A 115,343-nucleotide genomic window follows, 5' to 3' on the forward strand; every position below is an offset into this window, starting at 1 on the left:
CCGAAGCCCGAGCCGAAGCCGGAGCCGAAGCCGGACCCGCCCCAAGGGGACGGCAAGAAGAACGTCGGGTCGGAGAGCGACGGCGGTCGGGCGCCGGGTCGTCGGGTGCCGGTGCCCGGTACGGGGGAGTGCCTTCTGTACTCCTTCATGGCCGGCGACCCCGTGCACATCCGCAGCCGTCTGGGCGGCCTCGCCGCCACCGACCGCGCCGCCTACGACTGGCTCGGGAACCCCGACTCGGTACGCGGCGAACTGCGCCGGCAGGCCGGGTCCGGCACCGGGGCCGGCCCTTCGCGGACCGCCCTCCGCGCCATGCGGTCCCACGTGGAGGAGTACGTGCGCCGCAGCGCGGGACGGCTGCATCCGCAGATCATCGGCCAGTTCCGGCAGACGGTCGCCGACGAGTTCGCCACCCGCGTCCAGGGCATGAACCGGGCCGGGAGGCTCGCCCTCCTCGCCCACCACGGCGTCCGGCGGGTCCCCGTCCCCGAGGCCCTCGACCCCACCGAACTGCTGAGGCGGTACGTCGACGCCCGTATGGCGTCGGGGCCCGCCCGCCCGGGCGTCTCCCCGCAGGACGCCAGGGCCGTACTGGAGGCGGAGGCCGAGGACCTGAGCCCGCGCCAGATGTTCGAGTACCTCGGGCAGCACGACCTGCTGCCGACGCCCCGCGACCTCGACGACACCGCACTGGGCCGGCTGCTCGGTACCGCCTACACACAGAGCGCCGCGCCGCTGGACGACACGGAACTGGCCAGGTTCCTGGACGCCGTCGTCCACTGGGAGCAGCGCTGGGGGACGCCGGAGGGGGAGATCTTCCTGCCCCTTGCCGCGCACGCGTTCGACCTGCGGGTCGACGTGGTGCGGTCGTTCCCGGAGGGCCCCCGACGGGTCAGCGCTGCCGGGCCCGACAACGCCACGCGGCAGACGGAGGTCTACTACAACGGCGTCAACCACTACGACGGCAGCGACGCCGGAGCCCGCGACCGGTTCGGCGACCCGGTCCTCCCGAAGCGGATCAAGGACGAGGAACGCGACCAGGACGGCGACGTACGGCTCAACCCCCTGTGGGTGCCGCTGGACGAGGTCGACCCCGACCTGCTGATCACCGGCAACCGCGACGCGGTGTGGCTCTACACGGTCACCGACGACGGGCGGGTGATCCTCGGCACGGAGGACCTGAGCGGGATCGTCACCCCGGAGCAGTTCGACGCGCTGCTGGCGGGGATGCGGGAGAAGGACCCCGACCTGACGGCGGAGACGCTGCGCAGGACGCTCGACGGGCTGGGCCACACCGGCATCGCCGCCGGTTTCGTCGACGACGGCGGCAGGACGGCCGGCCGGACGCTGCCGGGCCGCAGCCGGGTGTCCGGCGAGTTCCGCTGGAGCGGGAGACTGCGTTCCTGGGTGGTGAACGACAAGTCGGGCCGCTACATGAGCGAGACGGTCCGCCCGGGTCTGGACGCCGCGGAGGCCGCCGACTGGCTGACCAACGTGGCGGCCCTGTTCAGCGACCGGCTGGGCGTCGTCGTCCGGACCGACCAGGTGAAGACCGCCGCGCCCCTCCCCCCGCCCCCGCCCGCGCCGGAGCCCCCGAAGACGCAGACGGCCGCCCTGGGCCCCGGCGAGCACGGCCCGGCACCCCGGCCGGAACCCGATGCCGAGGAGGACCTGCACGACGACGACCGGGCCGCGAGCACGGCGACGCCGGACGACGCCGGCCCCGCCCCGGCGCCTCCCCCGTCCCGCTCCCGGGTCGCCTTCGAGCACCGCCACCGGGACATCACCGACCAGGACCAACGCAGGCAGCTCGCCGACCTGGCCGAGCAGATCGTGCTGTCCGGCCTGCGGGACCTCAGGGCAGGTCTCCGGCTCCCCACGATCACGGTCACCGGTTACAGCAACGGCCCGCGCTTCGCGCTGTCCGGTGACGCCGTCGAGCACGCCGAGACGGTCGGCCGGCAACGGGCGGACGCCGTGCGCGACCTCCTCCTCGAGGAGATCAGGCGTCAGCTGGAGCTCAACGAACAGAGCGTGCGCGACGTCGCGGAAGTACGCGGCGGCCCGGTCCGGGCCGAGGACTTCACGGTCGTCACGGAGAGCGGCGGCCGGGACATCGGCGCCGTCGGCCCGATCGACGGCGCCACCGGGCGGGCGGCACGACGGCAGGCGGTCGTCACGGTCGACCGTTCCCCCCTGTCGGAGGCCGTCGCCCGGCTGGCGGAACTGAGCCCGGAGGACTTCGGCCGGCCGGACTACTTCACCGGCCCGGACCGGCTCGCCGGGAACCTCCTGCACCTCGACGACAACCCCGGGGACGACCCCGACTCGGACGACGACTCGGACAGCGACTCGGACAGTGATACGGACGGCGAGTCCACGGACGCCCCTCCCGCCCCGGTGCGTTTCGACGCCGACGACCTGTCGCACCGCGTACGCCGGCTGTACGAGCTGACGGCCGAGGCGATGGCCGCCGGCCGGGCGACCAGCACGGCGTCGCTGACCGCGTACCACCTCGGCCGGCAGGGCCTGCTGTCCGACGCCACCCGCCTGACCGCACCCGACGGCACCCCGCTGGGCCGGAACTGGACGGGCCGGCCCGCCCAGGACCTGGACGTCTCCTCGTACGACGTGGTGGACGGCGACGACCGGAGCCCCCGGCCGGCACCGTGGGCACGCCGGCCCGGTGCTCCCCTCCCGTACGTGATCGGGACGAAGGACGGCGACCACACCAAGGTCAGGCTGTCCCTGCCGGACGGCAGCAAACGGTGGCGGCTCTCGCCGGAGGAGTTCACCGAACTGCTCGCGCAGGACGCGGAACTGGCGGGCCGTGAGGACACCGCCGAGGTGGTGCTCGTCTCGCCGAACGCCGGTGCCATGGGACTGGACATGCCGCGCAGGGCCGCGGCCCGGACGGACCGGACGCTGTGGTCGCACAGCGGCGAGGCCGCCCTGAAGCCGCACCCCGACACCGGCCGGCACCGCATCGAGGTGACCGACGACCGGTCCCTCGGCGACGAGTCGACGGGCGAGTCGGCGGATGAGCCGATGGGCGAGCCGATGGGCGAGTGGATCGCCAGCGACCCCGACGACCTGGGTCCGGACGAGGGACGGCCGGAACCCGGGGAAGGCGTCCTGCGCACGATCGCCGGGAAGACCCTCCGGGACGCGGACGTCAAGTCGGTCACCCTCACCGACGAGGGCCGGCCCGTCGGCCGCGCGGTGGTCAACGGCGCCGACCTGCTCCGGCGCGAGCCGTGGCTCCAGGATCTGGTCCGGTCGACGGAGTGGTCCGTCTACGACCCGGTCACCGGTGAGCCGGTCGGGAATCCCCGGCCGGTGCCGTGGAAGGGCCGCAAGCCCTACTTCTTCCTGGTCCACGGCCTGCCGGGGCAGACCCTCATGGTCGAGAACATGTTCCAGAACAACGTTCCGGTCCGGGGCACGGAAACCGGCGGCTACCTCCGGCGGCGCCCCAGCGTGACCCGGCTGGACCGGGACACCCCCATCGTGTTCCTGTCCTGCTGGGGGAGCGGGCCGGAGGGGTACACCGCCGCCGCGCTGAAGCGGAGCCGCCCGTTCGTCCCCGACCCGCTCGCCGTCTCGTCGGCGGCCCAGGACGTCTCCAACTCGACACGGCGCGACGTCTACGCCCCGGACAGGGAGCACTTGAGCCGCTACGCGAAGGGAAAGCTGTACGACCACGGCATCGGCACCACCCCGGCGAACGACCCGGTGGACATGGTGAGGCTGCGCCCCGAACCGACCCCGGACGAACTCGACGCCCTGGCCGCGCAGGCCGGCCTGGAGACCTCCCCGGACTTCACCCCGGCCATGGCCCGGGACACGGCACTGCGACTGGTCCGCGCCCTGAGGGCCACGTTCGGCGTCGACGTGGAGAAGGACGGGGACGACCCGGCCGGCACGTACCGTCGACTGCTGCGCGGCATCGGCGCCCTGGAGGTCATGCGCCGCGGGGACGGGAACCTGCGGGAGTACGGGGAGCTGACGCTCGACCTGCTCGACCGGGTCACCCGCGCGCACCACGGCCTGACGACCGCCCCCGGCACCCGGCCCGCGCCGCCGGACCCCGACGACGTACGGACGATGCTCGACGCCGCGTCGGCGCGCCTGTCCACCGACCCCCGGTCCGCACTGCCCGACTTCGCCCCCCTGCCCTCCGTGGACCGGGCCCGCGAACTGATCGGCCGCCACGATCCGGACCGGTGGACCCGCCAGGTGCTGGGACTGCGCACATCGGCGCACGTCACCGCGGCCGACCGGCAGAACGCGCTGTGGGCGACGGTCCAGGCCGTGGAGAGCGTGGAGAACCATCCCGACCCCGACGCCCTGACGACGAAGGCGCTCCATCTGACCACCGGCGAGAACCCGCGGGACGAGGCCCTGCGGACGGACCTCCTCCTGATGGCGGCCACGGCGGCGGCCCTCGGCCGCGACGCCTACGACCCCACCGCGCTCGCCGCGTACGACCTCGAACGCCACGGCGCGCTGGACGACCGCACCCTCATCACCTCCGTGAACGGGACGAAGGCCGGCCGCAGTTGGACGGGGAAGCCCGCCCCGAGCCGCATGTGGGCGGACCGCTACGTGATCTCACCCGACGGCGGCCTGGGCAACAGCCGCAGGGCCCTGGCGCCCTGGCACCGGAAGGGTGCCGGAAAGAGCGACCACCCCGGTGGATACGTACTGGACATGAGCGGCACCACCCCGGGACAGGTCGACATGCCCTGGCCGGACGGCACCACCCGCCCGGTGCCCTACGAGGAGATCGCCGAACTGCTCTCCCACGACCCCGTCCTGGCGCAGCTGGACCGGGACGTCACGGTCGTCCCCGTCGGAGCGGGGACGGGGGACGCCGGCCTGGCCGAGGCGATCGCCGCCCGGACGGGGGCCGCCCGGACGGTGTGGCTGCCGACGCGGCCCCTCCGGCTCCTCGACCGGCGGCCGACGGTGAACGAGAGCCTCCTCGTGCTGACCTCACCCCAGGACGACACGGGAGCCCACTGGTCGCAGACCCGTCCGCCCGCGCCCGGACCCGCGGCCCAGCCCTCCGGCCCCGCCCCCGACGTCATCACGGCCGGCGACGACCTCCCGCTCCAGGCGCCGCCGTCCGAGGAGGCCCGGCGCCAGTGGATCGCCGGCGAGGTGAGCGCGGAGGACCTGCCCGGCACCCCGCCGGGGTTCACCGGCGCCGAGACCGTCACCCTGGCCGAACTGAGGGACGCGGACATCGAGATCACCCCCGGAATGGACGTCGAGGCACAGCTCGGCGGAGGCGTGCGGGGCGGCGGACTGGCACCGCTCGACCAGGTGCGGCTGCTGCTGGCCCGCCCCGGCCCGTGGCCGGACGCCCTCGACGCCGTCGCGGCCGCGGTGTCGCGCCGGATCTGGCGCTCGGCGTTCACGGCCTTCGAGACCGCGACCCCGGGCCCGGACGCCGTCCAGGCGTGGAGCACGGCCCTCGGGCTGCTCCTGCCGGGCGATGCGGACTCCGTGCTCGCGGACTGGCGGTACGCGGCGGAGGCGTACCGCGACGCGGTGCGCCGGCTCGCCGACCTGCTGGCGGCGGAAGGGACGGACCCCCGGACGGTCGCGCGCCTCGCCGCCCGGTTCCGGGAGATCCTCGGACTGCCGCCCCTCGGGACAGGTGATCCGGATGCCCAGTAGGCGAAGCAGGAGGACGGATGGCAGCCGACGAGCCGAGTGACCGGAGCGGGACAGCGATGATGCCCACGCCCCCCGACGACATCGTCGAGGCCGCACGGCTCGCGCCGGACCACTGGATCAGCATGATCGACCCCGGCTGGGACGGCGAGGGCGTCCCGCCCGACCGGGTCGTGGTCGGCCGCTGGCGCACGGGAGCGACCGGGGAGATCGAGGAGTGGGAGGACAACGAGGCGTACCGTCCCTCCCCGGAGTCGCTCGGCTGGCCCGAGCCCACCGACGACGTCGACAGAGCCCTCCAGCTCGCCGTCACCGGTTACGGACCGCCCGAGGACGTCCTGCGCGCCCTGGCCACCGCCGAGGTGGCGGTGCTGACCCTGCCGGACGGATCCCTGGTGACCGCCGCGGTGGAGGACGGCGGGCTCGTGGTCCCGGTCTTCACCTCCTCGTCCCACCTCCACAGCGTCGGCGGCTTCGCCTTCGAACGCGTCACCGTCCCGGCCCTCCTGGACCGCCTGCCCCCGGGCCACGCGTTCTACGTCAACCCGGCCGGCCCGGTGGGCAGCGTGCTGGAGCCCGATCGGCTCGGGGAGACGATCACGGGCGGAACACAACCGGGCGGCACACCTGGTCCTCATAACATCACCGGGTGACGGCCCACAGGGCTCGGGGACTTCCACGAAGGAGCGTGTCCGTGCAGCGCACCGGTCTGTACTACCCGTACGTCCACTTCCGTGATCCGGCGTGGATCAAAGCCGCCGCGCTGTACTTGCCGGAGATGGCCCGCGTGGTGCCCGGGGGCTTCCGCGTCTCGGACCCGGACCACGTCCGTGTCCTGCGGGACGACCTCGGCTTCGTCCAGGACATCGACCCCGCCGGGGCCGTCGAGGCTGCGTCACGGCACCTGCTGCGACTCGTGGACGAGCGTGGTGAGGAGCTGCGGAGCCATTTTGGTGTCCAGGGCGCCGGCGCCCTGGACACCGTGGACGTGGTGAACGCCGAACCCTCGCCGCCCGGCACACCGGCACCCGTGGGCGACCAGGCACGCTTCTTCTCGACCGGGGGCCGGCCGTTGGCGGGCCTGTACCCGGGGGAGATGTCGCCGGAGCTGAGGGACGCCCTGTTCGGTACCGGACTGGCGGTGCGGCGGGTGCGCAACACGGTCAGCCATGACGCGCACCACGCGTGGGTGGGGATGGACCCGGCGCTCGCCTGGGTCTACAAGTGCGCGCTGACCGCCGAACTCGCGGGGCCGCACCGCCTTCCTCCCCGTCACCGACCAGGAGGCCGCCCACACGGCCGTCGACCCCTGGGACGCCGAGCGGATGGCGGCGGTCCTCCTGGGCGGGGCCCCCGCCCCGGTCGGAACCGGCGACCTGGCGGGGCGGGTCGGGGTCCTGTCGGTGCGGTGCGTGCTCCCCGCACGGCTCGCGGTGGTGCCCGCCGAGAAGATCGTGGAACTCCGCAAGAAGTACGAACCGGAGTTCTTCGCCTACATGGACGCCATCGCCCGGACGGCGGCGGACCTGCGCGAGGAACTGGCCGGCATCCGCAGTCGGCGGGCACTGGACACGTACGTGCGGCAGGCGGTGCACAAGGACTTCGAAGTCGAGCTGGTGAAGCTGCGCGAGGCCATGAACGGCGTCGGCCTCCAGACGATCACCACCTCCGTCAGCACCACGTTCGACACCCCCACCTCGGCGGCCCTGGCGAGCGGACTGATCGGCACGGTCGGCGGCACCATGGCGGGCAGCGCGGCGGGCATCGTGGCCGGCGTCGGCGCGACAGCCGTGGGCGTCCTCGGCGGGGCCCGGAGACAGCGCGACGCGGCACTCGCCGCATCCCCGGTCAGCTTCCTCCTGCGCGTCGAACGCGGGCTGAGACCCACCACCGCGGTGCGCCGGATCGGACGCGCCCTGCGACGGAGCGTCGGCGCCGACGTGTGAGCGGGACGCGCGGGGCGGGGCCGCCCCCTCAGCACTCGATGATGTTCACCGCGAGCCCGCCCCGCGCCGTCTCCTTGTACTTGACCGACATGTCCGCGCCGGTGTCCTTCATCGTCTTGATGACCTTGTCCAGGGACACCTTGTGCGAGCCGTCGCCGCGCATCGCCATCCGGGCCGCCGTGACCGCCTTCACCGCGGCCATGCCGTTGCGCTCGATGCACGGGATCTGCACCAGGCCGCCGACGGGGTCGCAGGTCAGGCCGAGGTTGTGCTCCATGCCGATCTCGGCGGCGTTCTCCACCTGCTCGGGGGAGCCGCCCAGCACCTCCGCCAGCGCGCCCGCCGCCATCGAGCAGGCGGAGCCGACCTCGCCCTGGCAGCCGACCTCGGCGCCGGAGATGGAGGCGTTCTCCTTGAAGAGCATGCCGATCGCGCCGGCCGCCAGCAGGAAGCGGACCACGCCCTCCTCGTCGGCGCCGGGCACGAAGTTCATGTAGTAGTGCAGGACGGCGGGGATGATCCCGGCCGCGCCGTTCGTCGGGGCGGTGACGACCCGGCCGCCGGCCGCGTTCTCCTCGTTCACGGCCATGGCGTACAGGGTGATCCACTCCATGGCGAGGGCCTGCGGGTCGCCCTCGGAGCGCAGCTTGCGCGCGGTGTTCGCGGCGCGGCGGCGCACCTTCAGGCCGCCCGGCAGGATGCCCTCGCGGGACATGCCCCGGTCCACGCACGCCCGCATCACGCGCCATATCTCCAGCAGCCCCTCGCGGATCTCCTCCTCGCTCCGCCAGGCGCGCTCGTTCTCCAGCATCAGGGCGGAGATGGACAGGCCGGTCTCCCGCGTCAGGCGCAGCAGCTCGTCGCCCGTGCGGAAGGGGTGCTTCAGGACCGTGTCGTCCAGCACGATGCGGTCCGCGCCCACCGCGTCCTCGTCCACGACGAAACCGCCGCCGACCGAGTAGTACGTCTTGGTCAGCAGCTCCGCGCCGGAACCGTCGTACGCCCACAGCGTCATGCCGTTGGCGTGGTACGGGAGCGCCTTGCGGCGGTGCAGCACCATGTCGTCGTCGAAGGAGAACGCGATCTCGTGCTCGCCGAGCAGCCGGATCCGGCCACCGTCCTTGATCTTCTCCACCCGCTCGTCGGCCGACTCCACGTCCACCGTGCGCGGCGAGTCGCCCTCCAGGCCCAGCAGCACCGCCTTGGGCGTGCCGTGGCCGTGTCCGGTGGCGCCCAGGGAGCCGTACAGCTCCGCCCGGACCGAGGCGACCGAGTCCAGCAGGTCCTCGTTGCGCAGCCGCCGGGCGAACATCCGGGCCGCCCGCATCGGGCCGACCGTGTGCGAGCTGGACGGGCCGATGCCGATCGAGAAGAGATCGAAGACCGAGATGGCCACGGGAGGACTCCTAAGGGTTCGGCGGACGACGCTGTCCACCGGGAAAGGGTGGTTCAGAAGATCGGAAGGTCTGGGGATCGGAAGGTCTGGGGATCGGAAGAGAGGGATCGTTTATGCGGCGGTGCACGGTGCGGGGCACCGCGCCCACCGACCCAGTGTGCGCGATGCCCCTGATGTCCGTACGTATGAAAGCGTACGAAATTACTTCAGACCGGGGTACAGCGGGTGCTTCGCGGCGAGTGCCGTCACCCGGGCCCGGAGCGCCTCCACGTCGAAGGACGGCTTCAGCGCCTCGGCGATCACGTCCGCGACCTCGGCGAAGTCCTCGGCCGTGAAGCCGCGGGTGGCCAGGGCGGGCGTACCGATGCGCAGCCCCGAGGTGACCATCGGCGGGCGCGGGTCGTTCGGGATCGCGTTGCGGTTGACCGTGATGCCGACCTCGTGGAGGCGGTCCTCGGCCTGCTGGCCGTCCAGCTCCGAGTTGCGCAGGTCGACCAGGACCAGGTGCACGTCCGTGCCGCCGGACAGCACGTCCACGCCCACGGCCTTCACGTCGTCCTTGACCAGCCGCTCGGCCAGGATGCGGGCACCCTCCAGGGTGCGGCGCTGGCGCTCCTTGAAGTCCTCGGTGGCGCACACCTTGAAGGCGACCGCCTTGGCGGCGATCACGTGCTCCAGCGGACCGCCCTGCTGGCCGGGGAAGACCGCGGAGTTGATCTTCTTGGCCAGCTCGGCCGTGGAGAGGATCACACCGCCGCGCGGGCCGCCGAGGGTCTTGTGCGTGGTCGTCGTCACGACATGCGCGTGCGGGACCGGGTTCGGGTGCAGGCCCGCGGCGACCAGGCCGGCGAAGTGCGCCATGTCGACCATGAGGTACGCGCCGACCTCGTCCGCGATCCGGCGGAACGCGGCGAAGTCGAGCTGACGCGGGTACGCCGACCAGCCGGCCACGATCAGCTTCGGCTTGCTCTCCTTGGCGAGCCGCTCGACCTCGGCCATGTCGACCTGGCCGTCGTCGCCGACGTGGTACGCGACCACGTTGTAGAGCTTGCCGGAGAAGTTGATCTTCATGCCGTGGGTCAGGTGCCCGCCGTGCGCGAGGTTCAGACCCATGATCGTGTCGCCGGGCTTGAGCAGCGCGAACATCGCGGCGGCGTTGGCCTGCGCGCCCGAGTGCGGCTGCACGTTGGCGTGCTCGGCGCCGAAGAGCTCCTTGACCCGGTCGATGGCGATCTGCTCGATCACGTCGACGTGCTCGCAGCCGCCGTAGTAGCGGCGGCCGGGGTAGCCCTCGGCGTACTTGTTGGTGAGGACCGAGCCCTGGGCCTCCATGACCGCGACCGGGGCGAAGTTCTCCGAGGCGATCATCTCGAGGGTGGACTGCTGGCGGTGCAGCTCGGCGTCGACGGCGGCGGCGACGGCCGGGTCCAGCTCGTGCAGGGGCGTGTTCAGAAGCGACATGCGGCTACGGCTCCTCAGCCCTTGATGAAGGCGTCGTACTCGGCGGCGGTCAGCAGGTCGGCCGGCTCGTCGGTGACGCGCACCTTGAACAGCCAGCCGCCCTCGAAGGGGGCCGAGTTCACCAGCGACGGGTCGTTCACCACGTCCTCGTTGACCTCGGTGATCTCACCGCCGACGGGGGAGTACAGGTCGCTGACCGACTTGGTCGACTCCAGCTCGCCGCAGGTCTCGCCCGCGGTCACGCCGTCACCGACCGCGGGGAGCTGGACGAAGACCACGTCGCCGAGCGCGTTGGCCGCGTGCTCCGTGATACCGACCGTCGACACGCCGTCCTCGGCGGCCGACAGCCACTCGTGCTCCTTGCTGTAACGCAGCTGCGTGGGGTTGCTCATGTCCTGGATTCTCCTGTACGCGGGGGACTGCTGATGAGGGAGGGGACTGCTGTGCGGCGCCGGTGAGCAGGCACGACGCGCTCACCTCACGCGCGGAAAGTCGTCTACGACGGTGTCACTTCTGCCGCTTGTAGAACGGCAGCGCCACGACCTCGTACGGCTCGTGGCTGCCGCGGATGTCCACGCCGACACCCTCGGTGCCGGGCGCCGCGTGGGCGGCGTCGACGTACGCCATCGCGATCGGCTTGCCCAGCGTCGGGGAGGGGGCGCCGGAGGTGACCTCGCCGATCACCTCGCCGCCGGCCACGACCGCGTACCCGGAGCGCGGGACCCGGCGGCCCTCGGCGACCAGGCCGACCAGGACGCGCGGAGGCTGCGACGCGGCACGCTCGGCGGCCTCGGTGAGCGCCGTACGGCCCACGAAGTCGCCCTCCTTCTCGAACTTCACCACCCGGCCCAGACCGGCGTCGAAGGGCGTGAGGGAGGTGCTCAGCTCATTGCCGTACAGCGGCATGCCGGCCTCCAGGCGCAGCGTGTCCCGGCAGGACAGCCCGCAGGGAACCAGACCGGCGCCCTCGCCGGCCTTGGTCAGCGCCTGCCACAGCTCGACCGCGTGCTCGGGCTTCACGAACAGCTCGAAGCCGTCCTCGCCGGTGTAGCCGGTACGGGCGATGAGCGCGGGCACCCCGGCGACCGTGCCGGGCAGACCGGCGTAGTACTTCAGGCCGTCCAGGTCGGCGTCGGTGAGCGAGGCGAGGATGCCGGGGGACTCGGGGCCCTGCACGGCCAGCAGCGCGTAGGCGTCGCGGTCGTCGCGGACCTCGGCGTCGAAGCCGGCCGAGCGCTCGACGAGCGCGTCGAGCACCGTCTGTGCGTTGGAGGCGTTGGCGACCACCATGTACTCGGCGTCGTCCAGCCGGTAGACGATCAGGTCGTCCAGGATGCCGCCGTCCTCGCGGCAGATCATGGTGTAGCGGGCGCGGCCGGGCTTCACGCTGCCGATGTTGCCGACCAGGGCGTGGTCGAGGAGCGCGGCGGCCCCCGGTCCGGTGACGGTGATCTCGCCCATGTGCGAGAGGTCGAAGAGGCCGGCCTTGGTGCGGACGGCGTTGTGCTCGTCGCGCTCGGAGCCGTAGCGCAGGGGCATGTCCCAGCCGGCGAAGTCGGTCATCGTCGCGCCGAGCGAACGGTGCAGGGCGTCGAGCGCGGTCCGGCGGGGTTCGGTACTGCTCATCGGTCGGTCTCCCAAAGGCGATGGGGGTCCCTCCCGCGCGAGTTCATTCGAGCGTGGGGGATGGCGAGGACGTTTCCTCCCCATCTGTCATCGGAACCTGAGAGGTTCGCCATGACCGCCCACGCAGGGGCGTCCTGGCTTGCACCTTGGGTGGAGCCACCGGAGCACTGCTGATGCCCTTCGGCGGCCCGCTTTTCAGATGTGCCTCGCCCGCGCGGTAACGGGGCCTGAGAGATTCAAGGGAGGGACTTGCTCCTTCGGCGCCCCGGCGGCAAACGGTGCCGGGGACTCTCCCGCGCGGATTCAAACGGCCGGTATGCAGTTGGCGCGCACATCATTGCACGCATTGCGGGGGCGCGGCAGGGGGACCCTTCCCAGGGGGTGCACAGGGTGTGCGGGCACTGTCACAGGGGGCTGTGACAAGCCTGTTTCAGGAAACGGACGGAAACGACAGACACCCGGCATTACCTTCTCTTTACACTCGGCGGGGATCGGTACTCGTACCCGGCCCCAGGGGAGGACGATCACGGTGAACAGGACCACGGCGTGCGCCACCACCACGGGCGTCACGCTGCCCCAGCAGCCGGCCGCTCAGGCCCGTCGGGCCCGCGGCGCGCTGCCGGCGCCCGTAGTCCGCGATCTGCGCGCACGGGCCGGCCGCAGCCCGCGCGCCCTGCTCTTCGGACCCCGGGACCTCGTCGTGGTCACCGGGCTGCCCGGCAGCGGCAAGTCCACCCTGATGCGGCGCACGGTGCGCGGCACCCGCGTCGACTCCCAGGACACCCGGGACCGCTGGGACGGCCGCATGCCGCGCCTCCTGCCGTACGCGGTCTACCGCCCGCTGGTCCGCCTCGCCCACTACGCCGGGCTGCGCCGCGTGCTGCGGACCGGAGGGCCGGTCGTCGTGCACGACTGCGGTACGCAGGCCTGGGTGCGCCGCTGGCTGGCCCGCGAGGCCCGTCGCCGGGGCGCGAGCCTGCATCTGCTGCTGCTCGACGTCACCCCGCAGCAGGCCCTGGCCGGCCAGCGCGAACGCGGGCGCGGTGTCTCCCGGTACGCGTTCCTGCGCCACCGCGCGGCGAGCGAACGGCTGCTGCGCGCGGTGGAGCGGGGCGCGCTGCCGGCGGGCGCGGGTTCGGCGGTCCTGATCGACCGGGACGCGGCGGACGCGCTGCGCCGGGTCGGCTTCACGGGCTGACCGGCTCCACGGGCCGACGGGTAGCCTTTCCAGCCACAGCAGCGGTTCCAGGCAGCAGGCGGTAGGCAGATGGACTTCCCGGCGGACTTCCCGGCACAGACGCACCCCCATCCGCACGGCGGATGGCCCGGCAACGAGCTGGAGGAGGTGCTCTCCGCCTCCCTCGGCGTCCCCTCGGCGGGCGGCAGGATCGTCGAGGTGCTGGGTCGCAGCTTCGTCTGGGTCCCGCTGCCGAACGGCGGCGGCCCGGACAGCGGCCCGCTGGACCTGCCCGCCATGGAGATCGACGGCCAGGTCCACGTCCCCGTCTTCAGCTCCGAGGAGCAGTTCCGCCAGGTCGTCGGCTCCCACATGCCGTACACGATCGCGCCCGCCGTGGAGTTCGCCCGAGGTCTGCCGCCGCAGGCCGGGATCGCGGTGAACCCCGGCGGCGTGGTCGGCATCCCGCTGCCGCCGCCGGCCGTCGCCGAACTGTGCCGGGCCGGACGCACCCCGCTGGACGGCCCGGCGACCGGCGGCAGGGTCCGGCTGTTCGAGCCCGACTGGCAGGACGACCCGCTGGACTTCCTCGCCGCCGCCTCGGCGGAGTTCGACGCCCTCGGCGTGGTGACCACCGCCCGCCGCTGCCTCGCCGCGATCGAGACGGCCGACCCGGTCCTCTTCATCGGCGTGGAACTCTCCCGATGGGAGGGCGACGCCCGCACCCTCCCCCTGAACGCCCTGGGCCGAGCCCTCGGCCGAACCCCGTCCCCCTGGCCGGTCAACCTCATCGTCCTGGACATCGCCCAGGACCCGGTGGGCGACTGGCTCCGCACAAAGGTCCACCCCTTCTACCAGCGCCGGCAGTAGGGGCGCGGACCCACCCGCACCTTCTCAACGGCGCTCGCAGCAACTTCCCAGGGGCGCGGGGCTGTATCGATGTGCGGCTCCGCCGCGTGGGCGCGACCAACCCCCCAGGGGCGCGGGGAACTGCGCGACAAGCCACAACAAACCCGCACCCGCCCACGGCGCCACGGCCCCGAGCTCTCCCGCGAGCTCACCGCAATGCAGCCAGGCAGCCCGCCGCACGGTGTCGGCTTAAGCTAGGTCCATCCGCTGGCGAGGTACGGAGGGGCGATACAAGTGAGCGCTGGCACCGCGGCGACCGGACAGGTCGAGCACATGCTGCGCCAGGTGACGCCCGGGCGTTACGACGCGTACGAGGCACTGCTGCGCGCCCTCGCGACCCCCGCCTCCGGCCAGGTCTGGATGCTGCTCTGGCACGGCCAGGCCGGCTCCCCGGACGCCCAGTACGGAAACATGGAAGTCGAGGGCTTCGGCTACGCCCCCTGCGTCACCTCCGCCCAGGAACTGTCCGCCAGCGGCTGGAACCGGTCGTACGAGGTGGTCGACGGCCTCGAAGTGGCCCGCGCGCTCTACCCCGACCGTTACGGCCTCTGGCTCAATCCGCACGCCCCCGGCGGCGGCGTCGGCATCCCCTGGCTGGACCTGCGCCGGATCGCCGGCGGCCTGGACCGCCAGCCCGCCGGACCGCTGCGGCTGTCCGAACCGGCCATCGAGATCCCGCAGTTCTACGCCCTCCTCGCGCAGAACGCCCACCGCACCCCGGCCGTCCGCGCCCTGCGCCGCGCCTGGGTGCAGCCCGCGCTGGGCGCCCCGTACCTCGCCATCGGCCTGGACGTGTACGACACCTCCCCGCCCGCCGTGGACGCCGTACGCGCGATGATGCAGCAGTCCCTCGGCGCGGTCCCGGACGGACTGCCCGTGTCGACCGTCGCGATGTCCGACGAGCACGACCCGGTCGCGATGTGGCTGCGCGCCAACTCCCGCCCGTTCTACGACCGCGAGGCCCACGGCGCCGCGCCGTCCCCCGCCGCGGCCTACGGCTACCCGCCCGCGCACCGGGGCTGACCGGCCCGGACGCCGCCGTACTGACGGGGCGTCACTGTCCACGGAGTGGACAGGGTCAGGGGGCCGGAGTCGCCGCGTCCGCTTGGCCTGCCACATGCCGCTGATTTCCCGCCACATTTTCGGCCATGCGCGCTCAGCGACTACCTGTTGACCGCCCGTCACCTGCGGTTTCACCCGTTCTTCACGCTTCCCCGGTGCCACCTGGGCGACCGTCGCGACGGCGTTTCTGTGTCCGGCGGGTTAAATCCTGACGGGGGAACGCCTGAACCGTCCCTTATGTCAACTGTTCAGATCTCAGGTAGGTATCACCGCTATCCGGACTGTTCCTGACCGACTGCGAACGTCTGTAGTGTTCGGCCGGTCAAGATGCATCCACATAGCGGACCCGGAGTGGCCCCAGTATGCGCATATTCAAGTCCCGAACCGCTCGGGCGATCACGGCCGCGGTGGCGGTCGGTCTGATCGCCACGGGCTGCTCCAGCGAACGGGACGCTGACAACGAAAGCGGCGGCGGCAAGAAGGACACCTTCGTCTTCGCCGGTGCAGGTGACCCGGGTTCCCTGGACCCTGCCCTCGCGAGCGACGGTGAAACCTTCCGCGTGACGCGCCAGGCGTTCGAGGCCCTGCTCGAGCACGAGTCCGGCGGCACCAAGCTGGTCGGCGGCCTCGCCGAGACCTGGTCGAGCAACGACGAGGGCACCGTCTGGACCTTCAACCTCCGCAAGGGCGTGAAGTTCCACGACGGCGAGGCGTTCAACGCCGCGGCCGTCTGCGCCAACTACGACCACTGGTTCAACTGGACGGGCACCTACCAGTCCAGCGCGGTCTCCTACTACTGGCAGACCATCATGGGCGGCTTCGCGAAGAACGAGGACAAGGAGACGCCCGAGGCGAACTACAAGTCCTGCACCGCGAAGGACGAGAACACCGCCGTCATCGAGGTCAAGGAGCCCTCCGCCAACCTTCCCGGCGGCTTCTCCCTCCAGGCCCTGGCGATCCACTCGCCGAAGGCCCTCAAGGAGTACGAGAAGGAGGAGGCGACCGCCAAGGGCGACGCCATCACGTACCCCAAGTACAGCCAGGAGGCCGGCACGGTCGCCGGTACCGGCCCGTACAAGATCACGAAGTGGAACAAGGGCAACAAGGAAGTCACCCTTGAGCGCTTCGACGACTACTGGGGCGAGAAGGCGAAGATCAAGAACCTGGTCTTCCGCACCATCGACACCGAAGAGGGCCGCCGCCAGGCGCTCCAGGCCGGTGACATCGACGGCTACGACCTCGTCGCCCCGGCCGACGTCAAGACCCTCGAGGACGAGGGCTACGTCGTCCCGACCCGTGGCGTCTTCAACCTCTTCTACGTGGGCATGAGCCAGGAGGCCAACAAGGCCCTCAAGAAGAAGGAAGTCCGCCAGGCGATCGCGCAGGCGATCGACAAGGAGAACCTGGTCAAGACCCAGCTGCCCGAGGGCGGCAAGGTCGCCGACCAGTTCATGCCGGACACCATCGCGGGCTACTCCAAGAACGTCAAGAAGTACCCGTACGACACCGCCGCCTCCAAGGCACTCCTCAAGAAGGCCGGTGAGGAGAAGCTCAAGGTCGAGTTCTGCTACCCGACCGAGGTCACCCGCCCGTACATGCCTGCCCCGCAGGACCTGTTCGAGCTGATGAAGGCCGACCTGGAGAAGGCCGGCATCACCGTCACGCCGAAGGCCATGAAGTGGGCCCCGGACTACATCGACGCCACCGAGGCGGGCTCCTGCGACCTGCACATGCTCGGCTGGACCGGTGACTTCAACGACGGCTACAACTTCATCGGCACCTGGTTCGCCGGGTACGACAAGCAGTGGGGCTTCAAGGACAAGAAGGTCTTCGACGCCGTGAACGCCGGCTCGAAGATGGGCAAGGCCGAGGAGCGCACCGCCGCGTACGAGAAGGCCAACGAGGCCATCATGGAGTACCTGCCGGGTGTTCCGATCTCGTCCTCCCCGCCGGCCATCGCCTTCGCCAAGAACGTGAACCCGCCGAACGTCTCCCCGCTGACGCAGGAAGTCTTCGCCGAGACGTCCTTCAAGTAGGCGAGCAGCGGTAGGAAACCGAAACGGGGGGTCCGCCCGGTCGTCGCAACTCGGCGGCCGGGCGGGTCCATTCATGTAAGACATCACGCAAGAAAGGGGCATGCGGGGTGCTGCGTCTCGTCGTACGAAGACTGCTCCAGCTCATACCCACGCTGCTCGGCCTGTCGGTTCTGCTCTTCCTGTGGCTCGACCGTCTGCCCGGTGGGCCCGCCTCAGCGATCCTGGGGGAGAAGGCCACCGAGGCCGAAGTGGCGCGCATCAACCGCGCGCTCGGGCTGGACCAGCCCGTCTACGTCCAGTACTGGCGTTTCCTCAAGCGCATCGCCGAACTCGACCTGGGCACCTCCACCCAGACCGGACAGCCGGTGTGGGACGAGTTCGTCCTGCGCTTCCCCGCGACCGTGGAGCTGTCCCTCCTCGCGATCCTGATCGCGGTCGCCGTCGGCGTGCCCCTCGGCTACTTCGCGGCCCGCAACCGCGGTGGCTGGCTCGACGTCAGCGCGGTCTCCGGATCGCTCGTCGGCATCTGCATCCCGGTCTTCTTCCTGGCCCTGCTCCTCAAGCAGGTCTTCGCCGTCCAGCTCGGGATCTTCCCCAGCTACGGACGCCAGGACACTGGCATCAACGCCACCGACGTGACCGGCTTCGCCGTCCTGGACGGCATCCTCACCGGGGAGTTCGACGCCTCCTGGGACGCGATCACGCACCTGATCCTGCCCTCCGTCGCCCTGGCCTCCATCCCGCTCGCGGTCATCGTGCGCATGACCCGCGCCAGCGTCCTCGAAGTGCAGGACGAGGACTACGTCCGCACCGCCGAGGCCAAGGGCCTCAAGCGGAGCGTCGTCCGCACCCGGCACGTGCTGCGCAACGCGATGCTCCCCGTGGTGACCGCGGTCGGCCTGCTCACCGGCTCCCTGCTGTCCGGCGCGGTCCTGACCGAGTCCGTGTTCTCCTTCGGCGGCATCGGCTCCTTCATCCGGACCGCGATCGACGGCCGCGACTACCCCGTGCTCGTCGGGTTCATCATGTTCATCGCGCTGATATACGTCCTGATCAACTTGTTGGTGGACCTGGCGTACAGCCTCATCGACCCGAGAGTGCGGGTGCACTGACATGAGTGTCGCCACCAAGACCGACAAGATCCAGCGCCTCGCGGAACTGGCCGCGACCAAGGAGACCAGCACCGGCGCCAGCCTGTGGCGGGAGGCGTTCCGACGCCTCAAGCGCAGCAAGATGGCGATCATCGGCGCGGTCGTCATCGCCCTGTTCGTCGTCCTCGCGATCATCGGGCCCTACGTCGCCCCGTTCTCCCCGACCGCCCAGACCTGGCGCGGCGAGGTCTTCCCCAACCGCGGCGAGTTCGTCGGCATGCGCGGCGAGAACTGGTTCGGGCTCGACCACCTAGGCCGGGACATGTTCTCCCGCATGCTGGTCGGCGCCCGCCAGACGCTGCTCGTCGGCGTCGTCGCCACGATGATCGGTCTGATCATCGGCTTCGTGATCGGCGGTCTCGCCGGCGCCTTCGCCACCCTCGGCGGTGACACCGGCAAGCGCATCGACTCCGTCATCATGCGTTTCATCGACATCATGCTGGCGATGCCCTCGCTGCTGCTGGCGGTGTCCATCGCCGCGGTCATGGGGCAGTCGCTGACCACGGTGATGATCGCCGTGGGTGTCGTCCAGATCCCGGTGTTCGCCCGGCTGCTGCGCGGCTCCATGCTGGCCCAGGGCAGCTCGGAGTACGTGCTCGCCGCCAGGTCCCTCGGTGTGCGCAAGCGGCGCATCGTCCTCTCGCAGATCATCCCCAACTCGCTCAGCCCGGTGATCGTGCAGGCCACGCTCTCCCTGGCCACCGCGATCATCGAGGCGGCCGCCCTGTCCTACCTGGGCCTCGGCAACCCCGACCCGGCCATCCCCGAGTGGGGCGTCATGCTCACCCAGGCGCAGCGGTTCTTCGACAACGCGCCGATGATGGCGGTCTACCCCGCCGTCGGCATCATCATCACCGCCCTCGGCTTCACCCTCCTCGGCGAGGCCATGCGGGAAGCCCTCGACCCGAAGCTGAGGGGCTGAACCACCATGTCTCTGCTCAATGTCGACGAACTGACCATCACCTTCGGCGGCCGCGGCCGCAAGGAGTCCCGGGCGGTCGACGGCGTCTCCTTCGAGGTCGACCAGGGCCAGGTCGTGGGCCTGGTCGGCGAGTCCGGCTGCGGGAAGTCCGTCACCTCCCTGGCCCTGATGGGTCTGCTGCCCCACAAGGGCGTCACCATCGGCGGCCGTGCCGAGTTCGACGGCGCGGACCTGTTCACGATGAGCCCGTCCGCCCGCCGCGACCTGCGCGGCAGCGAGATGGCGATGATCTTCCAGGACCCGCTGTCCTCGCTCAACCCGGTCGTGCCGATCGGCGTGCAGGTCACCGAGATCCTGGAGCGCCACCGCGGGATGAAGGGCGAGGCCGCCCGCAAGGAGGCCGCCCATCTGCTGGACCGGGTCGGCATCCCCGACCCGACCCGGCGGCTCAAGGAGTACCCGCACCAGCTCTCCGGCGGTATGCGCCAGCGCGCGCTGATCGCCATGGCGGTCGCCTGCGCCCCCCGCATGCTCATCGCCGACGAGCCCACCACGGCCCTCGACGTGACGATCCAGGCGCAGATCCTGGAACTGCTCAAGGAACTCGTGGACCAGGAGGGCACCGCCCTGCTGATGATCACCCACGACCTCGGCGTGGTCGCCGGCCTCTGCGACCAGGTCAACGTGCTCTACGCGGGCAAGACCGTGGAGTCCGCCGGGCGCCGTGAGCTGTTCGGCCACCCGACCCACCCCTACGCGCACGGACTGCTGGGTTCCATCCCGCGTCTGGACGCTCCCCGGGGCGAACCCCTCAAGCCCATCCGCGGCTCCATCAACGACCGCATCGCCTGGGCCGACGGCTGCGCCTTCGCACCCCGCTGCGACCGGTACGAGATGGGCTGCCTGACCGGCACCCCGCAGCTCACCGAGCCGCGTGCGGCCGGCCACCAGGTGCGGTGCGTCAACCCCGTACTCGACGACGCGAAGGCCGAGGAGGTCACCGCATGAGCCTGCTCGAACTGGACGGCGTCAAGGTCCACTTCCCCATCAAGAAGGGCATCTTCGTCGACCGCACGGTCGGCCACGTCTACGCCGTGGACGGGGTGTCCCTGAAGGTCGAGGCCGGCGAGACCTACGGTCTGGTCGGCGAGTCCGGCTGCGGCAAGACCACCCTCGGGCGGTCCGTGCTGCGGCTGGTGGACATCACCGAGGGCTCCGTCGTCCTCGACGGCACCGACCTGGCGAAGCTGCCCGGCGAGGAGATGCGCCGCTTCCGGCGCCGGCTCCAGATGGTCTTCCAGGACCCGCTGGGCTCGCTCAACCCCCGGCAGAACATCGAGTCGATCCTGTCCGAGGGCATGGTCGCCCACGGCATCGGCAAGGACCAGGAGGAGCGCCGGGAGAAGATCAAGTCGATCCTGGACAAGGTCGGCCTGCCCTCCAACGCGCTCTCGCGCTACCCGCACGAGTTCTCCGGCGGCCAGCGCCAGCGCATCGGCATCGCCCGCGCCCTCGTCCTCGAACCCGACGTGATCATCTGCGACGAGCCGGTCTCCGCGCTCGACGTGTCGGTCCAGGCCCAGGTCATCAACCTGCTGGACGAGCTCCAGGAGGAACTCGGCCTGACCTACGTGGTGATCGCCCACGACCTCGCGGTGGTCCGGCACATCTCCGACACGATCGGCGTGATGTACCTGGGCTCGCTGGTCGAGGAGGCACCGAGCGACGCGCTGTACGCCGAGCCGAAGCACCCGTACACCAAGGCCCTGATGTCGGCGGTGCCGGTGCCGGACCCGGAGGTGGAGGACAGGCGCGAGCGCATCCTGCTCACCGGCGACCTGCCCTCCCCGGCGAACCCGCCCAGCGGCTGCCGCTTCCACACGCGCTGCCCGTGGGCGCAGGCCGAGCGCTGCTCGACCGAACGCCCCGAACTGCGCGACATCGGCGGCGGCCACCGGGTGGCCTGCCACTTCGCCGACGAGATCGCGGCCGGGACGCTGAAGCGGACCACGGGCGAGGTCGTGTCGGCGACCCGCGAGGGTGTGGACGACAACCCGACGCCCGAGACCCCCGGCACCCCGGCGGTACCGGAACAGCCCGGCCCGCCGAAGCAGGAGACCGTACCGGAGCAGGGGGACACGCCTGAGCCGACGGAGAAGGCGGAGAGCGCCGACAAGGCTGCCGAGGCCGACGAGGTCGAGAAGGCTGACGAGGTCGAGAGCGCCGACGACGTCGAGAAGGCCGAGACCACCGAGGCCGCCGAGAGCACGGAGAAGGCCGACGAGGTCGAGAGCGCCGAGAAGGTCGCGACCGTCGATGAGGCTGGTAAGGCCGTGAGCGCGGAGGAGGCCGACGAGGCCGACGAGGTCGCGAGCGCCGCCGACGCCGAGTCCGCCGAGAAGGTCGCGACTGCCGCCAAGGCTGAGAAGGCCGAGAGCGCCGACAAGGCCGAAAACGCTGAGAAGGCTGAGGCCGCCGAGACCGTCGGGGCCGCCGAGACCGAGGCGAAGGCGGAGAGCGCGGAAGAGGCAGGCAAGGCCGGGGCCGCCGGCAAGGCCAAGGCTGCTGGCAAGGCCAAGGCTGCCGGGAAAGCCGGCGCCGCCGAGAAGGCCGTATAGCCGGCCGACGGCTGCAGCCGTCGGCCGTCGGCCGGGCCTTCGCCCGCGTCCGGGGTATCGCCCGACGGGCTCCCGGACGACAAGTTCACACCGCCCCTCGCCTTGCTTTACAAGGCGAGGGGTTCTTGTTGGGTGAGAATGTAAGGGTGCTCCAGCAACTGTTCAGTCCGTCCGTCCTGCACACGCTCGACCTGATCGGCATCTTCGTCTTCGCGATCTCCGGCGCCCTGCTGGCCGTCCGCAAGAACTTCGACGTCTTCGGCATCGCCGTACTCGCCGAGGTCACCGCGCTCGGCGGCGGACTCTTCCGCGACCTGGTCATCGGCGCCGTACCGCCCGCCGCCTTCACGGACCTGGGGTACTTCGTCACCCCGCTGCTCGCCACGGTCCTGGTGTTCTTCCTCCACCCGCACGTGGAACGCATCCAGACCGGCGTCAACGTCTTCGACGCGGCCGGCCTCGGCCTGTTCTGCGTCGTCGGCACCACCAAGGCGTACGACTACGGCCTCGGCCTGACCGCCTCCGCCTGTCTGGGCCTGGCCACCGCGGTCGGCGGCGGTGTGCTGCGCGACGTGCTCGCCAACGAGGTGCCGTCGCTGCTGCGCTGGGACCGCGACCTGTACGCCGTCCCGGCCATCGTCGGCGCCGCCCTGACCGCGCTGTGCATCCGCTACGACGTGCTGAACGCGGGGACCAGCAGCGTCGCCGTGGTCACGGCCTTCGTGCTGCGCATCCTCGCGATGCGCTACCACTGGCGGGCCCCTCGCGCGTGGCACCGCCGTTCGACGGTCCGGGAGGAGTAGTCCCGCGGGCCGCGAGAACAAAGCTACCGCTTAGTATTATCTTCTTGTACTGTTCAGCCATGCCAGAAGCAGCCTCCGCCCAGCCCGTCAGGGCCACCATCGGCGCCAGTGAGTTCGACCGCGACACCGCACTCACCCCGCGCGCGCCCGGCGTCTACGACATCGACCTCTCCGCCGGCTGGACGATCATCAACGCCGTCAACGGCGGCTATCTGCTGGCGGTCCTGGGCCGCGCGCTCGCGGACGCCCTGCCGCACGCCGACCCGTTCACCATCTCCGCGCACTACCTGACCGCCTCCCAGCCGGGCCCGGCGGTCGTCCGCACCGAGACCGTGCGCACCGGACGGACCCTGTCGACCGGTCAGGCCTCCCTCTTCCAGCTCGACGAGCAGGGCAACGAGGTGGAACGCATCCGGGTCCTCGCCTCCTACGGCGATCTGGACTCCCTCCCCGACGACGTCCGTACGACGGCCGAGCCGCCCGCGATACCGCCGATGGAGCAGTGCTTCGGCCCGGAGGACGGCCCCACCCCGGTCGACGGCAGCTCCGCCATCACCGAGCGCCTGATGCTCAAGCTCGACCCCTCGACCCTGGGATGGGCGCTCGGGCAGCCCTCCGGCAAGGGGGAGATGAGAGCCTGGTTCGGTCTGGCCGACGGCCGTGACCCCGACCCGTTCGCGCTGCTCCTCGCGGTGGACGCCCTGCCGCCGACCGCCTTCGAGCTGGGCCTGTCCGGCTGGGTCCCCACGGTGGAGCTGACCGTCCACGTCCGCTGCCGCCCGGCCCCGGGCCCACTGCGCGTCTCGATCACCACCCGCAACCTCGCCGGCGGCTTCCTGGAGGAGGACGCCGAGGTCTGGGACAGCAAGGACCGCCTGGTGGCCCAGTCCCGCCAACTGGCACGGGCCCGCCTTTGAAACCGCCCGGCGAAAAATCAGCCCCTCTGGGGGTAGCCCCACGCCTTTAAGGCAGTGGGGGAGTTCGAGGAGCGGGGGCCCGGGGGCAGCGCCCCCGGGATGGGACGGGTAGGGGCGGCGGGGGCGAAAACCCCTCACCCACCCACCCCACCGTCCAACCAGTGCGCACGCCCGGTCCCGATCAACCGCAACCGCCGCACCGCCATCCGGAACACCCGCTCCCGCGCCTCACCCACCGGTGCCTCCAGGAACAGCGACGCAGTCCCCAGCATCTGATCCACATACAGCTGGGCCAGCATCACCAGATCCTCCTCCCCCCACCCCGCGGACACCGGATCCTCCGCCAGCGCCTCCCCCACCTCCACGGCGAACAGCGCCAGCTGATCCCGTATCGCCGCCCGCACCGCCTGCACCCCGCCGTGCCGCTCCCGGGCGATGAACCGCACGTGCGCCGGATGCGCGTCGACATGCCCCGCGATCAACTCGACGGCCCGCGCGATGCGTTCCTCACCGTCCCCGGTCGTGGACACGATCGTCCGGATCATCGGATGCAGACTGCCCAGCGCCTCCTCGACCAGCGCCACCCCCAGATCCTCGATGGACCGGAAGTGCCGGTAGAAGGCGGTCGGCGCCACCCCCACCGCACGGGTGACCTCACGCAGCCCCAGACTGCTCAGGCTCTGCTCCTCCAGCAGCTCCAGCGCCGCGTCGAGCAGCGCCCGCCGTGTCTTCTGCTTCTGGGCCTGCCGGACGCCGAGGGTGTGACTCATGCCATGTAGTTAACAACTGTTCTCCGTCATGGGAAAGCCATGGCCCGCGCTAGCCTGGGAACTCAGTGAACAACTGTAACCACAACCGTTCACCGAACCTGGGGATCCACTCATGCTGTTCCTCGTCGCCACGCTTCTCCTGCTGGGCGTCGTCCTGGGCGCCGTCGCCCACGCCCCGCTCTCCTTCTCCCTCGTCGCCGGTGCCGTCATCGTCGTATGGCTCGGCGTCTTCGCCCTGCGCGAGCGCCACGGCCGCGGACACCGCGGCTCGGCGCACTGACCCGCACCGATCCGCACCAGGCCGTTCGAACCCCGTCCCTCCGACCGTGGGAGCCGATCACCATGCACCTGACCGCACCGGCCGCCCGACGCACCGGTTTCCGTGACGCCGACGGCATGGCCGTCGCGTCCTTCGTCCTGGGCCTGCTGGGCCTGCTCGTCCTCAACGTCGTCCTCGGACCGACCGCCATCGTGCTGGCGGCCGTGGCGCTGTGGCGGGGCACGACCCGACGCGGCCGCGCCTTCCTGGGGCTCGGACTCGGCGTCGCCGACCTCCTCGTCCTCGCCGCGTTCATCCAGGCGGACAACACGATCTCGTGGAGCTTCTGAGCGGGCGACGCATCCCGGCCAACCGCGACCCGTGGCCGCCGCACGGGGCCCCGTAGAATCGGCCCCACCATGGCTTACCTCGACCACGCCGCGACCACCCCGATGCTTCCCGAGGCGGTCGAGGCACTCACCGCGCACCTGGGCGTCACCGGCAACGCCTCCTCCCTCCACGCGGCCGGCCGCCGCGCCCGGCGCACCGTCGAGGAGGCCCGCGAGACCCTCGCCGAGGCCCTCGGCGCCCGGCCCAGCGAGATCGTGTTCACCTCCGGCGGAACCGAGGCCGACAACCTCGCCGTGAAGGGGCTCTACTGGTCCCGCCGCGCCGAGGACCCGGCCCGCACCCGGGTCCTCGCCAGCCCCGTCGAGCACCACGCCGTCCTCGACGCCGTCCACTGGCTCGGCGAGCACGAGGGCGCCACCGTCGAGTACCTGCCGGTCGACTCCCACGGCCGGGTCCACCCGGACACCCTGCGCGAGGCCATCGCCCGCGACCCCGACGACGTCGCCCTCGCCACCGTCATGTGGGCCAACAACGAGATCGGGACGATCCTGCCGGTCCGCGAACTCGCCGAGACCGCCGCCGAGTTCGGCGTGCCGCTGCACTCCGACGCGGTCCAGGCCTTCGGCCAGGTCCCGGTGGACTTCGCCGCGTCGGGGCTCGCCGCGATGACCGTGTCCGGGCACAAGATCGGCGGCCCGTACGGCATCGGCGCGCTGCTCCTGGGCCGCGAGCACACCCCCGTGCCCGTCCTGCACGGCGGCGGACAGGAACGCCACGTCCGCTCCGGCACCCTCGACGTCCCCGCCGTCGCCTCCTTCGCGACCGCCGGGCGGCTCGCCGCCGAGCAGCGGGAGTGGTTCGCCCGCGAGATCGGCAAGCTGCGCGACGACCTGGTCACCGCGGTCCGCGAGGCCGTCCCGGACGCCCTCCTCGGCGGTGACCCCGCGCCCGGGGGGCGTCTTCCGGCCAATGCGCACTTCACCTTCCCCGGCTGTGAGGGCGACTCGCTGCTGCTTCTGCTGGACGCGCAGGGCATCGAGTGCTCCACCGGGTCCGCCTGTACCGCCGGCGTCGCCCAGCCCAGCCATGTCCTCCTGGCCACCGGGACCGATCCCGACCTGGCGCGTGGAACCCTGCGCTTCTCCCTCGGTCACACCTCCACGGAGGCCGACGTGGAGGCGCTGGCCAAGGCGATCGGACCCGCGGTGGAGCGGGCTCGGGCGGCCGGGCTGACATGAGGGGTGGTTTCGCCCCCTCCGCCCCTTCCCGTCCCGTCCCTGGGGGCTGCGCCCCCAGACCTCCGTTCGCGCAGTTCCCCGCGCCCCTACAGGGACGTGGTGGTGTCCGGTGTGGCCTGGGTCGTGCGGGCCCGCCGCACCAGCTTCATGTAGCGGTCCCAGTCCCAGTGGGGGCCGGGGTCGGTGTGGTCCGTGCCCGGGACCTCGATGTGGCCGATGACGTGGTCGCGGTCGACCGGGATGTCGTAGCGGGCGCATATTCGGGCGGTGAGGCGGGCCGACGCCTCGTACATCTCGTCCGTGAAGTCCTCGGGGCGGTCCACGAAGCCCGCGTGCTCGATGCCGACACTGCGCTCGTTGTAGTCGCGGTTGCCCGCGTGGTAGGCCACGTCCAGCTCGCGGATCATCTGGGTGACGCGGCCGTCCTGGCCCACGATGTAGTGCGAGGCGGCCTTGTGCTCCGGGTTCTGGAACGCCTGCACCGCGCTGTCGAAGCTGCCCTGGGTGACATGGACGATCACCATGTCGATGCCGAAGTCGTCCGGCCGGTCCGCGCGGCGCCAGTTGGCGTCCGAGGCCGCCACCCAGCGGGCGCCCGCGTAGTCCACCACGCCCTGCTCGCGCGGCTTCTCGACGCCCGGAACGCGCCACCACAGCCGCGCCAGCTCGTCCCGCGCCAGCACCGCCGTGCCCGCCGCGGCCGCCACCCCGCCCACGATCAGGGCCCGCCGCCCGATGCGCCGGTCCCCGTCCGCGGATGCTCTTCTTGCCCCCATGTGATCGTGAACGCATACTCGGCGGCCTTGGTTCCCACACCCCCGTACCCTGGAGGGGTTATGACTGACACCTCGCAGCGCTCCCGCCCCCTCCGCGTCCTGGCCGCCATGTCCGGCGGAGTCGACTCCGCCGTCGCCGCCGCCCGTGCGGCCGAAGCGGGCCACGACGTGACCGGCGTCCACCTCGCGCTCTCCGCGAACCCGCAGTCGTTCCGTACCGGCGCGCGGGGCTGCTGCACCATCGAGGACTCGCGCGACGCCCGCCGCGCCGCCGACGTCATCGGCATCCCGTTCTACGTGTGGGACCTCGCCGACCGCTTCCGCGAGGACGTCGTCGAGGACTTCGTCGCCGAGTACGAGGCCGGCCGCACCCCCAACCCGTGCCTGCGCTGCAACGAGAAGATCAAGTTCGCCGCCCTGCTGGACAAGGCGCTGGCGCTCGGCTTCGACGCGGTCTGCACCGGCCACTACGCCCAGGTGATCCTGCGCGAGGACGGCACCCGCGAACTGCACCGCGCCTCCGACATGGCCAAGGACCAGAGCTACGTCCTCGGCGTGCTCGACGACCGCCAGCTCGCCCACGCGATGTTCCCCCTCGGTGACACGGTCACCACCAAGGAGGAGATCCGCGCGGAGGCCGAGCGCAGGGGGCTGGCCGTCGCCAAGAAGCCCGACTCGCACGACATCTGCTTCATCGCCGACGGCGACACCCAGGGCTTCCTCGCGAACCGCCTCGGCAAGGCCGAGGGCGACATCGTCGACGAGTCCGGCACCAAGGTCGGCAGCCACGAGGGCGCGTACGGCTTCACCATCGGCCAGCGCAAGGGCCTGCGGATCGGCACCCCCGCCCCCGACGGCAAGCCCCGCTACGTCCTCGACATCTCCCCGGTGACCAACACGGTCACCGTCGGCCCCGCGGCGGCCCTCGACGTCACCGCCCTCACCGCGATCAAGCCCCGCTGGTGCGGCGCCGCCCCGTCCGGCCCCGGCACCTACACGGCCCAGTTGCGCGCCCACGGCGGCGAGACCGAGGTGACGGCGGAACCCGTCGACGGGGAACTCCGGGTGAGCTTCACCGAACCCGTCCGCGGCGTCGCCCCCGGCCAGGCGATCGTCCTGTACGACGGCACCCGCGTGGTCGGCTCGGCGACGATCGCGTCGACGGTGCGGGCGACGGCCGGCGTGGCCTGAAGGCGCTCCTCCGGGCCCGGCGGGGCGCTCACCGCGTGAAGAAGTCCGCCAGGACCGGGGCCAGGACGTCCGGTTCGACCATGTGGGTCTGGCCCTCCAGGGTGCGGTACGTGCCCCGGGGGACGGACCCGGCGATCGCCCGCGCGGCCTCACGCATCCACGCCGGGCTCGCGTCGCCCGCGATCGACAGCACCGGGACGCGGATCGACGACAGCAGCTCGCGCGGCACGCTCCCGTCGCCCATCACGGCGTCGTCGTACGCGAGGCTCGGCGCGATCGACTCCATCCCGGCCCACATCGGTGACTGCCGCGCGCCCCGGATGACGTCCTCGCCGAGGCCGGTCAGCCGCAGGAACAGCTCCACCGCGTCCCCGCGCCGCCCCTCGGCGAGCGCCGCCGTTAGCCGCTCGGTGTACCGCGCGCGTTCCTCCAGGGCGTCGGACGACATCGCGTACGGCGTCTCGTACACGGCGACGTGGTGCACCGGCAGTCCGCCCGCCGCCGCCCTGAGCGCCAGCGCGCCACCCGAGGAGACGCCGTACAGCGCGGCCTCGCCGCCCACCGCCTCGATCAGCGCCGCCAGGTCCTCGACCTCGCGTTCCACCGCGTACGGAGCCATGTCACCGCTTCCGCCCCGGCCCCGGCGGTCGTACACGACCGCCCGGAACCCCTCCGAGAGGCGAGCCGCCAGCGGGGCCACCGTGCCGCCCGTCGACATCGCACCGCTGACGAGAACGATCGTGGCACCCCGCCCGGCGCTCTCGTACGCCAGGGAGGTGCCGTCACGCGAAGAGATGTTCTTGTCCATGTCACACCAGACTGCCGCACGGCGCGGCGATCATCGGTGAGGCGGGCGGCGCGTCCGCCGATGACAACCCGTTCACGTGATCAGTCGACTTCCACCTCGTAGAAGCAGAGATGGTCCTTGATCTGCGCGACGTCCGGTTTCGGCTCCGGGTACGCCCAGACCAGATCCGCCGCGTCCGGCAGCGACCAGTAGGACGCGGTGCCCTTGAAGGGGCAGTGCGTCTGCGTCTCGGAGGGGGTCAGCAGGTCGAGCCGTACGTCCGCCGGCGGGATGTAGTACCGGTCCGGACAGCCCGTCTCCTTCAGCAGCAGTGCCCCGTCGCTCTCCGCCAGCACCTGCCCGCCGTGCACCACGCGCACGTGCCGGTCACTGGCCTCGATGGTGATGCGGTGGCCTGTGGTCACGATCGTCCCTCCTCGGGTAGCCGACTCCGCGAGTACAGCGCACGCTGAAGCGGACTTCTTCCCGAGGAGGAACCGCAGGAGGACCCATGGGAGCCAAGGACACCGGCCGGAACCGCGGCACCCTCGCCCACCGGGCCGGCTACGCCCTGCGCCATCCGGGGCGCGTCCCCGCCCACGCGCGGCGTGCGCTGCGCGACACCTGGCTGCGGCTGCTCCACCGCGACCACATCGCCTACTACCGCGCGGTGATGGCCTCCGACGCGGCCCGCGGCGCCGAGGCGGCGGTCGGCCACAACCCCTCGCGCGAGCAGTGGGCGCGCATCGGCCGGATGCAGTTCGACTACCTGCTGCGGCACGGGCTGCGGCCCGACCACCGGATGCTGGAGATCGGCTGCGGCAACCTCCGCGCGGGACGCCTCTTCATCGACCACCTGGAACCCGGCCACTACTACGGCATCGACATCTCGCCGCACATCCTGCTCGCCGCCCAGGACACCCTCGTACGCGACGGACTCCAGGCCAAGCTGCCGTACCTGTCACTCGCGAACGACCTCACCTTCGCCTTCCTGCCCGACGGGCACTTCGACGTCGTCCACGCGCACAGCGTCTTCTCGCACTCGCCCCGGCACGTCATCGAGGAGTGCTTCGCGCACGTCGGGAGGGTGCTCGCGCCCGGCGGGTTCTTCGACTTCACCTTCGACCGCACGGAGGGCGAGGAGCACCAGGTGCTGCACGAGGACTTCTACTACCGGACGGAGACGCTGGTGGAACTGGCCGCCGGGTACGGCCTCACCGCGCGGTTCATGGACGACTGGGAGGAGCTGCCGCACCGGCAGTCGAAGATGCGGCTGACCGCGATGTCCGACCGGGCCCGTACTGTGGGTCCGTGAACATCTGTGTCTTTCTCTCCGCCGCCGACCTCGACGAACGCTACACACGCCCCGCGCGGGAGTTCGCGCGGCTGCTCGGCAAGGGCGGGCACACGCTGGTGTGGGGCGGTTCGGACGTCGGCCTGATGAAGGTCGTCGCCGACGGGGTGGAGGAGGCGGGGGGCCGGCTCCTCGGCGTCTCCGTGGAGTTCCTCGCGGCGAAGGCGCGCGACGGCGTCGACGAGATGGTGATCGCGCGTGACCTCGCCGAGCGCAAGAGGCTGCTGCTGGAGAAGGCCGACGCGGTGGTCATCATGGTCGGCGGCACCGGCACCCTCGACGAGGCGACCGAGATCCTGGAGCTGAAGAAGCACGGCCACACCGAGAAGCCGGTGGTCCTGCTCAACACCGCGGGCTTCTACGACGGCCTCAAGGAGCAGTTCCGCCGCATGGAGGACGAGGGCTTCCTGCCCCGCCCGCTCACCGACCTGGTGTTCTTCGCCGAGGAGCCGGTGGGAGCGCTGGCATACCTGGAGGAGAACCTGGGCGTGGAGTGACCGCCCGATGATGCGAGCATGGCGGGCATGGCTACACATGTGATCACCGGAGCGGGCTCCGGCATCGGCGCGGCCGTCGCCCGCCGCCTGCACGCGCGCGGCGACGAACTCGTCCTGCACGCGCGCGACGCGGGCCGGGCGAAGGAACTGGCGGCCGGGTTCCCCGGCGCCCGCACCCTCGTCGGCGACCTGGCGGACCCGGACAAGCTCTCCTGGGCCTTCTCCCACCAGTCGCTCCCGGACCGGGTGGACTCCCTCCTGCACATCGCCGGCGTGGTCGACCTCGGCCCGGTCGGCGAGCTGACCCCGAAGACCTGGCGGCACCAGCTCAACGTCAACCTGATCGCCCCCGCCGAGCTGACCCGGCACTTCCTGCCCCAGCTCCGCGCGAGCCGGGGCCACGTGATCTTCGTCAACTCCGGCGCCGGTCTGAGCGCCCACGCCGACTGGTCCGCCTACGCCGCCTCCAAGCACGGCCTCAAGGCCCTCGCCGACTCCCTGCGCGAGGAGGAGCACGCGGGCGGCGTCCGCGTCACCTCGGTCTACCCCGGCCGCACCGCCAGCCCCATGCAGGCCAAGGTCCACCAGCAGGAGGGCAAGGAGTACGACCCCGCGCGGTGGATCGACCCCGAGTCGGTCGCCACGACCATCGTGACGGCCCTGGACCTCCCGGCCGACGCGGAGATCAACGACCTGACGGTGAGACCGGGACGGTGAGAGTCAGCCCGTCCGGCACCATCCGGCCCCTCTGGGGGTCCCCACGCCTTTGAGGCAGTGGGGGAGTTTGGGGAGCGGGGGTCCGGGAGCAGCGCCTTGGGACGGGACGGGTAGGGGCGGCGGGGGCGAAACCTCCGGCCGCCCACTGCGTACGCTCTACGCGTGAGCGAAAACAGCCAGTTCAGGTTCGCCCCCGCGACAGGGGTCGGCTCCATGCCGGGCGGGGACGCCCGAGAGGCCGCCAAAACAGTCACCGGCAGCTTCGAGACCTTCCCCCACCTCCCCGAACTCCCCGCCCGCGGCCCCGGCGCGGACATGATCGGCCGCACCGCAGGCATGCTCGTGGAGCTCTACGCCCGCGTCGAACCCAGCGGTTGGCGCCTGGGCGACCACCCGGGCCGCGACACCAGGCGCGCCCGCTCCTGGCTCGGCGAGGACCTCGACGCGCTGGAGGAGTTCACCCAGGAGTACCAGGGGCCCCTGAAGGTCCAGGCGGTCGGCCCGTGGACGCTCGCCGCCGCCCTGGAGCTGCGCAACGGCGAGGCCGCCCTCTCCGACCCCGGCGCCTGCCGCGACCTCGCCGCCTCCCTCGCAGAGGGACTGCGCCTCCACCTCGCCGAGGTGCGGCGGCGCGTACCCGGCGCGCAGCTCGTCCTGCAGCTCGACGAACCCTCCCTCACCGCCGTACTGCGCGGACAGGTGAGGACCGCCAGCGGCTACCGCACCCACCGCGCGGTGGACCGGCAGATCGTCGAGGCCACGCTGCGGGACGTCGTCGGGGTTCACGACGGCGGGCCCGTCGTGGTCCACTCGTGCGCACCGGACGTCCCGTTCGCCCTGCTGCGCCGGGCGGGCGCGGCGGGGGTCTCCTTCGACTTCTCCCTCCTCACCGAGCGTGACGACGAGGTGATCGGGGAAGCGGTGGAGAGCGGGACCCGGCTGTTCGCCGGTGTCGTCCCGGGCACGGACGGACCGTTGTCGGACCCTGGCGGTAGCGTCATGGGTGTCAGGACGCTCTGGCGCAGGCTGGGGCTGCGGCCGGGACTCCTCCCGGAGGCGGTCACGCTCACTCCGGCGTGCGGACTCGCGGGGGCTTCCCCGGAGTACGCGCGCAGGGCCCTCGCCCATTGCGTCCGGGCGGCGAGATCCCTCGCGGACAACCCAGAGTAACGGGAGGACACACGGTGGCCGGCGACAAGCAAGCGGAGACGACGAGCGTGCCCGCCGAGGCACGGGAGAAGCACGCCAGGCTCGCTGAGCAGATCGAGGAGCACCGCTTCCGGTACTACGTGAACGACGCCCCCGTCATCAGCGACGCCGACTTCGACCGGCTGCTGCGCGAGTTGGAGGCGCTGGAGGAGGAGCATCCGGAGCTGCGCACCCCGGACTCGCCGACCCAGAAGGTCGCGGGGGCGTACGAGACGGAGTTCACCTCCGTGCAGCACGTCTCGCGCATGCTCTCCCTCGACAACACGTTCAACGACGACGACCTCGCCGCGTGGGCCGAGCGCATCCACAAGGAGCTGGGCGAGCAGAAGTTCCACTTCCTGTGCGAGCTGAAGGTCGACGGCCTCGCCGTCAACCTCACCTACGAGCGGGGGCGGCTGGTCCGCGCGGCGACCCGCGGCGACGGCCGCACCGGCGAGGACATCACGCCCAACGTCCGCACCATCGCCGAGATCCCGGACCGGCTGAAGGGCGACAAGGTGCCCGACCTGGTGGAGATCCGCGGGGAGGTCTACTTCCCGATGGAGAAGTTCCAGGGGCTCAACGCCCGCCTGGTCGCGGCCGGCGACAAGCCCTTCGCCAACCCGCGCAACGCGGCGGCCGGTTCGCTGCGCCAGAAGGACCCCCGGGTCACCGCCTCCCGCCCGCTGCACATGGTGGTGCACGGCATCGGCGTCCTGGAGGGCTACAAGGGCATGACCCGCCTCTCCCAGGGCTACGACCTGCTGAAGGCCTGGGGCCTGCCCACCTCCGAGCACAACAAGGTGGTCGACGACCTCGCCGGCGTACGGGAGTTCATCGCGTACTACGGCGAGAACCGGCACTCCGTGGCGCACGAGATCGACGGGGTCGTCGTCAAGCTCGACGAGATCTCCCTGCAGGGCCGCCTCGGCACCACCTCGCGCGCGCCGCGCTGGGCCATCGCGTACAAGTACGCGCCCGAGGAGGTCAACACCAAACTGGTCAACATCCGCGTGGGGGTGGGCCGCACGGGCAGGGTCACGCCGTACGCCCAGGTCGAACCGGTCACGGTGGCCGGATCCGAGGTCGAGTTCGCCACCCTGCACAACCAGGACGTGGTCAAGGCCAAGGGCGTCCTCATCGGTGACACGGTGGTGCTGCGCAAGGCCGGTGACGTGATCCCGGAGATCCTCGGTCCGGTCGCCGACCTGCGGGACGGCAGCGAGCGCGAGTTCGTGATGCCGGCCGAGTGCCCCGAGTGCGGTACGCCGCTGAAGGCGATGAAGGAGGGCGATGTCGACCTGCGCTGCCCCAACGCCCGTACGTGTCCGGCACAGTTGCGGGAGCGGCTGTTCTACCTGGCCGGCCGCAAGGCGCTGGACATCGAGCACTTCGGCTATGTCGCCGCGGCGGCGCTGACCAGGCCGCTGGAGCCCGCAGAGCCGCCGCTGCGGGACGAGGGCGACCTGTTCGACCTCACCATCGAGCAGCTGCTGCCCATCAAGGCGTACGTCCTCGACCAGGACAGCGGGCTGCCCAAGCGGGACCCGAAGAGCGGCGAGGAGAAGATCGCCACCGTCTTCGCCAACCAGGAGGGCGAGCCGAGGAAGAACGCGGTCGCGATGCTGGCGAACATCGCGGCGGCCAAGGAGCGTCCGCTGGCGCGCGTGCTGACCAGTCTGTCGATCCGTCATGTCGGTCCGGTCGCGGCGGAGGCGCTGGCCCGTGAGTTCCGCTCCGTCGACCGCATCGAGCAGGCCACCGAGGAGGAGCTGGCGGGCACCGAAGGGGTCGGCCCGACCATCGCCGCCTCGCTCAAGCAGTGGTTCGCCGAGGACTGGCACCGGGAGATCATCCGTAAGTGGAAAGCGGCCGGTGTCCGTATGGAGGACGAGGGGTCGGGGGAGGACGAGGGGCCGCGTCCGCTGGAAGGGCTCACTGTCGTGGTGACCGGAACCCTGGAGAACTTCACCCGGGACGGCGCGAAGGAGGCGCTGCAGAGCCAGGGGGCGAAGGTGACCGGATCCGTCTCCAAGAAGACGTCGTTCGTCGTTGTGGGTGACAATCCCGGGACGAAGTATGACAAGGCGATGCAGCTCAAGGTGCCGGTTCTGAACGAGGACGGCTTCACCGTCCTCCTCGGACAAGGCCCGAAGGCCGCGGCGGACATCGCTCTTTCGGCCGAGGAGTAGCGGTTGAAGGTCGGCCGATCGGCGCATATCAGATGCATACGGGTGGCTGGGGCGCATTCGGGCAACCGTCGGCGACCGGTGCCCGTACAGGCCTTCTGCGGCCTACTGTTGAGATGTGCGCCTGCCGTGCCCAGCTGCGGTCGGAGCAACCCCGTACTCGTGAGGGGTCCGGGGTAAGGGCTTTCCACCGCGGAGCCGCTGAGGGTCGTCGGGCATCGGGCCGCGTGGCGTGGGCACCGCCGGCTGGGAGAGGGACGGGAATGGAACCGACCGAGAGCGCCGCCCCGGGCTCACGGCTGCGCCTGCGCCGCATGGCGGTCGCATGGCTGCGCGGCCGTGAGGACGGGCGGCCCGCGGGGCGGCCGGGCGCAAAGGGGCGCACCGGGGCGCGTACCGCGGACGCGCGCGGTGCGGAGACGCGCGGTGCGGACACGCGCGGTGTCGGGCAGCCGGTCGCCGGGCACGGTCCCGGGCTGGCCGAGCTGTCCGAGGCGGACGAGGAACGGCACCCGTCCTGGCCCGCGTTGCCCACGGCGGTCGTCGCCGCGGCCGGCTTCGTACTGGGCGCGGGCTTCCTGCGGGCGTTCACCGGAGGGCACGCGCTCTTCCCGTCCGGCACCGTCGGCTGGTCGCTGGCGGTGCTGACCGGAATCATCGTCGGCCATCTGGTGATGCTGGGCCGTTCCCGGTGGTGGGGCGGTACGGGTTCCGGCGCCGCCCTCACTCTCGCGGTGCTGCTGTCGTACGGCTGGGTCTCGGCCGGAATGGTCAGCCTCACCGTCGTCGTGCTGGTCGGCATAGCCCGGCGGGGCCGCTGGCGGCAGGGCGTGCTGCACGGTGCGGTGGACCTGCTCGGCATCGGCGCCGGTGCGCTGGTGCTGGCCGCGTTCGGCTGCGTGCCGTCCGTCGAGTCGCCGTCGACCCCGGACACCTGGACGCTGTACACCGCCCCGGGGGTGGTGCTGGTCGCCGCGGTCTATCTCACGGTCACCCGCGGTCTGCTGTGGTACCTGCACACCCCCCGCGCGGGGCTGCCCACCGTGGCCCGTACCGCGCTGGTCCGGCAGGGCCTTGTCGCTGTCGCCCTGCTCGGTATAGCGCCGCTGGTGTGTGTGGTCGCCGATGCCAAACCGGTGCTGCTGCCCCTGTTCTCCATTCCGCTGATCGCCCTCGACTCCACGCTGTGGATAGCCCGCGCGCGGGCCGAGGAGCAGCTCCGCGACCCGTTGACCGGACTGCCGAACCGGCAGTGGCTGCTGGAACGCATCTGGACCGCGCTGGACGACGCGGAGCGGATCGATGCGCGCGCCGCTCTGATGCTGATCGACCTGGACCGGTTCCGGTCGGTCAACGACACGCTCGGGCATCTCGCCGGTGACCGGCTGCTGCTGCAGATAGCCGACCGGCTCAGACTCGCCCTGCCGCGCGGGGCGGAGGCCGCGCGGCTCGGCGGTGACGAGTTCGCCGTCTTACTCCCCGTCGCCGACTCCACGACGGCCGCCACCCGCGTCGCCCGCTCCCTCGTCGCCGCCCTCAGCTCCCCGCTCGACCTCGACGGGCTCACCCTCGTCCTGGAGGCGAGCGCGGGGGTCGCCGTCTTTCCCGACCACGCCGACGACGCGGAGGGGCTGTTGCGGCGGGCGGACGTGGCGATGTATCAGGCCAAGCGGGACCGTACGGGGGTCGAGGCGTACGAGTCCAAGCGGGACTCCAACACCCCTGACCGGCTGGGGCTGCTGGGGGATCTGCGGCGGGCGCTGGACGCCCGGGAGGTCGAGCTCCACTACCAGCCGAAGGTGCGCTTCGACGGGCAGGTCGCGGGGCTCGAGGCGCTGGTGCGGTGGGTGCATCCGGAGCGGGGGAAGGTGCCGCCGGACGAGTTCATAGCGATCGCCGAGTCGTCCGGGCTGATGCCGCACCTCACCGAGTACGTGCTGGAGACCGCGCTGGGGCAGGTCGCGCGGTGGCGGGCCCAGGGGTTGTTCGTGCCGGTCGCCGTGAATGTGTCTCCGCGCGATGTGCACTCGCCGGGCTTCGCGGGCTCCGTGGCGGCGCGGCTGGCTCGGCACGGGGTGCCGGCGGGGGCGCTGCAGTTGGAGATCACCGAGCATGTGCTGCTGGAGGATCCGCAGCGTGCGGCCGACACGTTGAACGCGTTGACCGGGCACGGGGTGAAGATGTCGCTGGACGACTTCGGTACGGGGTACTCGTCGTTGGTGCATCTGCGGCGGCTGCCGGTGAGTGAGCTGAAGATCGACCGGTCGTTCGTGGCTCGGCTGGCCGTGGACGCGGAGGACGCGGAGATCGTGCGCTGCACGGTCGACCTGGCGCATTCGCTGGGGCTGCTCGTCGTCGCGGAGGGGGTGGAGGACGACGAGACGTGGGAGCGGTTGCGTGATCTCCGCTGTGACGCGGTGCAGGGCTGGCTGGTCGCCGCGGCGATGCCGCCGGACGAGACCACGGCCTGGCTCCTCGCCCGCGGCTCCCGCGGCTGGCAGCGCCCGGCCGCGGCGCTCCCGGCCGCGACGACCACGGCCGAGGAGTAGCTCGCGCCGGGCGTGGGTCTTGTGCCTGCGGTGCGGCGTTCGGTCCGGTGGGTGGATGCCTGCGGCGCAGCTTTCGGCTCGGTGGGGGCTGGGGTAGCGCCTGCGGTCGGTGGGTGGGTCGGGGCCGGGTCGGGGGTGTCCGTCCTCGGACTGGCGCGATGGGGTTCCTCGGAGGGGTGCGGGGTGCGGACGCGCCAGCCACTGCGGGCGGCCACCCCCGCCCCGTCCCCTTCCCGCCGTAGGCGTCCGGTCTCCGCCCACCGCGATCCACGCGCCGCACCGTACGCGCCTGCCCTCCGCCATTCCCGCGAGCAGCCGCTACCGCTCCCCGTCCTCCGCGGGCAGTCGTGCCTCCCCCAGTGCCTTAAGGGCCTGGGAGGTACCCCCAGGGGCGGCACGGGTGGGCGGTGGGGGTACCTCCCGCTCATGGGGGTACCTCCCGCTCGAGCGAAGCCGAGAGTGGGGGAGAAGCCGAGAGTGGGGGAGGCACCCCGCAAGCGCCGGGCTGCGCAACCCCACCCCCGGCCCACACCAACGCGGCGCACCCCGTAAGCGCCGGGCTGCGCGAACACCCCCTGCCCGCACTGACGCGAGGCATCTCGCAAGGCACCGGGCTGTGAAGCCGCCCCTGCCCGCACTGACGCGAGGTACCTCGTAAGGTGCCGGGCTGCAGAGCCCCCGGTCCGCGCCGGCGCAGGGCGTCGCCCGCCCTCCCGCCGCACGCGGAGAAACGCCGCACGGCGTCCGGCAGGGCAGGCCCGAGGAAAGGGTTTCACGGGCACGGCCCGCCGCCCCATAGGATTGGCCCCAAACCACACACACTCACCCCAGAGGATCGCTGCATGCCTGGCATTACGCGCGAGGAGGTCGCCCACCTCGCCCGGCTGGCGCGTCTGGAGCTGAAGCCCGAAGAGCTCGACCACTTCGCGGGCCAGCTGGACGACATCATCGGCGCGGTCGCCCGCGTCAGCGAGGTCGCCGACCAAGACGTACCGCCGACCTCGCACCCGCTCCCGCTGACGAACGTCATGCGCGCGGACGAGGTCCGTCCCTCGCTCACCCCCGAGCAGGCGCTCTCCGGCGCCCCGGCCCAGGAGCAGCAGCGTTTCAAGGTGCCGCAGATCCTGGGGGAGGAGTAACCCGCCATGAGCGATCACATCATCAAGCTCACCGCCGCCGAGACCGCCGAGAAGATCGCCTCCGGTGAGCTCACGGCCGTAGAGGTCACCGAGGCGCACCTGGCCCGGATCGAGGCCGTCGACGAGAAGGTGCACGCCTTCCTGCACGTCGACCGCGAGGGTGCCCTGGCGCAGGCGCGGGCCGTCGACGAGAAGCGGGCCAAGGGGGAGAAGCTCGGTCCGCTGGCCGGCGTTCCCCTCGCGCTCAAGGACATCTTCACCACCGAGGGCATCCCGACCACCGTCGGTTCCAAGATCCTCGAGGGCTGGATCCCGCCGTACGACGCGACGCTCACCAAGCGGCTGAAGGCCGCCGACGTCGTCATCCTCGGCAAGACCAACATGGACGAGTTCGCCATGGGGTCCAGCACCGAGAACAGCGCCTACGGGCCGACCGGCAATCCGTGGGACCTGACCAGGATCCCCGGGGGGTCGGGTGGTGGTTCGTCCGCCGCGCTCGCCTCCTTCCAGGCGCCGCTCGCCATCGGCACCGACACCGGCGGTTCCATCCGCCAGCCGGCCGCCGTCACCGGCACCGTCGGTGTGAAGCCGACGTACGGTGCCGTCTCCCGGTACGGCATGGTCGCCTTCTCCAGCTCCCTGGACCAGGGCGGTCCCTGTGCCCGTACGGTCCTGGACGCCGCCCTGCTGCACGAGGTGATCGCCGGGCACGACCCGATGGACTCCACCTCCATCGACGCCCCGGTCCCGCCGGTCGTCGAGGCCGCCCGCAACGGCAGCGTCGCCGGCATGCGCGTCGGCGTCGTCAAGCAGTTCCGCGGTGAGGGGTACCAGGCCGGTGTCGTCCAGCGGTTCGACGAGTCCGTCGAGCTGCTGAAGGGGCTCGGCGCCGAGGTCGTCGAGCTGGACTGTCCGTCCTTCGACCTCGCGCTGTCGGCCTACTACCTGATCGCGCCCTCCGAGTGCTCCTCCAACCTCGCCCGCTTCGACGGCCTGCGCTACGGCCTGCGGACCGGCGACGACGGTTCGCACTCCGCCGAGGAGGTCACCTCGCTGACCCGTGAGGCCGGCTTCGGCGACGAGGTCAAGCGCCGCATCATGCTCGGTACGTACGCGCTCAGCTCCGGCTACTACGACGCGTACTACGGCAGCGCCCAGAAGGTCCGCACCCTCATCAAGCAGGAGTTCGAGCGGGCCTTCGAGCAGGTCGACGTGATCGTCTCCCCGACGACCCCGACCACCGCCTTCCCGATCGGCGAGCGCGCCGACGACCCGATGGCGATGTACCTGGCCGACCTGTGCACCATCCCCACCAACCTGGCGGGCAACGCGGCCATGTCGCTGCCCTGCGGCCTCGCCCCCGAGGACAACCTGCCGGTGGGTCTGCAGATCATCGCCCCCGCCATGAAGGACGACCGGCTCTACAAGGTCGGCGCCGCCGTCGAGGCCGCCTTCGTGGAAAAGTGGGGCCACCCGCTGATCGAGGAGGCACCGTCGCTGTGAGCGCACTGTCCAAGGCCAAGGGCTTCAAGAAGTCCAAGTCCGGTCTGTACGTCTCCATGGCCACCTCGGCGTTCGGCGCCGTCGGTGTGTACAAGCAGATCAAGAAGGCGCGTGGCGAGAACGACACGCTGCGGCTGCTCGACGCGGTCGTCACCGGCGCCGCCGTCATCACCAACCTCGCCATCCTCTACCGCGAGGTGAAGCGCCTCGGCGACGACGACGTCCTGCTGGGCTGAGAGGGAAGTTTCACCGTGACCACCACGACTGACCTGGTGTCGTACGAGGACGCGCTGGCGTCGTACGACCCCGTCATGGGCCTCGAGGTCCATGTCGAACTCGGCACCCGGACCAAGATGTTCTGCGGCTGTTCGACGGCGCTGGGCGCCGACCCGAACACCCAGACCTGCCCCGTCTGCCTCGGCATGCCCGGCGCGCTCCCGGTCGTCAACGCGACCGGCGTCGAGTCGGCGATCAAGATCGGTCTCGCGCTGAACTGCGAGATCGCCGAGTGGTGCCGCTTCGCCCGGAAGAACTACTTCTATCCGGACATGCCGAAGAACTTCCAGACCTCCCAGTACGACGAGCCGATCGCCTTCGACGGCTACCTCGACGTGCAGCTGGAGGACGGCGAGACCTTCCGCGTCCAGATCGAGCGCGCCCACATGGAGGAGGACACCGGCAAGTCCACGCACGTGGGCGGTGCCACCGGCCGTATCCACGGCGCGTCCCACTCCCTGCTGGACTACAACCGCGCCGGCATCCCGCTGATCGAGATCGTCACCAAGCCGATCGAGGGAGCGGGCGAGCGCGCCCCCGAGGTCGCGCGGGCGTACGTCCGTGAGCTGCGCGAGCTCATCCGGGCGCTCGGCGTGTCCGAGGCCCGCATGGAGATGGGCCAGATGCGCTGCGACGTGAACCTGTCGCTGCGCCCCAACGGCACCGAGAAGTTCGGCACCCGCAGCGAGACGAAGAACGTCAACTCGCTGCGGTCCGTGGAGCGTGCGGCCCGGTTCGAGATCCAGCGCCACGCGGCGGTGCTCTCCTCAGGCGGCACGATCATCCAGGAGACCCGGCACTTCCACGAGGACACGGGGTCCACGACCTCGGGCCGCGTGAAGGAGGAGGCCGAGGACTACCGGTACTTCCCGGAGCCCGACCTGGTGCCGGTCGCCCCGTCCCGCGAGTGGGTCGAGGAGATCCGTTCCGCCCTGCCCGAGCTGCCGCTGGTGCGCCGTAACCGGCTCCGCGAGGAGTGGGGGATCTCCGGCACCGACATGCAGGCCATCCTCAACGCCGGTGCGCTGGACCCGATCGTCGCCACGATCGACGCCGGTGCCGACGCGGCCTCCGCCCGCAAGTGGTGGATGGGTGAGCTGGCCCGCAGTGCCAACGAGTCCGGCAAGTCGCTGGACGAGCTGGCGATCACCCCGGAGCAGGTGGCCCGGGTCGCCGAGCTGGTCGTGAAGGGCGATCTGAACGACAAGCTGGCCCGCCAGGTCATCGAGGGCGTCCTCGCCGGTGAGGGCACTCCCGACGAGGTGGTCGACAAGCGCGGTCTGAAGGTCGTCTCCGACGAGGGCGCCCTGGGCACCGCCGTCGACGAGGCCATCGCCGGCAACCCGGGCATCGCGGACAAGATCCGCGGTGGCAAGGTGGCCGCGGTCGGTGCCCTGGTCGGCGCGGTCATGAAGGCCACGCGCGGGCAGGCCGACGCGGCCCGCGTGAAGGAGCTGATCCTTCAGAAGCTGGGCGTCGACGAGGGCTGATCGTCGAAGAGCACGAGAGGGGGCGCATCGGGTTCGATGCGCCCCCTCCCGCATACGGTCACACGGTCAGGCTCGGCGGCCCACCACGCGTGCGAAGCCCAGCGTGCGGCCCCGGTCCGTGCGCAGCATCTCCGCGCTCTCCCGGCTCATCCGCACGTGGAACTCCTCCGTGCTCTCCTCGGCGACGACGTCGCACCAGAGCAGCCACTCCCGCCAGCCGTCCTCCAGCCAGTCGGCCGTCTCGACCTCCACGGCCCCGCTGCGGGTCCAGTGGCGGCGCCACCAGACGGGGCTGTGGAAGCACCAGAACGCGGGGTCCCAGAAGGGCTTCATGTGCTCCGGCGGCTCGGTGCCCTCGATCTCCTCGGGCAGCGCGGGGACGACGACCCCGATCCGCCCGCCGGGCTTCAGCAGCCGGGTCAGCGTCGGCAGGTAGAGGTCGTCGGTGCCGAAGTACTGGTACGCGTCGATGGAGACGATCGCGTCGAAGCTCTCCTCCCCGAAGGGCAGGTCGTGCGCCTCGGCGAGGACCGGGAACACCCGGTCGGCCACGCCCGCCTCCGCGATGCGGCGCGCGTTGTCGTCCGGCCTGATCCACAGGTCGGCCGCGGTGACCTGGACGTCGTACTCCCTGGCCAGGAAGATTGACGTCATGGCGCGTCCGCAGCCCAGGTCGAGCACGCGTGCGCCGGGGCGCAGGGTGTCGAGGCCGAGGGCCGGGGCGAGCCACTCCAGCAGCCACAGCGCGTGCGGGCCCATCCCGTTCTCGATGGTCCAGCGGGCGTCGTAGGCGCTGCTGCGGGGGTACCGGGGCAGGGTGAGGCGGCTAGCGAGGTCGTCGTGCGGGGTGTTCGATGTGATGTCCGACATCGGTGAACGGGCTCCTTGGGGCCGTGAAGGGGGAAAGGGTCGCGTCGGAGATCGGGCGGACAAACATCAAAGCACCTGCTTCGGCCGGCGGCGGACTGCCGCGGAACGTCGGAACGGCGGACGGTAGCAGCCGGCCCCGCACCCCCGCATCCGGGTTTCCGGGCCGCGGGCGCTACGCTCCCGCGCCATGAGTGGACGTGCCGATTCCGATGACTCGACCGCGGACGTCCGGGCAGAGGACACCGAGCAGGGCGACGAGGCCTCGCAGGAGGTGCGGCGCGCCCGGTGGGCCGCGGTCGGTGCCGGGGCCGTACTCGCCCTCGCGGGTGTGGCCGCCGCCCTGCTCCGTCTCGCGGGTTCCGCGCCGGCCCTCGTCCCCGTCGCGTACGCCTGCGGGGCCGCCGTCTGCGCCCTGGCCGCGGTGCTGGGCTCCCGGGGGCGGACCCGCAGAGCGCTGTGGCTGCTGGTCGCGGGGCTCATGATCATGGCGCTGGGGGACCAGTTCGACTGAGCGGCCTCGGAAATGTGAATTAGTACACGAAGCCGACAAACGATCACTCATGCCTGCAACAGTGTCAGTGCGTTTCTCATGCGTTCTTTGCGGGATGTTCGGTCCACGTTCGGCTGTTCCCGGTCAAAGATCCACACCTCAGTCACTCCGGGAGCACGTTCCGTGGCAGCCCTCGCACGCTGGTGTGTCCAACGCCGTCTGATCGCCGTTCTGCTCTGGCTCCTCGCCCTCGGCGGGTTCTCCGCGGGCGCCTTCGCCGCCGGCTCCGCCTACTCGAACGACTACAAGGTGCCCGGCACCGAGTCGGGGCGGGCCACCCAGCTGCTGAAGGAGGGCTTCCCGGACCTCGGCGGCGACAGCGACAACGTGGTCTGGCACACCCCGTCCGGCAGCGTCCGGGACACCGGCGTCGAGCAGACCATGACCCGCACGCTGGACCGGATCGGGGACCTGCCCGGCGTGGCCGCCGTGAGCGGCCCCTACGACGACCAGGGCGCCGGCCGGGTCAGCGCGGACGGCCGCACCGCCTACGCCACGGTCACCTTCGACGACCAGTCCAAGGACATCGACGCGGGCGAGGCCGCCACCGTGGTGGAGACCGCCGAGGCCGCCCAGACCGACGGACTCCAGGTCGAGCTCAGCGGCAGTGCCATCGAGCTCAGCGAGTCCTCCGGCGGGCACACGGCCGAGATCGTCGGCGTGGCCGTCGCCGCCGTCGTCCTGTTCCTCGCCTTCGGCTCGCTCGCCGCCGCGCTGCTGCCCATAGCCACCGCCCTGGTCGGCGTCGGTACCGCCTACGCCGGGATCGTGCTCCTCGGGCACGTCATGACCGTCGCCGACTTCGCCCCCATGCTCGGCATGCTGATCGGGCTCGGCGTCGGCATCGACTACGCGCTGTTCATCGTGACCCGGCACCGGCGCGGACTGAAGCGCGGCCTCACCGTCACCGAGGCCGCCACCAACGCCGTCGCCACCACCGGACGGGCGGTCGTCTTCGCGGGCGCCACCGTCTGCATCGCCCTGCTGGGCATGCTGATCCTCCGGCTGAACTTCCTCAACGGCGTCGCCATCGCGGCCTCGCTCACCGTCGTCCTGACCGTCGCCGCCTCCGTCACCCTGCTGCCCGCCCTGCTGAAGTACATCGGCATGCGCGCGCTCAGCCGCCGGGAGCGGCGCCGGCTGGCGGAGCACGGGCCCGAGCCGGAGCTGCCGACCGGGTTCGCCGCCCGCTGGTCGGCGTTGGTCGAGCGCCGGCCCAAGCTGCTCGGCGCGGTCGCCGTCGTCGTCATGGCCGTCCTCGCGCTGCCCACCCTCTCCCTCCACCTGGGCACCTCCGACCAGGGCAACGACCCCAAGACGTCCACCACCCGCCAGGCCTACGACCTCCTCGCCGACGGCTTCGGCCCCGGCGTGAACGGCCCCCTCACCCTCGTCACCCACGTCGACGGCGCCGGGGACCGGCTCGCCCTGGACAACCTCGACACCACCCTGCGCGCGACCGAGGGCGTCGCGTCGGTGTCGCCCGCGACCTACGGCACGGGCGGCGACACCGCGTACCTCACCGTCGTACCGGAGTCGTCCCCGCAGTCGAAGCAGACCAGCGACCTGGTCGACCGGCTGCGCGACGACGTGCTGCCGCGGGCCGAGTCGGGCACCTCGCTCGACGTGCACGTCGGCGGCGTGACGGCCGGATACGACGACTTCGCCGACGTCATCGTCCAGAAGCTGCCCCTGTTCGTGGGCGTGGTGATCGGTCTGGGCTGTCTGCTGCTCCTGCTGGCCTTCCGCTCGATCGGCATCCCGCTCAAGGCCGCCGCGATGAACGTGGCCGCCGTCGCCGCCGCCTTCGGTGTCGTCGTCGCGATCTTCCAGTGGGGCTGGGGCAGCGAACTGCTCGGCCTCGGCAGCGCGGGCCCCATCGAGCCCTTCCTGCCCGTGATCATGGTGTCGGTCCTCTTCGGGCTCTCCATGGACTACCAGGTCTTCCTGGTCAGCCGGATGTACGAGGAGTGGCTGGAGACCGGCGACAACCGGCGTGCCGTCCGCGTCGGCCTCGCGGAGACCAGCCGGGTGATCAACTCCGCCGCCGTGATCATGATCTCGGTCTTCCTCGCCTTCGTCCTCAGCGGCGACCGGGTGATAGCCATGTTCGGCATCGCGCTCGCCGCGGCCGTCGCCCTCGACGCCTTCGTCCTGCGCACCCTGCTCGTCCCCGCCCTCATGCACCTCCTCGGCGGCGCCAACTGGTGGCTGCCGCGCTCGCTGGACCGGATCCTGCCGCGCATCAGCATCGAGCCGCCCGAGGCCCGGGCCGCCCATGAGAGGCTGGCCGCCGCCACGGACGCCGAGGTGGCGGACGTGCTGGCCGAGGAGGAGCAGCAGCGGGATGTACGCGATACGACTGGGTGACGACGGAGCCGAACTGCGCCCCCTGGAGCCCTGGCACGCCGAGGAGTTCCTGGCCCATCTGGACCGGGGCCGTGAGTTCATCAACCAGTACGTCCCCTTCGGCTCCAAGGCCACGGACGTGGCCGGTGCCCGGGAGGTGCTCCGGCGGTACGCCGACTGGCGTGCCGCCGACACGGCCTCACTGCACGGGCTGTGGCTGGACGGCACGCTCGTGGGCGGGGTGCTCACCCTGAACTTCGACGCCGAGAACGGAAGCTGCGAGGTCGGCTGCTGGCTGGAGCCCGCCGCCACCGGGCGCGGGCTCGTCACCCGCGCGATGCGGGTGCTCATCGACTGGGCCGTCGAACAGCGCGGCATCCACCGGGTCGAATGGGTCGCGGCGGCCGGCAACGAGCCGAGCGTCAACATCGCCCGCCGGCTCGGCATGACCCGTGACGGCGTGCGCCGCGAGGCCCACCTCCACCACGGGGTACGCCACGACCTGGAGGTGTGGTCCGTGCTGGCCCCGGAGTGGCGCGCGGCGCACAACGATCATTAAGCGGACTCTCAGAGAGCGTCCGTACGGTGCGGGGCATGGGAACCAGCACAGTGGACGAGACCGGAGCCGACACCGAGCGCGACGAGACGGCGGTGGACGCCACTGAGTCCGACGTCGACGTCACGGAGACGGAACCGGAAGCAGCGCAGGACGCGCCCGAGACCGAGGACCGGGCCCCGTCCGGTGTCGGACAGGGCGCCGCCGCGGTCGTCTCCGCGGCCCTCGGCCTCGTCTCGCTCACCGGTGGCTGGCTGGGCACGGTGGCCGCCGCGCGGGAGACCCTCATGGGTCAGCTCGAGACGGCCGCGGACGCCTCCGTCGCCACCCAGGTCAAGGAGGTGTACGGCGACGCCTGGCACACCAGCGCGCTGTGGGCCGGCCTGTTCGCGCTGACCGCGCTGATCGTGGGCGTGGTGGTGCTGGCGAGGCCCGCGTTCGGGGCGCCGGGACGGACCGTCCAGGCGCCCTGGACCAAGTCGGTCGCCTGGGCGGGCGTGTCGCTCGGCGTCATCGGGCTGCTGCTGGCGGTCCTCAAGTACACCGACGTACTGCTGGGCCTGCCGGCGACCGGTTGAGTCAGGCCGTGAGGGGTCTCCGGGCACCCGGAGACCCCTCACGCGCGTTCAGGAGGCGAGTACGGCGCGTGCCTCGGCGATGATGGCCGCCAACTCCTCGGTCTCGGGCGGGGTGAGGGGGGTCAGCGGCGGGCGGACCGGTCCGGCCTCGATGCCCTCCAGGGTGACCCCGGCCTTCACCAGCGCCACCGCGTATCCCGGAACCCGCTTGCGCAGCCGGACCAGGGGGTGGAAGAAGGTCCGCTGCAGCGCGTCGATCCGCTTCTGGTCGCCCTCCTCCACCGCGCGGTGGAAGGCCAGGGAGACATCGGGCGCGAAGGCGAAGGCCGCCGACGAGTACAGCTTCACGCCCAGCGCCCGGTACGCGAGCTGGCTGGCCTCGGCCGTGGGCATGCCGTTGAAGAACTGGAACTCCTTGCCGGTCCCGTCGAGCGCCTCCCGCACGGCGGGGACGATCCGTGCGAGGAGGTCGAGGTCACCGGTGCCGTCCTTGAAGCCCACGACGGTGGGCAACTGGGCGACCGCCGCCGCCGAGCGTTCGTCGAAGCGGGCGTTGGCCCGGTTGTAGACGATCAGCGGCAGGGCGGTCTCGCCGGCCACTTCGCGGGTGTAGGCGACGAGCCCGTCGCCGGGGGCCTCGACCAGGTAGGGCGGCATGAGCAACAGACCGTCCGCACCGGCCCGGTCGGCCGCCCGCGCGAGCCTGCGGGCCTGGCCGACGGCGCCGCCGGCCCCGGCGTACACCGGGACGCGTCCTGCCACCGCCTCGACGGCGGTGCGCACGACCGCGGTGTACTCCTCGTGGTCCAGGGCGTGGAACTCGCCGGTGCCGCAGGCGACGAAGACTCCGCCCGGTCCGGCGTCGACCCCGGCCGCGATGTGCCGGCGCAGGGCGTCGAGGTCGACGTCACCGGTCTCGGTGAACGGGGTGACGGGGAAGAACAGAACGCCTTCGAGCATGGGTGGTTTCCTACTCTGGGTGAGGGACGGGAGTGCCGGCCGGTGTCAATGGCCGGGGGACGGAGCGCGGACCACGTTGGTGAGCGCGTCCCCCCGCTCCAGCCGGTCGATGTTCTCGGCGATCTCGGTCGCGCGAGCGGCGAAGGTGTCGGCCGTGTGGCCCGAGTGGTGCGGGGTCATCAGTACGTTCGGCAGGTCCTGGAAGGGCAGCCGGCTCGGCGCGTCGGGCGGGCCCGACCACCACACGTCCAGCGCGGCGCCCGCGATGGTGCCGGAGCCGAGTGCCTCGTAGAGCGCCTCCTCCTGGACCACCGGTCCCCGCGCCACGTTGACCAGCAGGGCGTCGGGGCCCATGGCCTTCAGTTCGGCGGGGCCGATCAGTCCGCGGGTGGCGGGACCCAGCGGGACGGTGACCACCACGACGTCGGAGTCGGCGAGGAGTTCCGGCAGCCGGTCGTCGCCGCCGACCCAGTCGGGCCGCAGGTCCGCGGGGAACGGCGCCGAGGGGTCGCGTCGTACGGCACGGACCCGCAGGCCGACCGCCTGGCACAGCCGGGCGACCTCGGTGCCGGTCTCGCCGAAGCCGATGATGCCGACCCGGCGGCCGTGCAGCGTGGTCCCGAAGGGCAGTCCGGGGTCGACCGCCACGTTGCGCCACCGCCCGGCGCGCAGCGCGCGGTCGGCGCCCAGGACGTCGCGGGAGAGCATCAGGACCGACATCAGCACGTGCTCGGCGATGGAGCGGCCGTGGTGGTGGGTGGTGGCGACCGTGACCCCCGGGTGGAGCGCGTCCAGCGGGATGCCGTCGTAGCCGGCGCCGACGACGTGGACCAGCCGCAGCCGCCGCGCGCGCCGGGCGTCCTCGGGGCTCAGCTTCGAGCCGACGTAGACGTCGATGTCGGCGACGGCCTCGGAGAGCCGTGCGGCGTCCCGGTCGAAGGCCTCCAGCCAGTCGTGCTCGCCCTGCGTGGACGCCTTGAGCCGGTCGTGGAAGCGGCTCAGGATGCGGTGGTCGAGCATGATGCGCATCAGTCGCTCACCACCTGGGGGTCTTGGTGGAGAAGGACGGTTCGAAGCGGCGCATGTAGCCGGTGTCGTCGCGGTCGCGCAGTCCGCAGTCGAGGTACTGCCGGTGCAGCCGGGCCAGGGCGTCCCGGTCCAGTTCCACGCCGAGTCCGGGAGCCGTCGGCACGGCTAGCCGGCCCTCGCTGAACCGCAGCGGCGTGGGGTCGACGACGTCCTCGTCGGGCCGCTTCCAGGGCCAGTGCGTGTCACAGGCGTAGGTCAGCCGGGGTGTCGCGGCGGCCAGGTGGGTCATCGCGGCGAGGCTGATGCCGAGGTGCGAGTTGGAGTGCATCGACAGGCCGAGTCCGAAGGTCCCGCAGATCGCGGCGAGCTGTCCGCAGCGCCGGAGGCCGCCCCAGAAGTGGTGGTCGGACAGGACGATGCCGACGGCTCCCTTCGCCACCGCCGGGGCGAGGTCGTCGAAGGAGACCACGCACATGTTGGTCGCCAGCGGCGTGGGCGTCTCGCGGGCCACGGCGGCCATGCCGTCGATGCCCTCGGTCGGGTCCTCCAGGTACTGCAGGACGCCGTCCAGCTCCCGGGCGACGTGCAGGGACGTTTCCGTACTCCATGCCGCGTTGGGGTCGAGCCGCAGCGGCAGCTCCGGGAACGCCTTGCGCAGCGCCCTGACCGCCGCGATCTCCTCGTCGGGCGGGAAGACGCCGCCCTTGAGCTTGATCGAGGTGAAGCCGTACGTGCCGATCATGCGGCGGGCCTGTTCGACCAGCCCCGCCGGGTCGAGGGCGGGGCCCCAGTCGTCGTCCTCCTGGCCCGGGTGGCCGGCCCATTTGTAGAAGAGGTACGCGCTGTAGGGGACCGAGTCGCGGACCGCTCCGCCCAGCAGGTCGCTGACCGGGCGGCCCACGAGCTTGCCCTGGATGTCCAGGCAGGCGACGTCGAACGGGGACATGACCCGGTCCACGGTGCTGCTGCCCGTGACCATGCCGGACATGCCGTCGCCGCCCGCGGTGTCGGCGCCCAGCGCGCGGGTGGTGCGGGCGATCAGCTCGTTGAGGCTCCACACGTCCATGCCGGCCAGTTCGTCGGCGGCGCGGCGCAGCCGCTCCAGGTGCACCGTGCCGCCGTAGGTCTCACCGACGCCGCTGACACCGGACTCGGTGGTGATCTCCACGATGGTGCGCAGGGCGTAGGGCTCGTGCACTCCGACCGTGTTCAGCAAGGGGTGGTCCCGGAAGGCCACGGGGGTCACGGTGACGCCGGCGATCCGCTCTGAGGTCCGAACCATGGATGCCATCCTCATATGTAGTCGGCGTTCTCATTTGTAGACAGCCAGGTGCGGCGGTGTCAATGGGCGGACCCCGGCACCGGGGTGAGCAGGACCCCCTCGGTCATGAAGCGCTCCACGTTGCGCAGCACCAGATCGCCCATGGCCTCGCGGGTCTCCCGGGTGGCGCTGGCGATGTGGGGGAGCAGGACCACCCGGTCCGAGTCCAGGAGCGCCCGCGGCACGTTCGGCTCGTCGGCGAAGACGTCGAGCGCCGCTCCCGCGATCCGTCCTGCCTCCACCGCCGCGACCAGGGCGGATTCGTCGACGACGCTGCCCCGCGCGACGTTCACCAGATGGCCTTCGGGGCCGAGCGCGTCCAGTACCGCCGCCGACACCAGGCCCTCCGTGCCCGCGCCGCCGGCGACGGTAACGACGAGCGCGTCGCACGCCTCGGCCAACGCCCGCGCGGTGGGCAGGCGGCGGTACGGGACACCGGGCACCGGGACGCGCGAGCAGTACGCCACCTCCATGTCGAACCCCTCGAGCCGTCGCGCCACGGCCCGGCCGATGCGGCCCAGTCCGAGGACGCCGACCCGCTTCCCGCTCACCCGCGCGGCCGGCGGGAAGGGCGCGGTGCTCCAGTTGCCGGCCCGCACGTACCGGTCGGCCGCCGACATCCGGCGCATGACGTCGATCAGCGCGCCGACGGCGAGGTCGGCCACGCAGTCGGTGAGCACGTCCGGGGTGTTGCCGACGTCGATGCCGCGCGCCCGGGCGCGGACCACGTCCGTGGTCTCGTGGCCGACGCCGAAGTGGACGATCGCGCCCAGTCTCGGCAGCGCGTCCATCAGGGCGTTCCCGACCCCGAACCGCGCGCTGGTGACGGCGGCGACCACGTCCGCGCCGTGGTCGCGCAGGAAGCGGTCGGGGTCGGGCAGTTCGTGCAGACGCACCGTGTGGTGGCGCTCGGCCAGGGCCTGCTCCAGGCCGGGGAGCAGCGGGGACACCTGGAGCACGGTGGCCGGGGCGGTCGTGGTGCCGGGAGTGGGCATGTGATCTCCTGCCTGGGTCTGTGGGGCGGGACGCGCGGGTGGGGCAGGCGCGGCCCCGTGGGTGCCGTGGAAGGCGTCCGGGGCCACGCGGTCGTCGCGGCCGGGCGGCTCGGGCGTCGGCGCCGCGGCATGACGCCGGGCGTGGTGCCGTGGCATGGCGCCGGGCCGTCCGGCCGGTCGCGCCTCCGTGGTGTCCGGAGGGGCCGCCCGGCCGGTCGCGCCGCCGTGCCGGGCGGGGTGGTCGGCCGGGCCCGGAAGAGCCGGCCGCGCGAGGGACGCGGCACGGATCCGTTCCCGCGCATGTCTTGACGCTGCCACGGTGCCGGTTTAGCTTCGGCGTTCACAGATGCGGACCGGGTACGCAAGTGTAGACAGCCTCTCGCAGTCGCCCGTACGTGGAACGCGACACACCAGCACTCACCGGAGACAGGCCGACGATGAAGTTCTCCGTTTCCCCCCTTCCGCCCACCGGACGAAGGCGCCTCCGCGCGCCGACGGCGACACTCCTGGCGGGCACGGTGCTGCTGTCCAGCGGTTGCGCCGTGGCGGGCAGCGCCGCCGGTGACGCCGGCCGTGCCGACGGCCGCACCCTGCGGGTGGTGCTCACCCAGGAGCCACCGACCCTGGAACCCTGCGAGGCCTCGCTGACCGGCACCGGCGTCGTCGTCCGGTCCAACATCACCGAGCCCCTCGTCGAACGCGACCCCGACTCCGGCGAACTGCACCCGCTGCTCGCCACCGGCTGGAAACAGACCGACGACCGCACCTGGACCTTCGACACGCGCGAGGGGGTGACCTTCCAGAACGGCGAGCCGTTCACCGCGCGGGACGCCGCCTTCTCCATCGACCGGGCCGTCAACTCCGACCTCGCCTGCAACGTCGAGGGCTATGTCTTCGGCGACGACGACCTGAAGGTCGAGGCGGAGAGCGACACCCGGCTGACCGTCACCACCGAGCAGCCCGACCCGATCCTGCCGCTGCGCCTGAGCTTCGTGGAGATCGTGCCGCGCACGACGAACGCCGAGGCCAAGGTCCGTATCCCCGTCGGCACCGGCCCCTACGCCGTCAGCTCCTGGCAGCCCGGAGCGGCGATCGACCTCAGCCGCTACGACGGCTACTGGGGCGACGCCCCCGGCTTCCCCCGCGCCCGCTACGTCTGGCGCAGCGACGCCAGCGTCCGCGCCGCCATGATCGACAAGGGTGAGGCGGAGATCGCCGTGGCCCTCGACCCCATCGAGGCCGAGAAGGACACCACGGTCGCCTACCCCAACAACGAGACCACCGCGCTGCGGCTGGACGGCCGAGAGGCGCCGCTCGACGACATACGGGTACGCCGCGCCGTCGACCTGGCCGTGGACCGGGACGGCATCATCGACGCCCTGCTCGGCGGACTCGCCGAACCGGCCGGCCAACTGGTCCCGCCCGGAGTGGTGGGACACGACGAGGGGATCGAACCGACCCGGCAGAACGTGGAACGGGCCAAGGCCCTGATCGAGGAGGCCGAGGCCGACGGCGTACCCGTCGACCGGCAGATCACCCTGGTCGCCCGCAACGGCATGTTCTCCGGGGTGTCGGAGACGGCCGAGGCGCTCCAGTACCAGATGCGGCAGATCGGGCTGAACGTCAAGGTCCGGATGGCGGACACCGCCACCCAGCTCCAGTACCAGCTCCGGCCGCTGCCCGAGAACGTCGGACCCATCGCCCTGCTGATCATGCACGGCAACCAGGCCGGTGACGCGGCCTTCACCACGAGCCAGTACCTGCTGAGCGACGGACCTCAGTCCACCTTCGGCACCGAGGAGCTCGACCGGCGCATCGCCGACGCGGGCGCGCTCTCCGGCGAGCAGCGGCAGAAGGCCTTCGCCGGCCTGCTCGCGGACCAGAACAGGTCGGTCGTCCAGTACGCCCACCTGGCCCACATGAGCGGACTGCTCGGCCTGTCACCGTCCATCCGGTACGAGCCGAACTCCGCCACCGGCGACGAGATGCGGCTGGCAGAGGTCGGCCCGGCGAAGGCGGGACAGCACTGACATGGTCACCTTTCTGCGCAAACGCATCCTCTCCAGCGCCGTCCCCCTGGTGTGCGTGGTGCTGGGCGTGTTCTTCCTGGCCCGGATGACCGGCAACCCGGTCGACCTCTACCTCCCGCTGAGCGCCACCGCCGAACAGCGCGCGGAGTTCTCCGCCGCGCAGGGCTTCGACCTCTCCGTCCCGGCCCAGCTCTGGAACTACCTCGTCGACGCCGCCCACCTGGACTTCGGCACCTCGCTGCGGACCGGGCAGTCCGCCACCGAGATGGTCTTCGACGCCTTCCCCGTCACCCTCCAGCTCGCCGGCGTCACCATGCTCCTCGCGATCACCGGAGCGGTGTTGATCGGCAGCCTGGCCGCCTACCGGCCCAACTCCCTGGTCGACCGGATCGCCAGCCTGCTGTCGATGACGGCCGCCAGCATCCCCGACTTCTGGTTCGCCGTCATGGGCGTCCTCGTCTTCGGCGTCAGCCTCGACCTGCTGCCCACCTCCGGCACCCTCGGCGGGCCCGAGATCTGGGTGCTGCCCGTCGCGACCCTGCTGATCCGCCCGTTCGGCGTGCTCGTCCAGGTGGTGCGCGGCAGCATGGTCTCCGCGCTCTCCGCGCCCTACGTCAAGATCGCCCGCGCCAAGGGCGCCACACCCCGCCGGGTGATCTTCGGCCACGCCCTGCGCAACGCCGTGACGCCGGTGCTGACCGTCGCCGGCGACCTGACCGTGGGCCTGGTCAACGGCGCCGTCATCGTCGAGACGATCTTCGGCTGGCCCGGCATCGGCAAACTCATGATCGACTCCATCCTCCAGCGCGACTTCGCGGTCCTCCAGGCCGCCGTCCTGATGACCGCGGTGACGATCTTCGCGCTGAACATCCTCGTCGACGTCTGCCACGCGCTGACCGACCCCCGAGTACGTCAGGCGGTACCGGCGTGAGCGAAGGAAGCATCATGACCACAGCGGAGACCACCACCGCGGACGGGCGCGAGGACGCCCCGGAGTCCGCCCCCGTCCGGAAGAGCCCGCCGCGCTGGTGGCGGCTGCTCGGCCGGGACCGGGCCGCCGCCGTCGGAGCCGTCGTCCTGAGCCTGGTTGTCCTGGTCGCCCTCTTCGGCCGGCTGTTCATCGGCGACCACGCACAGCGCCAGGACCTGGACGCCTCCCTGCGGGCGCCCTCCCTGAGCGACGGCTTCCACGGACTGCTCGGCACCGACGTCCTAGGGCGCAGCGTGCTGGCCCGGCTGATCGACGCGGCGGCCACCACCCTGTCCGTGGCCGTCCCCGCGGTGCTCTGCTCCCTGGTGATCGGATCGGCGATCGGCCTGTGGGCCGGCTACCACGGGGGCCGCCGGGAGAGCGTGGCGATGCGCGTCGCCGACGTCATCCTCAGCTTCCCCTCGCTGCTCATCGCGGTCGTCGTGCTGTACGTCTTCTCGCCCTCCGCGACGAACATCGTGCTGATCCTCGCCGTGGCCCGCATCCCGGTCTACCTGCGCACCTCCCGCGCGGAGGCGGCCGAGCTGCGCAGCCGCCTGTTCGTCGACGCGGCCCGCACCTTCGGCACCCCCAGCCGGAGCATCATCTACCGGCACATCCTGCCGATCGCCCTGCCGACGCTGCTGACGGTCGCCACCCTCGACTTCTGCTTCGTGATGCTCACCGAGTCCTCGCTGAGCTTCCTGGGCATCGGCATCCAGCCCCCGGACGTCAGCTGGGGCCTGATGGTCGCGCAGGGCCGGCAGTACCTCCAGACCGCCTGGTGGATCACGGTCCTGCCCGGACTGGCCATCGTGCTCACCACCGTGTCCGCCACGGTGCTCGCCGCCTGGGCCCGCATCGCCACCGACCCCGCCCAGCGCTGGCGTCTGACGCTGCCCCGCAAGCGCCGCGGAGCCTCCGCCGCCGTCCCCCCGGAGATGATCCCGTGACGACCACATCCGCACCCGCTCCGTCCGCCGCCGACCCGGCCCTCGACGTCGAAGGGCTGTGCGTGGACCTGAGCACGGCCTCCGGGACGGTGCGCGCCGTGGACGGCGTCAGCTTCAGCGTCCGCCGCGGCCGCACCCTGGCCCTGCTCGGCGAGTCCGGCTGCGGCAAGTCGATGACCGCGCTGTCGGTCGTGGGACTGCTCGACCCCGCCGCCTCCGTGACCGGAGGCGCCGTACGGGTCAGGGGCGAGGACATCCTGCGGCTCAGCCCGGCCGAGCGCCGCAGACTGGCCGGCCCCGTCCTGTCGATCGTCTTCCAGGACGCCCTGACCGCCCTCAACCCGGTGCAGCCCGTGGGCCGGCAGATCGGAGAGCCGTTCCGCATCCACCGCGGACTCTCCCGGCGCGAGGCCCGGGAGAAGGCGATCGAGCTGATGACCCGCGTCGGCATCCCCGAGCCGAGGCAGCGGGCCAAGTCCTACCCGCACCAGTTCTCCGGCGGCATGCGCCAGCGGCTGCTGATCGCGATGGCCGTCGCCCTCGACCCCGACGTGCTCATCGCCGACGAGCCGACCACCGCCCTCGACGTCACCGTGCAGGCCCAGATCATGCGGCTGCTGCGGGACCTCCAGGACGAACGGGACATGGCCGTCGTACTGATCACCCACGACCTCGCCGTGGTCGCCCAGCGCGCCGACGACGTGGTCGTGATGTACGCCGGCACGGTCGTGGAGCAGGGCACGGTGCGCGAGGTCTTCGCCGCGCCCCGCCACCCCTACACCCGCGGACTGCTCGACTCCGTCCCCGAGGACGCCGAGCGCGGACAGCCGCTGCCCGCCGTCCCCGGCAGCCCGCCCGAGCTGAGCGCGGTGCCGTCCGGCTGTGTCTTCCAGGACCGCTGCCCGCTGGTGCGGGAGCGCTGCGTCCGGGAACGGCCGTCCCTGCGCGCCACCGGCGACGGACGTTCGGCCGCCTGTCACTTCTCCGAGGAGCTCGACCGTGACTGAGTCCCGCACCACCACCGAGACCGCCGGGCCCCGGACCGGCGGACACCCGCCACTGCTGGAGGTCCGCGGTGTCACCAAGAGCTTCGGCAGCGGACGCCGCCGGCTGACCGCCCTGGACGGAGTGGACGTACGGCTCGGCCGGGGAGAGACCCTCGGGCTCGTCGGCGAGTCCGGCTGCGGCAAGTCCACCCTCGCGCGGGTGCTGCTCGGGCTGGAACGGCCCGACGCGGGCACGGTCCGCTACGACGGTGTCGACCCGTTCGCCCTGCGCGGCAAGGAGCTGCTGAACTGGCGGCGGCGCGTCCAGATGGTCTTCCAGGACCCCTTCGCCTCGCTCAACGCCCGTATGTCGGCCGCCGATCTGATCGGCGAGCCCTGGCGCACCCACCGGGACGTCGTCCCCGACGCCAGGGCCCGCGAGAAGCGGATCCGTGAACTGCTGTCCCTGGTCGGGCTGCGGGAGAGCGACGCCCACCGCTACCCCAACGAGTTCTCCGGCGGACAACGCCAGCGCATCGGCATCGCCCGCGCGCTCGCCCTGGACCCCGACCTCATCGTGTGCGACGAACCGGTCTCCGCCCTGGACCTGTCGGTGCAGGCCCAGGTCCTCAACGTGCTCTCCGAACTCCAGTCCCGGCTCGGCGTCGCGTACGTGTTCATCTCCCACGACCTGTCCGTGGTGCGGTACATCTCCGACCGGGTGACGGTGATGTACCTGGGCAAGGTCATCGAACACGGGGAGACCGAGGACGTCTTCGACCGTCCCCAGCACCCCTACACCGCCGCGCTGATGTCGGCCGCACCGGTCCTGGACGCCTCCCGCGCCGCCCACGACCAGGAGATCCAGCTCAAGGGCGAGATCCCCTCGCCCTTCGACATCCCCTCCGGCTGCCGCTTCCGCACCCGCTGCCGGCACGCGGAGGACAAGTGCGCCACCGAGGCGCCCCCGCTCGTCGTACGCGAGTCCGAGGGCGACGGTGACGACCACACCGCCCTGTGCCACTTCCCCCTGGAGGCGCGGCCCGCGTGGGCATGACCGGCGCGGAGTTCGTCCTGCTCTCCCTCACGGTGGGCGTCGGCGCGGTGCTCCAGGTGTCCGTCGGCTTCGGCCTGGGCATGATCGCCGCGCCGGTGTTCGCCGTGGTCGACCCCACCCTGGCGCCACCGGTGGTGCTGCTGCTCGCCGCCGGGGTGACGGCGGCGGTGCTGGTGCGGGAGCGGGGCTCGGCGGATCTGCGCGGCTGCGGCTGGGCCCTCGTCGGACGGGTCCCGGGAGCGGCAGCGGGCGCGCTGCTCGTGGTGGCGCTGCCGGCGAAGTACCTCGCGCTGCTCATCGCCGGGGTGGTCCTCACCGGCGTCGCGGTGAGCGCGGCGGGGTACGTGCCCCGGGCTCGGCGCTCCTCGGTGTTCCTGGCCGGGATGGCGTCGGGGCTGATGGGCACGGCGACCTCCATCGGGGGCCCGCCGATGGCGATGGTGTGGCAGCGGCTGAGCGGGCCGCGGCTGCGGGCCACGATGAGCGCGTTCTTCCTGGCCGGCTCGCTGATGAGCCTGGTCGCGCTGGGTGCGGCGGGGGCGGTGGGCGCGCACACGTTCCAGCGCACGGTGCTGCTCGCGCCGGCGGCGGTCGTCGGCGTCCTGCTCGCCGGTCCGCTGACCCGGCGGCTGAACGCGCGCCACACACGTACGGCGGCCATGGCGCTCGCGGTCGCCGGTGCGGCGGGGCTGGTGGTACAGCAACTGAGGACTTAGGCGGCCTAAGACCGTGTCCTACGTGGTGAGGCGGATGAGTCGCTTGTAGCAGCACAGGGCGGCGGCGAGGCCGAGAAAGGCCAGGTAGTTGCGGGGATCGCGTTCGTAGCGGGGGCTGAGCCGGCGGTAGCCGGACAGCCAGGACATGGTGCGCTCGATGACCCAGCGGCGTCGCCCTAATCGCTTGCTGGACTCGATGCCCTTGCGGGCGATGCGCACGCCGATCCGCTTCCCGCGCAGCCATCTGCGCAGATCAGCCCGGTCGTAGGCCTTGTCGGCGTGCAGCCGCTGGGGCTTGAAGTACCGACCGCGATGGGGGTCGTGTCTCGTTTGGTGACCCTCCACCATCGGCTTCAGTCCTTCGCTGTCGTGGGTGTTGCCCGCGGAGACGCCGACGAGGAGGGGCAGTCCGTTCGCGTCCGACAGGACGTGCATCTTGGAACCCGGCTTGCCCCGGTCCACGGGGCTCGGACCTGTGTGTTCGCCCCTTTTTTAGCCCTCACGTGGGCGGTGTCGAGCACGACGCGGGTGACGTCGAGAAGGCCGGCGTCGTCGAGCCGGTGCAGCACGGCCTCGTGCAGCCGGCCCCAGACACCGGCTCTGGACCAGATGAGGAACCGCCGATGGGCGGTCGACTTCGAGACGCCGAAGCAAGGTGGCAACGCACGCCAGGAGCAGCCGGACACCAGCACGTAGATGATCGCGGCGAACAGCGTCTCATCAGGCGTGTCCTGCGTTCCCCCGCCCTGCGGCCGCACCTTCGACGGAGGGATCAGCGGCTTCGCGATCTCCCACAACCCGTCCGGAACAATCCAACTCCACGTACCCCGCCCCATGCCGAGTTCAACGACGCCTCACCACATAGGACACGGTCTAAGTACCTCCTAAGGTCCCGTGCCGGCCGGAAGATACGGAACCCTCCCGATGTGGCGGACCCGCCTCGGAGACGAAGGTGGAGACATCGCAGAAAGCGATGACCGACACCGACTCCTCCGGGGGGAACACACCATGTTCGAGTACGCGCTCCACCGACTCCACCACGACGACCTCGTCCGCCAGGGGGAGGAGCACCGTCTGGCCCGGGAAGCCACCCGCCTCCGCCGCACCACCGCTCCCCGAGACACCGAGGCGGAAAGCCATCCCCGCCGCCACTGGTTCGCCCGAGCCGCGTAACCGCGGGGCGGCGACCGCACGGGGGTCGGCCGCCGTCCCGTTCTCCGCGGGCAGTCGTGCCGCTGGGGCGGCACGGGTGGGCGCGACGGCACCCCGCGAGCACCGGGCCGCGCGACCACCCCCGCCCCGCACCCACACCGTGCACCCCATGAGCGCCGGTCCGCAGGACCACCCCGCGCACCGGGAAAACCGGTGACCCGTTGCCGGAAGGGCATGACATGCTCAGGACCGTGGAGACCAAGTCCGTCAGTCCCGTGTTCGTGGGCCGCAGCACCGAGCTCGACACACTGAACACCGCCCTCACCCGAGCCACCACCGAGCCCCAGGCCCTGCTCGTCGCAGGCGAGGCCGGTGTGGGGAAGACCCGCCTCGTGGAGGAGTTCGCCGCCGCGGCCCGCCGCCGAGGCGCGATCGTCGCCCTCGGTGGCTGCGTGGAGATCGGCGCCGACGGACTCCCCTTCGCCCCCTTCTCCACCGCCCTGCGCCAACTCCGCCGCGAACTGCCCGACCAGCTCGCCGCCGCCGCCCTGGGCCAGGAGGAGGAACTCGCCCGCCTGCTCCCCGAGATCGGCACCGCCGCCCGCGAGGCCCGCCGCGACGAACAGGGCATGGCCCGCCTCTTCGAGCTCACCGCCCGCCTGCTGGAGCGCGTCGCCGCCGACCACACCGTCGTCCTCGCCCTGGAGGACCTGCACTGGGCCGACGCCTCCACCCGCCACCTGCTCGCCTACCTCTTCCGCACCCTGCGCACCGGTCGCCTCGTCGTCCTCGCCACCTACCGCTCCGACGACATCCACCGCCGCCACCCCCTGCGCCCCCTCCTCGCCGAACTCGACCGGCTCCGCACGGTCCAGCGCGTCGAACTCGGCCGCTTCAACCGCGAGGAGGTCGGCCGGCAGATAGCCGGCATCATCGCCCGCGAACCCGACCCCGACCGCGTCGACGACATCTTCGAACGCTCCGACGGCAACGCCTTCTTCGTCGAGGAACTCGCCGTCGCCTCCGACGAGGGCTGCTGCACCGGCCTCACCGACTCCCTGCGCGACCTCCTCCTCGTCAGGGTCGAGGGCCTGCCGGAGAGCGCCCAGCGGGTCGCCCGGATCGTCGCCGAGGGCGGCTCCACCGTCGAGGACCGGCTGCTGGCCGCCGTCGCCCGGCTCACCGAGGACGACCTCATCGAGGCCCTGCGGGCCGGCGTCAACGCCAGCATCCTCACCCCCGCACCCGACCGCGACGGCTACCGCTTCCGCCACTCCCTGGTCCGCGAGGCCGTCAGCGACGACCTGCTGCCCGGCGAACGCTCCCGTCTCAACCGCCGCTACGCCGAGGCCCTGGAGGCCGACCCCACCCTGGTCCCCGCCGACGAGCGGGTGACCCGCCTGGCCAGCTACTGGTACCACGCCCACGACGCGGCCAAGGCCCTGCCCGCCGTCCTCGACGCCTCCGTCGAAGCCCGCCGGCGCCACGCCTACTCCGAGCAACTGGGCCTGCTGGACCGGGCGATGGAGCTGTGGGACGCCGTCCCCGACACCGTACGGGACACCCTGCGCCCCCTCGACTACGCCGAGGTCTACCCTCCTCCCCCACTGCCTGAAGGGCGTGGGGGCACCCCCAGCGGCTGCGACCCCGAGACGACGCCGCTGCGCTACCTCGACCTGATGGCGGAGGCCGCCGTCGCCGGACGCCTCTGCGGGGAACGCGAACGCTCGATGAAGATCACCAAGCGGGCGCTGCGCCTCCTCGACGAGGATCCGGACCCCCTGCGCGCCGCCTGGTTCTGGGTGCAGCGCTCCCGGCTCACCCAGGCCCTCGCCCGCGGCGACGGCTGGGCCGAACTCGGCACCGCCCAGGACCTGGTGCGCGGACTGCCCCCGTCCGAGGTGCACGCCGAGGTCCTCGCCTCCGCCGCCAGCTGGTCCATGCTGCACGACCCCGGCCCGGACGCCATGGCCGCCGCCGAACGCGCCGTCGAGTACGCCCGCATGGTCGGCGCCCACGACATCGAGCTCAACGCCCGGCTCACCCTCGGCGGCCTCATGGTCGACGCCGGTGACATCGACACCGGGCTCGCCGAGATGTATGAGGTCAAGGACCGGGCGACCGAACTGGGCATGGACATGGTGGTGGCCCGCGCCCATGTGAACCTCCCGTCTGTCCTGGAAGGCGTCGGCCGCTCCGAGGAGGCCGCCGGACTCCTCCACGAAGGCGTCCACGTCACCCGCAGGCTCGGACTGCTGGACTCCGAGGGCTGGGTGTGGGGCAACCTCGCCGAGTCCCTCCACACCCTCGGCCGCTGGGACGAGGCGGCCCGCGCCGCGGCCAACGCCCAGCGTCTCGAACAGAGCGCCAAGCCCCGCGCCGGGGGCTCGATGCGCCTGGCGTATCTCGCGTACGACCGCGGGGACATGGCCGAGGCGGCCCGCCGGCTCGCCGACGCCCGCACCTTCTTCGGCACCCACGACCCGATGCCGCAGTACGCCCTCCCCATGAAGTGGGTCGCCATCGGTATCGCCGCCGCAGAGGACCGCCTCCCCGACGCCCGCGCCGAGTTGCTGGCCGCCCTCGACACCGGCCTCCCGCCCGGCACCCAGCGCTACGGCTGGCCCCTGCTGCTCGCCGCCACCACCGCGGAGGCCGACGCCCACGGCGCACCGGCGACCGAGCCCGGCCGCCCGGAGATCCTGGACCGGATCCGCGCGGCGGCCAGGACCCTGGCGACCGGCGTGCCCGTATGGCAGGCGTACGACCTGTGGCTGCGCGCCGAGCTGCTGCGCGCCGAGGGCAGGACCGCGCCGGACGCGTGGTCCGCGGCCGTCGCGGCGGTCGAGCCACTGGAACGGCCCTACGACCTCGCACGCGTCCGGTTCCGGCTCGCCGAGGCGCTGCTCGCCACCGGCGCGGGCGACGACGAGCGCGCCCGCGCCACGGAACTGCTGCGGCTGGTGACCGCCGTCGCCGACCACCTCGGCGCCGCACCGCTGGCCCGGTCCGCCACGCTGCTGGCGCAGCGCGCCCGCCTCGCACTGCCCTCCGCCACCCGCGAGCCGGCCCCCGCCGCCCCGGCCGACACGCTCGGCCTCACCAGCCGCGAGCACGACGTCCTGCGCCTGGTGGCCGCCGGCCACACCAACCGCCGTATCGCCGAGGCACTCTTCATCTCCCCGAAGACGGCCAGCGTCCACGTCTCCAACATCCTCGCCAAGCTGGGCGTCTCCGGCCGCGGGGAGGCGGCGGCGGTGGCGCACCGGCTCGGTCTGTTCGCGGCGCAGACGGATGAACGGCTGGCGGCGGGATAATGGGTGTGCGATCCATTCGTCCCTGGGGAGGGGAGCGATGTTCAACGCTTTCGAGGAACTGTTCGCCCCCGGCCGTAAACACACCCGCGACGAGCAGAACCGTCTGGAGCTGACCCGGGAGGACGTCGGCGACGCCGACCCCGGACGCGGGCCGATAGACCTCGCGTCCGGAAAGGTCACCGTGCGCCCGCCGGCCGCCCCGGAGGAGGAACCCGACGAGACATGAGCGCCGCCTAGCTCACTTCCAGCTCCAGGATCCGGTCGTCGCCCTCCTTCGGGCTGCCGCGGCCGTCCGTGTTGCTGGTGACCAGCCAGAGCTTGTTGCCGCCCGCCGGGGCCACCGTGCGCAGGCGGCCGTACTCGTCCTCCAGGAAGGACTCCGGGTCCGCCGAGGCCTCCGTGCCCTTCAGAGGTATGCGCCACAGCCGCTCGCCGCCCAGGCCGGCCATCCAGATCGATCCCTCGGCGTAGGCGATACCGCTGGGGGAGGCCTCGTCCGTGGTCCACTGGTCGACCGGGTTGTGGAAGCCGCCGTCGTCCGACTCGCCCTCCGCCTCCGGCCAGCCGTAGTTGTCACCGGGCTTGATCGCGTTCAGCTCGTCCCAGGTGTCCTGGCCGAACTCCGAGGCGAACAGCCGCTGTTTGGCGTCCCAGGCCAGCCCCTGCACATTGCGGTGGCCGTACGAGTACACCGCGGAGTCGGGGAACGGGTTGCCCGGGGCCGGCTCGCCCTCCGGGGTCAGCCGCAGGATCTTGCCGCCCAGGGACTCCTTGTCCTGGGACAGGCCCGTGTCACCGCTCTCGCCCGTGCCCGCGTACAGCATCTTGTCCGGGCCGAAGGCGATCCGGCCGCCGTTGTGGATCTCGCCCTTGGGGATGCCCCGGAAGACCGTGTCCGGCGCGCCGAGCTGCTCACCGGCCGGCTTCTCCTCGTCGTAGATCATGCGGACGATGCGGTTGTCGGAGGCCGAGGTGAAGTACGCGTAGATCATGCGGTCCGAGGCGTACTCGGGGGAGAGGGCGATGCCGAGCAGGCCGCCCTCGCCGGACGGCGACACCCCGGGCACCTCGCCCAGCTCGGTCTTCTCACCGGTCCTGCCGTCGACCCGGGTGACCGTCGCCTCGTCCCGGGAGGAGACCAGCAGGTCGCCGTCGGCCAGCGGGGCCAGGCCCCAGGGGGTGCTCAGGCCCGTGGTCACCGTGCGCACCACCTTCACCGAGCCCTTCGCGGGCGGCGTCTCCTCCGCGCTCCCCTCCGGCGACGACGACCTCGTCGCCGTATCGCTCGGGGTGGCGCCGGCGTCCGAGCCGCCCGGCGGTCCCCCGTCGTCGGAGGAGCAGCCGGCGGTCAGCAGGAGCGCGGCGGCGGCCAGTACGGCCGTCACGGCTCGTCGTTGCACGATCTCGTCCCTTCGACGCGGCGGGTCCTACCTGTCATACACCGCTCGTGCCTCCGAAGTTCCCGATCGCGGAACCCCGAACCGCGAGATCGCCGCCGCCGGCCCCTCGATCAGTCCCACGACCCCTGCGCCGCGGGCAGCTCCGCGATCTCCGCGAGGTCGCGTTCCGTCAGGCGCAGGTCCACCGCGGCCGCGTTCTCCACGACCCACCGCTCCCGCTTGGTGCCGGGGACCGGGATCACCTGGCGGCCCCGGCCCAGCACCCAGGCCAGCGCCACCTGCGCCGGGGTGACGTGCTCGCCGTGCCGGCGGGCGACGCGGCGCAGGCCGGCCACGATCGGCTGGTTCGCGGCCATCATCTCGGCCGTGAAGCGGGGGTGCCGGGCGCGCAGGTCGTCCGCCTCGAAGCCGACGCCGGGCGTCAGCGTCCCGGTCAGGAAGCCGTTGCCCAGCGGCATCGCCGCCAGGAAGCCGATCCCCCGCGACGCGCACCACGGCAGCAGCGCCCGCAGCGCCTCCGGCGACCACACCGACAGCTCCGCCTCCACCGCGCTCACCGGAAAGACCTGCTGCACCCGCTCCAGCTGCCGGATCGTCGTGTCGTGCAGCCGCGCCCCCGGCCGCCGCGCCGAGCGCGCCCCCACCGCGCACAGCCCCAACGCCCGTACCTTTCCCGCCTGCACGAGCTCCGCCATCGCACCCCAGGTCTCCTCGACCGGGACCTCCGGGTCGGCGCGGTGCAGCTGGTAGAGGTCGATGACATCGGTCTGGAGCCGGCGCAGCGACGCGTCGCAGGCCCTTCTCACGTAGCCGGGGCGGCCGTTGGCCACGATGTGCTGATCACCCACCAGCAGCCCGACCTTCGTGGACACGAAGGCGTCGGAGCGCCGCTCCTTCAACACGCGCCCGAGCAGCAGCTCGTTGGTGAACGGACCGTACATGTCGGCGGTGTCGAGGAGCGTCGAGCCCGCGTCCAGCGCCCGGTGCACCGCCCTGAGCGACTCCTCGCCGCGCTGCCGGGACGTGCTGTAGCCCCAGCTCATCGGCATGCACCCGAGTCCGACGGCCCCCACCGCGAGCGCCCCCGCGCCGATCGTCCTGCGCTCCACCTGGTCGTGACCCTCCCTCTCCGGCCCCCCAACCTAACCTCTGCGCTCCCGCACTCCTGAACTAGCCTCCGAACCATGAACGCTGCTGACGTATGGCTTCCCATTCCGCCGGACGAGATCGAGGGCCTTCCCGAAGGGCCGCACTACCGTTTCTGGGACGGGGGTGAGGAGTTCCCCGCCGACCCGGCCGACTGCGTCTTCTACGTCGTGCCGTACATGAAGCCCGCCGGGGTCGGTGTGCGGCCGATGCCCCTGATGCGTTCCGTGCGGGTCGTGCAGACCCTGTCGGCCGGCACCGACAACGTGGAGCCAGGTCTGAAGCACCTGCCCGCCGGCGTACGGCTGTGCAACGCGCGCGGTGTGCACGAGGCCAGTACCGCCGAGCTCACGCTCGCGCTGATCCTGGCCTCCCTGCGGGGCGTCCCCGATTTCGTGCGGGCGCAGGACAAGGGGGAGTGGCGCGGCGGGTTCCGGCCCGCGCTCGCCGACAAGAACGTGCTCATCGTGGGGTACGGCTCGATCGGCGCGGCCATCGAGGACCGGCTCGTTCCGTTCGAGCTCGCGCGGGTGGCGCGCGTCGCGCGCTCCGCACGCACCACGGAGCGCGGTCCGGTGCACCCGCTCACCGAACTGCCCGCCCTGCTCCCGGAGGCGGACGTCGTCGTCCTCTCCACGCCGCTGACCGAGACCACCCGGCACCTCGTGGACGCCGGGTTCCTGGCCCGGATGAAGGACGGCGCGCTGCTGGTGAACGTGGCCCGCGGGGGCGTCGTCGACACCAAGGCGCTGCTCACAGAGCTGGAGAGCGGCCGCATCACCGCGGCCCTCGACGTCACCGACCCCGAACCGCTGCCCTCGGAACACCCCCTGTGGCGGGCACCGGGCGTCCTCATCACCCCGCACGTCGGCGGACCCACCTCCGCCTTCCGGCCGCGCGCCGAGCGGTTGCTGGTCAATCAGTTGCGCCGTCACCTGAACCAGGAGGAGCCCGGCAACGTGGTCCTGGTGACGGGAGCGGGAGACCTGTAGTCCACTTCGAGTACCGTCCGCGTTTCTCCGGGCGCGGTGGGTACTCATATATCAGTTGATCGTTACGGAGCGTAGAGAACCTATGTCCCTGAGTGACGATACTGGTGTATCGTCCCGACAGGGGCCGCGCCGCTGACCATCGGCGCGGGGGCAGGACACTGCGGACAGTGAGGGGGGCGACGGGCGATGCACGGCCTATGGACGAGCGATCCGACGCGGCGGAGCCGTCGGCGACGATCGTGGCGCACGGCCGCACGCCGCCGCGGCCACCACACCCGGTACGGCGGCCCTCACGACGGTCCCGGCCGCCACCCCCACCGGCACGGCAGCCGCGGAAGGCACGCCCACCCGGTGTACCGGCGGCAGAGGGGATGCCGTTCGGATCTTGCCGGGAGCGCGGGGCCCGGAACGCGCTCCCTCACTGCCCGAAGGGGTGTGGGCGGTACCCCCGGCACGATCCGAACGACACCCCTCGGGGACCCGGGAGCGGAGCGGACCGGGAGGTACCGGTGAGTGCGCCCACCCCCACCTCCACGCTCGACGGAGCACTGCGGCAGCAGCCCGCGCCGCCGGCGGCCGGCGCACCGGCCGCCGGCCGCCGGCCCGGCCCGGCCGCCCAACTCGTTCTCGCCCTGGTCTGCGCGGCCTACGCCGTCGGCGCCGCGTTCGGCTGGGGCTCGGAACAACTCGCGCTGATCATGGGCGACTTCGGACTGAGCGCCGCGGCCGGTGCCGCCGCCGTGTCCTGTTTCGTCTACGCCCGCAGCCCCCGCACCCGGTTTCGGCCCGCCTGGCTGCTGTTCGGCCTCTCCTCGGCCATGGCCTCCCTGGGCAACCTGGTCTGGGGGTGGTACGAGGTCGTCCTCGGGCTTCCCGTACCCAGCCCCAGCTCCGCCGACCTGTTCTTCCTGTGCTTCGCGCCACCCGCCATCGTGGGGCTGCTGGTGCTCGCCAAACGGCCCGTGACCAAGGCCGGCTGGGTCTGTCTCGCCCTGGACGCCTGGCTGATCGGCGGCTCCCTGCTCACCCTCGCGTGGAGCCTCGCCCTCGCCCAGGCCGCGCAGGCCGAGGGGCCGGGCGTCGCGCACACCGCGCTGTCACTGGCGTACCCGCTGCTCGACATCGCCCTGGTCAGCATGGTGCTCGCGCTGCACTTCCGGCGCTCGGCGGTCAACCGGTCCGCGGTCAACACCGCGATCGGCGCGCTCGCGCTGACCGTGATGTGCGACGCCCTGTTCACCTCCCCGCTGCTGCACGCCGACTACCGCTCCGGACAACTGCTCGACGCGGGCTGGTTCGCCGGCTCGCTGCTCCTGGCGTACGCCCCCTGGACCGCGCCCCGCGGCGGACAGCCCGAGCGGGAGGGGCACACGCGCGTGGTCCGCGAGCACCTGCCCGGACGGTACGGCACGCCGGACCACCATCACGGCCCGCCCCCCGGCGAGCACACCCGGTACCCGCTCTCCCGGCCCATCACCGGCTCCCTCGCCGCGCTCACGCCGTACCTCGCCGCGGCCGTATGCACCCTGGGGATCCTCTACAACGTCCTCAACGGCCGCAGCGTCGACCGCGTCGTGCTGCTCACCGGGGGCACCGTGGTGCTCGCGCTCGTCGTGCGCCAGGGCATCATGCTGCTCGACAACATCACCCTCACCCAGGAACTGGCGCAGAAGGAGAACCACTTCCGCTCCCTGGTGCAGGGCTCCAGCGACGTCATCATGATCGCCGCCCCCAGCGGCATCCTCCGCTACGTCTCCCCGGCCGCCGCCGGGGTCTACGGCAGGCCCGCGGAGGAGCTGGAGGGGACCGAACTGGCCGGTCTCATCCACCCGGAGGACCTGGGCTGCGTCGTGCACGAGGTGCGCCGCTTCCTCGCCGCCAGTCCGGTCGAGGAACCCACCACCCGCATCGAGTGCCGCTTCCGATCCGGCGACGGGGGCTGGCTGAACGTCGAGTCGACCGTCAACCGGCACCACGGCGGCCTGATCTTCAACAGCCGTGACGTGACCGAACGCGTGCGGCTCCAGGCGCAGCTCCAGCACAACGCGGAGCACGACCCGCTCACCGACCTGCCCAACCGCGCCCTGTTCACCCGGCGCGTCCAGCAGGCCCTGTCCGGCCGCCGCGCCTCGGACCGCGGGGCCGCCCTCAGAGGCACGGCGGTGCTCTTCATCGACCTCGACGGCTTCAAGGGCGTCAACGACACCATCGGACACCAGGCCGGGGACGAGCTGCTCGTCCAGGCCGCCCGCAGACTCCAGGACGCGGTCCGCAAGGGCGACACCGCCTCCCGGCTGGGCGGCGACGAGTTCGCGGCCCTGATCGTCGGCGACGGCGTCCGCGACCGGGACGCCCGCGAGCGGCACATCGTCGAACTCGCCGACCGGCTGAGAGCGACCCTCTCCCAGCCCTACGCCATCGACGGCAACGATGTCCGGGTCAACGCCTCCATCGGCGTGGCCTTCGCCGAACCCGGCCTCGGCGCGGGCGAACTGCTGCGCAACGCCGACCTCGCCATGTACCGGGCCAAGGCCGCCGGCAAGGGCCGCGTGGAGCTGTACAAGCCGCAGATGCAGCAGGACGTGGTGCGCAGGGCGGAGCTGGCCACCCGGCTGCGTGCGGCGCTGCACCACGGCGAGTTCGCCCTGCTGCACCAGCCGGTGGTGTGCCTGGCGGACGGCCGGATCACCTCGGTCTGCGCCCAGGCGCGCTGGCGCTCCTCCCAGGGGGTGCTGTTCACCCCCGCGGAGTTCCTGCGCGTGGCCGAGGACAGCGAGAAGACCGCCGAGCTGGGCCGCTGGGTGCTGGAGGAGGCCGTCGAGCAGGCCGCCGAACGGCACGCGACCGGTCTGCCCGTCCCGGTGGCCGTCCGGCTGAGCGCGCACCGGCTCCTCGACCGGTCACTGCCGCTGGGCTCGATCGAGGCCCTGCTGACCCGGCACGGGCTGCCGTCCGGCTCCCTGGTCGTCGAGCTGGCCGACACCGACCCCAGGGCGTCGCTCGACGAGCTGGAGCGCCGGCTGACCGTGCTCAAGCGGCTCGGCGTCCGGATCGCGCTCGACGGCTTCGGCAGCGGACCCGCGGCGATCACGGCCCTCAGACGGCTCCCCGTCGACGTGCTGAAGCTCGACCGGGGCCTGGTCGACGGCGTGGTGGAGTCCGCGCGGCTGCACAAGATCACCAGCGGGCTGCTGCGGATCGCCGCCGACCTCGGGATGCAGTCCGTGGCCGGCGGCGTGGACCTGCCCGAGCAGGTCGCGGCCCTGCGCGCGATGGGCTGTACGCACGGGCAGGGCAAGGCCTTCTCCGGGCCGCTGGACGAGTACCGGCTGCGCAGGGTCCTGGCCGCCGGGCACTACCCGGTGCCGCCCGGACCGGCCGAACCCGTGTTCGTCGGCGGGGGCTCCGGTGTGTACTCCACCGGAGTGACCGCCGTACTCCAGGGCGGTACGGCACTGCGCTCACATAATGAGACTCCCGTCCCACCCACTTGACACTGGGTGTGCGCCGGGTGGAGGGTCAGTGCCATGCGCACCCGAATTCTCGTACTTGGAAAGCGCGTCGGCTGACGCTGAGCCTCCACCGCTCAGCGACCACCACCCGGCGCGCTCCCCTCGCTTGCCTTACGGCACGAGGGGTTTTTTGTTGCACAGGCACCCGCCGAGCAGCACGCGTAACCCGTACAAAATTCGCAAAAACCCTCAGCATCGAGAAGAGAATGCCGATGACCGAGCAGGCCACCGGGGCCCATCACCCGCAGCCCCGGCCCCGATCCGGAGGACAGTCCGCCCCCGTCGAGCACGTCACGGGCGCACAGTCCCTCATTCGCTCTCTCGAGGAGGTCGGCGCCGACACGGTATTCGGCATTCCGGGGGGCACCATCCTGCCGGCGTACGACCCCCTGATGGACTCCACGCGGGTGCGCCACGTGCTGGTCCGCCACGAGCAGGGCGCCGGCCACGCGGCCACCGGTTACGCCCAGGCCACCGGCAAGGTCGGGGTCTGCATGGCGACGTCCGGTCCGGGCGCCACCAACCTGGTCACCCCGATCGCGGACGCGCACATGGACTCCGTGCCGATGGTCGCGATCACCGGGCAGGTCGTGTCCAAGGCGATCGGCACGGACGCCTTCCAGGAGGCGGACATCGTCGGCATCACCATGCCGATCACCAAGCACAGCTTCCTGGTCACCAAGGCGGAGGACATCCCCCGGGCGATCGCGCAGGCGTTCCACATCGCCTCCACCGGCCGCCCGGGACCGGTCCTGGTCGACATCCCCAAGGACATCCTCCAGGCGAAGACCACCTTCTCCTGGCCGCCCGCCATGGACCTGCCCGGCTACCGGCCCGTCACCAAGCCGCACGCCAAGCAGATCCGCGAGGCCGCCAAGCTGATCACCGCCGCGAAGCGGCCGGTCCTCTACGTCGGAGGCGGCGTCCTCAAGGCCCGTGCCACCGCCGAGCTGAAGGTCCTCGCCGAACTCACCGGAGCTCCCGTCACCACCACCCTGATGGGACTCGGCGCGTTCCCCGACAGCCACGAGCTGCACGTGGGGATGCCGGGCATGCACGGTGCGGTCACCGCCGTCACCGCGCTGCAGAAGGCCGACCTGATCGTCGCCCTCGGAGCCCGCTTCGACGACCGCGTCACCGGCAAGCTGGACAGCTTCGCCCCGTACGCCAAGATCGTCCACGCCGACATCGACCCGGCCGAGATCGGCAAGAACCGCGCCGCCGACGTGCCGATCGTCGGTGACGCCCGCGAGGTCCTCGCCGACCTCGTCCAGGCCGTCCAGAAGGAGCACGCCGAGGGCAACCGCGGCGACTACACCGCCTGGTGGAACGACCTGAACCGCTGGCGCGAGACCTACCCGCTCGGCTACGACCAGCCCGAGGACGGCTCGCTCTCCCCGCAAGCGGTCATCGAGCGCATCGGACAGCTCGCGCCCGAGGGCACGATCTTCGCGGCCGGCGTCGGCCAGCACCAGATGTGGGCCTCGCACTTCATCCAGTACGACAAGCCCGCCACCTGGCTGAACTCCGGCGGAGCCGGAACCATGGGCTACGCCGTCCCGGCCGCCATGGGAGCCAAGGCCGGCATGCCCGACCGCGCCGTCTGGGCGATCGACGGCGACGGCTGCTTCCAGATGACCAACCAGGAGCTCACCACCTGCGCCCTGAACAACATCCCGATCAAGGTCGCCATCATCAACAACGGCGCCCTCGGGATGGTCCGCCAGTGGCAGACCCTCTTCTACAACCAGCGGTACTCCAACACGGTGCTGCACTCCGGCCCCGGAGCCGACACCGCAGAGAAGAGCGCCGGCACCCGGGTCCCCGACTTCGTGAAGCTGTCGGAGGCCATGGGCTGCTACGCGATCCGCTGCGAGGACCCGGCCGACCTCGACAAGGTCATCGAGGAGGCGAACTCCATCAACGACCGCCCGGTCGTCGTGGACTTCATCGTCCACGAGGACGCGATGGTGTGGCCGATGGTCGCCGCCGGCACCTCCAACGACGAGATCATGGCCGCCCGGGACGTCCGCCCCGACTTCGGCGACAACGAAGACGACTGAGAGCCGTCAGGACTTTCAAGCAGAGGAAGCAGATCATGTCCAAGCACACGCTCTCCGTCCTGGTGGAGAACACCCCGGGCATCCTGGCCCGGATCGCCGCCCTGTTCTCCCGCCGCGGCTTCAACATCGACTCGCTCGCCGTCGGCGTCACCGAACACGCCGACATCTCCCGCATCACCATCGTGGTGAGCGTCGAGGAGTTCCCGCTGGAGCAGGTCACCAAGCAGCTCAACAAGCTCGTCAACGTGCTGAAGATCGTCGAGCTCGAACCCGGGCAGGCCGTTCAGCGCGAACTCGTTCTGGTGAAGGTGCGCGCCGACAACGAGACGCGCTCCCAGATCGTCGAGATCGTCCAGCTGTTCCGCGCCAAGACCGTGGACGTCTCCCCGGAGGCCGTGACCATCGAGGCCACCGGCAGCAGCGACAAACTGTCCGCCATGCTCAAGATGCTGGAGCCGTTCGGCATCAAGGAGCTCGTCCAGTCCGGCACGATCGCGATCGGACGTGGTGGCCGTTCCATCACGGACCGGTCGCTGCGCGCCCTGGACCGGTCGGCGTAAGACCCGAAGCGGGCGGCCGGGACACGACCGGCCGCCCGTATTCCGAGACCGAGAGACTTCCCTTCCCCTCACCGGCATACGGTGGGACGCAACACCTGCACACAAGGAGAGAACCCAGTGGCCGAGCTGTTCTACGACGCCGACGCCGACCTGTCCATCATCCAGGGCCGCAAGGTCGCGGTCATCGGTTACGGCAGCCAGGGCCACGCCCACGCGCTGTCGCTCCGTGACTCGGGTGTCGACGTCCGCGTCGGTCTGCACGAGGGCTCCAAGTCCAAGGCCAAGGCCGAGGAGCAGGGCCTGCGCGTGGTGAGCCCGTCCGAGGCCGCCGCCGAGGCCGACGTCATCATGATCCTCGTCCCGGACCCGATCCAGGCCCAGGTCTACGAGGAGCACATCAAGGACAACCTGAAGGACGGCGACGCCCTGTTCTTCGGTCACGGCCTCAACATCCGCTACGGCTTCATCAAGCCCCCGGCCGGCGTGGACGTCTGCATGGTCGCCCCCAAGGGCCCGGGCCACCTGGTGCGCCGTCAGTACGAGGAGGGCCGCGGCGTTCCCTGCATCGCCGCCGTCGAGCAGGACGCCACGGGCAACGGCTTCGCGCTGGCCCTGTCGTACGCGAAGGGCATCGGCGGCACCCGCGCCGGCGTCATCAAGACGACCTTCACCGAGGAGACCGAGACCGACCTCTTCGGCGAGCAGGCCGTCCTGTGCGGTGGCACCGCGGCGCTGGTCAAGGCGGGCTTCGAGACGCTGACCGAGGCCGGTTACCAGCCGGAGATCGCGTACTTCGAGTGCCTGCACGAGCTGAAGCTGATCGTGGACCTCATGTACGAGGGCGGCCTGGAGAAGATGCGCTGGTCGATCTCCGAGACCGCCGAGTGGGGCGACTACGTCACCGGCCCGCGGATCATCACCGACGCCACCAAGGCCGAGATGAAGAAGGTCCTCGCCGAGATCCAGGACGGCACGTTCGCCAAGAACTGGATGGACGAGTACCACGGCGGTCTGAAGAAGTACAACGAGTACAAGCAGCAGGACTCCGAGCACCTGCTGGAGACCACCGGCAAGGAGCTGCGCAAGCTCATGAGCTGGGTCGACGAAGAGGCGTAAGACTTTTGCTCCGCGGCGGTGCCGTTTGTCGGTGCCGTCGCGGGGCTCTGCCCCGGACCCCGCTCCTCAAACGCCGGAGGGGCTGAACTGGTGATCATTCCGCAGAGGCGCAAGACGACTCGCCCCGCGCCACTAGACTGCTGTACAACAAACGCGTCAGGCCCACAGCGTCGTGCGTCTTCCACGCGGCTAGCACTTCTTCACCGCCTGCGGCCGTCGGGACGGCCGTCCGCATTGGACTTGTGAGGACTCACGTGAGCTCGAAACCCGTCGTACTCATCGCTGAAGAGCTGTCGCCCGCCACCGTCGACGCGCTCGGCCCGGACTTCGAGATCCGCCACTGCAACGGCGCGGACCGCGCCGAACTGCTCCCGGCCATCGCCGAGGTGGACGCGATCCTGATCCGCTCGGCCACCAAGGTCGACGCCGAGGCGATCGCCGCCGCGAACAAGCTCAAGGTCGTCGCCCGCGCCGGCGTCGGCCTGGACAACGTCGACGTCTCCGCCGCCACCAAGGCCGGCGTGATGGTCGTCAACGCCCCCACCTCGAACATCGTGACCGCCGCCGAACTCGCCTGCGGTCTGATCGTCGCCACCGCCCGCCACATCCCGCAGGCCAACGCCGCGTTGAAGAACGGCGAGTGGAAGCGCAGCAAGTACACGGGTGTCGAGCTCGCCGAGAAGACCCTCGGTGTCGTGGGCCTGGGCCGCATCGGCGCGCTGGTCGCCCAGCGCATGTCCGGCTTCGGCATGAAGGTCGTCGCCTACGACCCCTACATCCAGCCCGCGCGGGCCGCGCAGATGGGTGTCAAGGTCCTGTCGCTGGACGAGCTGCTCGAGGTCTCGGACTTCATCACCGTCCACCTGCCCAAGACCCCCGAGACCGTCGGCCTCATCGGCGACGAGGCGCTGCGCAAGGTCAAGCCGAGCGTGCGCGTCATCAACGCCGCGCGCGGCGGCATCGTCGACGAGGAGGCGCTGTACTCGGCGCTCAAGGAGGGCCGCGTCGCCGGCGCCGGCCTCGACGTGTACGCCAAGGAGCCGTGCACCGACTCCCCGCTGTTCGAGTTCGACCAGGTCGTCTGCACCCCGCACCTCGGTGCCTCCACCGACGAGGCGCAGGAGAAGGCCGGTATCGCCGTCGCCCGCTCGGTGCGCCTCGCCCTCGCCGGTGAGCTGGTCCCGGACGCGGTGAACGTGCAGGGCGGGGTCATCGCCGAGGACGTCAAGCCGGGTCTGCCGCTCGCCGAGCGCCTCGGCCGGATCTTCACCGCGCTCGCCGGTGAGGTCGCGGTCCGCCTCGACGTCGAGGTCTACGGCGAGATCACCCAGCACGACGTGAAGGTGCTGGAACTGTCCGCGCTCAAGGGCGTCTTCGAGGACGTCGTCGACGAGACGGTGTCCTACGTCAACGCCCCGCTGTTCGCCCAGGAGCGCGGTGTCGAGGTCCGGCTGACCACCAGCTCCGAGTCGGCCGACCACCGCAACGTCGTCACCGTGCGCGGCACCCTCTCCGGCGGCGAGGAGATCTCGGTCTCCGGCACGCTGGCCGGTCCCAAGCACGTCCAGAAGATCGTCGCGGTCGGCGAGTACGACGTCGACCTGGCGCTCGCCGACCACATGCTCGTGCTGCGCTACGAGGACCGTCCGGGTGTCGTCGGCACCGTGGGCCGCATCCTCGGCGAGGCGGGCATCAACATCGCCGGCATGCAGGTCGCCCGCGCGACGGTCGGCGGCGAGGCGCTCGCCGTGCTGACCGTCGACGACACGGTGGCCGCCGGGGTACTCGGTGAGCTGGCCGCGGAGATCGGGGCGACGTCCGCCCGGTCGGTCAACCTGGTCTGAGAGTGCCGGGGGCTCTGCCCCCGGGCCCCCGTTCGCCCTGAACGGGCTCGTCCTCAAACGCCGGACGGGCTGAGTGCATCAGCCTGTTCGGCGTTTTCTGCTTGCCCACGTACCAGGATCCTGCGCAGCCCCGTCGCGGCCAGCCCGGCCGCCCCCAGAAGCAGTACCGCCGCCGCGACCGCCGCTCCCTGCATCCCGCTGGTGAACGCCTCCCGTGCCGCCGTCGCCAGGGCGTCCCCCGCGCGCCCCGGCAGTTCGGCGGCGACGGCCAGTGCGCCGCCCAGGGTCTCCTGGGCCATCGCGGGGGCCGCGTCCGGCATCTCGTGGCGGTAGACGGCCGTACCGATGGAGCCGAGGGCGGCCATGCCCAGGGCGCCGCCGAACTCCGTGCCGGTCTCCAGCAGGGAGGACGCCGCCCCCGCCTTCTCGACCGGCGCAGAACTCAGGGCCAGGTCGGTGAGCAGGGACATCACGATGACGATGCCCGCGGCCAGCACCCCGCAGGCGGCCAGGACCAGCCACAGCGAGTCCGTACCGGCCGGGGCCAGCAGCCCGTAGCCGCCCGCCGCGACGACGAAGCCGGCCGTCACGACGTACGCGCGCTCCACGCCCCGCTGGACGAGCTGGGCGGCGACCGGTGCGGCGGCGGCGACGAGCACCGACGGCAGCAGGCTCCACAGCGCGGCCTCCAGCGCGCTCTTGCCGAGCACCGACTGCAGGTACTGGGTGGTGAAGTACGCCGAGCCCATCATCCCGAAGGCCGACAGGGTGTTGAGGACGAGCGCCGGGGTGAAGCCGTGCCCGCGGAAGAGGGCCGGCGAGATCATCGGCGAGGCCGAGGTGCGCTGCCGGTGCACGAACAGCGCCGCGAACAGCAGGCCGACGGTGATCGAGACGACGTAGCGGACGTTCCAGCCCTCGGAGGGCAGTTCCTTCAGGCCGTAGACCACGGGCAGGACCGCCGCCATCGACAGCGGGACGCTCAGCAGGTCGAAGCGGCCGGGGGAGGGGTTCTTCGACTCGAGGAGCAGCACCGGGCCGAGGACCAGCAGCAGGGCCATGGCGGGCAGGTTGACCAGGAAGACCGAGCCCCACCAGAAGTGCTCCACGAGGACGCCGCTCATCACCGAGCCGAGCGCGATCCCGGCCGTCATCACCCCGGACCACAGCCCGATCGCCTTCGCCCGCTGGGCGGGGTCGGTGAACATCGTGCGGACCAGCGCCATCGTCGACGGCATCAGGGTCGCGCCGCCGATGCCGAGCACCGCGCGGGCCGCGATCAGCGTCTCGGCGGTGTGCGCGTAGGCCGCGAGCAGCGAGGCGGCGCCGAAGGCCGCGGCCCCGAAGAGGAGCAGCCTGCGACGGCCGACGCGGTCGCCCAGCGCGCCCATCGTCATCAGCAGGCCGGCCAGGACGAAGCCGTAGATGTCGAAGATCCACAGCTGCTGGGTGCCGCTCGGTTCCAGGTCCGCGCTGATCTCGGGGATCGCGAAGTAGAGGACGGAGACGTCCATCGAGACCAGCAGCAGCGGGAGCATCAGCACGGCGAGCGCGGTCCACTCGCGGCGGCCGGCGCGGGGCGGGTTCGTTGTCATGCCGGTGACTGTACGTACGTCTTATACGCTTGTCTAGAACGATCGTATAAGACAGATGTATGGAGGGGTGGGTAAGGTGACGCCATGGGACACCGTGAGGATCTGCTGGAGGGCGCCAAGCGCTGCCTGCTCGCCAAGGGCTTCGTGCGCACGACGGCGCGGGACATCGTCAAGGAGTCGGGGACCAACCTGGCGTCCATCGGCTACCACTACGGGTCGAAGGACGCCCTGCTCGCCCAGGCCTACATCTCGCTGGTGGAGGGGATGGGCGGCGCCTTCGAGGGCGACGGGACCGTGGACGAGACCGTGCCCGGCTCCCTGGAGCGGTTCGAGCGGGTGTGGTCGAACATCATCGGCACCATGAAGGAGCCCGGCTCGGTGTGGCGGCTCAGCATGGAGGTCCTCGCCCTCGGCGACCGGCTCCCCGAGGTCCGCGACCACCTGGCGGCGGCGCAGCGCGAGGCCGGGCGCGGTCTGGTCCCGCTGCTGATGGGCGGCCGGGAGGAGGACGTGTCCGACGAGACCGCGGACACGGTCGGCATGTTCTACGTGACCCTGATGACGGGCCTCATCGCCCAGTGGACCTTCGACCCGAAGTCGGCTCCCGACGGCGGGCAGCTCACCGCCGGCCTGCGCCGGGTGATCGAAGCCGCCGCTACAGGCGATGCCCCTTGAGCGCCATGTGCAGCAGCAGCCGGTCCTCGCCGTCGTCCAGGTCCAGGCCCGTGAGCTGCTCGATCCGCGACAGCCGGTAGTACAGGGTCTGGCGGTGGATGCCCAGCTCGGCGGCCGTGCGGCCGGCCTGGCCCGCGCGGTCGAGGTAGACCTCGGCGGTGCGGGCGAGTTCGGCCTGGGCGGGGGAGAGCAGGGGGCTGACGGCGGGGTCGTGGGCGGCGCCCGGGGGCAGCGCGGTCAGCAGGCGGAACGGGCCGATCGACGCCCACCGGGCGACCGGTCCGAGCCGGGGTTCGGCCAGCGCCGCACGGGCCGACGCCGACGCCTCCTCCCAGGCCGCGCCCAGTTCGGCGAGGCCCGCGCGGGGCGCGGCGATCCCGGCGGCCACCGGGGGGCCGCCCGAGCCCGCCCGTTCCAGGAGCCGTGAGGCCGCCGCCGTCGCCGGGGTCAGTACGTCCGTCGAGCGCAGCCGCAGGAGCAGGGCCAGAGACAGGCCGGTCGTCCCCCACGGCAGGGTGCACAGCGCCGTCGCCCCCGGCACCGTACGCACCGACGGGGCGTCGTCCGGGCCGGCGGAGGGCCAGGGGGCGACACAGACCACCGTGTGCGGACCGTCGGCGCGGCTGCCGAGGGCGGTGCGCAGCTCGGCGACGGCCATCTCCCGCTGCCAGTCCCGCTCCGCCGTCAGCACAGCCCGCAGTTCCCGCGTGAGGTCGGCGCCGTGCTGGGCCTCGTCCGCGAGCAGCGCCCCGATCCGCGCCGTCACCCGCATGGCCGCGCCCAGCTGCTGCTCCGAGGGGCCGGGGTCGTAGTCGAGCAGCCAGACATAACCGAGGACGACACCCCGATGCCGTACCGGCAGGCAGATGCGTCCCCGGTGCACGCCCGCCTCCGGGGTGCGGGGGATGCGGACCGGGCCGGTCGCGCGGGTGATGCCGAAGCCCTCGAACCAGGTGCGGACGGCGGCCGTCGAACGGCGGGTCAGGATCGAGCGGGTGCGCACCGGGTCCAGCGCGGACGGATCGAGGTCGCCCTCGCTGTCGTACGCCCCGAAGGCGATCAGCTCGAAATCGCGGTTCTCCAGGGTCGCCGGAGCGCCCAGCAGCTCCGAGATCTCGTCCACCAGCTCCTGGTAGTCGTCCCTGTGTTCCGACGTCACCCGGGCATTCTGCCGCAAAATCCCGGAGGCTTCATACATCTGTCTGAGATCCGCGGCACGGATGCGTGACAGCTGTCGATGGCCCACGATCGGGGGCAACCGTAGGTTTCACGGTGGTTCTCCGTGCCGTACCCGAATCGTCGGGTGACGGCCTCATGCAGCTTGTGGAGGTGCCCCGTGCTGGGTCCCGTGATTCTCGCCGCGTCGCGCAGCGACCGGATGCGACGCCTGATCTCGGCGGCCCCGGTGACCAAGCAGGTCGTCGACCGCTTCATCCCCGGGGAGACCGTCGACGAGGTCCTGCCGATCATCCGGGAGCTCACCGGCAACGGCCTGGAACTCACCATGGACGTGGTCGGCGAGGACATCACCACCCCCGAGCAGGCCGCCGCCGCCCGCGACGCGTACCTGGAGCTGATCGGCCGGCTCAAGCCGCTGGAGCTCGGTACCCGCGCGGAGATGTCGGTGAAGCTGTCGATGTTCGGCCAGGCGCTGGACGGCGGTCACGAGCTGGCCCTCGCCAACGTCCGCCCGGTCGTCGAGGCCGCCGCCGAGATCGGCACCACGGTCACGCTGGACGCCGAGGACCACACCACCCTCGACTCGATGTTCGCCATCCACGAGGAGCTGCGCAAGGACGTCCCGCAGACGGGCTGCGTCATCCAGGCCTACCTCTTCCGCACCGAGGAGGACGCGCGCCGCCTCGCCGCGGCCGGCAGTCGCGTACGGTTGGTGAAGGGCGCCTACAAGGAGCCCGCCGAGGTCGCCTACCAGCAGAAGCACGAGATCGACAAGGCGTACGTGCGCATCCTGCGGACGCTGATGGAGGGCGAGGGCTACCCGATGATCGGGTCCCACGACCCGCGCCTGATCTCCATCACCCAGGAACTGGCCCGCACCGCCGGACGCAAGCTCGACGAGTACGAGTTCCAGATGCTCTACGGCATCCGCAGCGACGAGCACCTGCGACTGGCCGCCGAGGGCCACCGCATGCGCGTCTACACGGCCTACGGCACCGACTGGTACGGCTACTTCATGCGCCGTCTGGCGGAGAAGCCGGCGAACCTGCGGTTCTTCGCGCGGAGCATGATCAGCCGTGGCTGAGGCAACCCGGCTGTGCCCCGGTTTCGGCCGGGGGTCCGGGGGGTGTCCCCCGGGAAAGCACAGCATGCGCCGTCTGGCGGAGAAGCCGGCGAACCTGCGGTTCTTCGCCCGCAGCATGATCACCAAGGGCTGACACCACACCGCTCACGACAAGGAGTTACGCCACCCATGGACGCTGTGACCCAGGTCCCCACCCCCGTCAACGAGCCGGTGCACGGCTACGCCCCCGGTACGCCCGAGCGCGCCCGGCTGGAGGCCAAGCTCAAGGAGCTGGCCGACAACCCGATCGACCTGCCCTGCACCATCGGCGGTGAGAAGCGGATGGGCGGCGGCGAGCGCTTCGACGTCGTGCAGCCGCACAACCACAAGGCCCGCCTGGGCACCTACGCCAACGCCACCCAGCAGGACGCCCAGGACGCCATCGACGCGGCCCTCGCCGCCGCGCCGGCCTGGCGTGCGATGGCCTTCGACGACCGCGCGGCGATCATCCTGCGCGCCGCCGAGCTGCTGGCCGGCCCCTGGCGCGAGACCATCGCCGCCTCCACCATGCTGGGCCAGTCCAAGACCGCCCAGCAGGCCGAGATCGACAGCCCCTGCGAGCTGGTCGACTTCTGGCGGTTCAACGTCCACTACGCGCGCGGCATCCTCGCCGAGCAGCCCCCGGCCAACTCCCCGGGTGTGTGGAACCGCCTCGACCACCGCCCGCTGGAGGGCTTCGTCTACGCGATCACGCCGTTCAACTTCAGCGCGATCGCCGCCAACCTGCCCACCGCGCCGGCCCTCATGGGCAACGTGGTGGTCTGGAAGCCGTCCCCCACCCAGACCCACGCCGCCGTGCTCCTCATGCGGCTCCTGGAGGAGGCCGGTCTGCCCAAGGGCGTCATCAACCTCGTCACCGGCGACGGCATCGAGGTCTCCAAGGTCGCCCTGGAGCACCGGGACCTCGCGGGCATCCACTTCACCGGCTCGACCAAGACCTTCCAGCACCTGTGGAAGACGGTCGGCAACAACATCGAGAAGTACCGCACCTACCCGCGCCTGGTCGGCGAGACCGGCGGCAAGGACTTCGTCGTCGCCCACCCGAGCGCCGACCCCGCGATCCTCAAGACCGCGCTGACCCGCGGTGCCTTCGAGTACCAGGGCCAGAAGTGCAGCGCCACCTCGCGCGCGTACATCCCGGCGTCGATCTGGAACTCCGGCTTCAAGGAGGAGTTCGCCGCCGAGGTCGACTACATCACCATGGGTGACGTCACCGACCTGTCGAACTTCATCGGCGCCGTCATCGACGAGCGGTCCTTCGCCAAGAACAAGGCCGCCATCGACCGCGCCAAGGAGGATCCGGCCTGCACGATCGTCGCGGGCGGCACCTACGACGACTCGGTCGGCTACTTCGTCCGCCCGACCGTCATCGAGTGCGACGACCCGGAGAACGAGGTGTTCCGCACCGAGTACTTCGGCCCGATCCTCGCCGTGCACGTCTACGACGACGAGAAGTACGACGAGATGCTGACCCAGATGGAGTCGGTCTCCGACTACGCCCTCACCGGCTCGGTCATCTCCGGCGACCGCGCGGCGGCGGCGTACACGATGGAGAAGCTGCGCTACGCGGCCGGCAACTTCTACATCAACGACAAGTCGACCGGCGCCGTCGTCGGCCAGCAGCCCTTCGGCGGCGGCCGTGCCTCCGGCACCAACGACAAGGCCGGCGCCCCGCAGAACCTGATGCGCTGGACCCTGACCCGCGCCATCAAGGAGACGCTGGTCCCGCCGACCGACTACGGCTACCCGCACATGGGCTGACGCCCACCCCGACCCCGGACGGGCCAGGTCACCCCCCGACCTGGCCCGTCCGGTGTTTTCGCAGGTGGGAGCGGTGTGGCCGGGCCTGCCGTCTCAGATAGTAGGAAGTCCGAGTAATTGTGCAGACAGGCGCGGTCCGCTCCTCTAGCTTTGTAGGAGCCGAACGACTCGCTCGATCAAGCGAACGGCGGTCGTGAGCCGGACCCCGCGCAGGCAACCCCTGCGGTCCGCCGCTCCCCGCCCCCTCGGCGTCTCGCAACCCCTTTCCGCACTCCACGTATGCCGAAGGAGTCGATGACCCATGGCCGAGACGACCGTCCGCCGCCGCGTCCGTCACACCTCCCGCACCAGCGAATCCGACCGCAAGAACGCCGCCGCCGCGCTCCAGCGCGCCCTCGACCGCAGGGACAACGGCGGTTCGACCGGCCACTGACACGCCGACGGCGTCCGCATGCCGGACACCGCATGTCATCCCGTGGGACGAGGAGTAGGGTGCCCGCATGTCTCGCAGCATCAATCTCGCAGTGATCCCCGGTGACGGCATCGGCCAGGAGGTCGTGGCCGAAGGTCTCAAGGTCCTCTCCGCCGTCCTCCCGCAGGATGTGAAGCTGGAGACCAAGGAGTACGACTTCGGCGCCAAGCGGTACCACGCCACCGGTGAGACCCTCACCGACGCCGACCTCGACGAGCTGAAGCGGCACGACGCCATCCTGCTCGGCGCCATCGGTGACCCGTCGGTCCCCTCCGGCGTCCTGGAGCGCGGCTTCCTGCTCAAGCTCCGCTTCGCCTTCGACCACCACGTCAACCTGCGTCCGTCGAAGCTCCTCCCGGGTGTCGCCACCCCGCTCGCCGGCCAGCCCGAGATCGACTTCGTCGTCGTGCGCGAGGGCACCGAGGGGCCGTACACGGGCAACGGCGGCACCATCCGCAAGGGCACGCCGCACGAGGTCGCCACCGAGGTGTCCGTCAACACGGCCTTCGGTGTCGAGCGCGTGGTCCGCGACGCCTTCGCCCGCGCCCAGGCCCGCCCCCGCAAGAAGCTCACGCTGGTCCACAAGAACAACGTGCTGACCTTCGCCGGCCACCTGTGGACGAACGTCTTCAACAAGGTGGCCGAGGAGTACCCCGAGGTCACCACCGACTACATCCACGTCGACGCCGCGACGATCTACCTCGTCACCGACCCGGCCCGCTTCGACGTCATCGTCACCGACAACCTCTTCGGCGACATCATCACCGACCTCGCCGCGGCCGTCTCCGGCGGCATCGGCGTCGCGGCCTCCGGCAACATCAACCCGGGCCGCGAGTACCCGTCCATGTTCGAGCCCGTGCACGGCTCGGCCCCGGACATCGCCGGTCAGGGCAAGGCCGACCCCAGCGCCACGGTCCTGTCCGTCGCCCTCCTGCTGCGCCACCTCGGCCACGACGCCGAGGCGGCCCGCATCGAGGACGCCGTCTCCGCCGACCTCGCGGAGCGCGGCGGCCTGCCCGCCCGCTCCACCTCGCAGATCGGCGACGCGCTCGCCGCACGAGTAGCCGGCTGACCCGGCGCCCCTCGAAAACATTCGAAGCCGCCGGGTCGCATCCGCACCCGGCGGCTTCCCCCGTCCCCGCCGGGTGCCACCATCGACCACCGGGCCGCGTTCCCCCTGTTCCTTCCGCCGTCGCCTCCGGGCGATAATCGGACGCGGAGCCGCGGAATGAGGGAATGCTCGGACGTCCTAGCACTGGCCACCGGCCGTACGGGCGTGTGCGCGGCCCGTCACTACAACCGGTGAAGGACAACCACTCATGACGACGCCCACGATCGAGCTCAAGCCCTCGGCGCACCCGCTCTCGGACGCAGAGCGCGAGGCGATCCTGGCCAACCCCGGGTTCGGCCGCCACTTCACCGATCACATGGTGACGATCAAGTGGACCGAGGGCCGCGGCTGGCACGACGGCCAGCTCGTCCCGTACGCGCCGATCTCCCTCGACCCCGCGACCACCGTCCTGCACTACGCGCAGGAGATCTTCGAGGGCCTGAAGGCCTACCGGCAGCCCGACGGTTCCGTCGCCACCTTCCGTCCCGAGAAGAACGCCGAGCGCTTCCAGCGCTCCGCCAAGCGCCTCGCGATGCCCGAGCTGCCGGTCGAGACCTTCATCGAGGCGTGCGACGCCCTCGTCACCCAGGACAAGGCGTGGGTGCCGGCGCACGGCGGCGAGGAGTCCCTCTACCTGCGCCCGTTCATGATCGCGACCGAGGTCGGGCTGGGGGTGAAGCCCGCCAACGAGTACCTGTTCCTGGTCATCGCCTCCCCGGCCGGCGCCTACTTCCCGGGCGGCGTGAAGCCCGTCTCCATCTGGGTCTCGGAGGACCGCGTCCGCGCCGTCCCCGGCGGCATGGGCGACGCCAAGACCGGCGGCAACTACGCGGCCTCCCTGCTCGCTCAGGCCGAGGCCGCCGCCAAGGGCTGCGACCAGGTCTGCTACCTCGACGCGGTCGAGCACCAGTGGGTCGAGGAACTGGGCGGCATGAACCTGTACTTCGTCTACGGCGACAAGATCGTCACCCCCGCCCTCAGCGGCTCCATCCTGGAGGGCGTCACCCGTGACTCCCTGCTGGGCGTCGCCCGCGACCTCGGCTACGAGGCCGTCGAGGAGCGCGTCTCCGTCGAGCAGTGGCAGCGCGACTCGGAGAACGGCACCCTCACCGAGGTCTTCGCCTGCGGTACGGCGGCCGTCATCACCCCGGTCGGCACGGTGAAGCGGGCGAGCGCCGAGTGGCAGCAGAGCGGCGGCGAGCCCGGCGAGGTCACCCTCCGCCTGCGCCGGGCGCTGCTGGACATCCAGCGGGGTACGGCCGAGGACAAGCACGGCTGGATGCACCGGCTGGCATAGGGCGCCGTCGTCGGCGGGTCACCGGGGGCTCCGCCCCCGGGCCCCCGGCCCTTGCCCACCCGTCACCCGACTCGGTCCGTCAAAAGCGGGCCTCCCCGGGGACTCCGCCCCGTGCCCCCTCCCGGCCTAAACGGCCTCGTCCTCAAGCGCCGGACGGGTCACGGGGGTTGTCGTGCCCCGGTTCCCTCCGACGGTGCCGGGGGCCGACAGCGCGTACGCCGCGCCTCCCACCACTCCCGACAGCAGGAAGCTCGCGTCCACCCCGCCCGTGAGCGCCACCAGCGGGCCCTCGTACGACGGCAGGGACACCGCCAGCACGCCGACGACCGCGCCGAGCGCCCAGGACGCCGTGGCCGGGATGTTCCAGCCGGCGGTGTACCAGTAGATCCCGCCCCGTGCGCGGCGGTTGAAGACCTGGAGCGCGTCGGCGTCGTACACCCCGCCGCAGCGGACGAAGCCGATCAGCGTGATCACCGCCCACGGTGTGCCGACCGCGGTGAGCAGCAGCACGAACGACGTCATCGCGTCCTGGGCCGTCGACAGGTAGTGCCCGGTGAACACGCAGACCGTGGCGACCACGGCGACGACGTACGTGGCCGTCGCACGGGAGGCGCGTGGCACGATGGCGTCCAGGTCGAGGCCCATCGAGTAGAGCATCAGACCCGCGTTGCCGACCGAGCCCGCGGAGGCGGCCAGCAGCAGCGGCACCAGGTACCAGCCGGGGGCGGCGTCGACCAGTGGACCGGCGTAGTCCAGCGCGGCGCGCGCCGCGTACGCCGTGAAGGTGCCGAACAGTTGCGGCACCAGCAGACCCAGCATCAGCCCCAGCCAGGTCGCGTGCAGCACCCGGCGGGAGGAGAAGCGGGCGGGGGAGACGTAGCGGGTGTAGTCGCCGAGCAGGGTGATGAAGGCGATCGGCCCGGACAGCCCGGCCGCCACCGCGGACAGCAGCCAGGTCGGCCAGTACCCGCCCAGCAGGTAGCCGCCGGCCTCCGGCAGCGCGGCGGTGGTGAAGTCGGGCGCGTAGGCGATCACGCCCAGGACCAGCAGGGCCGTCATGCCGAACGCCAGCACCCGCGACATCGCGAGGAGCACCCGGTAGCCGTAGACCGCGCCCGCCACGGTCGCCGCGGCGAGCAGCCCGTAGACGACGGTGTAGGACGCCTCGCCGGACGGCAGTCCGACCAGCCGTTCGAGCGCGCCCACCATCACGTCCCCGCCGATCCACACGGTCAGCGCGGTGTACCCGAGCGCCAGCAGCAGCCCGACCACCGAGCCCACCAGCCGCCCGCGCACGCCGAACTGGGCGCCGGAGGAGGTGGACAGGTTGGTCGCCGTGCGCAGCGAGACCAGCGCCAGCGGGGCGGTGAACAGCGTGCCGACGACCGTGCCCGCGATCACCGAGCTCACCGACGACCACCAGTCCAGTCCGAAGGACGGCGGCAGCCAGCCGAAGACGATCACACCCAGACAGAGGTTGGACCCCAGCAGGATCGAGACGAGGTCCCGCGGCCCGCTGGTGCGTTCCGCCTCGGGGACGGTGTCGACTCCGCGCTGTTCCATCAGCATGACTGGTCTCCTCCGAACGGCCGCATGGTGTTAGAGCGACGTTCAATGTGACGGTTGGTCGTGGTCGCCGTCAACGGTTCCGTTCCAGGAATTCCGCGTTTAGAGTGATGCTCTAAATGAGGGAAGGCAAGGAGGTGCCGCGTCGTGAGACTGACCCCCACGGAACGTGACCGGCTGCTGCTCTTCGGGGCCGCCGAGCTGGCCCGGGCCCGCCGGGCCAGGGGGCTCCGGCTCAACGTCCCCGAGGCGACGGCCCTGATCGCCGACACCGTGTGCGAGGCCGCCCGCGACGGCGCGCGCCTCGCCGAGGCCGTCGAGCGCGCCCGGTCGGTGCTCGGACCCGACGACGTGCTGCCCGGAGTGGCGGACGTGGTCACCGAGGTGCACGTCGAGGCGGTCTTCGACGACGGCTCCCGGCTCGCGGTCGTCTCCGCCCCGATCGGCGGCGGGCTGGGGGAGCGGGCCCCGGGGGCACTGCTGCCCGGCCCGCCGCACACCGAGCCCGGGCCGGTGGTGCGGCTGACGGTCACCAACACCGCCACCGTGCCCGTTTCGGTGACCTCCCACTTCCATTTCTTCGAGGCCAACCCGCGCCTGGACTTCCGGCGGGCCGACGCCTACGGCATGCGGCTCGCCGTGCCCGCCGGGTCGTCCGTGCGCTTCGGCCCGGGCGGGACCCGCGAGGTCGGACTCGTGCCGATGGGCGGCGCACGTGTCGCCGTCGGCTTCGCCGGACTGGTCGACGGACCGCTGGACGCTCCGGGAGCCAAGGAAGAGGCGCTGCGCCGGGCGGCGGCCTGCGGATACCTCGGTGCCGCACACGACGGGCCCGAAGGAGGCGGACGGTGAGCCGCTCGAAGGGACGCGAGATCAGCGAGTCCGTCCGGACCGACCCCCACGCCTACGCGGCCACCCACGGCCCGCGCGCCGGGGACCGCGTCCGGCTCGGCGACTCCGGGCTGACCGTCCGCGTAGAGTCCGACGCCCAGCGGTACGGCGACGAGTTCCTCGCCGGCTTCGGCAAGACCGCCCGCGACGGGCTGCACCTGAAGGCCGCCGCCGTACGGGAGACCTGCGACGTCGTCATCAGCAACGTGGTGGTGATCGACGCGGTGCTGGGGATCCGGAAGGTCTCGATCGGGATCAGGGAGGGGCGGATCCGCTCGATCGGACGGGCCGGGAACCCCGACACCCTCGACGGCGTGGACGTCGTGGTCGGCACGGGGACCTCGATCGTCTCCGGCGAGGGACTGATCGCCACCGCCGGAGCCGTCGACACACACGTCCATCTGCTGTCGCCGCGCATCATGGAGGCGTCGCTGGCCTCCGGGGTCACCACGATCATCGGCCAGGAGTTCGGCCCGGTCTGGGGCGTCGGCGTCAACTCGCCCTGGGCGCTGCGGCACGCCTTCGGCGCCTTCGACGCCTGGCCGGTCAACATCGGCTTCCTGGGCCGGGGTTCCTCCTCCCACGAGGCGCCGCTGATCGAGGCGCTCGCCGAGGGCGGCGCGTCCGGCTTCAAGGTGCACGAGGACATGGGCGCCCACACCCGGGCCCTGGACACGGCGCTGCGGGTCGCCGAGGAGCACGACGTCCAGGTGGCCCTGCACAGCGACGGACTGAACGAGTGCCTCTCCGTCGAGGACACCCTGCGGGTGCTGGAGGGGCGCACTATCCACGCCTTCCACATCGAGGGCTGCGGCGGCGGACACGTCCCCAACGTCCTGAAGATGGCCGGCGTGCCGAACGTCATCGGCTCCTCCACCAACCCCACCCTGCCCTTCGGCCGGGACGCGGTCGCCGAGCACTACGGCATGATCGTCTCCGTCCACGACCTCAAGACCGACCTGCCCGGCGACGCGGCCATGGCCCGCGACCGCATCCGCGCCGGGACCATGGGCGCCGAGGACGTGCTGCACGATCTGGGCGCCATCGGCATCACCTCCTCCGACGCGCAGGGCATGGGCCGTGCGGGCGAGACGGTCCGCCGTACCTTCGCCATGGCCGGGAAGATGAAGGCCGAGTTCGGTGCGCCCGAGGACCACGACAACGAGCGGGTCCTGCGGTACATCGCCAAGCTGACCATCAACCCCGCGATCGCCCACGGCCTCGCCCACGAGGTGGGCTCGATCGAGACCGGCAAGCTCGCCGACATCGTGCTGTGGCGGCCGGAGTACTTCGGCGCCAAACCCCAGTTGGTGCTCAAGGCCGGCTTCCCCGCGTACGGGGTGGTCGGCGACCCCAACGCGGCGACCGACACCTGCGAACCCCTCGTCCTGGGACCGCAGTTCGGGGCGTACGGCGCCACGCCCGCCGACCTCTCGGTCGCCTTCGTCGCGCGGGCCGCCTTCGACCAGGGGCACGACACCATGCCGACCCGGCGCCGCAGGGTCGCCGTGCGCGGCACCCGCGGCATCGGCCCGGCGGACCTGCGCCTGAACTCCCGTACCGGGGCCGTCGACGTCGACCGGCGCACCGGCCTCGTCACCCTCGACGGGGAACCGCTCCGCTCCCGGCCCGCCGACTCGGTCTCCCTCAACCGCCTCTACTTCCTCTGAGGACCCACATGAACACGCCCGCGTCCGACGGCTTCCGCATGCCCGCCGAGTGGACCCCGCACGAGCGCACCTGGATGGCCTGGCCCGGCCCCAACCACACCTTCGCCGACCCCGGCGAACTGGACGCCGCCCGGACCGCCTGGGCGTCGGTGGCCCGCGCGGTCCGCCGCTTCGAGCCGGTGACGGTGGTGTGCGGCACCGGCCAGTCGGACGGGGCGCGGGCGCTGCTCGGCCCCGGCGTCGACACCGTCGAGCGGGACCTCGACGACGCCTGGATGCGCGACATCGGGCCGACCTTCCTCACCGACAGCGCGGGCCGGCTGGCCGCCGTCGACTGGACGTTCAACGGCTGGGGCGCCCAGGAGTGGGCCCGCTGGGACCACGACGCGAAGATCGCCGCGTACGTCTCGGACCTCACGGGGGCGCGGACGTACGCCTCGCCCCTGGTCAACGAGGGCGGCGCGATCCACGTCGACGGCGAGGGCACGGTGCTGCTCACGGAGACGGTCCAGCTCGGCCCGGAGCGCAACCCCGGCTGGTCCCGCGAGCGGGTCGAGGCGGAGATCCACGCCCACCTCGGCACCCGCAAGGCGATCTGGCTGCCGCGCGGCCTCACCGGCGACTATCCCCCGCACGGCTTCGGCACCCTCGGCCATGTGGACATCGTCGCGGCCTTCGCCCGCCCCGGTGTGGTCGTGGCCCATGTGCAGCCCGACCCGGCGCACCCCGACCACGAGGTCACCAAGGAGACCGTCGGCCTGCTGAGGTCGCAGACGGACGCGCGCGGCCGCCGACTGGAGGTCGTCGAGGTCCCCGCCCCGACCGTCCTGGAGGCCGACGGGCGCTGGGCCGACTACTCCTACATCAACCACTACCTCTGCAACGGCGGCGTGGTGCTCTGCGGCTTCGACGACCCCCGGGACGAGATCGCGGCCGGGATCTTCCGGCGGCTGTTCCCCGGGCGGACCGTGACGACGGTGGACGCGCGGCCGGTCTTCGCGGGCGGCGGCGGCATCCACTGCATCACCCAGCAGCAGCCGAAGACGGCGGTCGGGTAGAACAGACGGGTGAACGTACTGCTCTGCGCGGCCGACGGCCGACGGCCGACCGGGCCGGTCCGCCGGCCCGACGAGATGCCCGGGTACCCCGGCTGGGACGGGTTCCCGGGCCCGGATTGCCGACGGCACGGCCCGCCGAGCGTTCCGCGGGGGACGTACGTGGTCGACCCACCGCCCTCCGGGGCGCCGTTCGAGCCGGTCGGCCCCGACGAGGAGTACGACGGGATCGTGCCCGGCGGCACGTGGATGTCCGACGAGCGGGGCTCCCTGGTCTCCGCCGGGCCGCGCGGCACCTGTGTGCCGCACCCGGACGACGTCGTGGACATCGCCCCGCGTCCCGTCCGGCGCCGTCCCGTCGGCTGCCGCGGTCCGGCCGGGCGGGCCGGGACCGACCACGTCCGCGCGTGCGGGGCCGAGGCGGCGATCGTGGCCGCCGGCCGCACCAGTGGCTACGGGGCCCGGCTCGTCCCGGACGCCGTCCGCGTGGAGGCCGCCGCGTGAGCGCCCGCCGTCGTACCCCCGCGCCGCCCCGCGAGGACGTCCTCGCGACCGCCATGGCGATGATCGCCGAACGCGGCCTGGAACAGCTGACCATGGCGGCTCTCGGCAGGGAAGTCGGCATGAGCAGCGGTCACCTGATCTACTACTTCAGGTCCAAGGACGAGCTGCTGCTGCGCACCCTGGAGTGGAGCGAGGGCCGCCTCGGCGCCGAGCGCGCACGGTTGCTCGCCCGTCCCGACAGCGCGCGCGAACGCCTCGACGCCTACGTCGGTCTGTACGTTCCGGGCGGCCACCGCGATCCGCACTGGACGCTGTGGCTGGAGGTCTGGAACCGCTCGCAGAACGCCGGAACCGACGCCCGCGACCGGCAGGCCGCCATCGAGGGTGCCTGGCACCGCGACCTGGTGGCGCTGCTGGCCGAGGGCATCTCCCGGGGCGAGTTCCGCCGGGTCGACCCGGACCGTTACGCGACCCGCCTCCGTGCGCTGCTCGACGGCCTCTCCACCCATGTGGCGATCGGCCTGCGCGGCACGAGCCGGCCCCAAGTGCTCACCCACGTGGAGGAGTTCCTCGCCGAAACACTCCTCGCGGACGTCTGAGCTCTTGCCCGGGCCGTGCGCGAATCGGCGGATCGACCGGCCGACCGGCCATGCGGTCGGCTCGGTCGGGTCCTCGGCGCGGGGCCGGGGACGGGCGTCCACGGGGAGCGGGGGAAACACGCGGAGAGCCGTACGAGGGGTGTCCGCCGCGGTGGCCGAGGGGGCCGTGGTGGCGACGGCGGCACTGTCCGCGTCGGCCGCCCCGGCGTGGGGGAGAGAGACCGAGCGCGTCAACGTCTGCGTGACCGGTGCACAGGGGTCCGCGGACTCGCTGACGGCGTAGGCGAGCGGTGACACGGCCGTCACGTCGTCCCACGTCGTCTTCGAGCCGGACGCGGACAACCTGGTCCCGGGGGACACCGACGGCCTGCGGGACGTCTTCGTCCGCCGCCCGCGCCGGCCACGCACCGCCCGCATCCTGAGACGGATCGTGAGCGCGGGGGCGGATTGTGCCAGACTGCCCCCGTGCTCTCGTTCGCCACGATTATTGGCAGCAGGCGCGCCGGTCCGCAGTGACCGCACGTACGACACGGTACGGGCGGACACCGTCGTCCTCGACCCGCGCGCAGACCTCTCGCACCCGCGAGAGGTTTTTCTGTTTCCTGGCCCCACCCGCGGCCGGGAACGGGGCGCGAGGGACCATGGGGGAACGGTGGAACCGGTCATTCCGGTAGACCGAGATCAACTCAGGAGCCTTCAGACCATGACCGCAACCAGCGAGCCCGACGACTCGTTCCACGTCTTCGACACCACCCTGCGCGACGGCGCCCAGCGCGAGGGCATCAACCTCACGGTCGCCGACAAGCTCGCCATCGCACGGCACCTGGACGAGTTCGGCGTGGGCTTCATCGAGGGCGGCTGGCCCGGCGCGAACCCGCGGGACACCGAGTTCTTCGCCCGCGCCCGGCAGGAGATCGAGTTCCGGCACGCGACGCTGGTCGCCTTCGGCGCCACCCGCCGCGCCGGCACCAGCGCCGCGAAGGACCCCCAGGTCAGGGCGCTCCTCGACTCCGGCGCACAGGTGATCACGCTGGTCGCGAAGTCCCACGACCGCCATGTCGAGCTCGCCCTGCGCACCACCCTCGACGAGAACCTGGAGATGGTCCGCGACACGGTCTCCTTCCTCAAGGGGGAGGGCCGCCGGGTATTCGTCGACTGCGAGCACTTCTTCGACGGCTACCGCGCCAACCCCGAGTACGCGAAGTCCGTGGTCCGCGCCGCCTCCGAGGCCGGCGCCGACGTCGTCGTCCTGTGCGACACCAACGGCGGCATGCTCCCGGCGCAGATCCAGGCCGTGGTCTCCACCGTGCTCGCCGACACCGGCGCCCGGCTCGGCATCCACGCCCAGGACGACACCGGCTGCGCGGTCGCCAACACCCTCGCCGCCGTCGACGCGGGCGCCACCCACGTCCAGTGCACCGCCAACGGCTACGGTGAGCGGGTCGGCAACGCCAACCTGTTCCCGGTCGTGGCCGCCCTGGAGCTGAAGTACGGCAAGCAGGTCCTGCCCGAGGGCCGGCTGCGCGAGATGACCCGCATCTCGCACGCCATCGCCGAGGTCGTCAACCTCACCCCGTCCACGCACCAGCCGTACGTCGGTGTCTCCGCCTTCGCGCACAAGGCGGGCCTGCACGCCTCCGCGATCAAGGTCGACCCGGACCTCTACCAGCACATCGACCCCGAGCAGGTCGGCAACACCATGCGGATGCTCGTCTCCGACATGGCCGGACGCGCCTCCATCGAGCTCAAGGGCAAGGAGCTCGGCATCGACCTCGGCGGCGACCGCGAACTGGTCGGCCGGGTCGTCGAGCGGGTCAAGGAGCGCGAGCTCAGGGGCTACACGTACGAGGCGGCCGACGCCTCCTTCGAACTGCTGCTCCGCGCGGAGGCCGAGGGCAGGCCGCTGAAGTACTTCGACGTCGAGTCCTGGCGCGCGATCGTCGAGGACCGCCCCGACGGCACCCACGCCAACGAGGCCACGGTGAAGCTGTGGGCCAAGAGCGAGCGCATCGTCGCCACCGCGGAGGGCAACGGCCCGGTCAACGCCCTGGACCGCGCCCTGCGCGTCGCCCTGGAGAAGATCTACCCGCAGCTCGCCAAGCTGGAGCTGGTCGACTACAAGGTCCGCATCCTGGAGGGCAAGCACGGCACCCAGTCCACCACCCGCGTCCTGATCTCCACGTCCGACGGGGCGGGGGAGTGGTCGACGGTGGGCGTCGCCGACAACGTCATCGCCGCGTCCTGGCAGGCGCTGGAGGACGCGTACGCGTACGGGCTGCTGCGGGCCGGGGTGGAACCGGCCGCGTAGGGAGCGCCGAGGGCGACGGGCCCGGCAGGTCCGCCGGGTCTGGCAGGTCCGGCGGGGCGGTACCGGAATCCCCGCCGGACCTGATGTCTGTTTAGCGCCTGTTTGGGTACTTTTGAATGTATGGAGGCCACGCCGACGCGTATCCACATACGTCTGATACGCCTGCTGATCGTGCCGGTGGCCGCCGCGCTGGCGGTCCTGATGGCCGGTGCGCCGGGGGCGCAGGCGGCCACGGACCTCTCCGAGATCGCCCGCGAACTGCGCGAGAGTCCCGTCTACGTCGACCCCGAGGCCCGGGACATCCTGGCGGAGTCCGACGCCGAGGCCCTCGCCGACAAGATCGAGGACGCGGACGAACCCGTCTTCGTGGCGGTCCTCCCGGCGGACTACCCGACGCAGGACCTCTTCCGGAACCTGCGCACCGAGACCGGCGTCACCGGTCTGTACGGCATCCGCCTCGGCGACGAGTTCGACGCGCGTGCCGACAGCAGCGTGCTCAGCCGCCAGGGCGTGCGGAACCTGGTCCAGTCGGTGCAGGGCACCGGTGACGCCAAGGCCCAGTTGAACGACTTCGTCGACAACGCGCTGCGCAGCACCGGCGGCTCCGCGCCGAACTCGTGGAGCGACGGGTCCGGCGGTGACGTCCCGGTCGGCGGGCTGATCACCGTCGGAGCGCTGGTGGCGGCCGGCGGCGCGGGCATCTACGCCGTGTCCCGCCGCAACCGGCGGCGCCACGAGGAGGAGCAGCGGACCGCGCTGGAGAAGCTGCGGGTGGTGGTGGACGAGGACATCACCGCGTTCGGCGAGGAACTCGACCGCCTCGACTTCCACCCCGGCGAACGGGGCGCGGACGACGCGATGCGCGCGGACTACGCGCACGCGCTGGACGCCTACGAGAAGTCCAAGTCGCTCATGGCCGCGGCCCGCAAACCGGAGGACGTCCGGGCCGTCACCCAGGCCGTGGAGGACGGCCGCTTCGCCCTCGCCTCCCTCGCCGCCCGGCGTGCGGGACGCCCGCTGCCGGAGCGCCGCCCGCCCTGCTTCTTCGACCCGCGCCACGGCCCCTCGGTCGCCGACGCCGTCTGGACGCCGCCGAGCGGTGCCGAGCGCGAGGTCCCGGTGTGCGCGGCCGACCGGGCCCGGCTGGCCGACGGCCTCGACCCCGCCGTCCGCGAGGTCGACACCGAGTACGGGCGCCGCCCCTACTGGGACGCCGGTCCCGCCTACGGCCCCTGGGCCGGCGGCTACTTCGGCGGTGGCCTGCTGCCCGGCCTGCTCGTCGGCACCATGCTCGGCGGCATGATGGCCGGCCCCGCCTACGCGGCCGACTACGGCGCCGGCTACGGCGACTTCGGCGGCTACGAGGGCGGCGACGTCTCGGGTGCCGACTTCGACGGCGGGGACTTCGGCGGCGACTTCGGCGGAGGCGGCGGCTTCGGCGGCGGGGACTTCGGGGGCGGCGGGGACTTCGGCGGAGGGTTCTGACCGGCTGGGGGATCCTGCCTCGGCCATCCGCGTTCCACCGCGTACCGCTCCCCGGCGGCATGCCACCACCCGGGCGGTGACGTGCCGCCCGGGACGACGGAGCCGGCCTGCCCAGGACCCAGCCCGAGCCGTCCCAGCGCCTCCGCGTCGACGGACACGGTGATCCACCCCCGCCACCGCCCGTCACGCCCCGGCCCGCACGTGTGATCCAGCCGCAGCTCCTCCGCGGTGAACGGCATCCAGTCGATCCCCCGCTCACGCAGTCAACCGCGGACGGCCGCCCAGGGGTGAAGGCGACCCGGCAGGTTCTCGTACTCGGCGACGACGACCCACCCGGGCCGTGAGAGCGCACTGCTGACTGTCATACCGGCCATGATGCGCCTTCCCCGTGACCCGAACGCGCCGCCGACCATTAGGGAAGCGTAGTTCCGGGAAACGTACTTCCTCAATGCGCGGAGGCGCCCGTGGTGCATCGTCCCCTGCTCGACCTGCCCAAGCCCGCTGACATGTTCGACGCTGGCCGCTCGCGGGACCGACACCTCGGCCGTACGGCCCGCCTGCTACAGCGGGGCCGGGTTCACCGACGAGCTGAAGCGGCGGAGAAGCGTGGTGAGGTCGTGCTCGTGGACCTGGAGCGGCTGTACCACGGGGAGTGAGACCACCGGTCCAGGTGCGCTCCGGGAGACCTTCGAAGCCGGTTCTCGTGGTCGCCTTTGGCTTGGTCCGCTCCGGCACGGGGGCGACTTCTGTTACTTCGCCTGGGAAGCTCTTCCCTCGTTCGGCATCTTTGCGCCACATGAGTGACGAGATATCCGCTGTTGGATTCAGTAAGCGCTTTCTACAGTGATCGCAATCCGCGAGGGCCAGAGCGCCAGGGGAGTCGCATGCTGATCCGATCATTGGCCGAGCTTGCCGGTTCCCGGTACGAGGTCGACTGGGGCAACGGCACCAGTGTCCGCCTCCTCACCGCCGTGGACGAGATGGGTTTCACCGTGTGCCACACGGTGGTCCGGGCGGGTACGTCCTCGCTCCTCGAGTACCGTTCACACCTGGAGGCATGCTTCTGCCTGTCGGGGTCAGGGGAGATCACGGACACAGTGGGCAACAGCCACCGGATCGTCCCGGGTGTGCTCTATGCGCTGGACCGGCACGACCGGCACCGTCTGCGCGCGGATCCGGACGGTGACATGACGCTGCTCAGCGTCTTCAACCCGCCGTTGCAGGGCACGGAACGTCACACACTCCATCGCGAGAAGGCGTCGTCCTACTGATGACCGGCCTGATGCACGACGCCGCTTCGGGCGTCACCGGGCACGGCGTACCGCTCGTCGGGTTGTTCGAGGCGAACGCGGCGCGGCACCCCGCACGCGCCGCCGTGACGCTGGACGGCGTCACCGTCACCTACGGAGCGCTGAACGAACTCGCCGACTCGTACGCGGCGCGGCTGCTCGGTCTCGGCCTCGGCGCCGGCGACCGCGCGGTGATCTACGCGGACCTGTCCCTCGACGTCGTAGCGGCGACTCTCGGGATCCTCAAGGCGGGTGCATGCCTGGTCACCACGCATCCGACGTTCTCGCGGCGCAAACTGGTCCATCAGACCCGTGCCTGTGACGCCGCCGTCCTGGTCACCGACCGGGCAGGGGCTCTGGGGGACCTCTTCGCCGACACCGGGCTGTCCGCCGTGCTCCCCCTGGGCACCGGCGGACCGCCCGGCGAGCCGAGGCCACGGCCGCGTCCGCTCGGGCGCCCCAGGAAGGGGCCGGGCATACCGGTCGTGGGTCCGCCGGCCGCCGTGTTCTACACGTCGGGTTCCACCTCGTCGCCGAAGGGCGTGACGATCGGCCACCGCACCATGACGGCGGCCTTCGAAGCCGTCACCTCCTCCCTCGGTCACACCGCCGACGACGTGGTGTTGAGCTGCACGCCCATCGGCTCCGACTTCGGCTTCTACAACATCGTGCTGCCGCTGGCCTTCGGCGGTCGGGTGGTGTTGCTGCGGGGCCTCAGCGCGCGTCCGCGGGAGGTGTGGGAGACGATCGGCCGCGAGGGTGTCACCGCGGTCCACGGCTTTCCTTCCCTGCTCGCCCATCTGTGCCGGCTCGGCGGCCTCGGCCGGGACCCGCGCCCGTCCCTGCGCTTGTTGGCCAGCACCGGACAGCGCCTCCCCGCGGAACACATCAGGACCCTGCGTGAGGCACTCCCCGATGTGCCGATTCACTCGATGTACGGGCTCACCGAGTGCAAACGCGTGTGTGCCCTGCCGCCGGAGGAGATCGACCGCCGTCCAGGTTCCGTCGGTGGACCCGTCCCCGGTGTGCGCGCCTACCTCGTGGACGGCACCGGCGCTCTGGTCGAGGAACCCGGTGTGCCCGGTGAGCTGGCGGTCGCGGGCGACCAGGTGATGCAGGGCTACTGGGGCGACCCCGAGCTGACCGGCCGTGTCCTGCGCACCGGTTTGTTCGGCGAGGACAGGGTGCTGTTCACGGGCGATCTGTTCACCCGTGACGAGGACGGCTTCCTGCACTGGGTCGCCCGCGGGGACGACACCTTCAGCCGCTCGATGTTCAAGGTGAACCCGCACGAGGTCGAAGCGCGGCTCAGACAGCACCCTTCGGTGGCCGACGCCGCCGTGGTACCGGTGCCGGACGAGGAGGCGGGGGAGGTGCCCGCGGCCTGTGTCGTGCTCCGTGACAGCCACGCACCCGACGCCGAGGAACTGCGCCGCCACTGCGCCGAGCGTCTCGACTGGCACATGGTGCCCGCGCTCGTGGTCTTCCACGACGAGCTTCCGCGCACCGAGTCCGGCAAGACCGACCGGCGGTCCCTGCGGCAGGCACTCACCCAGCCGGCTCCCGGGCCCGTGGGCGACGGTCCCGGCGAGTACGTGGCGTCGTCCTCGATGACCGGCCTCGCCGACCGCTTCGACGCGATCGCGACCGGGCAGGACCAGGTGCCACGGGTGCCGGTGCGCTCCACGATCCGCGGCGCCGTCACCGACCGCCTCCTCTTGGAGTACCAGGACGCGATGGTAGAACGCTCAGGTCCGCTCTTCCGGCACTTCCTGGCCAGTGTGCCTGGCGTTCTGGAGGAACTGTCCCGGGTCGGCGTCGCGCTGGCCCGCCTGGCCGGACGCCGCGTACAGCGTGATGGGCACGGCCTGACCTTCTACGAGGCGGACGCGTTCGACGGCAGCAACGGGCGCACCCTGGCGGCCTTCGCCGACGGCCGCGTCACCACCCTGACCAGCTCGCCCAACCGGGCCAACGAACGGTGGTTCCGCACCTGGGCGGACCCGGCCCGCTCCCGCTACTTCCCCGGCTCGCTGTTCCACCTCGACCGCGCCGGGCTGCGGGCGGCGCCGCAGTACGAGCCGTTCCGCGACGGCTTCGACGTGGTCTACGAGACGGCCGCGTTCCAGTTCTACGGCAAGGACCGCGCGGCGCAGATCGAGCACCTCACCGAGGTGCTCAGGCCCGGCGGCCTGGCGTTCTTCCTGGAGAAGCTGAATCACCCCGACCCGCTGGAGTACGAGCGCCGGGAACGTGTCAAGGACGAAGTACACAAGGCGCGTTACTTCACCGTCGAGGAGATCGAGCGCAAGCGGCAGGAGATGCTGACGCGGATGGTGGACGGCCAGGTGGAGTTCGACGACCTGGTGGGGGCGCTCGGCGACCGCTTCTCGCACGTCCACCTCCTGTGGAACGGCACCAACTTCTACGAGTTCGTGGCGAGTGACGACGCCGGGATGCTCACGGAGTTCCTGGAGCTGGTGGGGCAGCCGTTCATCCCGGACGGTTTCTGCTTCGAGGACCCGGTCGTGCGCCGGGTCGGAGGGCACGGCGGGACGGTGCCGAGGTGAGGGGCGCGGACGCACCCGTCGAGAGCGCCGACCCGGAGGTGCTCGCCGTCCTCGACACGCTCGTCGGCCGATGGGGCGGCCGGGCCGCCGAGACGGAACGAGAACGCCGGCTGCCGGATGCGACCGTCGCCGAGCTGCTCGACGCCGGGCTGCTCCAGCTCGCCGCGCCACCACGCTTCGGCGGGCCGGGGCACGGCTGGCCCACAGTGGTGGAGGCGGCCCGGCGTGCGGCCAGGGCCTGTCCGTCCACCGGGTGGGTCATCGGAGTCGTCGGCGGACACGCCGCACTGGCCGGGCGGCTACCGCTGACGGCCGCCGAGACCGTCTTCACGGCGGGTGTCCGGCAGGTGTTCGCGACGGCGTCCGCAGCGGCCGACGGACGTTTCACCCGTGTCCCCGGTGGCTTCGAGGTGGCAGGCCGGTGGCGGTTCTGCTCCGCCGCCGACCACGCCGACTGGTTCCTCCTAAGCGGCCACGGCGACGATCCGACGGACCGGGTGCTGGTTCCGCTCCCCGCCGGGAAGGTGCGGATCGAGGACGGGTGGGACGTCTGCGGGATGGCCGGCACAGGATCGCGGGACATCACGGTGGGCCGCGTCTTCGTGCCCGAGGCACTGACCGTCTCCCTGTCGAGCTGCTTCGCCGGGCGGTCGCCGTCCGGCACCGGGCCCTCGCCGTACTACCTCGACGAGGTGCCGTTCCTGCCGTACGTCAACAGTTGTGTCATCGGCCCGGTGCTCGGCTGCGCCGAGGGCGCCTTCGCGGCCTGCCTGACCCGGTTCGCGCGGGGCACCGGCGGGTCGCGTCCGCTGGAACAGCCGCTGGTACGGGACGGGCTGACGGAGAGCGCGGCGGAACTGGCCTGCGCCCGGCACCTGTACGAGGACGTGTGCGCACGCCTGCACGCGGAGGGAACCGCCCGACGGGCCCTTCCCCCCGAGGACGCCGCCGCGATCGGCAGGGACCGTGCCTATCTGGCCCGCCTGTGCGTCCGCTCCGTACACCGGCTGATCCAGATGGCCGGGACGGCCGCCCACTTCGCCGACGACCCGCTCGCCCGGCACTGGCGCGATCTGCAGATGATGGCGGCCCACCGAGACCTGAACTGGGCCCGTAACGCGGCGGCGTACGCGTCGGCGGCCTTCACCGCCGACGGGGCCGGAAGGCCCGGCGACGCCACCGGGCCGGTTCCCGACGGCACGCGGACCACCGGCGGCCCCGTCCCGTCCGGTCCCGACGGCGGGCGGCTGCCCGCCGAGGAGGGTCGTGGCCAAGCCGTATGATCCATCCGCACAAGACTTCCTTCCTGCGGCGGGAGGGCCGTTGGCTGCTGGGCGGCTTCCTGCTGTTCCTGCTCTCCTCCTTCGGCCAGACCTTCTTCGTCTCGCTCTTCGCCGACGACATCCGTGACAGGCACGGCCTTACCCACGGCTCCTACGGTGTTCTGTACATGGCGGCCACCCTGCTCGGCGCGATCGCCCTGACCAGGACGGGGCACCTGGTCGACCGCCACCCGGCGCGCCGGGTCGTCCTCGTGAGTGCGCCGCTACTGGCGCTGGGAGCCGTGGCGATGACCTGGTCGGCGGACCTCTTCACGCTGTTCGGGGCCCTCGTCCTGCTGCGGCTGTTCGGGCAGGGCATGATGACGCACACCGCGTTCACCGTGCTGGGCCGCTGGTTCACCCGGCAGCGGGGACGGGCGGTGTCCCTGGCTGCCCTGGGCCTGAACACGGGCGAGGCGGCCCTGCCCGCCCTGGCCGTCGCCCTGTCGGGCGCCGCCGGATGGCAGGCCGTGTGGTGGGCGGCCGGCACGCTGGTGACCGCCGTGGGCTTCGCCGTCGCGGCGCTGTTCAGGACGGAGCGCACACCGCACCCCGCGGACGGCTCCGCGGACCCGGAGGCGCCTGCCGCCGGCTGGACCCGGGCCGAGGTACTGCGGGACCGGTGCTTCTATCCCCTGCTGCTCGCCACCGCGGCGCCCGCGCTGATCGGCAACACGGTCTTCTTCCACCAGGCCCACCTGGCGGAGACGCGCGGCTGGTCGCTCGGGGTGCTGGCGTCGGCGTTCCCGCTCTACGCGGTCCTGACCGTGCTGTGCAGTGTGGCCAGTGGTTTCCTGCTGGACCGGATCACCGGGCTCGTGCTGCTGCCGGTCTTCCTGCTTCCGCTCGGCGGCGGACTGCTGCTGCTCGGTACCGTCACCGCCCCGTGGAGCGCGTACGCCTTCATGGCCCTGTACGGCGTCACCAACGGCCTCTCCCTGACCCTGTTCGGCGCCGTGTGGCCCGAGGTCTACGGCACCCGGCACCTGGGCGCCATCCGGTCGGTGGTGGTGGCGGTCCTGGTCTTCGCCTCGGCGCTGGGCCCCGGCGCGGGCGGCCTGCTGCTCGACGCCGGTGTCGGCCAGCCGGTCCAGTTCGTCGCGCTGGGCGGGTACTGCCTCGTGGCGTCCGCGCTCGTCACCCCCGTCGTCCGGCGGTTGCGAGCCCGCGGCGCCGCCGTCCTGCGCTGAGGGAGCGGCGGCCGGGCAGGCGTCGGCCCGGACGCCTTGTCGGGCTCCGGGCCGTTGCCGTGGTGAACTCGGGACCCCGAAGGGCCGGCGAAGGTCACGCCTGCTTGATCGCCGAGATGTCGAAGTTCAGCTTGATCTTGTCGGAGACCAGGACGCCGCCCGTCTCCAGCGCCGCGTTCCAGGTCAGGCCCCACTCGGAGCGCAGGATCTCCGCCTTGCCCTCGAAGCCGACGCGCTCGTTGCCGAAGGGGTCCTTCGCGGCGCCGTTGAACTCCAGGTCGATGGTGAGCGGCTTGGTGGTGCCCAGGATGGTCAGGTCACCGGTGATGCGGTAGTCGTCGCCGCCGAGGGCCTCCGCCTTGGTGGAGCGGAAGGTCATGGCCGGGAACTCGTCCGTCTTGAAGAAGTCGGCGCTCTTCAGGTGGCCGTCACGGTCGGCGTTGCCCGTGTCGATGCTCTCCATCACCACGTCGATGGTGGCGGTGGAGGCGGCCGGGTCGGCGCCGTCCAGGTGCAGCGTGCCGGTGAAGTCCTGGAAGCTGCCCTTGATGTTGGTGACCATGGCGTGCCGGGCGACGAAGCCGAAGGTGGAGTGCGCGGGGTCGATCGTGTACTCGCCGGTCAGCGCGGCCAGGTCCGGGTTCACCGCGGTGGTGGTGGTCGCGGTGGCGGTCTCGTTGTCCTTGCGGCCGAAGATGCCCATGGTGTTCCTCCTGAGGGGATGAGGTTTAATGTTCAACTAACCCAACGAGGTCCACCGTAGACCTATTCCCTTTAACTTTCAACATGTTTGGTGAAAGTGGCGAGATTGGGCCGCCGCGACGGGTGGTACCCGCCGGTCGTGTCCTCGGTCGCGGTCCTGGTGGAGCTGGTGCGGCACGATACGTCGGGCGGCCAGGTGAAGTGCTGGGAGCACTTCGCGCGGAGTGCCGCCCGCCTCCCGGAGCGCCTGCCCGACGGCTCCGGCGGCACACCTCTCGACCTGACCGTCTACTTCCTCGGTGAACGCGAGCGGGTCGAGCCGCTCTCCCCGCACGTCCGGCTCGTCATGCTCCGGCCGGTGCTCAGCTCGGCGGCGACGCGCTCGGCCGACCGCGCGGAGGACGTCTGCGACCTCGCGCCGTACCACCCGCGGCTCGCCGCCCTGCTGCCCCGCCACGACGTCTGGCACCTGACCCACGGCTTCGCCTTCGCCGCCACCGCCGTACGGCTCCACCGCCACGCGGCCCGGCGGTCCGCCCCACGGCCCCGGCTCATCGGCTCCGTGCACACCGACGTACCGCTGCTGGCCTCCGTCTACGCCCGCTATCTGGCCGAGCGGTGGCTGCCCGGGAGCCATCCGAGGGTGGAGGACCTGCTCGCGGACCGGGCCGAGAGCGCGCTGCGCCGACGCCGGGACCGGCTGCTGGACCCCTGCGAACGCGTCCTCGTCCCGACCCCGGAGGGGCGCGCGGAACTCGCCCGCGTTCTCGGGCCGCACCGGGTCGCCCTGCTGCGCCGGGGTGTCGACCACGAACTCTTCCGGCCCGACCCCACCGCGCGGGACTGGCTGACACGCGCGTACGGCGTCCCGGACGACCGCCCGCTGGTGCTGTTCGCCGGCCGGCTGGACGCCAGCAAAGGCGTGCCGCTGCTGACCGAGAGCGTCCGGCTGCTGCGCGCCCGGGGCGACGCCCCGCACCTGGTCATGGCGGGTTCCGGTGCCGAGGAGGACGCCGTACGCCGCAGGCTCGGCCGGGACGTCACCCTGCTCGGGCCGCTCCCGCAGGACCGGCTGGCGCGGGTGTACGCCGGCTGCGACGTCTTCGCCTTCCCGTCCCGTACGGAGACCAGCGGCAATGTCGTCGCCGAGGCGATGGCGTGCGGGCTGGCGGTGGTCCTGCCCGAGGGCGCGCACACCACCCGCTGGCTGGCCGCGCCGGGGCTCGACGGCATCGTCGTCCCGGCCGACTCCCCGGTGGCCTGGGCGGACGCCCTGCACCCGCTGGTCGGCCAGCCCGCCGCGCGGGAGGCGGTGCGGCGTCGGGCCGTGGAGACGTCCCGGACCGCCCATCCCAGCTGGGACCGGGTACTCGAGGAGGACCTCCTCCCGGTCTGGACCCAGCCGGCCCGTACGCCACGGCGGGCCGGCTTCCGTACGGCTTGAGCCGGCGGCCCGCACGGGCACACACCATGGGCGCCTGCGCGCCCGCCGCCGGGTTTCTTCGCCCCCGCCGCCCCTTCCCTTCCCGTCCCCGGGGGCTTCGCCCCCAGACCCCCGTTCGCGCAGTTCCCCGCGCCCCAGGGGCGCGGGGAACTGCGCGAACAGCCACGATGCGGCCCGCAGTCGCCGTACGACAGAACCACCCGTGCGCTTCCGCGAACAACCCGGCACCGGTCACTCGTCAGCGGCCCGGTGCCGGGCGTGTGACGCCGCGATGACCGGTGACGTGTCCAAGGCCGTGATGCCCGTTGCGACCAAGGCCAGACCCGCCAGCGTCGCCGCCGAGGCCGGCCAGCCCGTGTGGACCGTCTCGTCGAAGAGGAGCGTGCCCATGGCCACCGCGACCACCGGCTCCGTCGCGTCCAGGACCGTCATGGTCGCGGCCAGCGGGCCCTGCTGGAAGGCGCTCTGGATGAGCAGCAGGCCGCCCACGCTGGCCGCGACGAGGGCGTAGGTCTGCCAGGCGGCCAGGGCCGTGAGCGGTCCGTGCCGGAGCCGGTCCACCGTCGCGGCCAGCAGGACGGACTGGGTGCCCATCACCGCCCCCGCGGCGAGCGCCGTCGCCGAGGCCCGCCAGGGGCCGGACAGCATCCGCGCGGTCACGAGCGCGCCGCACACCACGGCTGCGACCGCGCCGACGGCCAGCAGCCAGGACAGCGGGCCGGCCGCCCGGGGGTCGCCGCCGTGCGGGCGGGCGGAGAGCAGCGCCAGCGCCAGTCCCGCCGCCACCGCGAGCGTGCCGGACCACTCCCGCCGGCCCAGCCGCAGCCGGTACAGCCGTGCCGACAGCGGGACCGCGAAGACCAGCTCGGCGACGATCAGCGGCTGCACCAGACTCAGCGGCCCGAACGCCAGCGCCAGCGACTGGAATCCGTACGCCACCACGGCCAGCCCGATCCCGCACAGCCACAGGGGATCCCGCGCCAGCCGCCCCAGCAGCCGCGCGGTGAGCGCCTCCGCGTCCGGCCGCGTGGCCGCCGCCCACTGCTGCAGGACCCCCGCGACGGCGAAACACACACCGGCGGCGAGCGAGGCGAGGACGGCGATCGCCATGACGGAACAGCCCCGGGAGCGGGCTAGTCGGGTGTCCGGTCGGTCGGTGCGCCCCGTGTCGCCCCCCGCGTGTGGACGTACAGCTTGCGCCGGTCGCCGACGTCGAGGCGCTGGGGGAGCGGCAGCTCGTGGCGCACCGGCCGTGCGTGGTCGGCGAGTTGCCGGCGCGGGTTGTAGACCTGGTTGAACTTCCACAGCATGCGGGCGAAGTTGGTCTGCCCGTGCAGCAGGTTGCGGCCGAGCACGCGCGCCGCGCCGAACGCCGTGCGCACCCCCAGGTGTTTGCGGTTGATGACCGCCTGGGTGCGCACCAGCTCCTCGTAGAAGCGCTCCAGCGGCAGCGTGGTCGGCACCACCGCGTGCTGGATGTCGAAGAGGCGGTAGTCGCGGGTGGTGAGCCGACGCGACTCGGTGTGCCAGATCTCCGTACCCGGATACGGCGTCATCACCGTGAAGTGCACGATCTCCGGCACGGCCAGCGCGAACTCCCGCACCACGCGGAAGCGTTCCTCGTCCCAGGCCGGATCCACGATCAGATTGATCGCGACCTTGATGCCGAGCCGCCGGGCCGTCTCCAGCGCCTTCAGGTTCTCGTCCGGGCTGACCCGCTTGCGGTACAGGTCGAGCCCCTCGGCGTCGATCGCCTCCATGCCGAGGAACATGTAGCGCAGCCCCAGCCGGGCCCACCGCTCGAACACCTCGGGATGGCGCAGCAGGACGTCGGCGCGCGTCTCCAGGTAGTACTTCTTGCGGATGCCGCGCCGCTCCACCTCGGCGGCGATGGCGTTGCCGTGCTCGGGCCGGATGAACGCGACGTCGTCCACGATGAACACGTTCGGCTCGCGGACCCTCGCCAGGTCCTCCGCCGCCGCCTCGGGCGAGGCCTTGCGGTAGCTGCGGCCGTAGAACGTCCACGCCGAGCAGAACGAGCAGTCCCAGGGACAGCCGCGGGTGAACTCGATGGACGCGCACGGGTCGAGCTCGCCGATGAAGTAGCGGCGCCGGCTGCGCATCAGATCGCGGGCCGGGAGCGGTCCGTCGATGCTGTGCAGCATCAGCGGCGCCGGTCCGCGCCCGGCCGCCGTGACGACGCCCGGCACGCCCTCCACCCCGCCGTCGCGCACCGCCTCCAGCAGCGGGGCCATCGCCGGCTCCCCCTCTCCGCGGACCACCGCGTCGACCGCGCCCTCCGCCTGTTCGATGACCTCCTCGGCGACGAACGAGACACTGTGCCCGCCGAAGAACACGAAACAGCCCGGCACCTCCCGCTTCACCCGCGCGGCCAGCGCGATCGCCTCGGGGATGTTCGCCAGGTAGTTGAGGGAGACGCCGAGCGCCTCCGGACGGAAGGACCGCACCTCGTCGCGCAGCCGGTTCACGCCCAGCACCTGGAGGTCGACGACCCGGACCTCGTGACCGGCCTCGCGGGCGGCGCCCGCCACCCGCTCCAGGCCCAGCGGTTCGAGCCGGAGGAAGATCTCGGAGTACATCAGGGCGCTGGGGTGGACGAGCAGCAGACGCATGGGGACCTCGCCACGGGGTCGGACGGACCGGGTACGGAAGGGTGTCCCCTTCGTATCCCGGCACACGCGGCCGCGTACCCGCCATACGCCCGCCTGGCCGCACCCCGCGGCCCGCAGGAGTGGTCCTGCGGCGCGGCGCGCCGGCCCGCGTGAGCCCGGACGCCGCCCGCCGGCAGAGGTGGGAGAGGGCCGGGCGGACCGGCTCCTGCACTGGCGGGGTGCACCGGAGTGGGGGTGTCCTGGAGGCCGAGGACCCGCAGCGACAGCGCATGGGAGACCGACTCGTGACCACCACCGGCTCCGGTTCCACCTACGACCCCCCGGCGGACCCCGCACACAGTGACGCCCGCGCCGCGGTCTCCGCCCCGGCGGCGGCACGCGGCCACGGGCCGCCGCCGCGCACCGGCCGGCGCGTCGCCCTCGTCACCGGCGCCTCCTCGGGCATCGGCGCGGCCACCGCGCGGCGCTTCGCCGCCGGAGGCTGGCAGCTGCTGCTCAGCGGCCGGGACCGGCGGCGGCTGGAGGAGACGGCGTCCGGCACCTCGGCGGTCCTGCTGCCCGCCGACCTCGCCGCGCCGGACGGGGCGAAGATGCTGGCACAGGCCGCGCTGCGGGAGACCGGACACATCGACGTGCTGGTCGCCGGTGCGGGCATCGGCTGGGCCGGACCGTTCCTGACCATGCCGCACACCGACATCGACCGGGTGCTGTTCCTGGACCTCAACGCGACGCTGCACCTCGTACGGGAGGTGCTGCCCGCGATGGTGGCGGCCGGCGGCGGCCGGGTGGTGCTCGTCGGCTCGGTGGCCGGCTCGGTCGGCGTACGGGAGGAGGCGGTGTACTCCGCCGCCAAGGCCGGGCTCGCCGCGTTCGCCGAGGCGCTCCGCCAGGAACTGCGCGGTACGGGCGTGGGGGTGACGCTCGTCGTGCCCGGCCCCGTGGAGACGGGCTTCTTCGCCCGCCGCGGCACGCCGTACCACCGCTCCCACCCGCGCCCCACCTCGGCCGGCCGGGTCGCGGCCGCCGTCTGGAACGCCGTCTCCCAAGGCCGCGACGACACCTACATCCCCGCCTGGCTCGCCCTCCCCTCCCGGGTGCGCGCCCTCACCCCCGGCCTCTACCGCAGGCTCCTCGACCGCTTCGGCTGAGACCCCGGCGTGGAGCGGAGCACCGCCACCGCTACGCTCCGGATGAGCGGACCGACCCGAACGGGTGCATGCGCCTCACATGAATGTGAGGTGACTCTCAGAGGCCGTCTTTGTGCGACCCCTACAAGCCGGATGCCCTCTGAGCAGTCGGAACGGCTGCATGCCGCCGGGGTTCTGTTCAGGGGTACCAGGAAAACACCCCGGAGACTGTGAGGAGTCGACGGCTCGCATTTCCAGGTCGGCTTCGTAAGGTCACTACATGACCGTTTTGGATGAGGCGCCGGGTGAGCCGACCGACGCGCGCGGACGCGTGGCCGAACTGCACGAGATCCGTGCGCAGGCACTGGCCGGCCCGAGCGAGAAGGCGACCGCGGCGCAGCACGCCAAGGGCAAGCTGACCGCGCGGGAGCGCATCGAACTGCTGCTGGACCCAGGGTCCTTCCGCGAGGTCGAGCAGCTGCGCCGGCACCGGGCCACCGGCTTCGGTCTGGAGGAGAAGAAGCCGTACACGGACGGTGTGATCACCGGCTGGGGCACGGTGGAGGGCCGTACGGTCTTCGTCTACGCCCATGACTTCCGGATCTTCGGCGGCGCGCTGGGCGAGGCCCACGCCACCAAGATCCACAAGATCATGGACATGGCCATCGCGGCCGGGGCGCCGCTGGTCTCCCTGAACGACGGCGCCGGCGCCCGCATCCAGGAGGGCGTCTCCGCCCTCGCCGGGTACGGCGGCATCTTCCAGCGCAACACCAAGGCGTCCGGCGTCATCCCGCAGATCAGCGTGATGCTCGGCCCCTGCGCGGGCGGCGCGGCCTACAGCCCCGCCCTGACGGACTTCGTGTTCATGGTCCGCGACACCTCGCAGATGTTCATCACCGGGCCCGACGTCGTCAAGGCGGTCACCGGCGAGGAGATCACCCAGAACGGCCTGGGCGGCGCGGACGTGCACGCCGAGACCTCCGGTGTCTGCCACTTCGCCTACGACGACGAGGAGACGTGCATCCACGAGGTGCGCTACCTCCTGTCGCTGCTCCCGCAGAACAACCGGGAGAACCCGCCGCGCGTGGAGTGCGCCGACGACGCGGACCGCCGCAGCGACGTCCTCCTCGACCTGGTCCCCGCCGACGGCAACCGGCCGTACGACATGGCCAAGGTCATCGAGGAGATCGTCGACGACGGCGAGTACCTGGAGGTCCACGAGCGCTGGGCGCGCAACATCATCTGCGCCCTGGCCCGGATGGACGGCCAGGTCGTCGGCATCGTCGCCAACCAGCCGCAGTCGCTGGCGGGCGTGCTGGACATCGAGGCGTCCGAGAAGGCCGCCCGCTTCGTCCAGATGTGCGACGCCTTCAACATCCCGATCCTCACCTTCCTGGACGTCCCCGGCTTCCTCCCGGGCGTCGACCAGGAGCACGGCGGCATCATCCGCCACGGCGCGAAGCTGCTGTACGCGTACTGCAACGCCACCGTGCCGCGGATCTCGCTGATCCTGCGCAAGGCGTACGGCGGTGCGTACATCGTCATGGACTCCCAGTCCATCGGCGCCGACCTCACGTACGCCTGGCCGACGAACGAGATCGCCGTGATGGGTGCGGAGGGGGCGGCCAACGTCATCTTCCGGCGCCAGATCGCCGAGGCCGAGGACCCCGACGCCATGCGGGCGCGCATGGTCAAGGAGTACAAGTCCGAGCTGATGCACCCGTACTACGCCGCCGAGCGCGGTCTGGTCGACGACGTCATCGACCCGGCCGAAACCCGTGAGGTGCTGATCCGTTCACTGGCGATGCTGCAGACCAAGCACGCCGATCTGCCGTCCCGCAAGCACGGCAACCCGCCGCAGTAAGGGAGACGCACGCCATGAGCACACCTGACATCCGCGTCGAGAAGGGGCACGCCGAGCCGGAGGAGGTCGCCGCGATCACGGCGATCCTGCTGGCCAGGGCTGCCGCCCAGCCGGCGGCTCCGGCCCACCGGGGCCGGGCGAAGGCCGGCTGGCGCCGCCTGGAACGCGAACCGGGCTTCCGAGCCCCCCACAGCTGGCGCTGACCTCGCAAACATGAAGAGGCCCCTCCTTTCAAGGAGGGGCCTCTTCATGTACCTAGGGGCGCGGGGAACTGCGCGACCAGCCCCCCGCCTGCCCGCACCCGGCATGCAACAGCCCCCGGCAGCCCAGTGGCCGCAGGGGGCGTTGCGCGACTCGGCGCTTGCGAGGTGCCGCCTGCGCCCACCCGTGCCGCCCCAGCGGCACGACTGCCCGCAGGCGGCGGCGTGTCTTCAGGGGCGCGGGGAACTGCGCGACAAGCCACGGACTGCCCGCACCCGGCACGCGACAGGCCCGGCAGCCCAGTGGCCGCAGGCCGACCGACTAGCGGAGGCGGGCCATCAGGGCGTGTTCCACCAGGGTGATCAGGGCCGACTTCGCGTCGGCGCGGTGCCGGGCGTCGGTGGTGATGATCGGGGTGTCGGGACCGATCTGAAGAGCTTCCCGCACCTCGTCCGGCTGGTACGGCTGCTGGCCGTCGAAGCCGTTGAGGGCGATCACGAAGGGAAGCCCCGAGTTCTCGAAGTAGTCGACCGCCGGGAAGCAGTCGGCGAGCCTCCTCGTGTCAACGAGGACGATCGCGCCGATGGCGCCGCGCACCAGGTCGTCCCACATGAACCAGAAGCGGTCCTGGCCGGGCGTACCGAACAGGTACAGGATCAGGTCCTGGTCCAGGGTGATACGGCCGAAGTCCATGGCGACCGTCGTGGTCGTCTTGTCCCCGGTGTGGGTGAGGTCGTCGATGCCCGCCGAAGCAGACGTCATGACGGCCTCCGTGCGCAGCGGGTTGATCTCCGAAACGGCCCCGACGAACGTGGTCTTGCCCACGCCGAAGCCACCCGCCACCACGATCTTCGCCGAGGTGGTGGAGCGGGAAGGACCGCCGCTAGAGCTTGCGAAGTCCACTGAGCACCCTTTCGAGCAGTGTCACGTCTGGCTGGCCGCCGGCGCTCTCGTCGCCGCCGGGCTGATGGATGGCGACCAGTCCCGCCTCCGCCAAGTCGGCGACGAGGATCCTGGCCACGCCGAGAGGGATCGTCAGCAGGGCCGAGATCTCGGCCACCGACTTGATCTCCCGGCAGAGGGTGCAGATCCGCTGATGCTCGGGCAGCTGGCCCTGCATCTGGTGCGGCTGCGCGGTGGTGTGCACCAGCGCCTCGATGGCGAGCTGGTACCGCGGCCTGGTGCGGCCGCCCGTCATCGCGTACGGGCGCACCAGGGGGTTGTTCGACGCCCCGGCGGGCGCCGACTCGGGTGCTCGGCGTTGCGGCTGCACCGGCTGGATGCGCGGGGCGTGCGGCTGGTCGTACGGCGAAGGGCCGGGGCCCTGCGGCGCGTACGGCTGCCGGTGCTGTGGCGCGGAGGGGTATCCGTACCGGTTCTGGGAACCGTCGTTCTGGCCCTGGGCAGGACCGTACGACCAGTTGCCCGCGGATGAACCGTCTGGGGGTGTTGCCACTTTCTCCTCCTCCGACTGTGCCTGGCACCCATCACTGTGGAGCCGCGTCCCGAAACCTTACGGCCCCGGGACGCCAAAACGCACCGTCTGTCCTCTAGTTGAGAAGGCTCCCTTGGAGCTCCGCTCGAAGGTCCGGCGTCAGGACCGTACCGGCTCGGTCGACCAGAAGGGCCATCTCGTACCCAATGAGGCCGATGTCCGCCTCGGGATGTGCGAGAACCGCGAGCGACGAACCATCGGAAATGGACATGATGAACAGGAATCCCCGCTCCATCTCCACAACCGTCTGGTTCACGCTGCCGCCCTCGAAGATCCGGGAGGCGCCTGCCGTCAGAGACGTCAGACCGGAGGCGACGGCCGCGAGCTGGTCGGCGCGGTCGCGCGGAAAGCCTTCGGACATCGCCAGAAGGAGTCCGTCGGCGGAGACCACCACCGTGTGGGACACCCCCGGGGTGTTGTCCACGAAGTTGGTGATCAACCAGTTCAGGTTCTGTGCCGCCTGGCTCATCGGGCTCACACTAACGCTCCTGGTTGTAGGTGCTGTCAGAACCGAAGCCCTGACCGTTCGTTTCACTGCCCGCGCTGCGGCCCTTTTGGACACCGCGACGCAGGTTGCTCAGCCTGCCCCGGACGTCTTCCGGGGCGCGGGAGACCTGGGGGCCTCCCTGGGGGGTGGTTTCGGCGGCTCCCTGGACCAGGTTGGCCTTGGGGACTCGCCGCGGCAGACCGGAGGAGGTCACTCCGCCGGCCTTGGGCTTCCGGAGCGACGATGCCTGCTGCCAGCGCTCGTCGTTCGCCGAACGCCAGCCGCTGTCGCCGTCACCCTCCGGAGTGGAAGCCGGCGGCTCCTGGTTCACACGCCGCGCGCCGCCCGAGCCGTTCGCGCCGCCCGCGGTGGATCCGCGGCGGGGAAGCCCGGCGTCGGTCAACGGGTGGACGTCGGAGACAGCCGGTCCCGGACGGTCGAAGCCTACGCTGTCCTGCTCACGTGCGTCAGCGGCCTGCGCATTTTCCGATTCCGGGGCCTGAGCAGGGTACTGGTCCGGGTAGCCGTTGTGGTAACCGCCCTGCTGCGGCCAGTCGTCCTGGGCCGGCTCAGCGTAGGAGGCGTCCGGATAGCCGCCGTTGGACGAGAAGGCGTCGTTCTGGGCCGGCGGACCGTCCGGCGCGTAGAACCCCTCGCCGTACGCCTGCTGCTGCGGCTCCTCGTACGCCGTCCGCTGCCCGTTGTCGTACGCCTGCTGGTCGTACCCGGCGGTCTGCTGCTCCTGGTAACCGCCGTCGAAGCCCCGGCCGTTGTCCTGGTAACCCTGGCCGTCGTCGTAGCCCTGCGGGGCGGCGAACCCGTCCGGGTAGGCGGGCGCCTCGGGGGTCTCCTGGGCGTTCGCGGCGGCCGGCTCGGGCTGCGCCTGGGACTCCAGGGCCGCCCGGCGCTCCTCGCGCATCAGGGAACGGCCGACCGGGTCCAGGTCGCGGATGTCGTCCGGGACCTCCGTGTAGCGGCTGTCGTCGAAGCCCAGCTCCGCGGCGGTGCGCAGCGGCTGCCGGCCGAAGTCCTCGCCCTGGAAGTTCTGCTCCGGGATGATCTGCGAGACCGTGAACTCGTCGCGGTCCGGCTGCTGCTCGCCGCCACCGCCGTGGGTGATCGCGTCCGGCAGCATGACCAGCGAGGTGGTGCCGGCCTGCTCGCCCGAGGGGCGGAGCTGGACCCGGATGCCGTGCCGGTCGGACAGCCGGCCGACCACGAACAGGCCCATGCGCTGCGAGATCGCGGCGTCCACGGTCGGCGGGTTGGCCAGCTTGTGGTTGATGTCCGCGAAGTCCTCGGCGGTGAGGCCGATGCCCTTGTCGTGGATCTCGACCATCACGCGGCCGTCGGGGAGACGGGTCGCGGTGACGCGGACCTTGGTCTGCGGGGAGGAGAAGGTGGTGGCGTTCTCCAGGAGCTCGGCGAGCAGGTGCACGAGGTCGGTCACCGCGCGGCCGTGGATCTCGGCCTCGGGGACACCGGACAGCTCGATGCGCTCGTACTGCTCCACCTCGGAGGAGGCGGCGCGCAACACGTCGACCAGCGGCACCGGCTGGTCCCAGCGGCGGCCGGGCTCCTCGCCGGCGAGGACCAGGAGGTTCTCGCCGTTGCGGCGCATACGGGTCGCGAGGTGGTCCAGGCGGAAGAGGTTCTCCAGCTGGTCCGGGTCGGCCTCGTTGTTCTCCAGGTCGGTGATCAGGGTCAGCTGGCCCTCGATCAGCGACTGGTTGCGGCGCGACAGGTTGGTGAAGATCGCGTTGATGTTGCCCCGCAGCAGGGCCTGCTCGGAGGCGAGCCGGACGGCCTCGCGGTGGACCTGGTCGAAGGCGCGGGCGACCTCGCCGATCTCGTCGGTGGTGGAGATCGGGATCGGCGCGACCTTGGTGTCGACCCGGCCGGGGTCGGTACGGGAGAGCTGGTCGACCAGCATCGGCAGGCGCTGCTCGGCGATGCCGAAGGCGGCGTTGCGCAGCTGGCGCATGGAGCGGCTCATCTGGCGGGCCACCATGCCGGCCAGGATGAACGCGGCGAGCAGGGCGATGACGACGGCGGCACCGGTGATGAAGGCGTCGCGCTGGGCGTCGTCGGCGATCTGCGCGGCCTCGTTCACCGCGGTGTCGGTGAGGTCGGACTCGATCTCGCTGTAACCGTCGAACTTGAGGGTGCTCACGGCCCACCAGTTGGCGGGGGTGATGCCCTGGGCGGCGAGATCGGCGCGGGCGGAGGCGTCCGTGGAGGGGAGCCGGCCCAGCTCGGAGATCATCGTCTCCGGCTTGGCGGGCGGTGCCACGTAGTCCGGGTCCTTCTGCTTGGCCTCCCGGGCCATCACCTTGCCCTCGGCCTGGATCCGCTGCGCCGTCTGCTCCAGCTTCTCCACGTCGGCCTCGGTGCCACCGCCCCGGTACTCCTCGATGGCGATGCGCTCGAGGTAGGCGTAGGAGGTGAGGGCGACGCGCTGGCTGGCGAGCTGGCTGTCGGTCGGGCCGGGCTTCACCAGCAGGTGCATGCCGATGGCGCGCTCCAGCGACAGGGCCGACTTGGTCAGCGAGATCGCGTAGACCGTACGTCCGTAGCTGGTGACGTTGCCGGTGCCGAGACCGAGGTCGTTGGCGAACTCCATCAGGGGGTGGGCGACGGTGACGTAGCCCTCCTCGGTCGCGACACCCTTGAGCTTGGAGGTGTACGCCGCGGCGCGCAGCTCGGTCAGCTGGGGCTCGGCCTTGCGGAACAGCTCCATCCGGCGCTTCAGGCCGGGCTTGTCCGGCATGCTCTGCGCGGCCTCGTCGAAGGCGTCGGCTGCCTTGTCGGTCGCGGCGCGGGCCTTGACGACGTCCGGGTCGTCCGTGCCCTTGCCCTGCAGCAGGGGGACCGCGGTGACGTCCCGCTCGTTGTAGAGGGCGTTGGCGTAGGTGAGGGAGGCCTGCACCAGGCGGGCGGTGTTCTCCGCGTCCTCGGCCTCGTTCCAGGTGTCGATCGAGCCCTTCACCTGGAAGCCGCCCATGACCAGACCGACCAGCACGGGTATGAGCAGGATCGCGTTCAGTCTGGTCGTCACGCGCCAGTTGCGCGGGGAAAGGCGGCCTCCGCTCTTGGCGGGCGCGGCCGTCGGTTCGGGACCGGGCACGGGGGCGGGCGCCGCTGTGCGCGGCGGCGGCGTGAAGTTGCCCCGGGCCGACGGCTCGGGACTGCTCTTGCTTCGCCTCACTCGACCAACAACCTCTCGGCGGTCGGCACCATCGTTGTGCCGCTGTGTCTCAGAGCCCGGTGTGCCATCGACTGTGGAGTACGTCTTTGACTATTGGGCAGTTCAGGCATTCCAGCATGCCGACCAGCGCTCTTCCAAACATGGGAAGGCGAGGAATCCGAGTGATGTAAGTCCCAGATAAAACGGTCATACAGAGCGAGCACCGGCAAAAGGCGGTTCGTTCGTGCGCGCAGCGGTACCGCGCGACCGCGTCGCGTGTCGGCCTCCCTCGATTCCTCTGCCGAAACGTTATGAACACCGGGGCCGGCCGTGTCAAAGGACACAACCGGCTCCGGGGCATCTACGACAACTGCCGTATGTCGCTTCTTTTTTGGCTCTACCTGAGACGCGCCATGAGAGCGTGCTCGACCAATGTGATCAGCGCACTCTTCGCATCCGCGCGGTGCCGGGCGTCGGTGGTGATGATCGGGGTGTCGGGACCGATCTGGAGCGCCTCGCGCACCTCTTCCGGCTGGTAGGGCTGCTGCCCGTCGAACCCGTTGAGGGCGACCACGAAGGGAAGCCCCGAGTTCTCGAAGTAGTCCACCGCCGGGAAGCAGTCCGCCAGCCGGCGGGTGTCCACCAGGACCACCGCGCCGATGGCGCCGCGCACCAGGTCGTCCCACATGAACCAGAAGCGGTCCTGGCCGGGCGTACCGAACAGGTACAGGATCAGGTCCTGGTCCAGGGTGATGCGGCCGAAGTCCATGGCCACCGTGGTGGTGGTCTTGTCCCCGGTGTGGGTGAGGTCGTCGATGCCCGCCGAGGCGGACGTCATGACGGCCTCCGTGCGCAGCGGGTTGATCTCCGAGACGGCGCCGACGAACGTGGTCTTGCCCACGCCGAAGCCGCCCGCCACCACGATCTTCGCGGACGTGGTGGCACGGTTTTCGGAGACCGCCCCGCCGTTAGAGCTTGCGAAGTCCACTGAGCACCCTTTCGAGCAGTGTCACATCCGGGGCGCCGGTCGTCTCGTCGCCGCCCGGCTGGTGCACGGCGACGAGTCCCGCCTCCGCCAAGTCGGCCACCAGGATCCGGGCAACACCCAGCGGCATGTTGAGCAGCGCCGAGACCTCGGCGACCGACTTCACCTCACGGCACAGGTGGCAGATGCGCTGGTGCTCCGGAAGGAGTCCCATGAGCGCTGCCGGGTCGGCCGTCGTACTGATCAGTGCCTCGATGGCCAGCTGGTAACGCGGCCTGGTCCGGCCGCCGGTCATCGCATACGGACGCACCAGTGGCTGGTCGCCCTCGTCCTCGTACGGCTCCGCGTACGGATCATGAGAGGCGGTGGGCGGGGTCATGGGTCCTCCGGGCGGGACAGCAAGTCGGTCAGTCAAGCCGTCTGACGGGGCCGGTGGGGGGAAATGTGGCGGCCGGACGGTGATTTGGTGAGACGGGTGGTGCCGGGGCCGATCAGTGGAGCAGACTTCCTTGTAGCTCAGCGCGGAGGTCCGGGGTGAGGACCGCTCCCGC

The 115,343-nt window shown here is 71.7% G+C and carries 95 protein-coding genes, 3 pseudogenes and 2 riboswitches (1 of these 100 running past the window's edge); of the genes and pseudogenes, 69 read left to right on the forward strand and 29 right to left on the reverse strand.

Annotation, left to right across the window (positions count from 1 at the left end; translation table 11 throughout):
* Positions 1 to 147: 147 nt before the first annotated feature.
* The 4 genes and pseudogenes from AMK33_RS44790 (at position 148) to AMK33_RS44800 (ending at position 7,631) form a co-directional block, all read left to right on the forward strand.
* Positions 148 to 5,688 carry a lonely Cys domain-containing protein gene (locus tag AMK33_RS44790; RefSeq protein WP_158075151.1) on the forward strand — a complete coding sequence of 1,847 codons (5,541 nt, stop codon included), beginning with the start codon at positions 148 to 150 and terminating at the stop codon, positions 5,686 to 5,688.
* 17 nt (positions 5,689 to 5,705) lie between these two features.
* Positions 5,706 to 6,338: a type VII secretion system-associated protein gene (locus AMK33_RS31205; protein ID WP_107425265.1), complete on the forward strand. Its 633-nt coding sequence runs from the start codon at positions 5,706 to 5,708 to the stop codon at positions 6,336 to 6,338.
* Between the two features lie 125 nt (positions 6,339 to 6,463).
* Positions 6,464 to 6,874, forward strand: a pseudogene (locus AMK33_RS44795) (DUF6236 family protein); the annotation flags it as partial.
* 136 nt (positions 6,875 to 7,010) lie between these two features.
* On the forward strand, positions 7,011 to 7,631 hold the full coding sequence (locus tag AMK33_RS44800) for a DUF6236 family protein (protein WP_443030945.1): 621 nt from the start codon (positions 7,011 to 7,013) through the stop codon (positions 7,629 to 7,631).
* A gap of 28 nt (positions 7,632 to 7,659) precedes the next feature.
* Here AMK33_RS44800 and AMK33_RS31215 read toward each other — a convergent pair whose 3' ends face one another.
* The 4 genes from AMK33_RS31215 to gcvT form a co-directional block, all read right to left on the reverse strand.
* Positions 7,660 to 9,027: an L-serine ammonia-lyase gene (locus AMK33_RS31215; protein ID WP_073936365.1), complete on the reverse strand. Its 1,368-nt coding sequence runs from the start codon at positions 9,025 to 9,027 to the stop codon at positions 7,660 to 7,662.
* A gap of 201 nt (positions 9,028 to 9,228) precedes the next feature.
* Positions 9,229 to 10,488 carry a serine hydroxymethyltransferase gene (gene glyA / locus AMK33_RS31220; protein ID WP_073936366.1) on the reverse strand — a complete coding sequence of 420 codons (1,260 nt, stop codon included), beginning with the start codon at positions 10,486 to 10,488 and terminating at the stop codon, positions 9,229 to 9,231.
* 14 nt (positions 10,489 to 10,502) lie between these two features.
* Positions 10,503 to 10,880 (reverse strand): glycine cleavage system protein GcvH, encoded by a 378-nt coding sequence (gene gcvH, locus AMK33_RS31225; RefSeq protein WP_073936367.1) that lies wholly within the window; start codon positions 10,878 to 10,880, stop codon positions 10,503 to 10,505.
* 115 nt (positions 10,881 to 10,995) lie between these two features.
* Positions 10,996 to 12,114, reverse strand: coding sequence for a glycine cleavage system aminomethyltransferase GcvT (gene gcvT / locus AMK33_RS31230; RefSeq protein WP_073936368.1), 1,119 nt, complete (start codon positions 12,112 to 12,114; stop codon positions 10,996 to 10,998).
* A gap of 74 nt (positions 12,115 to 12,188) precedes the next feature.
* Positions 12,189 to 12,319, reverse strand: a riboswitch (glycine riboswitch).
* A riboswitch (glycine riboswitch) is annotated at positions 12,320 to 12,420 on the reverse strand.
* A gap of 223 nt (positions 12,421 to 12,643) precedes the next feature.
* Between gcvT and AMK33_RS31235 the strand changes: the two genes are divergently transcribed.
* The 10 genes and pseudogenes from AMK33_RS31235 to AMK33_RS31280 all read left to right on the forward strand — a co-directional run bounded on the left by AMK33_RS31235 (position 12,644) and on the right by AMK33_RS31280 (position 23,709).
* On the forward strand, positions 12,644 to 13,312 hold the full coding sequence (locus AMK33_RS31235; protein ID WP_107425266.1) for an AAA family ATPase: 669 nt from the start codon (positions 12,644 to 12,646) through the stop codon (positions 13,310 to 13,312).
* Positions 13,313 to 13,381: 69 nt separating this feature from the next.
* Positions 13,382 to 14,161, forward strand: a complete 780-nt coding sequence (locus AMK33_RS31240; protein WP_073936369.1) for an enhanced serine sensitivity protein SseB — start codon at positions 13,382 to 13,384, stop codon at positions 14,159 to 14,161.
* Between the two features lie 312 nt (positions 14,162 to 14,473).
* Positions 14,474 to 15,223 carry an enhanced serine sensitivity protein SseB C-terminal domain-containing protein gene (locus AMK33_RS31245; protein WP_107425274.1) on the forward strand — a complete coding sequence of 250 codons (750 nt, stop codon included), beginning with the start codon at positions 14,474 to 14,476 and terminating at the stop codon, positions 15,221 to 15,223.
* Positions 15,224 to 15,624: 401 nt separating this feature from the next.
* Positions 15,625 to 17,298, forward strand: coding sequence for an ABC transporter substrate-binding protein (locus AMK33_RS31250; protein WP_073936371.1), 1,674 nt, complete (start codon positions 15,625 to 15,627; stop codon positions 17,296 to 17,298).
* 107 nt (positions 17,299 to 17,405) lie between these two features.
* The gene (locus AMK33_RS31255) at positions 17,406 to 18,410 is read left to right on the forward strand and encodes an ABC transporter permease (RefSeq protein ID WP_073936372.1); all 1,005 of its coding nucleotides are present in this window, start codon (positions 17,406 to 17,408) and stop codon (positions 18,408 to 18,410) included.
* Position 18,411: 1 nt separating this feature from the next.
* Positions 18,412 to 19,371, forward strand: a complete 960-nt coding sequence (locus AMK33_RS31260; protein WP_073936373.1) for an ABC transporter permease — start codon at positions 18,412 to 18,414, stop codon at positions 19,369 to 19,371.
* A 6-nt stretch (positions 19,372 to 19,377) separates the two neighbouring features.
* Positions 19,378 to 20,379 carry an ABC transporter ATP-binding protein gene (locus AMK33_RS31265; RefSeq protein ID WP_073936374.1) on the forward strand — a complete coding sequence of 334 codons (1,002 nt, stop codon included), beginning with the start codon at positions 19,378 to 19,380 and terminating at the stop codon, positions 20,377 to 20,379.
* Positions 20,376 to 21,405: pseudogene (locus AMK33_RS45305) on the forward strand (ABC transporter ATP-binding protein); the annotation flags it as partial. The gene AMK33_RS31265 and the pseudogene AMK33_RS45305, both read left to right, overlap by 4 nt.
* A gap of 730 nt (positions 21,406 to 22,135) precedes the next feature.
* Positions 22,136 to 22,792: a trimeric intracellular cation channel family protein gene (locus AMK33_RS31275; protein WP_073936375.1), complete on the forward strand. Its 657-nt coding sequence runs from the start codon at positions 22,136 to 22,138 to the stop codon at positions 22,790 to 22,792.
* Between the two features lie 59 nt (positions 22,793 to 22,851).
* Positions 22,852 to 23,709, forward strand: a complete 858-nt coding sequence (locus AMK33_RS31280; protein ID WP_073936376.1) for a thioesterase family protein — start codon at positions 22,852 to 22,854, stop codon at positions 23,707 to 23,709.
* A gap of 134 nt (positions 23,710 to 23,843) precedes the next feature.
* Here the strand turns inward: AMK33_RS31280 and AMK33_RS31285 are convergent, their stop codons facing one another.
* Positions 23,844 to 24,479, reverse strand: coding sequence for a TetR family transcriptional regulator (locus AMK33_RS31285; protein WP_073936377.1), 636 nt, complete (start codon positions 24,477 to 24,479; stop codon positions 23,844 to 23,846).
* A gap of 112 nt (positions 24,480 to 24,591) precedes the next feature.
* Between AMK33_RS31285 and AMK33_RS41785 the strand changes: the two genes are divergently transcribed.
* The 3 genes from AMK33_RS41785 (at position 24,592) to AMK33_RS31295 (ending at position 26,327) form a co-directional block, all read left to right on the forward strand.
* A complete protein-coding gene (locus tag AMK33_RS41785; protein ID WP_107425267.1) occupies positions 24,592 to 24,759 on the forward strand; it encodes a hypothetical protein in 168 nt (55 codons plus the stop codon).
* A 62-nt stretch (positions 24,760 to 24,821) separates the two neighbouring features.
* Positions 24,822 to 25,088 (forward strand): DUF4190 domain-containing protein, encoded by a 267-nt coding sequence (locus AMK33_RS31290; RefSeq protein ID WP_073936378.1) that lies wholly within the window; start codon positions 24,822 to 24,824, stop codon positions 25,086 to 25,088.
* A 69-nt stretch (positions 25,089 to 25,157) separates the two neighbouring features.
* Entirely contained in the window at positions 25,158 to 26,327 is a 1,170-nt protein-coding gene (locus tag AMK33_RS31295; RefSeq protein WP_073936379.1) for a cysteine desulfurase family protein, read from the forward strand.
* A gap of 86 nt (positions 26,328 to 26,413) precedes the next feature.
* Here the strand turns inward: AMK33_RS31295 and AMK33_RS31300 are convergent, their stop codons facing one another.
* The gene (locus AMK33_RS31300) at positions 26,414 to 27,103 is read right to left on the reverse strand and encodes an N-acetylmuramoyl-L-alanine amidase (protein ID WP_073936380.1); all 690 of its coding nucleotides are present in this window, start codon (positions 27,101 to 27,103) and stop codon (positions 26,414 to 26,416) included.
* A gap of 60 nt (positions 27,104 to 27,163) precedes the next feature.
* On the opposite strand from AMK33_RS31300, the gene mnmA reads away from it, so the two are divergent.
* Entirely contained in the window at positions 27,164 to 28,294 is a 1,131-nt protein-coding gene (mnmA, locus tag AMK33_RS31305) for a tRNA 2-thiouridine(34) synthase MnmA (RefSeq protein ID WP_073936381.1), read from the forward strand.
* A gap of 28 nt (positions 28,295 to 28,322) precedes the next feature.
* Here the strand turns inward: mnmA and AMK33_RS31310 are convergent, their stop codons facing one another.
* Positions 28,323 to 29,102 carry an alpha/beta fold hydrolase gene (locus AMK33_RS31310; protein ID WP_073936382.1) on the reverse strand — a complete coding sequence of 260 codons (780 nt, stop codon included), beginning with the start codon at positions 29,100 to 29,102 and terminating at the stop codon, positions 28,323 to 28,325.
* An 80-nt stretch (positions 29,103 to 29,182) separates the two neighbouring features.
* On the reverse strand, positions 29,183 to 29,506 hold the full coding sequence (locus AMK33_RS31315; RefSeq protein WP_073936383.1) for a DUF427 domain-containing protein: 324 nt from the start codon (positions 29,504 to 29,506) through the stop codon (positions 29,183 to 29,185).
* Positions 29,507 to 29,592: 86 nt separating this feature from the next.
* Here AMK33_RS31315 and AMK33_RS31320 point away from each other — a divergent pair, with 86 nt between their 5' ends.
* The 10 genes from AMK33_RS31320 (at position 29,593) to gatB (ending at position 41,983) form a co-directional block, all read left to right on the forward strand.
* A complete protein-coding gene (locus AMK33_RS31320) occupies positions 29,593 to 30,396 on the forward strand; it encodes a class I SAM-dependent methyltransferase (protein WP_073936384.1) in 804 nt (267 codons plus the stop codon).
* The gene (locus AMK33_RS31325; RefSeq protein WP_073936385.1) at positions 30,393 to 30,932 is read left to right on the forward strand and encodes a TIGR00730 family Rossman fold protein; all 540 of its coding nucleotides are present in this window, start codon (positions 30,393 to 30,395) and stop codon (positions 30,930 to 30,932) included. The genes AMK33_RS31320 and AMK33_RS31325 overlap by 4 nt, the downstream gene beginning before the upstream one ends.
* An 18-nt stretch (positions 30,933 to 30,950) precedes the next feature.
* The gene (locus AMK33_RS31330) at positions 30,951 to 31,649 is read left to right on the forward strand and encodes an SDR family oxidoreductase (protein ID WP_073936386.1); all 699 of its coding nucleotides are present in this window, start codon (positions 30,951 to 30,953) and stop codon (positions 31,647 to 31,649) included.
* 162 nt (positions 31,650 to 31,811) lie between these two features.
* A complete protein-coding gene (locus AMK33_RS31335; RefSeq protein ID WP_073936387.1) occupies positions 31,812 to 32,819 on the forward strand; it encodes a methionine synthase in 1,008 nt (335 codons plus the stop codon).
* Between the two features lie 14 nt (positions 32,820 to 32,833).
* Entirely contained in the window at positions 32,834 to 35,029 is a 2,196-nt protein-coding gene (ligA, locus tag AMK33_RS31340; protein ID WP_073936388.1) for an NAD-dependent DNA ligase LigA, read from the forward strand.
* Positions 35,030 to 35,289: 260 nt separating this feature from the next.
* A complete protein-coding gene (locus AMK33_RS31345; protein ID WP_073936389.1) occupies positions 35,290 to 37,575 on the forward strand; it encodes a putative bifunctional diguanylate cyclase/phosphodiesterase in 2,286 nt (761 codons plus the stop codon).
* Positions 37,576 to 38,417: 842 nt separating this feature from the next.
* Positions 38,418 to 38,714 carry an Asp-tRNA(Asn)/Glu-tRNA(Gln) amidotransferase subunit GatC gene (gene gatC / locus AMK33_RS31350; RefSeq protein ID WP_006130840.1) on the forward strand — a complete coding sequence of 99 codons (297 nt, stop codon included), beginning with the start codon at positions 38,418 to 38,420 and terminating at the stop codon, positions 38,712 to 38,714.
* Positions 38,715 to 38,720: 6 nt separating this feature from the next.
* Positions 38,721 to 40,217 (forward strand): Asp-tRNA(Asn)/Glu-tRNA(Gln) amidotransferase subunit GatA, encoded by a 1,497-nt coding sequence (gene gatA, locus AMK33_RS31355; RefSeq protein WP_073936390.1) that lies wholly within the window; start codon positions 38,721 to 38,723, stop codon positions 40,215 to 40,217.
* Positions 40,214 to 40,453 carry a hypothetical protein gene (locus AMK33_RS31360; protein WP_030216519.1) on the forward strand — a complete coding sequence of 80 codons (240 nt, stop codon included), beginning with the start codon at positions 40,214 to 40,216 and terminating at the stop codon, positions 40,451 to 40,453. Before gatA ends, AMK33_RS31360 begins: the two co-directional genes overlap by 4 nt.
* 15 nt (positions 40,454 to 40,468) lie before the next feature.
* Entirely contained in the window at positions 40,469 to 41,983 is a 1,515-nt protein-coding gene (gatB, locus tag AMK33_RS31365; RefSeq protein WP_073936391.1) for an Asp-tRNA(Asn)/Glu-tRNA(Gln) amidotransferase subunit GatB, read from the forward strand.
* Between the two features lie 66 nt (positions 41,984 to 42,049).
* On the opposite strand, the gene AMK33_RS31370 is transcribed toward gatB, so the two are convergent.
* Positions 42,050 to 42,853, reverse strand: coding sequence for an SAM-dependent methyltransferase (locus AMK33_RS31370; RefSeq protein ID WP_073936392.1), 804 nt, complete (start codon positions 42,851 to 42,853; stop codon positions 42,050 to 42,052).
* Positions 42,854 to 43,040: 187 nt separating this feature from the next.
* Here AMK33_RS31370 and AMK33_RS31375 point away from each other — a divergent pair, with 187 nt between their 5' ends.
* From AMK33_RS31375 to AMK33_RS31390, 4 genes are all read left to right on the forward strand, one after another.
* Positions 43,041 to 43,364 (forward strand): hypothetical protein, encoded by a 324-nt coding sequence (locus tag AMK33_RS31375; RefSeq protein ID WP_073936393.1) that lies wholly within the window; start codon positions 43,041 to 43,043, stop codon positions 43,362 to 43,364.
* Between the two features lie 162 nt (positions 43,365 to 43,526).
* A complete protein-coding gene (locus AMK33_RS31380) occupies positions 43,527 to 45,773 on the forward strand; it encodes an MMPL family transporter (RefSeq protein WP_073936394.1) in 2,247 nt (748 codons plus the stop codon).
* Positions 45,751 to 46,311 (forward strand): GNAT family N-acetyltransferase, encoded by a 561-nt coding sequence (locus AMK33_RS31385; protein ID WP_073936395.1) that lies wholly within the window; start codon positions 45,751 to 45,753, stop codon positions 46,309 to 46,311. Before AMK33_RS31380 ends, AMK33_RS31385 begins: the two co-directional genes overlap by 23 nt.
* 35 nt (positions 46,312 to 46,346) lie before the next feature.
* Positions 46,347 to 46,886, forward strand: coding sequence for a hypothetical protein (locus AMK33_RS31390; RefSeq protein WP_073936396.1), 540 nt, complete (start codon positions 46,347 to 46,349; stop codon positions 46,884 to 46,886).
* A 48-nt stretch (positions 46,887 to 46,934) separates the two neighbouring features.
* On the opposite strand, the pseudogene AMK33_RS31395 reads toward AMK33_RS31390, so the two are convergent.
* From AMK33_RS31395 to AMK33_RS31410, 4 genes and pseudogenes are all read right to left on the reverse strand, one after another.
* Positions 46,935 to 47,849 (reverse strand): annotated as a pseudogene (locus AMK33_RS31395) (5-dehydro-4-deoxyglucarate dehydratase); the annotation flags it as partial.
* 42 nt (positions 47,850 to 47,891) lie between these two features.
* Entirely contained in the window at positions 47,892 to 48,875 is a 984-nt protein-coding gene (locus AMK33_RS31400) for a 2-hydroxyacid dehydrogenase (protein ID WP_073936398.1), read from the reverse strand.
* Positions 48,876 to 48,882: 7 nt separating this feature from the next.
* A complete protein-coding gene (locus tag AMK33_RS31405; RefSeq protein ID WP_073936399.1) occupies positions 48,883 to 50,166 on the reverse strand; it encodes a glucarate dehydratase family protein in 1,284 nt (427 codons plus the stop codon).
* 50 nt (positions 50,167 to 50,216) lie between these two features.
* A complete protein-coding gene (locus tag AMK33_RS31410; protein ID WP_073936400.1) occupies positions 50,217 to 51,191 on the reverse strand; it encodes a 2-hydroxyacid dehydrogenase in 975 nt (324 codons plus the stop codon).
* 437 nt (positions 51,192 to 51,628) lie between these two features.
* On the opposite strand from AMK33_RS31410, the gene AMK33_RS31415 reads away from it, so the two are divergent.
* Genes AMK33_RS31415 through AMK33_RS31440 form a run of 6 tightly spaced genes read left to right on the forward strand, consistent with a single transcriptional unit; the run spans position 51,629 to position 57,903 of the window.
* Positions 51,629 to 53,221, forward strand: a complete 1,593-nt coding sequence (locus AMK33_RS31415) for an ABC transporter substrate-binding protein (protein WP_073936401.1) — start codon at positions 51,629 to 51,631, stop codon at positions 53,219 to 53,221.
* 1 nt (position 53,222) lies between these two features.
* Positions 53,223 to 54,152, forward strand: a complete 930-nt coding sequence (locus tag AMK33_RS31420; protein WP_073936402.1) for an ABC transporter permease — start codon at positions 53,223 to 53,225, stop codon at positions 54,150 to 54,152.
* A 14-nt stretch (positions 54,153 to 54,166) separates the two neighbouring features.
* Positions 54,167 to 55,144 (forward strand): ABC transporter permease, encoded by a 978-nt coding sequence (locus tag AMK33_RS31425; RefSeq protein WP_073936403.1) that lies wholly within the window; start codon positions 54,167 to 54,169, stop codon positions 55,142 to 55,144.
* Complete coding sequence (locus AMK33_RS31430; protein ID WP_073936404.1) at positions 55,141 to 56,151, forward strand: ABC transporter ATP-binding protein; 1,011 nt, start codon at positions 55,141 to 55,143, stop codon at positions 56,149 to 56,151. The genes AMK33_RS31425 and AMK33_RS31430 overlap by 4 nt, the downstream gene beginning before the upstream one ends.
* Complete coding sequence (locus AMK33_RS31435) at positions 56,144 to 57,187, forward strand: ABC transporter ATP-binding protein (protein WP_073936405.1); 1,044 nt, start codon at positions 56,144 to 56,146, stop codon at positions 57,185 to 57,187. The genes AMK33_RS31430 and AMK33_RS31435 overlap by 8 nt, the downstream gene beginning before the upstream one ends.
* A complete protein-coding gene (locus tag AMK33_RS31440; protein ID WP_073936474.1) occupies positions 57,184 to 57,903 on the forward strand; it encodes a sulfite exporter TauE/SafE family protein in 720 nt (239 codons plus the stop codon). The genes AMK33_RS31435 and AMK33_RS31440 overlap by 4 nt, the downstream gene beginning before the upstream one ends.
* A gap of 18 nt (positions 57,904 to 57,921) precedes the next feature.
* Here the strand turns inward: AMK33_RS31440 and AMK33_RS41790 are convergent.
* A protein-coding gene (locus AMK33_RS41790) for an IS5 family transposase (RefSeq protein WP_107425270.1) occupies positions 57,922 to 58,739 on the reverse strand; the annotation gives its coding sequence in 2 pieces (ribosomal slippage) (positions 57,922 to 58,391 and positions 58,391 to 58,739; 819 coding nt in all).
* A 172-nt stretch (positions 58,740 to 58,911) separates the two neighbouring features.
* Between AMK33_RS41790 and AMK33_RS43085 the strand changes: the two genes are divergently transcribed.
* The 3 genes from AMK33_RS43085 (at position 58,912) to AMK33_RS31460 (ending at position 62,598) form a co-directional block, all read left to right on the forward strand.
* Complete coding sequence (locus tag AMK33_RS43085; RefSeq protein WP_167748603.1) at positions 58,912 to 59,076, forward strand: hypothetical protein; 165 nt, start codon at positions 58,912 to 58,914, stop codon at positions 59,074 to 59,076.
* 218 nt (positions 59,077 to 59,294) lie between these two features.
* Entirely contained in the window at positions 59,295 to 62,372 is a 3,078-nt protein-coding gene (locus AMK33_RS31455) for a helix-turn-helix transcriptional regulator (RefSeq protein WP_073936408.1), read from the forward strand.
* Positions 62,373 to 62,409: 37 nt separating this feature from the next.
* Positions 62,410 to 62,598, forward strand: coding sequence for a DUF6191 domain-containing protein (locus AMK33_RS31460; protein ID WP_073936409.1), 189 nt, complete (start codon positions 62,410 to 62,412; stop codon positions 62,596 to 62,598).
* Positions 62,599 to 62,605: 7 nt separating this feature from the next.
* Here AMK33_RS31460 and AMK33_RS31465 read toward each other — a convergent pair whose 3' ends face one another.
* Both AMK33_RS31465 and AMK33_RS31470 read right to left on the reverse strand, forming a co-directional pair.
* Positions 62,606 to 63,772: a PQQ-dependent sugar dehydrogenase gene (locus AMK33_RS31465; protein ID WP_235618259.1), complete on the reverse strand. Its 1,167-nt coding sequence runs from the start codon at positions 63,770 to 63,772 to the stop codon at positions 62,606 to 62,608.
* A 110-nt stretch (positions 63,773 to 63,882) separates the two neighbouring features.
* The gene (locus tag AMK33_RS31470; RefSeq protein WP_073936411.1) at positions 63,883 to 64,881 is read right to left on the reverse strand and encodes an aldo/keto reductase; all 999 of its coding nucleotides are present in this window, start codon (positions 64,879 to 64,881) and stop codon (positions 63,883 to 63,885) included.
* Between the two features lie 75 nt (positions 64,882 to 64,956).
* On the opposite strand from AMK33_RS31470, the gene AMK33_RS31475 reads away from it, so the two are divergent.
* From AMK33_RS31475 to serA, 6 genes are all read left to right on the forward strand, one after another.
* A complete protein-coding gene (locus tag AMK33_RS31475) occupies positions 64,957 to 65,910 on the forward strand; it encodes a 2-hydroxyacid dehydrogenase (RefSeq protein ID WP_073936412.1) in 954 nt (317 codons plus the stop codon).
* A gap of 509 nt (positions 65,911 to 66,419) precedes the next feature.
* A complete protein-coding gene (locus AMK33_RS31485; RefSeq protein ID WP_073936413.1) occupies positions 66,420 to 69,404 on the forward strand; it encodes a putative bifunctional diguanylate cyclase/phosphodiesterase in 2,985 nt (994 codons plus the stop codon).
* A 230-nt stretch (positions 69,405 to 69,634) separates the two neighbouring features.
* On the forward strand, positions 69,635 to 71,485 hold the full coding sequence (locus AMK33_RS31490) for an acetolactate synthase large subunit (RefSeq protein ID WP_107425272.1): 1,851 nt from the start codon (positions 69,635 to 69,637) through the stop codon (positions 71,483 to 71,485).
* A gap of 35 nt (positions 71,486 to 71,520) precedes the next feature.
* Positions 71,521 to 72,045 (forward strand): acetolactate synthase small subunit, encoded by a 525-nt coding sequence (gene ilvN / locus AMK33_RS31495; RefSeq protein WP_030866294.1) that lies wholly within the window; start codon positions 71,521 to 71,523, stop codon positions 72,043 to 72,045.
* A gap of 117 nt (positions 72,046 to 72,162) precedes the next feature.
* A complete protein-coding gene (gene ilvC, locus AMK33_RS31500; RefSeq protein WP_073936415.1) occupies positions 72,163 to 73,161 on the forward strand; it encodes a ketol-acid reductoisomerase in 999 nt (332 codons plus the stop codon).
* A 254-nt stretch (positions 73,162 to 73,415) separates the two neighbouring features.
* Positions 73,416 to 75,005 (forward strand): phosphoglycerate dehydrogenase, encoded by a 1,590-nt coding sequence (gene serA / locus AMK33_RS31505; RefSeq protein ID WP_073936416.1) that lies wholly within the window; start codon positions 73,416 to 73,418, stop codon positions 75,003 to 75,005.
* Between the two features lie 53 nt (positions 75,006 to 75,058).
* Here serA and AMK33_RS31510 read toward each other — a convergent pair whose 3' ends face one another.
* Complete coding sequence (locus AMK33_RS31510) at positions 75,059 to 76,600, reverse strand: MFS transporter (RefSeq protein ID WP_073936417.1); 1,542 nt, start codon at positions 76,598 to 76,600, stop codon at positions 75,059 to 75,061.
* Positions 76,601 to 76,684: 84 nt separating this feature from the next.
* On the opposite strand from AMK33_RS31510, the gene AMK33_RS31515 reads away from it, so the two are divergent.
* Positions 76,685 to 77,275: a TetR/AcrR family transcriptional regulator gene (locus AMK33_RS31515; protein ID WP_073936418.1), complete on the forward strand. Its 591-nt coding sequence runs from the start codon at positions 76,685 to 76,687 to the stop codon at positions 77,273 to 77,275.
* Here the strand turns inward: AMK33_RS31515 and AMK33_RS31520 are convergent.
* Positions 77,256 to 78,473, reverse strand: a complete 1,218-nt coding sequence (locus AMK33_RS31520; RefSeq protein ID WP_201263112.1) for a PucR family transcriptional regulator — start codon at positions 78,471 to 78,473, stop codon at positions 77,256 to 77,258. The genes AMK33_RS31515 and AMK33_RS31520 overlap by 20 nt on opposite strands.
* A 138-nt stretch (positions 78,474 to 78,611) precedes the next feature.
* Here AMK33_RS31520 and AMK33_RS31525 point away from each other — a divergent pair, with 138 nt between their 5' ends.
* The 5 genes from AMK33_RS31525 (at position 78,612) to AMK33_RS31540 (ending at position 84,218) form a co-directional block, all read left to right on the forward strand.
* The gene (locus tag AMK33_RS31525; protein ID WP_073936420.1) at positions 78,612 to 79,538 is read left to right on the forward strand and encodes a proline dehydrogenase family protein; all 927 of its coding nucleotides are present in this window, start codon (positions 78,612 to 78,614) and stop codon (positions 79,536 to 79,538) included.
* Positions 79,539 to 79,706: 168 nt separating this feature from the next.
* Positions 79,707 to 81,338 (forward strand): L-glutamate gamma-semialdehyde dehydrogenase, encoded by a 1,632-nt coding sequence (pruA, locus tag AMK33_RS31530; RefSeq protein WP_073936421.1) that lies wholly within the window; start codon positions 79,707 to 79,709, stop codon positions 81,336 to 81,338.
* Between the two features lie 301 nt (positions 81,339 to 81,639).
* Positions 81,640 to 81,771, forward strand: a complete 132-nt coding sequence (locus AMK33_RS44805) for a hypothetical protein (RefSeq protein WP_106982032.1) — start codon at positions 81,640 to 81,642, stop codon at positions 81,769 to 81,771.
* A 67-nt stretch (positions 81,772 to 81,838) separates the two neighbouring features.
* On the forward strand, positions 81,839 to 82,882 hold the full coding sequence (locus tag AMK33_RS31535) for a 3-isopropylmalate dehydrogenase (protein ID WP_073936422.1): 1,044 nt from the start codon (positions 81,839 to 81,841) through the stop codon (positions 82,880 to 82,882).
* A gap of 247 nt (positions 82,883 to 83,129) precedes the next feature.
* Entirely contained in the window at positions 83,130 to 84,218 is a 1,089-nt protein-coding gene (locus AMK33_RS31540; protein ID WP_073936423.1) for a branched-chain amino acid aminotransferase, read from the forward strand.
* A gap of 126 nt (positions 84,219 to 84,344) precedes the next feature.
* On the opposite strand, the gene AMK33_RS31545 is transcribed toward AMK33_RS31540, so the two are convergent.
* Entirely contained in the window at positions 84,345 to 85,787 is a 1,443-nt protein-coding gene (locus tag AMK33_RS31545) for a cytosine permease (protein ID WP_235618260.1), read from the reverse strand.
* A gap of 144 nt (positions 85,788 to 85,931) precedes the next feature.
* Between AMK33_RS31545 and ureA the strand changes: the two genes are divergently transcribed.
* The 12 genes from ureA to AMK33_RS31605 all read left to right on the forward strand — a co-directional run bounded on the left by ureA (position 85,932) and on the right by AMK33_RS31605 (position 100,667).
* The gene (gene ureA, locus AMK33_RS31550; protein WP_073936424.1) at positions 85,932 to 86,636 is read left to right on the forward strand and encodes an urease subunit gamma; all 705 of its coding nucleotides are present in this window, start codon (positions 85,932 to 85,934) and stop codon (positions 86,634 to 86,636) included.
* Positions 86,633 to 88,345, forward strand: coding sequence for an urease subunit alpha (locus tag AMK33_RS31555; protein WP_073936425.1), 1,713 nt, complete (start codon positions 86,633 to 86,635; stop codon positions 88,343 to 88,345). Before ureA ends, AMK33_RS31555 begins: the two co-directional genes overlap by 4 nt.
* A gap of 8 nt (positions 88,346 to 88,353) precedes the next feature.
* Positions 88,354 to 89,403, forward strand: a complete 1,050-nt coding sequence (locus AMK33_RS31560; RefSeq protein ID WP_073936426.1) for an agmatine deiminase family protein — start codon at positions 88,354 to 88,356, stop codon at positions 89,401 to 89,403.
* A gap of 9 nt (positions 89,404 to 89,412) precedes the next feature.
* Positions 89,413 to 89,904, forward strand: a complete 492-nt coding sequence (locus AMK33_RS31565) for a hypothetical protein (protein ID WP_073936427.1) — start codon at positions 89,413 to 89,415, stop codon at positions 89,902 to 89,904.
* Between the two features lie 53 nt (positions 89,905 to 89,957).
* Positions 89,958 to 90,503: a TetR/AcrR family transcriptional regulator gene (locus tag AMK33_RS31570; protein WP_079195049.1), complete on the forward strand. Its 546-nt coding sequence runs from the start codon at positions 89,958 to 89,960 to the stop codon at positions 90,501 to 90,503.
* Between the two features lie 703 nt (positions 90,504 to 91,206).
* Complete coding sequence (gene cimA / locus AMK33_RS31580) at positions 91,207 to 92,811, forward strand: citramalate synthase (protein WP_073936429.1); 1,605 nt, start codon at positions 91,207 to 91,209, stop codon at positions 92,809 to 92,811.
* 120 nt (positions 92,812 to 92,931) lie between these two features.
* On the forward strand, positions 92,932 to 94,296 hold the full coding sequence (locus AMK33_RS31585) for a hypothetical protein (protein WP_073936430.1): 1,365 nt from the start codon (positions 92,932 to 92,934) through the stop codon (positions 94,294 to 94,296).
* A gap of 464 nt (positions 94,297 to 94,760) precedes the next feature.
* A complete protein-coding gene (locus tag AMK33_RS43095; protein WP_167748601.1) occupies positions 94,761 to 94,952 on the forward strand; it encodes a hypothetical protein in 192 nt (63 codons plus the stop codon).
* Positions 94,953 to 95,180: 228 nt separating this feature from the next.
* Positions 95,181 to 95,567 carry an ectoine synthase gene (locus tag AMK33_RS31590; RefSeq protein WP_073936431.1) on the forward strand — a complete coding sequence of 129 codons (387 nt, stop codon included), beginning with the start codon at positions 95,181 to 95,183 and terminating at the stop codon, positions 95,565 to 95,567.
* Entirely contained in the window at positions 95,567 to 98,155 is a 2,589-nt protein-coding gene (locus tag AMK33_RS31595) for an AMP-binding protein (protein ID WP_201263113.1), read from the forward strand. The genes AMK33_RS31590 and AMK33_RS31595 overlap by 1 nt, the downstream gene beginning before the upstream one ends.
* On the forward strand, positions 98,152 to 99,438 hold the full coding sequence (locus AMK33_RS31600; protein WP_073936432.1) for an acyl-CoA dehydrogenase family protein: 1,287 nt from the start codon (positions 98,152 to 98,154) through the stop codon (positions 99,436 to 99,438). The genes AMK33_RS31595 and AMK33_RS31600 overlap by 4 nt, the downstream gene beginning before the upstream one ends.
* Complete coding sequence (locus tag AMK33_RS31605; protein ID WP_073936433.1) at positions 99,435 to 100,667, forward strand: MFS transporter; 1,233 nt, start codon at positions 99,435 to 99,437, stop codon at positions 100,665 to 100,667. Before AMK33_RS31600 ends, AMK33_RS31605 begins: the two co-directional genes overlap by 4 nt.
* A 94-nt stretch (positions 100,668 to 100,761) precedes the next feature.
* On the opposite strand, the gene AMK33_RS31610 is transcribed toward AMK33_RS31605, so the two are convergent.
* Positions 100,762 to 101,370, reverse strand: a complete 609-nt coding sequence (locus tag AMK33_RS31610; protein WP_073936434.1) for a YceI family protein — start codon at positions 101,368 to 101,370, stop codon at positions 100,762 to 100,764.
* A 138-nt stretch (positions 101,371 to 101,508) separates the two neighbouring features.
* On the opposite strand from AMK33_RS31610, the gene AMK33_RS31615 reads away from it, so the two are divergent.
* On the forward strand, positions 101,509 to 102,813 hold the full coding sequence (locus tag AMK33_RS31615; RefSeq protein ID WP_073936476.1) for a glycosyltransferase: 1,305 nt from the start codon (positions 101,509 to 101,511) through the stop codon (positions 102,811 to 102,813).
* Between the two features lie 231 nt (positions 102,814 to 103,044).
* On the opposite strand, the gene AMK33_RS31620 is transcribed toward AMK33_RS31615, so the two are convergent.
* Positions 103,045 to 103,923 (reverse strand): DMT family transporter, encoded by an 879-nt coding sequence (locus AMK33_RS31620; RefSeq protein ID WP_073936435.1) that lies wholly within the window; start codon positions 103,921 to 103,923, stop codon positions 103,045 to 103,047.
* Positions 103,924 to 103,946: 23 nt separating this feature from the next.
* Complete coding sequence (gene hpnR / locus AMK33_RS31625; RefSeq protein ID WP_073936436.1) at positions 103,947 to 105,446, reverse strand: hopanoid C-3 methylase HpnR; 1,500 nt, start codon at positions 105,444 to 105,446, stop codon at positions 103,947 to 103,949.
* A gap of 284 nt (positions 105,447 to 105,730) precedes the next feature.
* Here hpnR and AMK33_RS31630 point away from each other — a divergent pair, with 284 nt between their 5' ends.
* From AMK33_RS31630 to AMK33_RS31640, 3 genes are all read left to right on the forward strand, one after another.
* Positions 105,731 to 106,594: an SDR family NAD(P)-dependent oxidoreductase gene (locus tag AMK33_RS31630; RefSeq protein ID WP_079195050.1), complete on the forward strand. Its 864-nt coding sequence runs from the start codon at positions 105,731 to 105,733 to the stop codon at positions 106,592 to 106,594.
* A 259-nt stretch (positions 106,595 to 106,853) separates the two neighbouring features.
* On the forward strand, positions 106,854 to 108,437 hold the full coding sequence (locus tag AMK33_RS31635) for an acyl-CoA carboxylase subunit beta (protein WP_073936438.1): 1,584 nt from the start codon (positions 106,854 to 106,856) through the stop codon (positions 108,435 to 108,437).
* 14 nt (positions 108,438 to 108,451) lie between these two features.
* Positions 108,452 to 108,640: an acyl-CoA carboxylase subunit epsilon gene (locus AMK33_RS31640; RefSeq protein WP_073936439.1), complete on the forward strand. Its 189-nt coding sequence runs from the start codon at positions 108,452 to 108,454 to the stop codon at positions 108,638 to 108,640.
* A gap of 319 nt (positions 108,641 to 108,959) precedes the next feature.
* Here the strand turns inward: AMK33_RS31640 and AMK33_RS31645 are convergent, their stop codons facing one another.
* From AMK33_RS31645 to AMK33_RS31675, 7 genes are all read right to left on the reverse strand, one after another.
* Entirely contained in the window at positions 108,960 to 109,541 is a 582-nt protein-coding gene (locus AMK33_RS31645) for a GTP-binding protein (RefSeq protein WP_030216560.1), read from the reverse strand.
* The gene (locus AMK33_RS31650; RefSeq protein ID WP_073936440.1) at positions 109,522 to 110,094 is read right to left on the reverse strand and encodes a DUF742 domain-containing protein; all 573 of its coding nucleotides are present in this window, start codon (positions 110,092 to 110,094) and stop codon (positions 109,522 to 109,524) included. The genes AMK33_RS31645 and AMK33_RS31650 overlap by 20 nt, the downstream gene beginning before the upstream one ends.
* Before the next feature lie 94 nt (positions 110,095 to 110,188).
* Positions 110,189 to 110,602, reverse strand: coding sequence for a roadblock/LC7 domain-containing protein (locus tag AMK33_RS31655; RefSeq protein WP_004983065.1), 414 nt, complete (start codon positions 110,600 to 110,602; stop codon positions 110,189 to 110,191).
* A gap of 10 nt (positions 110,603 to 110,612) precedes the next feature.
* Positions 110,613 to 113,828 (reverse strand): nitrate- and nitrite sensing domain-containing protein, encoded by a 3,216-nt coding sequence (locus AMK33_RS31660; protein WP_073936441.1) that lies wholly within the window; start codon positions 113,826 to 113,828, stop codon positions 110,613 to 110,615.
* A 376-nt stretch (positions 113,829 to 114,204) separates the two neighbouring features.
* Positions 114,205 to 114,795, reverse strand: a complete 591-nt coding sequence (locus AMK33_RS31665) for a GTP-binding protein (protein WP_073936442.1) — start codon at positions 114,793 to 114,795, stop codon at positions 114,205 to 114,207.
* Positions 114,776 to 115,171 (reverse strand): DUF742 domain-containing protein, encoded by a 396-nt coding sequence (locus AMK33_RS31670; protein ID WP_004924977.1) that lies wholly within the window; start codon positions 115,169 to 115,171, stop codon positions 114,776 to 114,778. Before AMK33_RS31670 ends, AMK33_RS31665 begins: the two co-directional genes overlap by 20 nt.
* Positions 115,172 to 115,283: 112 nt before the next feature.
* Positions 115,284 to 115,343: the 3' end of a roadblock/LC7 domain-containing protein gene (locus tag AMK33_RS31675; protein WP_004983056.1), read on the reverse strand. Its footprint extends 354 nt past the window's final position; the window shows 60 of its 414 coding nt (coding positions 355-414); the start codon falls outside the window, past its right edge; it ends in the stop codon at positions 115,284 to 115,286.

Source organism: Streptomyces sp. CB02400 (assembly GCF_001905725.1).
Taxonomy (GTDB): Bacteria; Actinomycetota; Actinomycetes; order Streptomycetales; family Streptomycetaceae; genus Streptomyces; species Streptomyces atrovirens.

Excerpts from the sequence above, each read along its gene's own strand:
- AMK33_RS31640 (WP_073936439.1), top strand. The coding sequence starts at position 108,452 with ATGAGCACACCTGACATCCGCGTCGAGAAGGGGCACGCCGAGCCGGAG.
- AMK33_RS31410 (WP_073936400.1), bottom strand. The coding sequence starts at position 51,191 with ATGCCCACTCCCGGCACCACGACCGCCCCGGCCACCGTGCTCCAGGTG.
- AMK33_RS31290 (WP_073936378.1), top strand. The coding sequence starts at position 24,822 with ATGCACCTGACCGCACCGGCCGCCCGACGCACCGGTTTCCGTGACGCC.
- AMK33_RS31605 (WP_073936433.1), top strand. The coding sequence starts at position 99,435 with ATGATCCATCCGCACAAGACTTCCTTCCTGCGGCGGGAGGGCCGTTGG.
- AMK33_RS31375 (WP_073936393.1), top strand. The coding sequence starts at position 43,041 with ATGAGTGGACGTGCCGATTCCGATGACTCGACCGCGGACGTCCGGGCA.
- AMK33_RS31345 (WP_073936389.1), top strand. The coding sequence starts at position 35,290 with ATGGAACCGACCGAGAGCGCCGCCCCGGGCTCACGGCTGCGCCTGCGC.
- AMK33_RS31425 (WP_073936403.1), top strand. The coding sequence starts at position 54,167 with ATGACCACAGCGGAGACCACCACCGCGGACGGGCGCGAGGACGCCCCG.
- AMK33_RS31535 (WP_073936422.1), top strand. The coding sequence starts at position 81,839 with ATGTCTCGCAGCATCAATCTCGCAGTGATCCCCGGTGACGGCATCGGC.
- AMK33_RS31370 (WP_073936392.1), bottom strand. The coding sequence starts at position 42,853 with ATGTCGGACATCACATCGAACACCCCGCACGACGACCTCGCTAGCCGC.
- AMK33_RS31585 (WP_073936430.1), top strand. The coding sequence starts at position 92,932 with ATGGAGGCCACGCCGACGCGTATCCACATACGTCTGATACGCCTGCTG.
- gatA (WP_073936390.1), top strand. The coding sequence starts at position 38,721 with ATGAGCGATCACATCATCAAGCTCACCGCCGCCGAGACCGCCGAGAAG.
- AMK33_RS31420 (WP_073936402.1), top strand. The coding sequence starts at position 53,223 with ATGGTCACCTTTCTGCGCAAACGCATCCTCTCCAGCGCCGTCCCCCTG.
- gatC (WP_006130840.1), top strand. The coding sequence starts at position 38,418 with ATGCCTGGCATTACGCGCGAGGAGGTCGCCCACCTCGCCCGGCTGGCG.
- AMK33_RS31295 (WP_073936379.1), top strand. The coding sequence starts at position 25,158 with ATGGCTTACCTCGACCACGCCGCGACCACCCCGATGCTTCCCGAGGCG.
- AMK33_RS31655 (WP_004983065.1), bottom strand. The coding sequence starts at position 110,602 with ATGAGCCAGGCGGCACAGAACCTGAACTGGTTGATCACCAACTTCGTG.
- AMK33_RS31610 (WP_073936434.1), bottom strand. The coding sequence starts at position 101,370 with ATGGGCATCTTCGGCCGCAAGGACAACGAGACCGCCACCGCGACCACC.
- gcvT (WP_073936368.1), bottom strand. The coding sequence starts at position 12,114 with ATGAGCAGTACCGAACCCCGCCGGACCGCGCTCGACGCCCTGCACCGT.
- AMK33_RS31560 (WP_073936426.1), top strand. The coding sequence starts at position 88,354 with ATGAACACGCCCGCGTCCGACGGCTTCCGCATGCCCGCCGAGTGGACC.
- AMK33_RS31670 (WP_004924977.1), bottom strand. The coding sequence starts at position 115,171 with ATGACCCCGCCCACCGCCTCTCATGATCCGTACGCGGAGCCGTACGAG.
- AMK33_RS31415 (WP_073936401.1), top strand. The coding sequence starts at position 51,629 with ATGAAGTTCTCCGTTTCCCCCCTTCCGCCCACCGGACGAAGGCGCCTC.
- AMK33_RS44800 (WP_443030945.1), top strand. The coding sequence starts at position 7,011 with ATGGCGGCGGTCCTCCTGGGCGGGGCCCCCGCCCCGGTCGGAACCGGC.
- AMK33_RS31545 (WP_235618260.1), bottom strand. The coding sequence starts at position 85,787 with ATGCTGATGGAACAGCGCGGAGTCGACACCGTCCCCGAGGCGGAACGC.
- AMK33_RS31490 (WP_107425272.1), top strand. The coding sequence starts at position 69,635 with ATGACCGAGCAGGCCACCGGGGCCCATCACCCGCAGCCCCGGCCCCGA.
- AMK33_RS31455 (WP_073936408.1), top strand. The coding sequence starts at position 59,295 with ATGCTCAGGACCGTGGAGACCAAGTCCGTCAGTCCCGTGTTCGTGGGC.
- AMK33_RS31620 (WP_073936435.1), bottom strand. The coding sequence starts at position 103,923 with ATGGCGATCGCCGTCCTCGCCTCGCTCGCCGCCGGTGTGTGTTTCGCC.
- AMK33_RS31390 (WP_073936396.1), top strand. The coding sequence starts at position 46,347 with ATGGGAACCAGCACAGTGGACGAGACCGGAGCCGACACCGAGCGCGAC.
- ilvN (WP_030866294.1), top strand. The coding sequence starts at position 71,521 with ATGTCCAAGCACACGCTCTCCGTCCTGGTGGAGAACACCCCGGGCATC.
- AMK33_RS31635 (WP_073936438.1), top strand. The coding sequence starts at position 106,854 with ATGACCGTTTTGGATGAGGCGCCGGGTGAGCCGACCGACGCGCGCGGA.
- AMK33_RS31240 (WP_073936369.1), top strand. The coding sequence starts at position 13,382 with ATGGACTTCCCGGCGGACTTCCCGGCACAGACGCACCCCCATCCGCAC.
- AMK33_RS31460 (WP_073936409.1), top strand. The coding sequence starts at position 62,410 with ATGTTCAACGCTTTCGAGGAACTGTTCGCCCCCGGCCGTAAACACACC.
- AMK33_RS31300 (WP_073936380.1), bottom strand. The coding sequence starts at position 27,103 with ATGGGGGCAAGAAGAGCATCCGCGGACGGGGACCGGCGCATCGGGCGG.
- AMK33_RS31400 (WP_073936398.1), bottom strand. The coding sequence starts at position 48,875 with ATGCGCATCATGCTCGACCACCGCATCCTGAGCCGCTTCCACGACCGG.
- pruA (WP_073936421.1), top strand. The coding sequence starts at position 79,707 with ATGGACGCTGTGACCCAGGTCCCCACCCCCGTCAACGAGCCGGTGCAC.
- AMK33_RS31245 (WP_107425274.1), top strand. The coding sequence starts at position 14,474 with ATGCTGCGCCAGGTGACGCCCGGGCGTTACGACGCGTACGAGGCACTG.
- mnmA (WP_073936381.1), top strand. The coding sequence starts at position 27,164 with ATGACTGACACCTCGCAGCGCTCCCGCCCCCTCCGCGTCCTGGCCGCC.
- AMK33_RS31510 (WP_073936417.1), bottom strand. The coding sequence starts at position 76,600 with ATGACAACGAACCCGCCCCGCGCCGGCCGCCGCGAGTGGACCGCGCTC.
- AMK33_RS31440 (WP_073936474.1), top strand. The coding sequence starts at position 57,184 with ATGACCGGCGCGGAGTTCGTCCTGCTCTCCCTCACGGTGGGCGTCGGC.
- AMK33_RS31330 (WP_073936386.1), top strand. The coding sequence starts at position 30,951 with ATGGCGGGCATGGCTACACATGTGATCACCGGAGCGGGCTCCGGCATC.
- AMK33_RS31205 (WP_107425265.1), top strand. The coding sequence starts at position 5,706 with ATGGCAGCCGACGAGCCGAGTGACCGGAGCGGGACAGCGATGATGCCC.
- AMK33_RS31265 (WP_073936374.1), top strand. The coding sequence starts at position 19,378 with ATGTCTCTGCTCAATGTCGACGAACTGACCATCACCTTCGGCGGCCGC.
- AMK33_RS31515 (WP_073936418.1), top strand. The coding sequence starts at position 76,685 with ATGGGACACCGTGAGGATCTGCTGGAGGGCGCCAAGCGCTGCCTGCTC.
- AMK33_RS31280 (WP_073936376.1), top strand. The coding sequence starts at position 22,852 with ATGCCAGAAGCAGCCTCCGCCCAGCCCGTCAGGGCCACCATCGGCGCC.
- AMK33_RS31570 (WP_079195049.1), top strand. The coding sequence starts at position 89,958 with ATGGCGATGATCGCCGAACGCGGCCTGGAACAGCTGACCATGGCGGCT.
- gcvH (WP_073936367.1), bottom strand. The coding sequence starts at position 10,880 with ATGAGCAACCCCACGCAGCTGCGTTACAGCAAGGAGCACGAGTGGCTG.
- hpnR (WP_073936436.1), bottom strand. The coding sequence starts at position 105,446 with ATGCGTCTGCTGCTCGTCCACCCCAGCGCCCTGATGTACTCCGAGATC.
- AMK33_RS31385 (WP_073936395.1), top strand. The coding sequence starts at position 45,751 with ATGTACGCGATACGACTGGGTGACGACGGAGCCGAACTGCGCCCCCTG.
- AMK33_RS44790 (WP_158075151.1), top strand. The coding sequence starts at position 148 with ATGGCCGGCGACCCCGTGCACATCCGCAGCCGTCTGGGCGGCCTCGCC.
- AMK33_RS31260 (WP_073936373.1), top strand. The coding sequence starts at position 18,412 with ATGAGTGTCGCCACCAAGACCGACAAGATCCAGCGCCTCGCGGAACTG.
- AMK33_RS31285 (WP_073936377.1), bottom strand. The coding sequence starts at position 24,479 with ATGAGTCACACCCTCGGCGTCCGGCAGGCCCAGAAGCAGAAGACACGG.
- AMK33_RS31475 (WP_073936412.1), top strand. The coding sequence starts at position 64,957 with ATGAACGCTGCTGACGTATGGCTTCCCATTCCGCCGGACGAGATCGAG.
- AMK33_RS31405 (WP_073936399.1), bottom strand. The coding sequence starts at position 50,166 with ATGGCATCCATGGTTCGGACCTCAGAGCGGATCGCCGGCGTCACCGTG.
- AMK33_RS31320 (WP_073936384.1), top strand. The coding sequence starts at position 29,593 with ATGGGAGCCAAGGACACCGGCCGGAACCGCGGCACCCTCGCCCACCGG.
- AMK33_RS31310 (WP_073936382.1), bottom strand. The coding sequence starts at position 29,102 with ATGGACAAGAACATCTCTTCGCGTGACGGCACCTCCCTGGCGTACGAG.
- AMK33_RS31590 (WP_073936431.1), top strand. The coding sequence starts at position 95,181 with ATGCTGATCCGATCATTGGCCGAGCTTGCCGGTTCCCGGTACGAGGTC.
- AMK33_RS31540 (WP_073936423.1), top strand. The coding sequence starts at position 83,130 with ATGACGACGCCCACGATCGAGCTCAAGCCCTCGGCGCACCCGCTCTCG.
- AMK33_RS44805 (WP_106982032.1), top strand. The coding sequence starts at position 81,640 with ATGGCCGAGACGACCGTCCGCCGCCGCGTCCGTCACACCTCCCGCACC.
- AMK33_RS31595 (WP_201263113.1), top strand. The coding sequence starts at position 95,567 with ATGACCGGCCTGATGCACGACGCCGCTTCGGGCGTCACCGGGCACGGC.
- AMK33_RS31250 (WP_073936371.1), top strand. The coding sequence starts at position 15,625 with ATGCGCATATTCAAGTCCCGAACCGCTCGGGCGATCACGGCCGCGGTG.
- glyA (WP_073936366.1), bottom strand. The coding sequence starts at position 10,488 with ATGTCGCTTCTGAACACGCCCCTGCACGAGCTGGACCCGGCCGTCGCC.
- cimA (WP_073936429.1), top strand. The coding sequence starts at position 91,207 with ATGACCGCAACCAGCGAGCCCGACGACTCGTTCCACGTCTTCGACACC.
- AMK33_RS43085 (WP_167748603.1), top strand. The coding sequence starts at position 58,912 with ATGTTCGAGTACGCGCTCCACCGACTCCACCACGACGACCTCGTCCGC.
- AMK33_RS41785 (WP_107425267.1), top strand. The coding sequence starts at position 24,592 with ATGCTGTTCCTCGTCGCCACGCTTCTCCTGCTGGGCGTCGTCCTGGGC.
- AMK33_RS31520 (WP_201263112.1), bottom strand. The coding sequence starts at position 78,473 with ATGTATGAAGCCTCCGGGATTTTGCGGCAGAATGCCCGGGTGACGTCG.